The organism is Kribbella sp. NPDC104218 (assembly GCF_055584105.1).
Map to the genome: position 1 here is coordinate 1618166 of NZ_JBVJMQ010000001.1, position 109997 is coordinate 1728162.

Genomic DNA, 109997 nt, shown 5'->3' on the forward strand with positions numbered 1-109997 from the left:
TCGCCACGGTCGACGGCACGCCCGCGACCGCAGGACAGGTCGAAGCGCTGGCGCAGTACGTCGCGGCTCCGGAGGCGGTCGAGCTAGGCGCGGCGGAGCGGCTTACTCGAAGCCGGCCGGCGAGCGTGGACGACGCCCTTCGGCGGATTGCTTATCAGGCGGCCGTTCAGCTGACTGGCCCGGAGCGCGAGAGCTTGTACGCCTGCTCCGAGGCCGACTGTCGTGGCGTCTTCAGCGACCCGACCGGACGCCGACGCTGGTGCCCGAACCCCGCCTGCGCGACCCGGGGCCGAGTCCGCGCTCATCGAGCCCGTAAGTCTCAACCGGACTGAACGCAACAGCCCCTTCGTACATGGAGCTGTACGAAGGGGCTGATGGGTTGGGTCAGGCTGCTTGCTTGCGGGGGCCGCGCCGCCTGCCGCGGGAGCGGGCTCGGGCGGGCTGCTCCGATGTGGTCGAGCGGGGGCCGCTCGACTGGCCGCCTGCGCGCGGGGGCTGGGTGGTCGACGCCGCGACGGTGCGACCGCGGCCGCCCCGGCCGCGCCTCGGCGTCCGGGCCGGGGTCTCGGACTGGGCCGGCTTGGGAGTGGGCGCGACGTAGGTGCGCTCGCCGGGGGCGAGCTGAGTGAGGAGCGGGTCGCCGGCGGTCAGCTTGGTGGTCGTCGGCTTGATCCCGGCCTTGCGGGTGAGATCCCGGACGTCGCGGACCTGGTCGTCGGTCATCAGCGTGATGACCGTGCCCTCGGCACCGGCGCGGGCCGTGCGGCCGGAGCGGTGCAGGTAGGCCTTGTGCTCGACGGGCGGGTCGGCGTGGATGACGAGTGTGACGTCGTCGACGTGGATCCCGCGGGCGGCGATATCGGTCGCGACCAGCGTCTTCGCCGTGCCGGCCGCGAAGGCCTCCAGGTTCCGCGTGCGGGCGCCCTGGGACAGGTTGCCGTGCAGCTCGACGGCCGGCACGCCCTGCGCGATCAGCTTCTTGGTGAGCGCCTTCGCGCCGTACTTCGTCCGCGTGAAGACCAGCGAACGGCCGGGGGCCGCGGTCAGGTCGACCAGCACGGGCAACCGGCTGTCGGACTGCACGTGCAGCACGTGGTGCGTCATCTTCGCGACCGGCGACTGCGCCGAGTCGACGCTGTGCGTGACGGGCTTGGTCATGAAGCGCTGCACGAGGACGTCGACACCGGCGTCCAGCGTGGCGGAGAACAGCAGCCGCTGCGCGTCGGTCGGAGTCGCCTCCAGGATCCGGCGGACGGCGGGCAGGAAGCCCAGGTCGGCCATGTGGTCGGCCTCGTCGAGCACGGTGATCTCCACCGCGTCGAGCTTCAGGTTGCCGGCCTTGAGGTGGTCCTCCAGGCGGCCGGGGCAGGCGACGACGATGTCGACGCCCTTGCGCAGGCCGGCGGTCTGCGGGCCGTGACCGACGCCGCCGAAGATCGTCATCGTGCGCAGGTCGAGCGCGTCGGTGAGCGGCGTGATCGACGCCTGGATCTGGGTCGCCAGCTCACGCGTCGGCGCCAGGATCAGCGCGCGCGGCTGCTTCGGCCGGCGCGGGCGGCCGCTGGTCGCCAGCCGGGCCAGCACCGGCAGCACGAACGCGTAGGTCTTACCCGAGCCCGTCCGGCCGCGGCCGAGAACATCCTTACCGGCCAGGGAATCCGGCAGCGTGGCCGCCTGGATCGGGAAGGGCTTGGTGACGCCGGTCGCGGCGAGCGCGCCGGCCAGCGCGGCCGGGACGCCGAGGTCGGCGAAGGTCAGGTCGTCCGGAATGTCCAGCGGGACGACGGAATCGTACTCGGCCGTGACCGCACCGTTGCTCTGAGCAACATTACCGGCCGGCTTCTTCGCGGCGGGACGCCGGCGACGCGGACGAGAGGTGGACGTGGGCGTGGTGGAAGCTTGCGTAGAAGGGCGGCGGGCCGCCATAGGTACTCCAAAAATCGTGGGGGTCGTCCTGCCCGGCGCGGCGTCATCGGCCGCGGCGCGTGGTGGTCCGACTGCAAGCACCTCTGTCACAGAGTGCTCCCGGCCCGAGGCAGAACTGGGCGGGCCGTCACCATCAGTGTACGGCACCACCGGGACCACCTCGACTAGATTCCGCTCCATGACCCGAATCGACCCGCCCACCGCGGCGTCCGAACGCGAGCTGCTCCAGGGCTTTCTCGACTTCCACCGCCACACAATGCTGCTCAAACTGGCCGATCTGAGCGCGGAGCAGCTCACCCTGCGCAGCGTCGACCCGTCGACGATGTCCTTGCTCGGCCTGGTGCGCCATCTCACGGAAGTCGAGCGCTACTGGTTCCAGACCTGCCTCGCCGGCCACGCCGTCCAGCCGGTCTTCTGGACGGACGAACACCCCGACGGGGACTTCGATCTGGTGACGGCTGAGGCGGCAGACAAGGATCTGGACGACTACCGGGCGATCATCCGCGTCTCGGACGAGCTGGCGGCGCAGTACGAGCTGGATGCCACGTTCCGGCGTCCGCGCCGGGAGGGCGATTACAGCCTGCGGTACCTGTACATCCACCTGATCGAGGAGTACGCACGCCACAACGGTCATGCCGACCTGTTGCGGGAGCGGATCGACGGGCGGACGGGCGAGTAGGTCAGGGTTTGATCGCGCGGATCAGGCCGACGAGGTCGTTGACGACGCCGCGGACGCCGGGGATCCGGGTCAGCCGCAGGAGGCGATCGACCAAGGGGACGGATCGGTCGATCAGGGTCTTCGTACGCCGCAGGTCGTCGCTGTCATCGTGCACCCAGAACAGCACTACGCCCATCTGCAGCAGCCACAACAACTCCGGTAACTCCTTCGCCAGCTCCGGCGTGAGTTTGAGATCCGAGCCCGCGACCAGGCGGCGGAAGATCTCGACACTTGCCTCCCGGGCGGGCTGCGACTCGGTGCTGAACGGCGACAACGGACTCTTCGGATCCGCCGCCGTCTTGAAGAACGTCCCGGCGAACTCGTGGTACGGCGCCGCGACGTCCAGCCAGGTGTGCAGGACACCAGTCAGCCGGACGACGAACGACTTGTCGCCGGCCAGGATCGTTTCGACCGCATCCCGGTGCTGCTCCTGCAGGTGGTCGTAGTACGCCTGCATGAGGTGGTCTTTGGAGCTGTAGTAGTAGTACGCGTTGCCGACCGAGACCCCCGCCTCGGTCGCGATCGCCCGCATCGTCGTCTTCGCGTACCCCTGCTCGCGAAACAGCCGCAGCGCAGTCGACAGGATCAGCTCCCGGGTCTGCTCACCTTTGGTGGTCGCACTGTCCGTCACATCCGTCAGCGTAGTCACCCCCGGGCCGGTCGACAGTGAAGTGCCGTAGGCCGGCCGCCGCGAGCACCATCGCCCGCACCACCGGCTGCATCCCCGGCCGGGTCAGCCGAATTGCCGTCTGCCGGTGGTCACGCGTAGCCCACAGACAGATGATCCAGGCCCGGTCACCGATGTAGACCGAGCCGTCGTCCGCGACCACGGTGACGTCGCGCAGCGTCGCCTCGTGGTTGAGCTGGGGATAGAGCCTCCGCGCGTACGCCGACCCCGCCGCGACGAACCGCATTCGCACCACCCCGTCCGGCCCGCTGCGCCCCGGCGCCTGCACCGCCAGCCAACTCCGGAACCGGCGGCACAGACCACACTCCGCGTCGTACAACACCGTCAGCTCGCGCATCGGATCAGTAGCCGTAGTTGTTCGGCGGCTCGGTCTGCGGGCGCAGTACGGCGTTCGGCGCGACCGGCGGCGTCCCCAGCCGGTCCTCCCGGCTGCGGCGGCGGATCGAGTTGAAGACCCAGACGTTACTGAGGTGCACGACCCCCAGCACGAGCATCACGATCCCCAGCTTCACGCTCAGCGCCTCGAAGACGGCGTTCGTGCTCATCACCGGCTGCTCGATCCGCAGGAACAGCATGACGAAGCCGAGGTTGAGCAGGTAGAAGCCGACCACCAGCAGCCGGTTCACCGCGTCGGCGAAGTCCTCGTTCCCGTGGAAGACATCCACCAGGAAGATCCGCCCGTTCCGGCTGAGCGTCCGGGCGACCCAGATCGTCAGCGGGATCGCGATCGCCAGGTAACACAGGTACGTCGTCACCGTCAGAAAGACCATCATCCGTCCTCACCTAGTTGAACACGTTCAATTCAGTGTCGGACAGGATTTGAACGTGTTCAAGTAGATGTATGGGTGACGTGGGTCTCGTCGGCGGGGGCAGGATGCGGGTATGCGGGAGAAGGATCTGGATCGGTGGGTGACGAAGTACCGGACGGCGTGGGAGTCGAACGACCCGGCCGACATCGGGGCGCTGTGGACCGAGGACGCGGCCTGGTACCGGCGGCCGGACGAGGAGCCGGTGCTGGGCCGGGCGGCGATCGTGGAGGCGTGGCTGGAGGTCGCCGACGCGCCGGGGGAGACGACGTTCGAGTACGAGGTGCTCGGGTTCGGCGACGGGGTCGGATTCGTCCGCGGGTGGACGACGTACCGGACCGAGCCGCCGGGTGAGTTCAGCAATTTGTGGGTGATCCGGCTGGACAAGGACCGGGCGCACGAATTCGTCGAATGGTGGATGGAGAAGCCGTGAGTCGGCTATCGTCGCGGTAGGCGCTCAGGGCGCCACCGGTCCGCGGGAAGGGCTCAGCCCACCTGATGCAGTGAGTTGGTGCGACTGTCTTTCACACCTCCTTTCTCGCCTGACGACGCGGACAGCAGGCTCGTAGAGAGGAGGTCGGCGATGCCGACCCGCAATCTTCCGAACGACCCGCACCTGGACCATCTCCGCAAGCAGGCCAAGCGCCTGCTGGCCGAGGTCCGCGCCGGCGACCCGGCCGCGGTTGCCCTGGCCGACGAGTTCCATCCGGTCGGGAGCCTGGCCGATGCCCAGCTGGCGATCGCGCGGAGTTACGGCTTCGCGAGCTGGCCGCGGATCGTCCGCCATCTCGAGCTGGTCAGCCGCTATAGCCGGTCACCGCACCGGCAGCCGGTCGGCGGACCCCTGGACACACCCGACCAGCGCGCGGACGAGTTCCTCCGGTTGGCGACCTTGCACTACGGGCAGGACGATCCGGCCCGGCAGCAGAGCGCGCAGTTACTCCTCGACGAAGTTGCCTCTAGCAACATTTACACGATGGCGGTGGCCGGCGACATCGACGGCGTTCGCCGAAATCTCCACCATGCAAGCGAAGAAGGCGGCCCGTACCAGTGGGAGCCGTTGCTCTACCTCACCTATAACCGGCTCGACGCACCGAATCAGGTCGAGATCGCGCGTTTGCTGCTGGCGAACGGCGCGGACGCGAACGCCGGCTATCTGTGGCAAGGCATGCCGTCACCGTTCACCGCCCTGACAGGCGTCTTCGGCCGTGGCGAAGGCGATCAACCACCCCACCGGGACCGGGTCGAGCTGGCCCGAGTGCTCCTGGACGCCGGCGCGGACCCGAACGACAGTCAGACCATGTACAACTGCGGCCCGGGCTCGCCGCCGCCGTACGACGACGTCCATCTGGAGCTTCTGCTCGAGTACGGATTGGGACGTGGGGACGGCGGACCGTGGCACGAGCGGATGACCACGGCCCACCCGACCCCGCAGCAGCTGCTGGAGGACGAGCTGGTGTTCGCGTCGTCCGCCGGGCTGGTCCACCGGGTCGAGTTGGTGCTTGCACAAGGCATCGATCCGGAGGGGCGAGGGACTGAACATCCGGCCTTCTGCGGGCATCGCGCGTACGAATTCGCCGCCGTCCAAGGGCATACCGAGATCGCCGAGCTGCTGCGGTCTCGGGGCGCCGCGCCGCTGGACGACGTCCACGAGCTCTACGCGGCGGCGTTCCGCGGCGAGACGCCGGCGGTGAGCACGGAGCTGGCCGCGCGGGCCGTCGCGCGGAACCCGCACCTGATGCATCGCGCCGCGGAGATCGGCCGGACGGCGGCGCTGGCGCCCCTGCAGCGGTTGGGTTTCGACGTGAACCACCGCGCGAACGAGGCGCCGATCCACCGGGCCGCGCTGAACGGTCACCTCGACACCGTCCGGAAGCTGATCGAGCTGGGCGCCGATCCCGAGCAGAAGGACCGGACGTACGGCGGGAACGCGCTCAGCTGGGCCGAGCACAACCACCAGGACGCGGTGGCCGACTACCTCAGGGGCTTACCGCGAGGAACAGGAACGCGCTGAACACCATCAGGTGAACCGCGCCCTGCAGGAGCGTCGCCTTACCGGTCGCGACCGTCATCATGCTGGTCACGACGGTCAGCGCGAACAGCACCATCTCCTTGCCGTCCAGGCCGAGGACGAGCGGCCCGGTCAACCAGATCGAGGCCACCGCGATCGCCGGGATGGTCAGGCCGATGCTGGCCAGCGCGGACCCGAGCGCCAGGTTGACGCTGGTCTGGAGGCGGTTGCGCAGCGCCGCGCGCACTGCCGCAACCGTCTCCGGAAGCAGCACGAGCAGGGCGATGACGACACCGACGACGGCCAGCGGGGCACCGGCCGACTCGACGGCGGCCTCCAGCTTGGGCGAGACCACCTTGGCCAGGCCGACGACGGCCACCAGGCAGACGAACAGCAGACCGAGGCTGCTCAGCGCGACTCGGCTACTCGGAGCGGCCGCGTGCTGCTCCTCTTCCTCCTCGGGCGTCGCCGCCGGCTTCACCGGGAGGAAGTAGTCGCGGTGCCGCACGGTCTGGACGAACACGAACACGCCGTACATCACCAGCGACGCGACGCCCGCGAACGCGAGCTGGACCGGGCTGAACCGCGGGCCGGACTCGCTCGTGGTGAACGTCGGCAGCACCAGGCTGAGCGTCACCAGCGCGGTCATCACCGCGAGCGCGCCACTCGACGCCTGGACCCGGAACTCCTGGACGTGGTGCCGGATCGAGCCGACGACCAGCGCCAGGCCGAGGATGCCGTTACAGGTGATCATCACCGCGGCGAACACGGTGTCCCGGGCCAGGGACGCCGCCTTGTCACCGCCGGAGGCCATCAGCGTGACGATCAGCGCGACCTCGATGATCGTCACCGCGAGCGCGAGGATCAGCGTGCCGAACGGCTCACCGACGCGGTGCGCGACGACCTCGGCGTGATGGACGGCGGCGATCACCGCGGCGCCCAGCCCGGCGCACACCAGGACCAGCAGCACCGCACCGAGATCTCGGCCCCAGGACAGCACCAGGACGACGAAGGCGAGCGGGGGCACGGCCAGACTCCAGCGCGGCAACCCATGGACCACGGAGTTAGTCATCTCCATTGATTCTAAGGGATTCCGAGTAATCCGGTTGGCAACGACCACGGTGCGGGTGATGCTTCTCGCATCATGACTGTGCAGATCAGGGTCGCGACCGACGCCGACTGGCCGGCCATCTGGCCGTTCTTCCACGAGATCGTCACCGCGCGGCAGACCTACACCTACGATCCGGAGCTGACCGCCGAGCAGGCGGAGCGGCTGTGGATGACGCCGTCGCCAGCCGCCCGGACGACGGTGGCGGTCGATGCCGAGGGCATCGTCCTGGGCAGCGCGAACATGTACCCGAACCGGCCCGGGCCCGGGGCGCATGTCGCCAGCGCGAGTTTCATGGTGTCGGCGGCCGCGCGCGGACGCGGCGTCGGGCGGGCATTGGGCACGGACATGATCGAGTGGGCCGGCCGGGAGGGGTTCCGCGGGATCCAGTTCAACGCGGTCGTCGCGGCGAACGAACCCGCCGTCCATCTCTGGCAGGCGCTCGGCTTCGAGATCGTCGGGACGGTGCCCGGAGCTTTCGACCACGCCGAGCTCGGGTACGTCGGGTTACATGTGATGTACCGTCCGCTGGTGTGACCGACAACCGCGCACGCCGGATGTGGAAGACCCTCGAGCCGTTCCACGCGATCACCTACTTCGCGCCGGAGACCAGGCAGGCGACGGACGCGCTCGGCCTCAAAGGCGGCTGGATGAGCTACTTCGGCTGCCGGGCCGCCCCGCTGGGCGCCGCGCCGGCCGAGCTGGTGGCCGCGATCTTCTACAACTTCCACCCGGCGATGGTCGCGCGTTCGCTGCCGGATGCGTGGAGCTTCGCGACTCCGGCGGCGCTGCTCGACGCCCGGCTCGCGGCGGTGGACGCCGCCGTCCAACGGCTGTTCGGGACCGCCTCCTTCGGCCGGGCGGCCGAGATCGCCCGGCAGGCAGCTGAGGCGGCTCCGGTGGCCGGGCGGCCGCTGGCGGCGGCCAACGCGGCCCTGGAGTGGCCGAGCGAGCCGCATCTCGCGCTCTGGCAGGCGACCACGATCCTGCGCGAGTCGCGCGGCGACGGGCATGTCGCGGCGCTCGTCAACGCCGGGCTCAGCCCATGTCAGGCCCTGGTGACGATCTCGGCGGCCGGCGGGCCGTCGAAGCAGGTCTTTCAGGTCAGCCGCCGCTGGACGGACGACGAGTGGGCCGCAGCGTCCGACGACCTACGCTCACGTGGCCTGCTGGACGACTCGGGCGCGTTGACGGACGCCGGCCGCGCGCTCCGGCAGCAGGTCGAGGACACGACCGACGTCCTGGCTGATCAGGGCTGGAAAACGCTCGGCGACGAGCTGACGACCGAGCTGTACGACGTCGTCCGGCCGCTGAGCGCAGTCGTGATGTCCGGCGGGCTGATCCCGCCGGACAATCCGATGGCTTTACGCTGGGACTAGATTCGTAAGCTCGCGGCCGCGGCCCGGAGTACGGCGGCGGTCAACGCGGCGAGCACCTCGGACTCCAGCTTCCAGTGCTGCCAGTACAGCGGTACGTCGACGTACTTGCCTGCGGCAACTTCCACCAGGTGGCCGGCGGCGATCGCCGGGACCGCGAACTGCTCCTCGATCGTGCCCCACCCGAGGCCGATCATGATCGCCTGCTGAAACGCACCGGCTGCCGGGACGGCGTGCACGGGCGGATCGAGCCGACGGCGGGTCACCTTGCGGATCAGGCGGTGCTGGAGCAGGTCTTTCTCGTTGAACACGACCACCGGGGCCTCGGCCAGCGCGTCGGGCAGCGGCCGATCGGCGAACCAGCGCTCGGCGTACCGGGCGTTCGCGACGGGCAGGTAGCGCATCTTCCCGAGCGGCACGACGCGGCAGCCCTGCACCGGCTTGGGGTCGGCGGTCACCGCGGCGAGGACCGTCCCGTTCCGGAGGTACTCGGCGGAGTACTCCTGGTCCTCACTGTGCAGCACGAACCGGGCCGGGAACTGCTCGGTCAGCTCGACCAGCGCGGGCAGGAACCAGTTGTTCAGCGAGTCCGCGTTGACCGCCACCGGTAGCCGCAGCGCGTCGACCGTCCCCCGGACGGCCGCCATCGTCTCCCCCTCCAGCAGCGCGACCTGCCGCGCCAGCCGCAACACCGCCGCACCCGCCACCGTCGGCCGGGCCGGCTTCCCGCGCATCACCACCACCTGGCCGAGGCGGCTCTCCAACGCCTTGATCCGCTGACTGACCGCGGACGGCGTCACCCGCAACCGCTGCGCCGCCGCGTCGAAGCTACCTTCGTCGACCACGGCCGCGAACGTCTCCAACTGCGCGGAGTCGATCTGCATGATGAAGCAATCCTAATGCCCCATCAGAATCTTTAGCTGGCCTGATCCCGCGCCAGTTCCTACCGTCGTCCCATGACCGCCCTCACCGGCTTCGCCACGGCCCTCACCCTGATCGTCGCCATCGGCGCCCAGAACGCCTTCGTCCTCCGCCAGGGCCTCCGCCGTGAGCACGTCGTCCCCATCGTCCTCATCTGCGCCCTGTCCGACGCCCTCCTGATCGCCACCGGCATCGCCGGCCTCGGCGTCCTCATCACCCAGACCCCGATCGCCGTCACCATCACCAAGTACGCCGGCGCCGCCTTCCTCTACGCCTACGCCGCCCTGGCCGCCCGCCGAGCCCTCTCCCCCACCGCCCTCACCACCACCCCCGCCACCACCGCCGTCCCCCTCCGCACCGCCCTCCTCACCTGCCTCGCCTTCACCTTCCTCAACCCCCACGTCTACCTCGACACCGTCGTCCTCCTCGGCTCCCTCGCCAACCAGCACGGCCCCTCCGCCCGCTGGCTCTACGCCCTCGGCGCCATCACCGCCTCCTTCACCTGGTTCACCGCCCTCGGCTTCCTCTCCCGCCACCTCTCCCCCCTCTTCACCCGCCCCCGCGCCTGGCAACTCCTCGACACCGCCATAGCCCTCCTCATGACCACCCTCGCCACCTGGATGCTCATCGGGTGAGTTGGGCCATCAGGCCGAGGAGGTCGGGGGCTACCCATTCTTCGGCGACTTTGGTGTTGGTGAGGCGGTAGAGCTCGAGGCTGGTGAAGGTGACGGGGCGGTTGGTCGGGGGGATGTCGAGGAAGGGGGCTCGGTGGGTGCCGGTGAAGTGGAGGCGGACGACGACTCGGTCCTCGTGGGCGAAGATCTCGTCGATGGTGATGTGGAGGTCGGGGAAGGCGGAGAGCATGGCTTGGGCGCCTTGTTTCCAGGCGGCGCGGCCGATGGCGGGGGTGGGGCGGCCGGGCTGGTTGGCGATGAAGTCCTCGGTGAGGTGTTCGACGGCCTGGTCGAGGTCGCCGGCTTCGAGGAGCTGGTAGAGGGTGCGGAGGAGATCCACGTTGGCGGTGGTCGTTGTCATCGGCGGCTCCGTTCACTAGGATTTAGTGAATATGGTACACAATGAGCGTAGTACACCAGTGGAGCGGGAAGCGCTGGATCGGCTGTTCGAGGTGTCGATCCTGATGGCCGAGGACATGGCGCGAGGGCTGGCCGAGCGTGGGTTGACGCGGGCGCGGGCGACGGCGCTGTGGCAGGTCGCGCGGCATGGGCCGTTGACGCAGCGGGAGCTGGCGGATCGGCTAGTGGTGACGCCGCGGAACGTGACGACTTTGGTCGACGCGCTGGAGCGGACGGGGTTCGTCACGCGGACGGCACACGCCGAGGATCGGCGGGCGTTCCTGGTGCGGCCGACGCGGAAGGGCAGCGCGGCCGCGAATCGGATGGACGCCGAATCGGCGCGCCTGGCCGAGGAGCTGTTCGGTGATCTCCCGGCCAGGGACGTCGCGACCGTCGTCCGGGTGCTAGGTCAGTTGGCGGAGCGGATTCAGCGGTAGCCGGTGGTGTCGGCCGGCTTACCGGGTTGCTCGACCTCGACGATGTAGCGCCAGGCGTCGGGGCGGCTGCCGTCGAGGTCGGTGAAGTCGTAGAGCTTCGCGAGGTCGCCGCTGGAGGTGGATTTGCCGTTCCAGCGCCGGACGTCGGGGTCGGCGGCAAGCGCGGCCACCGCGCGTCCGACGTACGAGGGGCTCTCGGAAATCGCGAAGTGTGGAACCTTCTCGGTCGCGTCGCGCCAGGTCTCCTCGGTGACGCCGTAGTGCTCGAGCATCGCTTCGGAGCGGAGCCAGCCGGGCGTGAGGAGGACGGCGGTGGCGTCGTACTTGTCGAGCTCGTGCGCCAAGGCGAAGGCCATCCGGCTGACGGCGCCCTTGGCCACGTCGTAGAAGAATGAGACGCGGTAGTTGTCGGCGTTGTACTCGTCGGTGCCGTCAGTCATCTCGACAACCAGGCCGCCGGGTGTCTTGATCAGCAGCGGGAGCGCGAAGTGGCTGGTGATCGCGTGCGTGTCGACGCCGAGGCGCATCAGGTGCAGGCCGGCCGCCAGGTCGCTCTCCCAGACGGTCTTGTCCCACTCGGGTTCGCCGAACTGCCCCCAGATGTCGTTCACCAGGATGTGCAGCGCGCCCTGCTCACGCTCGATCCGCTCGATCAGCGCCTGCACCTGGGCCGGGTCGAGATGATCCACCTGGACGGCGATGCCGCGGCCGCCCGCCTGGTCGACCAGCTCGGCGGTCTCCTCGATCGTCTCCGGACGGTTCATCTCCGACCGGCTCGTGCGGGTGGTCCGACCGGTGACGTACACGGTCGCGCCCGCGGCGCCCAGCTCGACCGCGATCCCCCGGCCGGCCGCGCGGCTGCCGCCGGTCACCAGTGCCACTTTCCCCGCCAACGACTTCATCACTCGATCCTTTCCATACGTTGTATGGTTATGTACCATACGACGTATGGTTAATCCCGGCAAGCGCTCCGGCAGGCCCCGGGCGGGGGAGGAGCGGCTGAGCCGGGAGGCGATCCTCACCGCGGCGCTGCGGATCGTCGACGACGAGGGCATCGACGCGCTGACGATGCGCCGACTGGCGGCGACGCTCGGGGTGAACCCGATGTCGCTCTACCACCACCTGCCGAACAAGGCCGCCGTCCTCGCGGGGCTGGCCGAGCTGGTCTTCGCCGGGCTCGAGATCCCGGACCCGGGCGACGCCGTCCCGTGGCCCGACCAGCTGAAGGACGCCGCCCGCGCGTACCGGAACGCCCTGCGGGCCCACCCGAATCTCGCGCTACAGGTCCTCTCCGACACCTCGGCCGTCTCGGCCGTGGTCGTCGTGACGGTCGAGCCGTTCTACCGCGCGCTCGACCGCGGCGGGCTGTCGCCGCGACAGATCGTCGAGGCGGTCAACACCCTGGTCGACTTCATCCACGGCTTCCTGCTCGGCGAGGTCTCGGTCCGCGCCGACACCTTCGACCTCGCCCCCGACCTGCTGACCCGAACAGCCGAACTCCCACCAGGCAAAGCTCCCACCCTGGTCCGCGTCGTCAGCGAGCTAGGCCCCGAGGGTCTCGCCTACGACTTCGACTCCGGCTTCGAAGCCGCCCTCTCGATCTTCACCGCCGGCATCGCCGCGAATGCCGGACCTGCAGGCCATCACATTTGACGATCAGCACCGACCTGCCGCGTGCGGGCGCCGCTCGGCCGCGATTGTGATGGCGTGGCGGTTCGCACCCCCACGTCACCGCAGCTGCAGTAGCCCGGCGTCGGTCGGGCGGAAGCCGCAGGATTCCAGGTAGAACGGGGTCAGGTGCGGTTCGAAGTCGACGTGGAGCCATTCGCAGCCGGCGGCCTTCGCCTCGGCGGCTGCGGCTTGGACGAGCCGGTTACCGATTCCTTGCCGGCCGTGCTCCGGGTGGACGGCGGTGTCGAGGAGGAAGGCGTGTGCGCCGCCGTCCCAGCAGACCTGGACGAAGCCGATCAGTTGATCGTTGCTGAAGGCACCGATCCAGGTGAGGGCCCAGCGGGCCAAGCGGTCGGCCCAGGGCTGTAGGACCGTCGGGCTACCGAAAGCCAAGCCGTGCAAGGCCGAAAGCTCTTGGTCGTCGACGGGGAAACGCACTACCAGGTCGACACTCATAGCAACCCTCCCGCGGCCGCAAGCCGTCCGTTCCACCCAGATGCTTCGGGGGAGCCCTCAGGCCAGTCGGCCATGCTCAGAAATCCTTGCACCACGATCGACGGCAGCGCAGTGATCAGACCGTCGACTGGACCGTAGGCGTCCAGGGGTTCGGCCCAGCGCGCGGGCTCGACCGACGACAGCAGGAACCAGGCCAGATCGAGGACGCCGGGCGCCGCCGACACGTCTTCCCAGTCCAGTAAGGCGATTTCACCGGACGGCGACGTCCGGATGTTCTGCGCCGCGGCGTCCCCGTGGACGACGGTCAGCGGCCCGGCGTCGAACAGCTGCTGCTCGACGGCGACAACCTGACCGACCAACCGCTCACCCAGGTCACGGACGTCGGACGACAGGTCGGCGCGGGCAGCGAGCTGCGGCCAGGTGTCGTCGTACAGGCGGGCGACCAGGTCGTTCCCGGCGTCGAGGGAGCGCAACCACGGCCAACGCTCGGGCGCCGGCGCGGTCGTGTGGAGCGTGCGGAGCACCCGCGCGACGGCGGCCGGCTCACCGCCGAGCCGCCAGTCCGACAGATCCTCCAACTCCAGCAACGATCCCTCGGGACCGATCTCCGCGCGGTAGCAGGCCGGGACCCGGACGCCGAGCTCCGGCGCGATCTCCCGGTAGAAGCGCACCTCGGACTCGGCCATCCGCAGGACATCCGCGATCGATCCGGCCTCGGCCGGCGGACGGCGTTTGACGAACATGCGCCTCAGGCTAGGCCGCAATCACGCCTGGCGAACCTGATTTACGACGCCGCCGCGGTACTGATCAACACGACCGTGCTGCCCGAATCGAGCGGCAGCCGCTCGCGCGCCGCGCGCAACCCCGCCAGCGTGGCGGCGCCGCTCGGCCCCGAGGTGACGCCGCCCGCGGCCAGATCGGCCGAGGCCTGCAGCGCCGCGTCGTCCGCGACCGTCACGGCATGATCGAGGCCCGCCTGCAACACCGGCCAGGCGAGCGCGGACGGCGTCCCGCAGTTCAGCCCGCCCATCACCGTCTTCGAGGTCGGGATACTCATCAGCTCACCGGCCAGCAGGCTCGTCGTCACGCAGGACGCCACCTCCGGCTCGACGCCGAGCAGCATCGGGGCCGCCTCCGTACTGCGGTAGTGCGTGACGGCCGCCTGCGCGATCGACCCGACGCCCATCGGGACGACGACCAGGTCGGCCGGCTCCTCGATCTCGCGGAACAGCGTCGAGTACCCGTCGACGATCCACTGCGGCACGACCTCGTACCCCGGCCAGGCCGAATCCTGGATCAGCAGCCGGTCGTCCCCGGCGTACGCCGCCGCCTCGGCGACCGCGGCGTCGTACGAATCCGGGACGACGGTCACCGTCGCCCCCTCGGACCGGATCGCCGCGATCGCGCTCTCCGGGACGACGTCCGGGACGAAGATCTGCGCCGGCAGCGACAGCATCGACGCGCGCCGGGCGACCGCCCGGCCGTGGTTGCCGTCGGTCGCCGTCACCAGCTCGGCCGGGCCCGGCCGCTCGCGCAGCTTGCGGTGGATCGCCCACCACGCGCCGAGCGCCTTGAACGCGGGCAGCCCGAGCCGCGAGGACTCGTCCTTCACCAGCACCCGGCCCACGCCCAGCTCGGCCGCCAGCGCCGGCACCGGTGTCAGCGGAGTCGGCCGGTACGCCGGCAGGCTCTGATGGAACGCGAGCACATCCGCGGGAGCAGGCGTCGTCCGCCACGCCCGCGCGGACGGGTTCGAGTACCAGTTCACCAACTAAGCGACCAATGCGAAGGCGGAGTACGCCGTTGGGGTGCCGACCTGGCGCGGAGCCGACTGCTCGACCCGGATGGACGTCGTCTGCAGCCGGATCGGGAGCGTCGAGCGGACGGCGGTGGCGAGGTCGAACTGGACCTCGGTCAGCAGGTCGGTCAGCTCCAGCTCAAGGCCGCGGCAGATCGCGGCGAGGATCTCCGACGAGGGCTCCTTGCGGCCGCGCTCGATCTCGGACAAGTAGGGCACGGACACCTGGGCCCGCTCGGCCAGCTCGCGCAGGGTGATCCCGCGCTCACGCCGCAGCCGCCGGAAGACGTTCCCGATCACCTCGCGTAACAGCACGTGTGGCCCTCCTCGGCTCCGATGTCCTGTACCGAGTGTGCCATCCGCGGGGGCTCTGCGGTGGGCAGATCTGCCACGGGCAGATTCCCGGGCCCGATCGGTCCGGCCGCCCGCAGGCTGGAGAGCATGAGCGAACTACCGAACAAGAACGTCTACGAGCGACTGATGTGGCAGCGCATCCTCGTACTGGGCGACGAACTCAAGGACGAGAACGCGAACGCCCTCTGCGCCCAGCTGTTACTGCTGAACGCCGAGGACCCGCGGGCCGACATCTCGCTCTACATCAACTCACCCGGCGGCTCCGTCTCCGCCGGGCTGGCGATCTACGACACGATGAACTTCATCAGCAACGACGTCGCGACGTACGGGATGGGCCTGGTCGCCTCGATGGGTCAGGTGCTGCTGACCTGCGGTACGCCGGGGAAGCGGTTCGCCCTGCCGCACGCGCGGATCATGATGCATCAGCCCACCGGCGGGATGGGTGGGACGGCGAGTGACATCAAGGTCCAGGCCGAGCAGGCGATCAAGGCCCGGGCGGACCTGGCGCAGCTGATCGCCGAGCGGACCGGCCAGCCGCTCGAACGGATCACCACGGACTTCGATCGCGACCGCTGGTTCACGCCGGAGGCCGCCCAGGAGTACGGGATCGTCGACCGGGTCCTTACCCGACCGGTCGCAGTGCCTGGCTGAACGCCTGCAGCAGATCGGCCGTGAGGTCCTCCGGGTCCTCGAGGCCGAGGGAGAGCCGGAGCAGCGCGTCGGAGGGTTTGGCGTCGGCAGCGACCAGGCGGTGCGTGAGGGCCGCCGGGTGCTGGATCAGGGTGTCGACGCCACCGAGGGACACCGCGTGGGTGATGAGCCGGAGCGAGCCGGCCACCTGAGCGGCGGCCTCGTAACCGCCCGCGACCGTGAACGCGACGACCGCCCCCGGCCCGGACTGCTGGCGCCCGATCAGCTCCTGCGGGTCGGACAGCCCCGGGTAGTAGACCTGCTCGACGGCCGGCTGCGCGCACAGCCAGTCGGCCACCTTCGCAGCGGTGGCCTGCTGCGCCCGCACGCGCACCGGCAGCGTCTGCAGTCCCCTGTGCAGTTCGTACGCCGCCAGCGGGTGCAGCAGGCCACCTGTCACCGCGCGGATCTGCCGAAGCCGGCCGACCCATTCCCTGGAGCCCGCGACGACGCCGCCCATGACGTCGCCGTGGCCGCCCAGGTACTTCGTTGCCGAGTGCAACACGAGGCTCGCCCCGTGCCGGGCCGGCTGCTGCAACACCGGAGTCGCGAAAGTGCTGTCCACCAGCACCGGTACGTCGCCCGCCTGCCGGACCACGGCGGCGATGTCGACCAGCTCGAGCGTCGGGTTGGCCGGGGTCTCGACGATCACCAGACCGGTGTCGGGCCGCACCGCCGCGGCGATCTCGTCGACGGCGACCCAGCTGACAGTTGTCCCCAGGAGGCCTGTGGATAACAGGTGGTCGCTGCCGCCGTACAGCGGCCGGACGGCGACCACGTGCGGCTTACCGACAGCGACCGTACCGAGCAGGCAGGCGGCCAGCGCTGCCATGCCGGAGCCGAACGCGACCGCGCCGTCGGTGTGCTCGAGCTCGGCGAGCGCCTCCTCGAAGCGAGCCACGGTCGGGTTCCACAGCCGCTGGTAGACGAGGCTGCCGCCGTCCGGGCCGTTGCCCTGCGCCAGCGCGTCGTACGACGCCCCGCCGGTGTGGACGTCGGGGAGCGGATAAGTCGTCGACAGGTCGATCGGCGGGACGTGGACGCCGAGCGCGGTCAGGTCATCGCGACCGGCGTGCACCGAGCGGGTGTCGAGCTGGGTCATGGCGAGCCTCCCGGGCGAGTTATCCACAGGTTTTGGTGACACAGAGTTTGGAATCTTCTGCAGATTGTGGGCAAGAGTTCCGAAGAAAATTCGTCCACAGGCCTGTCCACACGCTGTGGATTCTGTGGTCGCGCTCTACAGTGGTCTCATGCCGAAGGATCGTCGGAGCCCCGGACCGGCCCCTCGGGCCGTGCCGGCGAGCGGTCTCGACGAGGTGGATCGGGAGCTGGTCCGGCTGCTCGCCGTCGACGGGCGGATGCCGAACAACGCGCTCGCCGAGGCGACCGGGATCGCGCCGTCGACGTGTCTGACCCGCGTCCGGTCGCTGCGTGAGCGCGGCGTCATCCGCGGCTTCCACGCCGATGTGGATCTGGGCGCGCTCGGGCAGCCGCTGCAGGCGCTGATCGCGATCCGGATCGGGGCGCACTCGCGGGACGAGATCGACCGCTTCCGCGCGAAAGTCCCGGCGCTACCGGGGGTGTTGTCGCTCTTCCATGTCAGCGGCGCGAACGACTACCTGCTGCACGTCGCCGCCGCGACGCCCGACGCCCTCCGCGAGTTCGTCCTCGACCACCTGACCGCCGACCCGGCCGTGGCTCACGCCGAGACCAGCCTCATCTTCGAACACGTCCGCGGCGGGCGGACCGACCTCAGCGGGGTGTGAGACCCCAGGCCTTCGCGAGGGCCTGGACAGACTCGCGGCGCTCGGCCGGGTTGTGGATGTGCGTGGTCACGATGACCTCGTCGGCGCCGGCGCGGTTGGCGCGGCGGCGGAGGTCGGCGGCCACCTGGTCGGCGGTGCCGACGGAGACCAGGCCGGCCCACTCTTCGACGGCGGCCCGCTCGCCTTCGCTCCACGAGTGGGCGGCGGCTTCTTCGGGGGAGGGGAGCGGACCGGGACGGCCGGAGCGCAGGCGGAGCATCGACAGCGCGTTCGCCTCGGCGAGCTGCTGGGCGCGTTCCTCGGTCTCGCCGACGATCGCGGCCAGCGCCAGGATCGCGCGTGGCTCGGTCTCGTGCTCGAAGTGCTTGTAGTTCGTCTTGTACGCCGAGATCACGCCGGCCGGGTCGAGTGTGCCGAAGTGACCGGCGTACGCGAACCCCGTCCCGAGCGCGGCCGCGGCCTGCCCGCCGTACGTGCTCGAACCGAGGATCCAGACCGGCGGGAGCGGTACGTCGGACGGCTGCGCGGAAATCGGCTCGAACGGGTGCCCGGCCGGGAAACCCTCGGCGTACGCGCGCAGCTCGGCGTACTGCTCGGTGAAGTCATCGGCGCCGAGCGCCTCCCGGCTCCGCCGCAGCGCGAGCGCCGTCCGCTGGTCGGTCCCCGGCGCGCGCCCCAGCCCGAGGTCGATCCGATCCGGGAACAGCCCCGCCAGCACCCGGAACGTCTCCGCCACCTTCAACGGCGAATGGTTCGGCAACATGATCCCGCCGGCGCCCACCCGAATCGTCGACGTCACCCCCGCCACCGCCGCGATCATCACCTCAGGCGTCGAACTCGCCACACTCGGCAGATTGTGATGCTCAGCCAGCCAGAACCGCGCATACCCCGCAGCCTCCGCCACCCGCGCCAACTCCAACGTCTCGTGCAACGCCGCCGAAGGCGCCGTCCCACTAGGCACCGGCGACAAATCAAGCACGGACAAAGGCAAAGCTTCGCTGCTCACACCACCCCCAACCACCCCACCCCCACACCTATTCCACGCCGACGGCGTGTTGCACACGACGGGAGTGCGGACTGCCGCCGACGGGGAACAGACGCCAAGCGGCGGACCGCAGACGCGGCTGGCGTCGCCCCGGAACGGCTGGCGGCGGACGACGGACAGCTGGTGACCTCGGGCCGGGTCGGCTTGCGGGAACTCCTCTGCGGCCGCTGGATTGGCGAGCCGGACGAACGGCCCGGCCGCGACGGCGAACGCGAGCGGGCGGCCGGGGAGGGCAAGGCGGAGGGCACGTAGGGCAGCGGGAGGGGCGTGGGCATGCGTGGGAGGCGGGGGCGGGGTGGGTGGGGCCCGCAGCCGGCGTACTAGGACGGGTAGGGGGAATGGGATCGGGCTTCGCGGAGGGGGCGGGCCCACCAGGCGAGTTGGGTGAGGAGGGCGGTGGCGGCGGGGTGGGTGGTGGGGTTGGTGGGGTGGCCGGTGGGGGTGAAGTCGGTTTCTTGGAAGGTGAGGGTGTCGCGGGTGGTGACGGCGTGGAGTTCGGCGAAGACGAGGCGGAGTTGTTCGGCGGCGCGGAGGCCGCCGGAGCGGCCGCCGTAGACGACGAAGGCGACGGGTTTGGCGTACCAGGGGCGGCGGACGGCGTCGATCGCGGTCTTCAGGTCACCGGGGTAGGCGTGGTTGTACTCGGCGGTGACGATGACGACGGCGTCCGCCTCGTCGATCCGATCGGCGAGCTCGGGGTGCGGGACGGCGCTGAGGTCGATCAGGTCGGGTTTGAACTCGTCGGCCTGTTCGGCGGTGTGCTCGAACCAGCGGGTGACCACGGTCCCGAACCGCCCGGGTTCGAGGTTGCGGGTCAGCACGGCCAGCCGAAGCGGATGCACAGTCACGACCAGCGACGCTAATACCTCAACAACCCTTGAGGTCAACCCGCCGGGTACGGCGGCTCCGGGAGCCGGTAGCGCGGCGCGGCGGGCTTCGCCAGCCCGAGCACGGCGAGCACGACGCCGGCCGTGACCGCCACCCCGACCGCGACGATCAGCACGCTCGACAGCAGCTCCGACAACAACAGCAGCTCCAGCGCGCAGCCGCCGGCGACGAGCAGCGCGAACCACAGCCCGAGCCGGTTCCGCGCGATCAACAGCCCGGCAGCGACCAGCGCGAACGCCGCGCCGAAAACGGACGGGAAGCCGACGAAGATCAGCACGTAGCCATGCGGATCGCAATACGGCCCGCAGCGGTCGTCCGGCGAGGCCGCGTCGACCAGCTGCAGCACGATCGCGGCCGTGACCAGCAGCGTGACCGCCGCGTTCGCGATCCAGAGCCAGGGCTTCACAGCCACGAAGCTTAGACCGGGCCTACGAAAAAAGAGAGCGAGCAGATAAACTCATGGATTTGTGGCTGCCACCGAAATGCATTCGGGAGCCAATACAGCCGCATTTTATCACAAGGGGTTGGAATTGCCGAATCCGGTCGATGCCGAACAAGCGCATCTCAGCACGTTCTACGCCGCGCTCGACGACGAGCGCGCGAAGACCGAGCGGCGCACGGCGGACGAACTCCTGATCAGCACCCGGAACGCGCAGGCCCTGAACCAGCGCGACCACCGGATCCGCAACCTCGACAGCCGGCTGTCGAGGCTGAACCGCGCCGAGGAGGGCCTGTACTTCGGCCGCCTGGACGCCGCCGACGGCGAGGTGCTGCACATCGGCCGGCTCGGGCTGCACGACGCCGACTACGAACCGCTCCTGATCGACTGGCGCGCGCCCGCCGCGCGCCCGTTCTACATCGCGACCGCCGTGGCGAACCAGGGCGTCGTCCGGCGCCGGCACATCCAGACCCGGTTGCGCCGCGTGATCGACGTCCAGGACGAGCAGCTCGACCTCGGCCGGGAGGCCGCCGACCCCTCGAAACCGGGGACGGGCGTGATCGGCGAGGCCGTCCTGCTGAAGGCGCTGGACGCCCGCCGGACCGGCCGGATGGAGTCGATCGTCCAGACCATCCAGGCCGACCAGGACCGGATCATCCGCTCCGAGCTGCCCGGAATTCTCGTCGTCCAGGGCGGTCCGGGTACCGGGAAAACCGCGATCGCGCTCCATCGCGCGGCTTATCTGCTCTACACCCATCGCGAACAACTGGAAAAGCGCGGAATTCTGGTCGTCGGGCCGAATGCGGCATTCCTGCGATTCATCGGCCAGGTGCTCCCGTCACTCGGAGAGGACGGCGTCCGCCTGGTCACGATCGCCGAGCTGTACCCCGGCCTGACCGCGACCCGGCCCGAAGCGCCGGAGAGCGCGGCGGTCAAGGGCCGCGCGGTGATGGCCGACGTGATCGCGAAGGCGGTCGCCGATCGGCAGTGGGTCCCGGCCGAGCCCGTCGAGCTGCGCGTCGACCGGACGACGCTGACCGTCGACCCGGCGTACGTCGAAGCCGCGCGAGACCGGGCCCGCAGTCGTAACCTCACCCACAACCAGGCGCGGCCGTTCTTCATCACCGAGCTGATCGACTGGCTCACCAACCAGTACTCCGACCTGATCGGCACCGACCCGTTGGACGGGGAGAATCTGCTCGACGAGTACGACCTGGCCGAGCTGCGCAAGGAGATCCTCGCCGAGCCGACCGTGCACGCGCTGCTCGACCAGCTTTGGCCGCAGCTCAGCCCGCAACAACTCCTCGAAGACCTGTACGGCGATGAGCAGCGGCTCGCCGAAGCCGCGCCGCAGCTCAGCGAGCTCGACCGCGAGCACCTCCTCCGGTATGGCGCCGACTGGAGCCCGGCCGACGTCCCGCTGCTCGACGAAGCAGCCGAGCTGCTCGGCGACGACGGCACCGAAGCCGCGCGGGAGCGAGCCGCCCGGGCGCGCGCGGTCGCTTACGCCCAAGGCGCTCTGGACGTGCTGTCCGGCTCCGGCTCGACCGACTTCGACGAGGACGACGACTCCGAGATGCTGACCGCGAAGGACATCCTCGACGCGCAGATGCTCGCGGAGCGCTACGAGGCGGACGACGACCGCACACTGGCCGAGCGCGCCGGCGCCGACCGGCGCTGGACGTACGGCCACGTGATCGTCGACGAGGCGCAGGAGTTGTCGCCGATGGCGTGGCGAGCGATCGCGCGCCGCTGCCCGTTGCGCTCGATGACGGTCGTCGGCGATGTCGCGCAGACCAGCGCGATCGGCGGCGGCACGAGCTGGTCGGGTGCGCTCGGTGAGACCTTCGGCGACCGCTGGCGCCTGGCCGAGCTGACGCTGAACTACCGCACACCGGCCGAGGTGATGGAGCTGGCGAACGACGTACTCCACGAGGTCGACCCGGCCGCGACGACAGCGCGCTCGGTCCGCTCGACCGGTGTCCGGCCGTGGCATGCGGAGATCCCGGCCGCCGATCAGGCCTTGTACGTCTACAAGCTGGCCTCCGAGGAGACGCAGCACGGCGCGGTTGGCATCATCACCTCACGCAGCCGGCTGGAGCTGATCCAGGAGGCGGTCGACGGGCTGAGCGGTGTGACCGTGCTGACCGCCCGCGACGCGAAGGGGCTCGAGTTCGACTCCGTCCTAGTCGTCGATCCGGACGGGATCGTCATCGAGTCCCCCCGCGGCCTCCGCGATCTGTACGTCGCACTGACCCGCTGCACCCAGCGTCTGGGCGTGGTCGGCGAGCTGCCCGACGTCCTGCAGGATTCCCAAGCCTGGGCTCAGTGATCGGCGCAGCACTTCTGTTGGTGCTGCAGCTCGAACGGGATGAGCACGTTGCCGGCGGCCGGCTGGAGCTGCAGAACCAGCTGGCCCTCCCGGCGGACCGGGCGCAGGAAGTCGAGCGTGTCGACCAGGCTGTCGTCGGTGATCGGTAGGCCGCCGACGGCTTCCAAGTAGTCGATCCCGCACCGAGTGCGCAGCTCGGCCGCCGGCAGGACGCCGCGGCCCAGCTCATGACCCGGCCACCGGACGACGCGGCCCGCCGTCCCGAGTGCGGCTTCGACCGCGGCGACGTACGCACCGCGGACAAGCGGGCTCGGCCCGGCCAGCTCCGGCTGGGACGCGCCCGGCCGGGTGATGGCCAGACCGGCCTCCCGATCCGCGACCACCGCGCGAATCGGGTCGGCCAGGTCGGCCGCGCTGGTCAGCGAGACCGCGACGTGTGGGCGGTCGCCGCCCGCAACCATATGGGTGCAGGCGACGACCGGCTGGTCCACGGCCGCGAGCAGCTCGTACAGCAAGTGGTCGGCCGCGGCCGTGTCCTTGCTGTTCGCGTCGACGGCGACGATCACTTCGGCAGCACCCAGATCGGGTTCGTGTAGAACCACAGGTCGATCCACGGGTCCGCGTCGCCGACCACGTCGAGCGCCGGGCCGGCCGGGTCGATCGCCGCGCCGTGGTAACCCGGCTGGCTGCGGTTCCCGTCCGTACCCCGGACCCGGACGTACGACGCCTCCTCGACCCGGCCGAGCGGGTAGATCAGCTCGAACGTGCCGCGCTTGCCGGAGGTGTCCCACTGCCGGACGACCTTCGTCCGCGGCGCGGCGAAGGTGTCGCGATCCTTGACCGGACCGGTCACCTTGCCCTGGATGACGTCGACGCGGTTCAGCGCCGGGACGAAGTTCGCCCAGTTCGGCATCGTCTGCGTGGTGATCCGGACGACGAGCTCGACCGGACGGCCCTTCCGGACGACGAGCGCGCCGCCGAGCGGTTCGCCGTACCGCTTGCCGACCTCGCGGACCTCGACCTCGACGCCCTTGACGAGCATGCCGTGGTCGACCCAGACGCGGCCGTTGCGCAGGCCCTCCATCAGCGACAGGTAGTCGCGCCGGTCGGAGCCGACGTGGGTGCGGCTGTAGAAGCCGGGCCAGAAGTCGCCGGCGGTGGAGTTCAGCTGGTTGCCGTAGACCGGGTCCATGTACCGGCCGTCACGGTCGAACTGCTCCTGCGAGGAGCCGTCCGGACGCCGGGAAGTCTCGTTCCAGTTCACGTGCGAGTCGGAGTTCGCGCTGATCCACCACGGCTTGCCCTCGGCGAGCAGGCTGTCCCAGAGGCCGCCGACGGTGGCGGTCATCCAGTCGAAGCCGCCCCAGGTGCGGTAGCTCTCGGCCGGGTACGCCGGGAACGAGTTCGCGTTCGGGGAGTTGCCGTAGAAGCCGCGGGCGGAGGCGCCGCCGATCCCCTTCGGCAGGCCGGCCGCCTGGTGACCGGGCGCGCCCTCGAAACCGACCGCGATCCGCGGGTCGGCGTCCCGCCAGTTCCGGATCTCGTGCGGGCTGTCGATACCGTTGCGGGCCGGGTGGTTGGCCAGGAACAGCGCGTCGGCGACGCGGCGCTTGTCGACCTGCTGGCCGAGCCACTGGATGCCGGAGACCGCGAGCTGCTCGTTGACCGGGGTGTTGGCGCCGGCGTTCTTCACGTTGCCGTCGTAGCTGTTCTCGAACTGCTTCAGGACCTCGACCTCACGGTTGCCGGGCGCAACGAAGATCGTGCCGTGCTCGGCGGCCGGGATGTTCCACTCCAGGCCCTGGAAGATCAGCGTGTCGCGGAGCTCGGCGCGGGCAGCCTTGATCTGCGGGTTGACCAGGTCGACGCCGATCCGGGCGTGGGTCGCGCCGCCGTGGTCGGTGATGACCAGCCAGTCGAGGCCGAACGCGGCCGCGTGCCGGGCCTGGTCGATCACCCGGTACAGGCCGTCGGAGCTGAGCTGGGTGTGGATGTGGTGGTCGCCGGCCAGCCAGACATTGGGGCGGTTGCCGTGGCCGAAGACCCAGCCGTCCTTGGGTGTGTGCGCGGCCGCGACCTGGGCGCCGGTCACCGCGAGCGCCGCCGTACCGCCGAGGACGCCGGCCGAGCGGAGCAGCGCGCGGCGGGACACCTCGGTCGGCGACAGGTCACTGTCCGGGACCGACTCGTCCAGCGCGGCCAGCGTCGACGCGTCCAGCTCGGTGTTCGGGTGGTGGTGGTCGTGATCGTGCGAGTGCCCATGTCCGTGACCGTGGCCGTGCCCATGACCGTGGTCGTGCGAGTGCCCCATCTTTTCCTCCTGACAAAGGGAAATCTCGCGGATCATCACCTCCCCGGGTGTCTTCGAGGTGATGGTTCGGTGAACCGTTCGACGCACCTGCGACCCCGTCGCGACAACGAAAAACGCCCGCACCGGGCTGAGGAGTCCGGTGCGGACGTGGAGGTGTTTCGGGAATTCTTCTCAGGCGCATTACAGGGGAGAAAGCGGCGGGGAAGTGAGGAGCAGAACGCCAACGCTCACTTACCCGCCGAACCAGTGTCTTTCGTGGTCGAGGTGAGGTGCTCGGCCGGCCGTCGTCCGGGTGGGTTGTCTGGTGAGAAACGGAGACGGAAAGACACCGGGAGTTTTTCTCAGCGGGGTGCTACGTCCCACATGCGCTCGCCGGGCAGGGGGTCGGGGAGCCGGTCGACGTTGGGCATCGGCTCGTTGGTGACCCGGAGCCCGGCGAACCGACGGCTCATGGCGTGGGCGTACCGCTCGGCCAACGCCGGCTCGGCGTTGTAGTCGGCGATCACGTGCTCACCGAACCAGACCCGCACGCGACGGCGCTCGATGGTCTGGGTGGCGGTGGCGGTTGTCACTGGTCCTCCTGGCATGTTTCTCAAGGGATGGTCGGCGGAGGAAAGAATCGCGGGCGAGCGCGGTGACGATGCGCCGTTTGTGTTCACCGTCACGTCAGATCCAACGGAGCACCTGACCTTCGGGTCACGCCTCGATCTCGATTTGTCCGCCGCCGGGCAAACTTTTTCGGAACCGCCGGGACTCGATTCTTCGAGCACATTTTCGACTGTTCCGTCCGGCCCGGATTCACAGCGATTCCTCAGGAACGACACGCCGAGCTGTCGGCGGGACTCCGTACGCTGGACATCGTGACCATCGAAGAGACGGATACGAAGGCGCTGGCGGTCCCGGAGCGGGTGGCCGACGGGGTCGTGGGATCGGACCCTCCGGCGGCCATGGGGCTCGCGGCGGTGCAGACCGAGCACCTGATCGGGGATGTCGGCGACGCGTTGCGCCTGCTCGACGCGGTGGAGCGGGTCCGTGGTCACGCGCATCCGCTGGTCCTCGGCCTGCAGGACGCGGTCGGCCTGAAGATGCCGGCCGCGCTCGTCCTGAGCGCCGTCTCGAACGGGCGGACGACGGCCGCCGGCGTCGCCGAGCAGATCGGGACGACGAGCGCCGAGGCCGAGCTGGCGATCGCCGATCTGGTCGGGCTCGGGATGGTCCGCGGCGGCGCCGAGCTGGCCGTCACCTCGCTGGGCCAGGCGCGGCTCTCACAGCTGGACGCCCTGACCGTCCGCGTGCTCGACGTCGTCACGGGCATCCTCGGCCCGGACGACGCCGCCCACCTGATCCGCTTGTTGCACACCGTCGCCGACGGCCTGGAGTCCGCCTCCGTGAGCTCAGCCGCCAGCCCGGCGCTACCGCATGTCCTCCTGCAGAACTAGCTGACGCCCGGGATCGGGTCGTCGTACTTACCGAGCGGCCCGCGGTAGAGCTGGCCGTCGCGGTACGGCGACGGGTTCGCGACACAGCCGTGCAGACCGAGGGTCTGCTGCTGCATGACCGGCGCGGGCTGCCCGGCGGCCGGGCACAGCTGGTGCGCGTAGCCGAGGCGATGCCCGGTCTCGTGGTTGATCATGTACTTCCGGTACGTCGCCAGCGGCGCGCCGTAGTTCGGGGCGCCGTGCACCCAGCGGGCGATGTTGAGCACGACCCGGTCGCCGATCCGGCAGCTCGTGTACCGGTCCGGCGCGTACCCGCAGTAGGTGTCCCGGGTTTCCGGCGTGACGAACATCAGCCGGAAGTCGCTCGCGTCGCCCGGCCCGACCTGCTGGAAACGGAACTTCCCGCCCGCCGTCCAGCCGTTGACCGCGCCGTACGTGTCCCGGACGAACTTCGCCAGCTCGGTGTTGTCGATCCCCTTGATACCGCCCTCGATCGCGATCTGGAACCGGAAGAGCTTGCCCGAAGCACCTAGTACCCGACCGTCGGGGTCGGCGGGCAGCACGGTGAACTTCACGGTGCCGCGGGTCGGGTAGCTGATCGCGACCGGCGGCCGCGCCGGCCGCTTCGAGGCCTGCTCGCCACCAGCGCTGGGCTTCGGCGTCGGAGTGACGACGGGCGGCCGGTCGCCCTCCTGAGCCTGGTCGACGACCGGCCGCTCGGACTTCGCCGTCCGGTCGAACGGGCTGGCCGGCAGCTGATAGACCACCCCGACTCCGACCACCGCGACGGCGGCGAGTCCGACGATCCTGACAACACTCCAGCGACGCATCCGTTGCTCTCCTCACGACGTCCAGTCGCCTCTTCTTGCCCGTAGCACCGAACACCCTTCTCGGCACAGATGTGCTAAATTAAGTTCTAAGAAATACGTTCGTATCAAAAAGAGGAGAGGCTCGATGCTGCGCTGGACGACAGCTCTCGCGACCGCGACCCTGCTCGCCGCGAGCCCCGCCCTGGTTGCTCCGGCGCTGGCCGACGACGCGGTCCGCGGGACGCCGCTGAGCGCGAAACTCACGGCTGACGTCGATCGCGACGGCCGGCTGACCGCGGCCGACGACGCCGGTCGCGACACCTGGAGCGCGGCCCGCGGGGCGATCTTCCTGCCCAACCTGGACGACGACGGACGCCGTTGCCGCGTCGACCCGGCCGAGCTGGAGGCGGCCGGCCGCGCGGTCGACGACAAACTCGCGGCCTGCCACGACGCGGCCGACGAGCGGATCAACGGCCCGCGGGACGCGGCCGATCTGGCGCCCCTGAAGATCGAGGCGCTGCGCAACCTTTCCGCGGCCGGCGTCGGCACGGTGACCGTCAGCCCGGCCGACAAGGCTCGCGTCTTCGCCGACGGCCGTCCGGTCGGCCGGCTCACCGCGAGCCAGCTGCGCGCCGGCGTCCGGCTCGGGCTGGAGGGTCGCGACATCGTCCGCGACCCGAAGGCGTGGGACGGGCAGGTGACGGTCACGCTGACGGTGACCGATTCCGGCCGCCGAAGCAGCGATTCGGTGCGATTTCGCGTCTCTCCTTTGATGCTGCAGAACGATCTCCAACGCGCCCAGACCGTGCTGGCCGGCCGCCCGACCAAGGGACCCGGCTGGCCCAACGACGAGCCGCCGTACCCGGACGGCGTGCCGGGCGAATGGAAGCCGTTCGCGAAGACCTTGGGCACGGCGTCCAAGGCGGCCGGTGCGCGGCTGCAGTTCGTCACCGGGACGGCGAACGGCTGGAAGGACATGTGGCTGCAGGACACCTTCGAGCCGGCGACCGCGAGCATGCCGGCTGTCGGCGGCGCCCACACGATGCGCATCCTCATCCGCTCCGGCAACGTCTGGGACTACGACGGAGTCGCCACTCCGCGCCCGGCGGGCCGGCTGCTCTACCGCGACTTCCGGGGCCCGGACGTCGGCGTCGTCCAGGAGCTGGCGGACGCCGCGTCCCCGAGCCTCGACGATCTGCTGAACATGGGCGGCAACATCGAGACGCTCCCGCCGTACGCCGGGTACCCGCACGGCCGGATCGTCTACGGATCGGGCGAGCGCCGTCCGGACCGCGGCTTCATCACGATGGTGACGGGCCAGGGCTACCAGCCGCCGATCGTGGTCGACACCTCCTGGTTGATGATCGGCCACGCGGACGAGACGACGCACGTCGTCCGCGCCGACAACGCCCGCGGCTGGACCCTCGCCGTCGCCGACCCGCGACTCGCGATGCGTCTGCTGCACGACGTCCAGCGCCGCGGCGGCGGCAAGCAGAAGCTCTTCGCGGACACCAACTCACCGTCGAAGCCGACCGTTGACGAGATCGTCGCCAACGGCACCGCGGACAACGAAACCGCCGCCCAGCACATCGACGATCAGCTGAAGATCCTGCTGAAGGCATCCGGCCTTCGCCCTGACGAGCTGGTCCGGCTCCCGGTCCTTTTCGACCGAGTCCCCGGCACCGAGCTGTACAAGGCGCTGACGCCGGGCCTGGTCAACGGCATCTCCCTGACCGACCGCCACTTCGCCGCCCCCGACCCCCACGGCCCCAAGCTCAACGGCCGCGATCTCTTCCGCCAGACCGCCGAACGCGCGCTCGCTCGCACCGGCGTCCGCGTCCACTGGGTCGAGAACTTCTTCTGGTCCCACCTCGGCGGTGGCGAAGTTCACTGCGCCACCAACGCGCTTCGAGACACAAACAGGACAACGCCCTGGTGGAAAGGAGCCTGATATGCCCGCCGCATCCTGGTGACTCAGAAAGTCAACCGCAACCCCGGGTAGCGCGACCTGACGAACCCGAGCTGTTCGTACAGCGCGAGACCGTCGGGGGAGGCGTTCAACTCCACGACTCCCACGCCGGTCTCGTCCCGGAACCACTCCACCACCGCGACGACACACAGCCGCGCCAACCCCTGCCGCCGGAAGGCCGGCTCGGTGCTGACGTTGTAGAGGTGCCCACGCTGAGTCGTCGGGTCCTTCGGGCCCGGCGGGTGCTGGTTGACGTGGCCGACCGCGTTCGCGACCACCCCGGCCTGCGGGTCGTCGACGACGAACGCGGCGAAACCGCTCGGCTGGGCGAGCTGCTCGGCATACCAGGCTCGGGCGTTCTTGCGCCAGCGGGCGTCGGGTCCGCCGGGGTCGGAACCCATCCCCTCGATCATCAGGCCGCGGAGGTGAACCAGCGCATCCGCGTCGTCCGGGGTGGCTCGGCGGGCTTGGGGAGCGGTCATGGGGAGATCGTGCCAACTTTTTCCGGGGTGCGGGAATCAAAGGGGCGTGGCCTCGAGAAGCAGAGCTGGGTCCCGGGCGCGGCGAGCGAGACCTCGTGGGCGGTCGGGGGGCCGCGCGTTGGCGGTGGCGATCGCGGGGGCGTTGCTGCCGGGGGTGGGGTATCTGGCGGCGGGGAGGCGGCGGCTGGGGACCGTCGTGCTGCTGCTGACCTTGCTGGTGTACGGCGGGGCGGCGTTCGTCGTCCTGACGCGACGGGATCAAGTGGTCGCCTGGGCGTTGCAGCCTGATGTGCTGCTCGCGATGGTGGTCGGCCTCGGGGTGATCGCGTTGCTCTGGGTGACGGTGCTGGTCACGTCGTACAAGATGTTGCGACCGCTGCACGCGGGGCCGGGGGCCCGGCTGGCCGGGTCGGCGGTGATCGGGCTGGTCTGTTTCGGGCTGGCGACGAGTACGGCGATGGGCGCGCAGACCCTGATGGCACAGCGCGACCTGGTCCAGAAGGTGTTCTCCGGTGACGGCTCGAAGAGCCAGACCCGGCCGAAGATCAAGAACACCAAGGACCCGTGGGCCGAGGTCCCGCGGCTGAACGTGTTGCTCCTCGGCGCGGACGACGGCGAGGGCCGCCAAGGCACCCGGACCGACTCGATCATGGTCGCGAGTATCGACACCCGGACCGGACGGACGGCGCTCATCTCGCTGACCCGGAACTGGATGCGGATGCCGTTCCCGGAGGGGACCGCGCTGCACCGGCGGTTCCCGACCGGCTACTGGGATCCGGATGGCCCGAAGGAACAGCCGAACTACTACCTGGACGCGATGTACCGGATCATCCCCGCGGAGTACGGCAACCTGATCGGCCCGTCGGACAACCCCGGCGCCGACGTCCTGAAGATGTCGGTCGGCGAGGCGCTCGGGCTGAAGCTGCACTACTACGTGCAGGTCAACCTGGCCGGGTTCGCGCAGCTCGTCCAGGCGCTCGGCGGGATCACCGTGAACATCAACTACCGGGTCCCGGTCGGCGGTAACGACGACAAGAAGATCCCGCCGAACCGGTGGCTCGAGCCCGGGCCGGACCGGCACCTGAACGGCGCCGACGCCCTCTGGTTCGCCCGCGGCCGCTACGCCGTCAAGGGCGCCGACCTCGCCCGGCAGGCCCGGCAGCGCTGCACCGTGAAGGCGATCGTCGAGCGCGCGACCCCGCAGAACGTGCTCGCCAACTACCTCGATATCGCGAAGGCCGGCGAGCAGCTGATCCGGACCGACATCCCGCAGTCGATCCTGGGCGCGTTCGTCACCCTCGGCCAGCGGGTCAAGAACGGCGCCATCACCAACGTCGACCTGGACAAGCAGAAGAACTTCCCGAACGGCCGCGACCCGGACTACGCCGCGATGCGCAAGCTGATCCAGAAACACCTCGGCCCGGCCAAGCCCACCGCGAAGCCGACGACCCCGAAGACCCCGAAGCCGTCGACGACCCGCAAACCGACCACCGCGAAACCCGCACCCGACCTGGCCGAGGCCTGCGCCTACAACCCCGGCAACTACGGCTGACCCTCAGGCGTAGCGGACGCCGAGGCCGCCGTCGACGGCCCAGTTGGCGCCGGTGACGAAGGCGGCCGCGGTCGAGGCGAGGAAGCAGACAACCTCGGCGACGTCGGCCGGGGTGCCGATCCGGCCGAGCGGGTGGACGCCGATGGCGCGGTCGCGTTCGCCGGGGAAGGTGTCGAAGAACTCGTCGAGCAGATCGGTCCCGATGTAGCCGGGGCTGACCGCGTTGACGCGGACGTTGTGCGGGCCGACGTCGAGGGCCAGTGAGCGCGTCATCCCGACCAGGCCGGATTTGGCGGCGGCGTACGGGAACATGCCGGCGGTGGTCAGGTTCGAGTGGATCGACGCGATGTTGACGATCGCGCCGTGCCGGTTCGTGATCATCGACGGCAGGACCTGGCGCGCGAGCAACCAGGCGCCTTTGAGGTCGACGTCGAAGACGGAGTCCCACTCGGCGACGGTCATCCGGGTGGCATCGGCGTACGCATTCTTGCCGGCGTTGTTGACCAGGACGGTGGCCGGGCCGAGCTCGGCGGCCAGCTGCGCGACCGCTTCGGCGACCGACTCCTCAGCCGTGACGTCGCCGACGACCGAAGCTACCCGGACGCCGTTCGCGCGCAGCTCGGCCGTGGTCTCGGCCAGCTGTTCGGCCAGGATGTCGATCAACCCGACGGCAGCGCCTTCGGCTCCGGCCTTCTCGGCGACGGCGCGCCCGATCCCGCGCGCGGCTCCGGTCACCAGCACGACCTCGTCGGTCAAGCGTCCAGTCACGGCGGTCCCTCCCGTTAGGCGTCAGCTCGACCCTAGTCGGGCCGCAGCTCGCGCGTAGCGATCGGATTCGGCGCGGGTCATCGGCTGCCGCAGCAGCAGGAGCTGGTGGTAGATCGGCGCGGTCGCCGCCACACACACCTCGTACGCGTCGGTCCCGGCCAGCACCTCACCGCGGTCGATCGCGCGCTGCACCACGACACCCGAACGCCGGTAGCGATCGGCCCAGAACTCTCGCAACGCGTCAGCCGCCTCCGGCGTCCGGAAGGAGGCGGCGATCACGGCCCGAGTGATGGACGGCTCGACCGTGAGCGACTCGTACACCTCGCGATTGAGCGCGATCAGATCACCTTCGAGCGTGCCGGTGTCGGCCGGCGCCCACTCGTCGGTGGCGCCCGAGTCGAGCAGGTCGACGAGCAACCCACCGACGCTTTTCCAGCGCCGGTACACGGTCGTGCGGTGGACACCCGAGCGCGCCGCGACGCCGTCCATCGTGAGCCCGTCGTACCCGTACTCGGCCAGCTCCGCCACCACGGCGGCCAGCACCTCGGCACGCACCCGCGCCGTCCGGCCACCCGGCCTGCTTGCGCGATCACCCTCGCTCATGTCACGATCTTAACACTACATACGTCGCATTAAGGAGATGACTCTCTTGCTCCGCGTGGAGATTGCAGGCGCCGCCGACGGTCCGTACGGCGTCGCGTGCGCCGACGGCGCAGTGTGGGCGACTTTGGTCCATGCGGCTGCGGTCGCGCGCGTCGACGGCCGGCGGTTCGAGCTCGATCCCGGCGCGCGGCCGATGGTGATCGTGCCCGGTCCGGACGGCGGCGTCTGGTTCACCCGGAACGGCGACGACCACGTCGGCCACATCGATGCCGACGGCAACCTTTCGGCGATCGCGGCGCCGGGCGCGCCGTACGGGATCTGCGTCGGGCCCGACAACGCCTTGTGGTGCACGCTGATGAGCACCGACGAGGTGGCCCGAATCAGCAGCGACGGGACGCTGACGACGTACCCGATCGGGGTGCCCGGCGCGTTCCCGGCGATGATCACCGCGACGGACGAGCTGTGGTTCACCCTGAATCAGGGCAATGCGATCGGCCGGATGACGACGTCCGGCGTGGTCACGACCTACCCGCTGCCGACCGAGGCCGCCGGCCCGGTCGGGATCAGCGCGGGGCCGAGCCACATCTGGTTCGTCGAGATCCTCGCCGATCAGGCCGGCCGGATCACCGGCGACGGGAAGATCGAGGAGTTCGCGCTCCCGGCCGGCTCGAAGCCGCACGCGGTCGTCGCCCTGCCCGATGGCGGCTGCTGGATCACCTTGTGGGGCGCGGGTTCGCTGGTCCGGCTCGACGCGGACGGCGTCGTCCGGCGGGAGGTCGCGCTGGGCGAAGGGTCCGAGCCGCACGGGCTCGCGGTCGCTCCGGACGGATCGGTCTGGGTCGCCCTCGAGAACGGTTCCCTTGCTCACATTCCCGCTGGAGAGTGAGGGGACTCACGCCTGCGAAGGAGGCGCTTGCGCCGGCCGGAGGAGCACAGTGGAGTCGTGGCCATCATGGCTGGACTTCCGACAGCTCGCCGGGTTCGTGATGTCATCGCGGTCGGGCGGCCGGCGTTCTGGGTCGTCTCGATCGTGCCCTACTACGTCGGCATCTTGCTCGCGACGCGGCAGCTGATCCCGCCGCTCGAGGAGTGGCCGCGGCTCATCGTCGGCGCGGTCGTGATGGGCCCGCTGGTCTGGCTCGCCGTCCTCGCGGTGAACGACGCCTACGACCTGCCGAGCGATCGGCTGAACCCGCGAAAGGCGAAGTCGCCGCTCCTGGACGGGCGGATCACGCTGCGGGCCGCCAAACGCTTGGCCTTCGCAGCCGCGGTAGCCGCGGTCGGGATCAGCCTGCACGTCGGCATCGTGTTCGCGCTCGGCGTGCTGCTCGCCGTCCTGCTCGGGTACGCCTACAGCGTCCCGCCGGTCCGGTTGAAGACGCGCGCCGGGTTCGACGTCGCGGTGAACGCGCTGGCGCTCGGCGCCTTCGGCCCGCTGGCCGGCTGGGCCGCCATCAACCCGGATCTGAGCAACTTCCCCTGGCTGATGGGTCTGCAGGGAACGCTCGCCGCCGTCGGCCTCTACCTGCCGACCACACTGGCCGACCTCGACGCGGACCGCGCCGCCGGGTATCACACGATCGCCGTCCGATACGGCGCGCGGACGACGTACCGGCTCGGGTACGGCGCCTGGATCGCAGCGGCAGCCTTGTCGGTGATTCTGGCTGCGACCGACACGATCATCCCGCGCAGCATGCTGCTGCTCGAGGTCGTGATGGTGCCGGTGCTGGTGATCGCCTACGGGAAGCTGATCGGGCCGCGGCAGTCGTTCCGCGGGATCATCGTGCTCGCGGCGCTGTTCCTGCTCCCCTGTGGCACGTTCGCGCTGACGTACACCGGAGTAATTTGATCAGTGATCTTTACATCGATGGATCCGTTGTGGACCCTAAGGTCCCATGACTGCGACCCGCTCCGAGCTCGACGCCGACTACACCCTCAGCCGGTCCGATCTGGCGCATTTCACCGAGCACGGTTTCGTGAAACTGAAGAACGTGCTCAGCCCGGCCACGATCGCGGCGTACGAGCCCGAGATCACCGGGAAGGTGATCGAGCTGAACACCCAGCACGTCCCGCTGGCCGAGCGGGACACCTACGGCAAGGCGTTCCTGCAGGTGATGAACCTGTGGCAGGACAGCGAGCAGGTGCTCGAGTTCGTCTCGTCGCCACGGCTCGCCCGGCTGGCCGCGCAGCTGCTCGGCGTCCAGTCCGTCCGGCTGTACCACGACCAGGCGCTGTACAAGGAGTCCGGCGGCGGCGTGACGCCGTGGCATGCGGACCAGTACTACTGGCCGTTCACCACCGACCGCTGCGTCACCGTCTGGATCCCCCTCCAGGACACCCCGATGGAGATGGGCCCGCTGTCCTTCGCCGCCGGTAGCCACGTCTTCGAGCACGGCCGCGACCTGCCGATCAGCGACGAGTCCGAGCGCGTCCTGCAGCAGGCGCTGAGCGAACAGGCGTTCCCCGAGGTGTCCGAGCCGTACGAGCTCGGCGAGGTCAGCTACCACCTCGGCTGGACCTTCCACCATGCACCGGCCAACACGACGCCGGTACCGCGCCGGGTGATGACGATCATCTACGTCGACGCGACGATGGAGATCGCACCGCCGCTGAACAGCTTCCAGGAGAACGACCTCGCCAGCTGGCTGCCCGGTCAGCGGCCGGGCGAGCTGATCTCCTCGCCGCTGAACCCGATCCTGTACTGATCGACGTCTGTACCTATTGGTATGTACGATGCTGCCATGGAGCAGATCGTGCGTGAAGTCGTGTTGGATCAGGTGCTGCCGAAGGACCTGCCGGTCCGCCGGATGGAGGTGCGCCGGATCTCGATCGTCCCGGACGCCGCGGTCGGCTGGCACACCCACAACGGGCCGGTGTTCGGGAGTATCGAGACCGGGTCGGCGTTCTACCAGCTGCGCGACGAGGCGGAGGTCGTCCTGGGTCCGGGCGACCTCTTCTACGAGCCGGCCGACGAGCGGATCCGGTTCGACGCCGGGCCGGAAGGCGTCACGTTCCTGGCCTACTTCCCGCTGACCGACGGCCAGGAAGCAGCGCTGGACCTCGTCGACTAGAGCGTTCGTTTCTGCGGATAGATGGTCTCGCCGCAGCTGAGTTGCTCGACGTACAGGGCGATTCGTTTGGCGCGGGTCTCGGCGCGTTTGGCGTCGTTGACGCGATGGATGACGGCGAACCGGTTGGCGCTGGTGAGGATGTCGAACATCGCCTGGGCGCGCGGTACGGCGGCCAGCGCGGCGGCGAGCTCCGCCGGGACCTCGATGGTCGCGGGACCGGCGTACGCCTTGTCCCAGCGTCCGTCGGCCTTGGCCCGCTCGACCTCGGCGCGACCGGCCGGGAGCATCCGGCCTTCGCTCTCCAGGCGGGCGATCAGCCCGACGTTGCGCTGCGACCACAGGCTGCGGGCGCGGCGCGGGGTGTAGCGCTGGAGGAAGGTGTGCTCGTCGCGGGCCTTGCGCTGACCGTCGATCCAGCCGTGACAGAGCGCCTCGTCGAGGGCGTCGGTGATCGCGAGGCTGGTCGGCGTCGTCACGTTCTTCTTCGCAATCACCAGCCAGACGCCGTCGCTGCTCAGGTGGTTCGCGCCGAGCCAGGCATGCCAGGCCGCATGGTCCGCGAGGATCAGTTCGGCGGTCATGAAATCCCTTCCTGGTAACGGTTCGCGAGTTGCTCAGCCGCCTCGATCAGCTCGGGCGGGCCGATCAGCTGGAGGTCGCACTCGTACATGCCGAACGTCGCGGCCAGCCCGATCCACGACCAGGCCGACATGATCACCCGGCAACTGGTCGGCGTGACTTCTTCGACCACGGTGTCCCGCCCGGCCCACGGCGCGACATCGGACGCCGGCGTCTGCAGGATCGCCTCCCCGCGGAACGGGTACTGCTCGGTCGACTTGAACTGTTTCGCGACGTACGCCGCGACGTCCGGCGCGGGCAGCTCGCGCGGCGTGAACCGCGGCCCGGTCGGCGTCTTCGGCGTCATCCGGTCGACCCGGAACGTCCGCCAGTCCACGCGGTCGAGGTCCCAGGCGATCAGGTACCACCGGCCGCCCCAGGTCACCAGGTGATGCGGTTCCACCTTCCGCGGCGGCAACCACTCCCCCTCCGGCGCGCCCGGAGCCGCGTAGTCGAACCGCAGGACCTCGTTCGCCCGGACCGCCATCCCGATGGCGATCAGCTGGTCCGAGTTCACCGTCGTACGCCGAGTCGCGTACCGATCGATCGTCGTCACCTGCAGCGCGTCGACCCGCTGCCGCAACCGCGCCGGCATCACCTGCCGGACCGTCGCGAGCGCGCGCAACGCGCCCTCCTCGATCCCGGCGACCGTCGTCGTCGCGGTCTGCAACGCCACCGCGACCGCGATCGCCTGGTCGTCGTCGAACAACAGCGGCGGCAGCTCGGCGCCGGCGTCCAGCCGATAACCGCCGTCCGGCCCCTTGATCGCCCGCACCGGATACCCCAGGTCGCGCAGCCGATCGACGTCCCGCCGCACCGTCCGCGAACTCACCTCGAGCCGCTCGGCCAGCAACGACCCAGGCCAATCCCGACGCGCCTGCAACAGCGACAACAACGAAAGCAACCGAGCCGAAGTTTCGGACATACCCCAAGTCTCACACCAATACCGGCCAGCACCTGTCCGCTACCCCGGCGAGCTCCGCTGACTTCACCTACCGTATTGGTCCAGATCACTTACCGCCCGTGAGGAGATCCAGATGAGGCGCCGCCTTGCCTTACTGACCGCATTCACCGTGCTCGCCGCAGCCGCGCTCGCTGCCACCAGCGCGACCGCCGCCCCCGAATTCCCGGCCGCGCCTCAGCTGGCGCTCCCCGACACCGACGGCGACTCATTGCCGGACAGCTGGGAGATCAACGGGTACGACGCGAACGGCGACGGCGTCCTCGAGGTCGACCTGCCCGCGCTGGGCGCGAATCCCTTGAAGAAGGACCTGTTCGTCGAGATGGATTACATGGAGGGTCGGCTGGCCAGTGTCACCGCGCTGGATCGGATCGTCGAGATCTTCGCGCAGGCGCCGGTCAGCAACCCGGACGGCAGCACCGGGGTCGCCCTGCATCTCGACGCCGGGCCGGCCCGCGGTCCGGCGTACGACCTGGGCGGCGGTAACCAGGTCCCCTACGACGACGATCTGAACCCGGCGGCCAATGAGACCGGCCGGATCAAGTTCACGCATTTCTTCGTGGGCCGGAGGGCCGTCTTCCACTACATGCTCTGGGCCGACAGCTACAACGGCGGCTGCAGCGGCGGCATCTCGTTCTCGGTCCCGTTCGACCACTTCATCGTGACGGTCGGCCAGCGGTGCAACTGGAACGCCACCGACGACCGCAACGTCGGCACGTTCGTCCACGAGCTCGGCCACAATCTGGGCCTGCACCACGGCGGCTCGGACGCCGTCAACTACAAGCCGAACTACCTGAGCGTGATGAACTACGCCTGGCACTGGGGCGTCCGGAAGGCTGACGGCACGCGCTACTTCGGCTACTCCGACGTCGACGTCCCGGACCTGGACGAGAGTCAGCTGAACGAGGCCGACGGGCTCGGCAGCGCGGCCGCGCCGTTCAAGACCAGCTGGGTCTGCCCGAACCACCAGACCTGGTACACGCCCGGCCCGGCCAGCGACCCGATCGACTGGAACTGCGACGGGGACACCGAGGACGTCGCCGCGGTCGACATCAACTACGACCTCGTCAGCAGCACCCTGAGCAGCCAGAACGACTGGTCCAACCTCGTGTTCGGCGGCGGCCGGGTCGGCCAGGGGCCTGAGGTGCCGGCCACTCCCATGACCACCGACCTGCCTGAGCTGACTCCGGCTGAGCGGCGGCGCTGAGGTTCAAACGAGTGACCCAATTGGGCCATGGCGCTGCTCGGTCTCGCTTAGGTGACCGCGATCACTTACGGTACCGGGCAGATCACCCACCGCCCCCCTAGGAGATCTGATGAGGCGTCGCTCTGCCCTGCTGACCATGGCTGGCTCACTGGCCGCCATTGGTCTGGCCGCGACCAGTGCGATGGCCGCCGTACCGTCTGCCGACACAGCCACCGCCCCGGTTGTGTCGCAGGCGGTACTTGCCACCGACACCGATGGCGACTCGCTCCCGGACAGCTGGGAGACCAACGGGTACGACGCGAACGGCGACGGCGTCATCGACGTGGACCTGCCGGCGATGGGCGCGGATCCGCGGAAGAAGGACCTGTTCGTCGAGATGGACTACATGTCCGGTCTGCTGGCGACGACGGCTGCGCTGGATCGGATCGTCCAGATCTTCACGCAGGCGCCGGTCGACAACCCGAACGGGACCACCGGGATCAAGATCCACCTGGACGCCGGGTCCGCCCGCGGCGCGGCGTACAACCTGGGCGGCGGGAACGAGGTCGCCTACGACGCGGACCTGAACCCGTCGGCCGCACAGACCAACGCGATCAAGAACGCCAACTTCGCCCCGGCGCGGAAGGCGGTCTTCCACTACATGCTCTGGGCCGACAGCTACGACGGCGGCTGCAGCAGCGGCCAGGCCTTCAACATCCCGAACGACACGTTCATCGTCACGGTCGGCCCGAAGTGCTGGACGGCGAACGACAACATCAACGTCGGCACGTTCGTCCACGAGATCGGCCACAACCTCGGCCTCAGCCATGGCGGTTCGGATCACGTGAACTACAAGCCGAACTACCTGAGCGTGATGAACTACTTCTTCCAGCTCGGCGGCCTGCCGAAGGCCGATGGCACGCTATCGTTCAGCTACTCGAACGTCGAGCCGCCGGCCCTGAACGAGACCCGCCTGGTCGAGGCGGACGGTCTCGGCGCCTCGGCGTCCGCGTTCAAGACCAGCTGGAAGTGCCCGAACGGCACCTCCCGGACGACGTCCGGCGCGGCCAGCGGCCCGATCGACTGGAACTGCGACGGCGACGCGACGGACGTGACCGCGGCCGACATCAACGACGACAATGCCAACAACACGCTCACCGCCCAGAACAACTGGGCCAACATCGTGTTCGGCGGCGGTGCGGTCGGTCAGGGCGCCAACGTCCAGCCGAAGACGGCGAAGGCCGAGCTGCACGAGATGACCGCCGACGAATGGGCCGACCTGCAGCGCTGACTGCGCTGGTAGGAGCTCAAGCGGCCCAGATGCCGGTCTGCGCGGTGGCGCGGGCCCAGTCGGTGAAGTCGCGCGGCGCCCGGCCGAGGATGCGCTGGACGCCGTCCGACACGTACTCCGAGCGGTGGTTGCGGATGACCGCGAACAGGTCGCGCACCGCCTCGGCGTCCTCCTGGGTCTGGCCCTGCTCGACGAGCTCGGCGACGTGCTGTTCGGGGTCGAGGTCGACGTAGCTGATCGGACGGCCGATCGCGGTGCTCAACTCGGCGGCGACCTCGGCGAGGGTCAGCGTGCGCGGGCCGGACAGGGCGTAGCTCGCGCCGGTGTAGGCCTCACTCAGCAAGGTGGCGGTCAGCACGTCGCCGATGTCGTCGGTGTCGATCCAGGCCTCGGCGCCGGCGCCGGCCGACAACCGGAGCTGACCGGCGAGGACGTCGTACCGGAGGAAGTCCTCGCTGAAGTTCTGGGCGAACCAGGCCGGCTGGATGATCGTCCAGGCCGCGCCGCTTTCCTGGACGGCGTGCTCGAGGTCGAGTTGGCCTTGGTAGACGGCGAATTCGCGGCCGGGGCTGCCGACGCCGCGACCGGACAGCAGGACGACGCGGCGCAGTCCTTCGGCGGCGGCCTGCTTGATGAAGCGACCGGCCTGCGCGAGCCCGGTCGGCCCGACGGGCGGCGCGAGGTACGCCGTTTCGGCGTCCGCGATGGTCGGCGACCACGTCCTCTCGTCGTACCAGTCGAAGCGCTGCGCGCTGGAGCGCGAGGCCAGCCGGAAGGGGACGCCGCGGGCCTCGAGCTGGGTCGCGACGCGGCGGCCGGTCTTGCCCTTGCCGCCCAGGATCAGAATCGGTGAGTTCGTCATGGCTCAAGTTCATCGCGATCAGGTGAGTCAAACCATGGCTGTTCGGCGCAATTGGATGTTCGAAACGCTCAGGACGGCGTACGCTGCCGGGATGGACGTACTCGACGACCTGCTCGCCGGGACGCGCGCGGTGGACGGCGTGTTCAACCTCGGCATCCTGAACACGCCCTGGGCGCTGGAGATCCGCGACGAGGCGCCGCTGGCGATCGCGACCATGGTCCGCGGCGGCGGGTGGATCAGCCGGGCCGGGATCGAGCCGCTCCGGATGGCCGAGGGGGACGTCGCGATCTTCACCGGCCCGGCGCCGTACGTCGTCAGTGACGAGCTGAGCACCGCGCCGCAGCTGCGGATCAACCCCGGCAACGTCTGCGAACCGTTGCCTGGGGCACCTATTGACTACAGTGAACGCCTGGGACCGCGGACGTTCGGCCTGCGCGTGAGCGGTGACGTGATGATTGCCAGCGGCACCTATACGGTCGCGGGTGATGTCAGCCGGCGGCTCGTCACCGCGTTGCCGCCGGTGCTGGTGGTACCGGCCGCGGACGTCGCCGGGCCGGTGATGGAGATGATCTTCGACGAGATCCGGCGCGAGTCGCCCGGGCAGCAGAGCGTGCTGGATCGCTGGCTCGACCTCGCGCTGATCGTCACGCTGCGGGCGTGGTTCGCGCGGCCCGAGTCGCACGCGCCCGGGTGGTACCAGGCCCAGACCGACCCGGTCGCGGGTGCGGCGCTGCGGCTGCTGCACGCGGAGCCGGCGTACCCCTGGAGCGTGCCGGAGCTGGCGGATCGGGTCGGGGTGTCGCGTGCCGGGCTGGCGCGGCGTTTCACCGCCGTCGTCGGCGAGGCGCCGATGAGCTACCTGACGAGCTGGCGGATCACACTCGCGGCCGATCAGCTCCGCAGTACGCAGGACACCGTCGAGACGATCGCGCGCCGGGTCGGCTACGCGAACGCCTTCGCGCTGAGCGTCGCCTTCAAACGCGTGCGCGGGACGACACCGAGCGCGCACCGCCGCCAGGTCGCCTAGCTTTTGATGAAGGCGAGCGTCTGCGGCCAGGCCAGCTTGAAGGCGTTGGCGTTGACCTCGCTGCCGTGCCGCATGCGGTCGGAGAAGCCGTGCTCGGCGCCGGGGAAGTACTGCGTGAAGGTGGCGCCGGCCGACCGGGACTGCAGGACAGTTTGGAGGGCCTCGAAGTCCGCGTTGGTGACGAGCGTGTCGGCGCTGGGATAGCTGACCAGGACCGGTGCGGTGATCGCGGCCGCGTCGCCGATGGCGTCGTACGTGTGATGCGGCGGCAGGTCGGAGGGGACGGTCGGGTGGTAGGCGATCACGTTGGCGAGCCGGTGGTCGCGGGCGCCGAGCAGCAGGGCGAAGCGGCCGCCGAGGCACCAGCCGATCACGCCGACCTTGGTGCAGCCCAGCTCGTCGAAGAGGTAGTCGACGAGGGCCTGCTGATCGGCGAGCGCCTGGTCGTCGTCCAACTGACTCGCGAGCGGGAACATCTCCTCGCGCGGGGTGTTGTCGGTGCTCTTCCCCTGAAAGGGATCCCAGACCAGGGCCGTGATCCCCGCGGCGGCGAGCTCGTCCGCCCAGTCGCGGATCTGCTCGCCGATGCCGGTGATCATCGGGAGCAACAGCATCCCCGTCCGGCCGACCCGCGCGAGATAGGCGTCCTGCTCTCCGACCGTCACCGTCACACCCATGCGCGCATGCTAGTTAAAGCATCCGGGGTACCGCGACATTGACCAGGATCAGGATCAGCGCGGAGAAGACGACCAGCGCGGTCGCGGCTGGGAGGAGCGCGATCCCCAGTCCGATGGCGAGGACCGGGACGGCGAGCCCGGCGTACGCGATCAGGAAGAGCGCGGCCAGCACCTCGCCGCGAGCGGCCGGGTCGGCGAGCGAGGCGGCGGTGGCGACCGCGCCGCGGAAGACCAGGCCGACGCCGGCGCCGGCGATCACGCCTCCGGCGATGAACAGCGCGAGACTCGGCAGCAGACCGCCGACCGCGATCCCGATCAGACCGGCCGACATCAGGACCAGGCCGAGCCGAAGCTGATTGCGCCGGGCCATCCGGACGAAGACGACCTGGCTGACCGCACCGGCGATGAAGACGACGAAGGCGACGACGCCGGCCAGCGCTCGCGACGGGTGGTGCAGGACGCCGGCCAGGAAGGTGGGCGCGAGTGAGGTGAACAGACCGAAGATCGCGAACGCCGCGAAGGCGCCGATCGCGGTCGCGAAGAACAGCGGCTTCGCGGCAGCCGGCAACGCGACCCGCTGCGGCCGGTACGCCGGACGCTCCTCCAACCGCTCGACGGTCTCCGGAACCAGCGCGATCCCGAGCGCGCTGAGCAGCAGCAGAATCAGGAAGATCTCGTACGGGCGCACGAGCGGACCGGACACATACTGGGCGAGCAGCCCGCCGACCAGCGGACCGAAGGCCAGCCCACCGAGGTTGACCATGCTGGAGATCAGGGCCGAGCGGCTCGGGTCCTCGGCCGGGCGCGCGATCTGCCGTAGCTCGGACAGGTGCGCCGTCGCGGTCGCAGTCAGGACGCCGACGCCCACGCCGGAAATGAAGCGCGCGAGCAGCAGGCCGGGGACGGCCGGCCAGATCAGGAAGATCGCCGCCGCGACTGCTTCGGCGAGGACGGCGAGCAGCGCGACGCGGCGCCGGCCGAGCCAATCGCTGACGTGACCGGCCAGGTAGAGGCTGACCATCACGCCGACGGCGTACGCCGCGAAGATGATCGTGATGACGTACGTCGGGAACCCGTCCCGGCGCTGGTAGATCGCGTAGAGCGGGGTCGGCACGGTCGAGAAGGCCATCGTGGTCAGGAAGGCCGCGGCGATCACCCAGAAACCCGGTGCGTGCGCGAACCGCACCCGGGCCATGGTCGGGCGGGACTGCGTCAAGGTGGACATATCAACCATGGTCGTCCAGTTGATCTATCGAGTCCAACGAAAGTTCTTGCACTCTCTTATCGTCATTGTCGATAATTACTCGATGGACAGCCGGCAACTCGAGTACTTCGTCGCGGTCGCCGAGGAGCTCAGCTTCACCCGGGCCGCGCAGCGCCTGTTCACCGTCCAGTCGACGGTCTCGGCGGCGATCCGGGCACTGGAGACCGATCTGAAAACCACACTTTTCGATCGGTCCACCCGGCGAGTGCTGCTCTCGGACGCCGGTGTCGCGCTGCTGCCCGAGGCGAAGGCGGCGCTCGAAGCGCTCGACCGCGCGCGAGCCGTCGTCGAGGAGGCGTCGACCGGGCTGCGCGGCAACATCCGGATCGGCACGATGACCCGGCTCGGGCTGGTCGACCTCGCACCGCTGCTCGGCGCCTTCTACCGGCGCTACCCGCTCGTCGACGTCCAGGTCACGACCTCGCCGACCGGGTCGAGCGGCCTGGCCGACGACGTCCGGCACGGGCGGCTGGATCTCGCGCTGCTCGGTCTGCCCCCGGCCGAGCTGACCGGGCTCGACGTCCGCGAGTTGATGTCCGTCCCGTTCGCCGTCCTGGTGCCGCCGACGCACCGGCTCGCCGCGGGCGCCGGCGTCCGGCTGCAGGAGCTGAAGGGTGAGCGGTTCGTCGACATGCTGCCCGGGTTCGGCAACCGGCGGATGGTCGACCGCGAGTTCGAGCGGGCCGGAATCCCACGCCAGGTCCACGTCGAAGTCCCCGACCTGAGCGAAGTCCCCGAGTACGTAGCCGCCGGCCTCGGCATCGCCGTCGTCCCCGACATCCCAACCACCCTGGACGACGTCGTCCGCCTCCCCCTGGTCGACCCCACCCTGTCCTGGACGTTGTCCGTAGCAACAGCCGCCGGCCGCACCCCCACCCGCGCCGTCACCGCACTCCTCGAACTACTCACCGCCCTCCCCCAGCCATAACCACTGGGTTATCGCTCATGACCAACTTCGCCGTTGTTCCCACCAGCCGCGACCAGGAGCCTGGAAACAACAGACCCATCCCCTGGAAAGGCAGTTGAATGAGCGTTTTTGAGAGCGTGACGTTGGAGGTGGCGGATGCTGAGGGTGCTGCGGCGTTCTATGAGGCGTTTGGGCTGAGTTCTTATGTGCGGGTGCGGAGTGGGCGGGCGGCGACGAGTGGGTTTCGGGGGTTTGCGTTGTCGCTGGTGGCGTCGCAGCCGGGGGATGTCGACGCTTTGACGGCGACTGCGGTCGGGGCTGGGGCGACGGCGACGCAGGCGGCGACGAAGAGCTTCTGGGGGTACGGCGGGGTGGTGCGGACGCCCGACGGGACGCTGTGCAAGATCGCGACCTCGAAGAAGAAGGACGTCGCTCCGGTCACCGGGCGGATCGACCAGGTGGCGCTGTTGCTGGGCGTGGCCGACGTCAAGGCGAGTAAGCAGTTCTACGTCGGCAAGGGGCTCGCGGTGGGCAAGAGCTACGGCGGTAAGTACGTCGAGTTCGACACTCCGTCGGCCGCGGTGACGCTGGCGCTCTACCCGCGCCGGGCGCTCGCCAAGGACGTCGGGACGACCGAGGACGGCGGCGGCTCGCACGGGATCGTGTTCGGCGGCCGGGCCGGGACGTTCACCGATCCCGACGGCTTCGAGTGGGAGAACTGACCAGCTCGACGAAGGCACGTGCACGAGGCGACAAGGCGCCGTCCCGCCAGACGAGCACCCATTCGGTGGGCGGCGCATCGTGCACGGGCACAAACACGACACCTGGGTGCGTGTAGTAACGGAGTACGTGCTCGTTCAGCGGAGCGACCGCTTCGGCGGCGGCGCGATCCGGGTCAGGACCTCGTGGAACGTGGTGACCAACGGGCCGCGCGCGACCGGCCGGCCGCTCGGGGTGCGGGCCGGGACCATCGCCTCGATCCAGTACTCCGGGAGCGGACCGGCATCGACGACGAGCTGACCGGCGAAGTCCTCCATCGACACCGAGGGCCGACCGGCCAGCTCGTGCTCGGTCCACACCGCGAGCACCCGGCCCTCGGCGAACACTGTCGGCCCCTCGACGAGATCGGGCTCGCGGACCGGGCGCCAGACGAGCGCCAGCTCCAGGTCGCCGGATCGCAGCGCGCCGAACGGATCGCTGAAATGGATCTCGTGCAGGGCGACGTCACAGCCGGGATGCCGCTCGCGGAACTCGGCCAGCAGATCGCGGATCTCGTGGCCGACCGCGCCCATCACCCCCAGCCGGACCGTCCCGCTCACGCCCTGCGCCGCCTCGGTCGCCTTGACCACGCCGGTGCGGATGGCGTCGTACCCGGCCCGGAGGTCGTCGCGGAGTTGCTGACCGAGCGGAGTCAGCGTCACGGCTCGGCTGGTCCGCTCGAAGAGCGGCGCGCCGATCCGGCGCTCCTGCGCCTTGATCGACTGGCTGACCCGCGCCTGGGAGACGTGCAGCCGCTCCGCGGCGCGGCCGAAGTGCAGCTCCTCGGCGAGCGTCAGAAAGATCTCGATGTCGCGGAGCTCCACGCCGCCCACGATAGTCGCCGCCTTACTTCACCGGGGAATACATCTCGGCCGGGACCGGTTGTCGAGAAGTAGCCGAGGAAGGAAGCGCGACATGGCAACTGTCTCGTTCAAGGGAGCAACCCGGATCTACCCGGGGACCGACACCGCCGCCGTCGACAGCCTCGATCTCGAGATCGAGGACGGCGAGTTCATGGTCCTCGTCGGGCCCTCCGGTTCCGGTAAGTCGACCGCGTTGCGGATGCTCGCCGGGCTGGAGGAGGTCAACGACGGATCGATCTCCATCGGTGAGCGCGACGTCACCAACGCCCCGCCGAAAGACCGCGATATCGCGATGGTGTTCCAGAACTACGCGCTCTACCCGCATATGACCGTGGCCGACAACATGGGCTTCGCGCTGAAAATGCAGGGCATCCACAAGGAGGAGCGCGCCAAGCGCGTGCTCGAGGCCGCGAAGCTGCTCGGCCTCGAGGAGTACCTGGACCGCAAGCCGAAGGCCTTGTCCGGTGGTCAGCGCCAGCGCGTCGCGATGGGGCGCGCGATCGTCCGCAGTCCGCAGGTCTTCCTGATGGACGAGCCGCTGTCGAACCTGGACGCCAAGCTGCGCGTCCAGACCCGCACCCAGATCGCCGAGCTGCAACACCGCTTGGGCGTCACGACCGTCTACGTCACGCACGACCAGGTCGAGGCGATGACGATGGGCGATCGCGTCGCCGTGCTGAAGGACGGCGTCCTGCAGCAGGTCGACACCCCGCTGAACCTGTACGACCGGCCGCGGAACAAGTTCGTCGCCGGCTTCATCGGATCACCCGCGATGAACCTGCTCGACGCGCAGATCGTGGACGGCGGCGCGAAGGTCGGCGACTACGTCGTCCCGATCGCGCGGGAGCTGCTCGCGAAGGCGGGCTCCGACAAGACCGTGACGCTCGGCGTCCGGCCCGAGGCATTGCACATCGCGGACGACGGACTGCCGGTGAAGGTGGCCGTGATCGAGGAGCTCGGCTCCGACGCCTTCCTCTACGGGACGGCCGAGCACACCGACCTGAACCAGCAGATCATCGCCCGGATCGGCACCCGGCTGCACAACGACAAGGGCGAGATCATCCATCTCGCTCCGGATCCGGACAAGCTGCACCTGTTCTCGGCGTCCACCGAGGAGCGTCTGGTTAGCTAGGCGAGGTGTGGAACAACGACACCCCTGGAGTTCTGACGCTGCCGTCTGGCCGTCGTATTCGCGGACGTGGTCTGCGGAACGGCCCGGCGGCAGAGCCGTTGCCGACGTACGGCGTTTATCTGCTGGGCTCTGAGCCACCAGCGGTCGAGTGGGAGTCGCGCTGGCTGCGCTGGCCGGACTTCCGGCTGCCGTCCGATCGCACACTGGCCCGGTCGGTGTTCGCTGATGCGCTGGAGCGGGCTGGGTCGGAGCGCGTGGAGTTCGCGTGCGCCGGTGGGCGGGGGCGGACCGGTACGGCGTTGGCTTGCCTGGCCGTACTGGACGGCGTACCGGCTGAGTCTGCGGTCGCGTACGTGCGGGAGAACTACGACCGACACGCGGTGGAAACTCCGTGGCAGAAGCGGTACGTGCTCAGGTTTCATTAGCCGAGTGACGATCACGCGCTCGAACCCTGACGGACTGCACCCGACCCCCGGCTACCACCATGTGACCCGTGTCCAGGCGGACACCACCATCTATCTCGCCGGGCAGTGCCCGCTCACGCCCGGGGGCGAGCTCGCCCCCGGCGGCCTCGTCGGCCAGACCGACCAGGTCATCACCAACATCCTGACCGCGCTGGCCGGAGCCGGCGCGAGCGCGGACGACGTCGTCCGCACGGTCATCTACGTCAACAGCACCGACCGCGACGAGCTTGCCGCGGTCTGGACCCGGCTGAACGAGTCCCCGCTCGCGCCCGCCTTCAAGTCGGCGTCGACGCTGCTCGGCGTCGCCCAGCTCGGCTTCACCGGGCAGCTGGTCGAGATCGACGTCACCGCAGCGCTCTGAACGTCAGGCGCTGATCAGGCCGACGCCCAGGGTCAGCGTGCCGAGCGCGAGGGCCGCCGCGCCGATCCAGAGCATCCAGATCGCCTGGTTCGGCTGCGTGCGGCCCTTACCCGCGGAGGCGGCGAAGAAGCCGCCGGACATCAGGACCGCCGCGATCGGCGTGGCCACGCGGGCGATCCACAGCCAGACTCCGGTCAGGTCCGTCTGATCGACGTACAGCAGGCCGACCAGACCGAGGATGACCAGGACGCCGGCATGTGCGTGGCCTGCCCGGGCGAAGGATTTCTGGAAGTCGGTCATCGGGACCTGGCCGCGGACGATCTTGGTCATGAAGTAGCCGCCGAACTCGATGGTCACGATCGTGAGCAGGATCAGCCCGGCCACAACGCGTGATGTGTCACTCATTGTTCCGCCTTTGGATAGTGAAGGTATCCGCTTATGGATACTGATACTATCCATCGGTAGGCGACGAAAGGCAAGCGATGCGGATCGGCGAGCTGAGCAAGGCGACCGGGATCCCGGTGCCGACGATCAAGTACTACCTGCGGGAGGGGTTGCTGCCGGCCGGCGAGTTGAGCAGTCCGAACCAGGCGGCGTACGGCGAGGCGCACGTCCGCCGGTTGCGGCTGGTGCGGGCGCTGGTCGATCTGGCCCAGGTACCGGTCGCGCAGGTGAAGGAGATCGTCGCCTCGCTCGACGCGGACGACGTCCCGCTGCACGACCAGATCGGCCGGGCGCACCGGGCGTTGATCCCAGCACGGAAGCAGACGGCGTCCGCGGAGGCGCGCGAGGTCGCGACTGCCGAAGTCCGCGAGCTGCTGGAGCGGCGCGGCTGGCAGGTCGAGGCGGACGGGCCGGCGCTCGCTACCTTGGTCGAGACGGTCGCGACGTTCCACACCCTCGGGCAGCAGAATCTCGTCGGATTCCTCGACGCCTACGCCGCCGCCGTCGAGCAGTTCACCGAGCTCGAAGTCGAAGCCGTCACCGCGCACCCGACCCGCGACCAGGTCGCGGAGTCCGTCGTCATCGGCACGATCCTCGGCGAAACCGTCATCTCGTCACTGCGTCTCCTCGCACAGGAGTCGATCTCAGCCCGCCGCTGGAGCTGACGGACCGCGGTACGACTGGGTCTGCGAGTAGACGAGGTTCGTCGTCGTACTCCCGAAGTCGGTCAGCTCGTTGACGAGCTCCTCCAGATGCGGCATCGACGCCGCCGCGACCTTGAGCGTGTAGCAGTCGTCACCCGTCGTCCGCAGACATTCGAGGATCTCGCCCCGCTCGGCCAGCAGCCGGCGCAGCGGCTCGTGCTTGTTCCCCGGGTACTTGAGCCGGACGACGGCCAGCACCGGGAAGCCGACCTTCGTCAGGTCGATCTGGGCGCGGTAGCCGGTGATGACCCCTTCGGACTCCAACCGGCGGACCCGCTCGGTCGTCGCCGACGAGCTGAGGCTGACCCGCCGTCCGAGCTCGGTCAGCGAGATCCGCGCGTCCGCCTGGAGTTCGGCGAGGATTGCCCAGTCGGTCGAATCGATGGCCATCGCGCCAATCTACCGGGGATTCCCCGGCGATCGGGGGCTGATGCCGGTCGGATTCTCTTCTGGAGCGACCTGTTGCCTCGATAACCTGACGGGGTGGAAATCGGCGTGAACGTCCCGAATTTCGGGCCTGGTACGAGTCCGGCGCGGCTGCGCGACTGGGCGCAGGTGGTGGAGGGGCTCGGGTACGACCTGTTGATGGTGTCGGACCACGTGGTGATCACGCCGGATGTGGCCGAGCAGTATCCGGCGCCGTTCTACGAGCCGTTCACGACGCTGAGTTGGCTGGCCGGGCTGACGTCGCGGGTCAAGCTCGGGACGACGGTGCTGATCGCGCCGTACCGGCATCCGTTGCTGGTGGCGCGGATGGCCGCGAACCTGGCTGAGCTCAGCGACGACCGGTTGATCCTCGGCGTCGGCGCCGGCTGGGCACAGCAGGAGTTCGCCGCGCTCGGCACCTCGCACGAGACGCGCGGCCGCCAGACCACCGAGCTGCTCACCACCCTGCGGAGCGCCTGGGCCGACACCGCGGACTACGGCAAGACCACAATCCCCTTGTGGGTAGGCGGAAACAGTGACGCCGCCATCCGCCGCGCCGTCCGGTACGGCGACGCCTGGCACCCACTCCGGCAATCGCTCGATTGGTTGCGCGCGGCAACAACTCGGGTCAGCTCGTTGGCTGCCGCGCTCGATCGTCCCGTCCCGCTGTTCACGCCACGCATCCTGCTCCGGCTCACCCCCGAGCCGCTGCCCGACTCGCGACTCGCCGGGGAGGGCTCGATCGAGCAGGTGCTGGCCGATCTCGACGTACTGCGTTCACTCGGCGCGAGCACCGTCGTCCTGGACCCCTTCGTCGGCGACCCCGCCGAAACCCTCCGCCCCGAAGCCGCCTGGCAATCCCTGGCCACCCTCGCCGCTCACCACTCCCCGGAGCCCTCATGACGCCCGAGTCCGAACACTTCCTCCGCCGCGCGATCGAACTCGCGGCCGAATCCCGCGCCGCCGGCAACCCGCCGTTCGGCTCGCTCCTGGTCGCCCCGGACGGCACGATCGTCGCCGAAGCCCACAACACCACCATCACCGACAACGACATCAGCCTGCACCCCGAGCTGAAACTCGCCGTCTGGGCCGCCGCCAACCTCCCCCGCGAGACCGCGGCCAACACCACCATGTACACCAGCTGCCAGCCCTGCCAGATGTGCGCCGGCGCCCTCGCCCGCTCCGGCCTCGGCAACGTCATCTACGCCCTCACCCCCGACCTCCTCGGCTCCACCCCCTTCCCCGCTGTCCCCCAAGACGGCCCGCACCTCACCGCAGAAGCCCAAGCCCCCGTCGCCGGCTACTACAGCTAAAGCAGCGCGCCCAGCTTCTTCCGCGGCGAGGCGTTTTGGTTCAGAGGCCGGCGTGGAAGGCGATCCGCTCGCGGGTCGGCTTGGGCAGACGGCTGCGCGAGAGCAGCTCGTGGATCGCCTCGCGGTCGCCTGGGCCCAGGCGCTCGTACATTGTTGCCGCGCGCAACTCCAACCAGTTCTGCAGGTCTTTCCGCGCTGCGGCCGCGAGCGAGCGATCGACGTCCAGGCTCGCCTCCAGGGCGCCACGTACGCGACTCCAGCCGCCGAGCTCCCGACGTACGAGCCAGGCCGCTCGCCGCTGATCCGGCTCGGCGGACGCCGCCGCTGCTGCGACCTCGTCGTACCCGACCCCCGGCAACGAGACGAGCAACCGGGCCGCGCGCTTCACGACCGCCCGGCTGGGGTCGGCGAGCGCGTCGAGCAGAACCTGCCGCGGCGGCGATTCGCCCGGCCACAGGTCGAGGGCAGCCAGCCGCGCCCGCGGCTCCGCACTCACCAACGCAGCCCGCGCCTCCGCCTCGCTGAGCCGCTGACCGACCTCCCGCAACCCGATCAACGCCAGGCCAGTCCGCGGCAGCGACCGATAGAACCCGACCGGATCCCGGCCGGCCCGCCGGTACCGCCACCGCGCAGCCTGCCGCACGCGACTCGACCGATCGAGCATCCGCTCCTCGAGCTCCGTCGGCTCGAACGCCTCATCAGCCGCTCCATACAAAGCAGCCAAGCGGCCTTCGACATAGCTCGACCCCAAAAACCGCCCTTTCGCGGCCACCGGGTCGATCGCCATCCACCGCTCGGCCAGCCGACGCCGCAGCAACTGGTCCGGCTCGCCGAACACGCGGGCTGCCACCTCCTCAGCGGTCAGCGCGTCGAGCACCCGGTCGTACGCAAACCGCCGTACGAGCAGCTCCTCCGCCTCCAGCAGCTCTCGCGCCTCCACCTGCCCCGCGTACGACGCCAACGCCGCCGGCCCCATCGGACGCCGCTGCACCCGCAGCAACACCTCCAACACGACCACCGCCGGCCGCCCAGTCAGCGCCCCGATCGCAACCTGACGCACCTGCTCGACATGATCCACCGCCCGCAACGCCAAGAACCGAGCCGCCAAGTCGCCGTCCCACTCAGCCAGCGCCCGCGCCGCCCGCTCCCGCACATACCCATCGGCGTGCATCGACGCCAAACAATCCGCCAGCCGATCCCCCCGCCCGACCCGCGCAGCCCACTCGCCCCGCCGATCCAACGGACTCCCCGCCCAAAAATACGGCCGATACCGCTCCACCAGCCGCACCAACTCCCCCGCCGGCAACCCCTCCAACCAAGCCAGCAGCTCCCCATCCCCCAAGCGCAAGGCCTCCCCCAAAGCCCCCACCCCGGCCGCGACCATTACCCGTCGTGCGCCATATCCACAAACCGCGAGTAATGCCCCTGAAAAGCAACCACCACATCAGCAGTAGGCCCATTACGATGCTTCGCAATAATAAAGTCCGCCTCCCCCGGCCGCGTCGACTCCCGCTCATACGCATCCTCCCGATGCAACAGAATGACAACGTCAGCATCCTGTTCCAGGCTGCCGGATTCGCGGAGGTCGGAGGCCATGGGGCGTTTGTCGGAGCGTTGTTCGGAGCCTCGGTTGAGCTGACAGATGGCTACGACGGGGAGTTCTAGTTCTTTGGCGAGGAGTTTGATGGAGCGGGAGAACTCGGAGACTTCGAGTTGGCGGGACTCGACTTTCTTTCCTGAGGTCATCAGCTGGAGGTAGTCGATGATGATCAGGCGGAGGTCGTGGCGCTGTTTGAGGCGGCGGGCCTTGGCGCGGATCTCCATCATGGTGAGGTTCGGGGAGTCGTCGATGAAGAGCGGGGCCTCGGAGACCTCGCCCATTTTGCGAGCCAGGCGGGCCCAGTCCTCGTCGGTCATCTTGCCGTTGCGCATGTGATGCAGGGGGACCTTGGCCTCGGCGGAGAGGAGTCGCATGGTGATCTCGTTGCGGCTCATCTCGAGCGAGAAGATGCACGAGGTGAGGCCGTGCCGGATCGAGGCGGAACGGGCGAAGTCCAGGCCGAGGGTGGAGTTGTGGGTGGGGATCATCGTCTTACCGGCCAGGTAGAGGTGGTCGGGGTTGTCGACCTCCACGCAGCGGACGGGGACGGAGTCGACCGGGTCGATCCACTCGATCCGGCGGTCGCCTTCGCCGGCCAGGGCGGCGGGGAAGCCGTGGCCGGTGATCTGGCGCGGGGCGGAGCCGGGGATCGGCGGGGTGAGGCCGGGGCTCGCGGACATCGCGGTGTGCAGGTCGGCGGTGGTGCAGATCAGCGGGCGGCCGCCGTCCTCGACGAGCCACTGGTGCTCGGCGTCCGCGACGATCGCGCTGCCGTCGGAGAACGAGAGCCGGAAGCACGGGCGGTCGATCAGGACGTCGGTCACCGCGACGACCGTGGTCGGGACGCCGGTCGCGTCGAGCAGCTGATCGCCGACGGCAACCTCGGCCATCGTCGTCCAGCCGGTCGGGGTAGGCAGCGGGGTGTCGAGGGCGAGCGCCTTACCCATGGCGGGCCGGGCGGCGACGATGATCATCTGGCCCGGGTGCAGCCCGTTGGTCAGCTCGTCGAGATCGGTGAAGCCGGTCGGGACGCCGACCATCGCGTCACCGCGGGAGTCGATCGCCTCGATCTCGTCGAGGGCGCCCTCCATGATGTCCTTCAGCGGGGCGTAGTCCTCGGTGGTGCGCTTCTCGGTGACCTGGTAGATCTCGGCCTGGGCCTCGTCGACGACGTCGTCGACCTCGCCCTCACCGGCGTACGCGAGCTGGACGATCTTCGTCCCGGCCTCGACCAGGCGGCGCAGGATCGCCTTCTCCCGGACGATGTGCGCGTAGTAGCCCGCGTTAGCCGCGAGCGGCACCGAGGCGACCAGCGTGTGCACGTACGGCGCGCCGCCGATCCGGGTCATGTCACCGCGTTTGGTCAGCTCGGCGGCGACCGTGATCGCGTCGGCCGGCTCGCCGCGGGCGTAGAGGTCGGTGATCGCGTCGAAGACCGACTCGTGCGCCGGGCGGTAGAAGTCCGTCCCGCGGAGGGTCTCGATGACGTCTGCGATCGCATCCTTCGAGAGCATCATCGCGCCGAGGACGCACTGCTCGGCCGCCAGATCCTGCGGCGGGGTGCGGTCGAAACCCATCTCCGGGTTGCGCTCCTCGCGACCGCCGCCGTCTCCGCCGCCCCGGAACTCCGCAACGCTCACAAGCCCGCCTCCATCATCCGTCGCTGCCCCGGTCACCGACGGCAGGGCTCGAACACCTGATCGAACCGTAGCCGCGCCGACCGACAAAATCGCTGCCGCCGACTCGCGCGACCGTACGCCGCTGTCGTCCGCAGGTGTTAGCTCGTCATCCACAGGCAGTGGGGAAACCCTGTGGAGAAACCGGCGAAACCGTGTGCACAGGCTGAGCACAACCCTGTGGATATCTGCGGATACTTACCCACAACATCGCTCTGACCTGCGGTTTTGTCGGTGCACAACTGTGGAGAAGAAAAAGTCGGCCACCTTGTGCACAGCCGCCTCCCCAGCCGTGGGTAACCTCGCTGCGGTGAGCCGCAAACGGGTGGGGGAACAGGATCGCGAGATCCTCCGGCTCGCCGTCCCCGCGTTCGTCGCCCTGGTGTCCGAGCCGCTGATGTTGCTTGCCGACTCAGCGATCGTCGGTCATCTCGGCACCCCGCAACTGGCCGCGCTCGGGATCGCGGGCACCATCCTGCAGACCCTCGTCGGCATCTGCGTCTTCCTCGCCTACGGCACCACCTCGGCCGTCGCGCGCCGCATCGGCGCAGGCGACCACAAGGGCGCCCTGGCGCAGGGTATCGACGGCCTCTGGCTCGCCCTCCTGCTCGGCGTCGTCCTGGCCGCCGCGGGCGCTCTGCTGGCGCCACAGGCGATCGGCGCGTTCAACCCCTCCCCGGACGTCGCTGACCACGCAGTCACCTACTTGCGGATCTCCTGTATCGGCATCCCCTCGATGCTGCTCCTGCTTGCGGCCACCGGCGTACTGCGCGGTCTGCAGGACACGAAGACCCCGATGGTGGTCGCCATCAGCGCCAACCTGGCGAACGTCGTCCTCAACGTCGTCTTCGTCTACGGCCTGCACCTCGACATCGCGGGCTCCGCGCTCGGTACGGCGCTCGCCCAGACCGGAGCGGGTGTCGCACTGGTCGCCGTCGTCGTCCGCGGCGCCCGCCGGGACGGCGCCAAGCTCCGGCCGGACCGACCGGGCATCATCGCCTCCGCCCAGATGGGCGTCCCGCTCGTCGTCCGCACGCTGACGTTGCGCGCGGCAATCATTCTGCTCACGTTCGTCGCCACCGCCCTCGGTACGACGTCCGTCGCCGCCCACCAGGTCGCCTTCACCCTGTGGAACTTCCTCGCGCTCGCCCTGGACGCGATCGCGATCGCCGCCCAAGCCCTGACCGGACGCGCGCTCGGCGCCGGTGACGTCGCCGGCACCCGTTCGATCACCCGCCGGATGATGTGGTGGGGCCTGTACTCCGGTCTGGTCTGCGGGCTCGCCCTGTGGGGTCTGCACCCGATCTACGTGCACTGGTTCAGCGCCGACCCCGAAGTCCAGCGGACGCTCGCTGCGATCATCCTGGTCGCCGCTGTCTGGCAGCCGCTGAACGGCGTTGTCTTCGTGCTGGACGGCGTCCTGATCGGCGCGGGCGACGGGCGCTACCTGGCCGTGGCCGGGGTGATCGCGTTCGTCCTGTACGTCCCGCTGGCGCTCAGCGTGCTCTGGTTCGACGGCGGTGTCGTGGCGTTGTGGTGGGCGTTCGGCGGGTTCATGCTGCTGCGGCTGCTGACGTTGCTGACGCGGGAGCGTCGCGACACGTGGCTCGTGACCGGAGCTACCCGCTGACCCTGGGGTGCGGCATCGTTGAGCGCGAGGAAAGGAGCGGTATGGCCGACAAGGACGACGAGTTGGATCGCCTCGAGGAAGAGGACGCGGAACGACTCGACGACGAGGAGCTCGAACGGGCGGCGCACGACCAGCGCGAGCTCGACGAAGCCCGCGACCGTCGCCAACTGCTCGACGCCACGGCCGAGACGAGCGAGGCGATCCGGCTCGCCGAGGCCGACGCCGGCGTCGATCGCCACCGCGCGCTGGCCGACGCCCAGCGCCGCCAGGCGCGCAGCGACCGCGCCCACGGCAACCACCTGCTCGATGAAGCAGCCGCCGGCCCGGACGAGCCCGGCGCCGCTGCGACCGCAGCCGCCGGACGCCGCTACCAGCGCGCGGCAGAACGCGAGGACCGCGGAGCGGCGTACGACGACCGCGTAGCGGACCGGTACGCCGGTGGCGACGTACCAGTCCGGCGGGAGCAGGCGCCGGCGAGTGACGCCGCCCGTCGTCCGGCCGAACCGCCGGAGGCCCGCAAGTTCATCCGCAAGACCAAGAAACGCGAAAAGCAGACCGGCCTCCGCGACATCGGCCTAGGCGACTAGCCCGCCCTCCGGGCGGGGCGGGCGGGGCGGGGGCACGGCCAGGACCGGGCAGCACGGCACAGGCGGGGCGGGCGGGGAAACGGACGGAGCGGGCCGACGCGGGCGGGCGGCATGGCCGGGGCCGGGCCGGCTCGAGCGAGCCGACCCGAGCGGCTAGATGCCGCGGACGTTGGGTTGGCGTTGGTCGAAGAAGAGGCCGGCGGGGGGCTCTTCGACGGGGAGTGGCGGGATCGGGTAGTCGGTGTGTTGGCCTCGGCAGGCGGCGAAAGGGCCGTCCGGGTCGAGGAGGGCCATCATGTGCGGGTCGGCGTGGTCGCGCCACCAGACGGACATGCCGGTGGCCGGATCCAGGCGGAGGTGCTCCCAGGCGCGCCAGATCGAGTCCAGGCGGCTGAGCGCCTCGGCGTGCCGGAACCACTCCGGACACCAGACGTACTGCTGGCCGATCCGCCGCGTGTAGAGGTAGACCAACCGGTCCTCGACGAAGGCCGCGACATGCGGATAGAAGAGCTCCTGTTCACCATCCACGACGCTGCTCCTCGGTCTGCTCCCACACCGGCGTCCCGGTCGGGATCGGCGGCGGCCCGGACTGCTGGCCGCCGGTCAGCCACGGGTTGCCCCCGGTCGCGCCCGGCGGCAGGCTCGCCCCGGGATCGTACTTGCGCAGCGACGCCTTGACGGCGCCGGCGTCCGCGCGGGTGAACCACGGCACGGTCTTGATCATCGTCGCCGGGATCCCGGACGGGAACACCACGGCCCGGCCCGGCGGCATCGCGGCCAGGTCGGAGATCTCCAGGATGTTCTGCCGCTGGGTCTGCCGGCTGGTCCCGCGCTCACCCTTGTTGTACGAGACCGAGCTGGAAATGATGTCGTAGTCGCCGATCAGCTTGCTCAGCCGCTCGAGGAAGTTCGCGTCCGACGCGCCACCGCCGTACACGCGGATGTTGGCGGCCGACCAGAGCTTCTCCATCCCATGCTCACCCCAGCACTCCTGGCCCTGGGCCCAGGACTGCAGGATCGTCATCAGCACGATGCCGCGGGAGCCGAAGTGGCTGTAGAGATCCGGCAGGTTCTTCCAGCGGCAGACGTTCGCCGCCTCGTCGAGGACGCCGACGAGCGGGTTCGGCATCCGGCCCATCGGGCAGCCGCGCGCGTACTGCTCGGCCGCCTCGACGACGGCCACCGTCAACGCGGTGACCAGCGGACCCGCCGTCCCCGCGCCCTCCTTGGACAGGCTGTAGAGCGTGCCGCCCTGGCGGATGAACTCGTGCGGGTTGAACTGCGGACGGGTGTCGTTCGGCCCCTGCGGGATGACCCAGCGGGTCACCTTGCGGTTCACCAGGAACTGCGCGCTCTGCTGCGCCGTACCGTAGATGCCGGCCCGCTGCTTGTCCGGAGCGTTGATGACGCCGGACAGCGCGTCGGCCGACAACTGCAGGCCCGGAGTGTTGCGCAGGATTCGCTCGGGCTCGTCGTTGCGCTGGTCGGCGAGCCAGGTGTAGACCTGCGTGATCGGCCGCTTGGCGACCGCAGCGGCGAGCAGCAGCCCGGCCAGCAGGTCGAGACCGGCGGCGTCGAAGAACGCGTCGGTCTGGGCATTGAGGTCACGCTGGGAGGCGACGAAGTGCTCGGCCATCTCGCGGGCCTTGGTCTCGTCGGTTATGTAGGTCAGCGGGTTCCACCACCAGTTCGGCGGCTCTTCGCAGACCTCCTGCGGGTCGAAGACCCAGACCGGCCCCTTGTCCAGCCGCGGGCCGCGGGTGGCGTCGACGATGTCGCGCTTGTTCGACGTGGCGACGACGGAGCCCGGCGCGTCCAGGATCGCGGGGACGGCGCGGGACGTCGTTTTACCGGTCCGCGGACCCCAGATGTCGACGTGCATGTCCTCCCAGGACCCGAAGACCTCGAGGTTGTCCCGGACGGTCCGCCCGATCAGGATGCCCGGGCCGGCGTGCCCGGCGCCGAGCCGGTCGGCGATGCCCTGGGCGCCTTCGCGGGTGAGCTTGTAGATCTCGGAGCGCTTCGACATCAGGAAGGCCTGCTTGTCGACGCGGCCGACCGTCTCCTGCCGGCGGCGCAGGAACAGCCACACCCCGCCCGCGATCAGGATCAGCAGCACGAACTCCAGGATCAGGACGCCGGTCGCCGCGCCGGACCAGCGCAACCGGCCCTGGATCAGCTGGGACAGCGCACCGACCGGGTTCCCCGGGACGGCGCGGGTGCCGTCGATCGCCGCGGCGGCCTTGAGCGCACCCCAGATCCCGCCGACGACGATCGCGAACAGACCGCAACCGATGAAGATCAGGACGGTCTCGACGGACAGCCCGCCGGGACCGGTCGACCGCTTGCCGTCAGCCATTGGTCGCCTCCCGCTGGACCCGGGTCATCGGGTCCGGCGGCGGGAGCATCGCGGGGTCGTCGAAGCTGTACTGCTCGACGACCTCCTCGGTGCCGTCCGCGGCGACCTCGACCTTGAGCGGCCGGCCGTCGTCGCCCGTCCGCCAGAGTTTGTTGGTGTCGTTGATCTCGCGCTCGACCGAGGTCAGCCCGACGTGCACCGGGATGCCGGGCCGGCCGCCGACCTTGACCAGGAAGTTACCGCGCCCGGGCGGCGCCGCCTCCTCGCCGGTGGCCGGATCCCACGCGGGCGGGTCCTGCCAGCCGATCAGCATGTTCTGCTCTTCCTCGGACATCGGCACGACCTCGGTCAGGTTGTCCATCTCGGCCCGTGGCAGACCGCCGCAGATCACCATCCCGGACCGCTCGACGAACCCCTTGGCCTTCATCCGGTCCTCGGGGTGCTCGAGCGCGAGTAGGTCGGACATCGTGTGCGAGATCATCGCCATCCCGACACCGCGCTGCCGGTTCAACCGGGTCAGCGCGTCGACCCGGTCGACCAGGCCGCGCCCGGCCCGCAGTACCCGCCAGAGCTCGTCGAGGATGACGAAGTAGTGCCGCCGCGGCTCCAGCCCGGCGTCCGCGAGGGCCTGCGAGACCGCGACCGCGCCGAACCCGTACGACCAGCAGGCGAGCAGGACGGCGGCCTGCAGGTTGGTCTCGGAGTCGTCGATGTTGGAGACGTCGAAGACGACCGGCCGGTCCATCTTCATCGGGTTGTCGGTCTGCTCGGAGAAGATCTCACCGAGCCGCCCGCCACCGACCAGACCGATCAGCGAGGCCTCCAGGCCTTCGGTGATCTGCCGGTACCGGTCCAGGCTGCCGCGGTCCAGGGCCACGTTGCGGACCCGGTCCGGTGCGTCCTGGACGACCTTGAGCAGATCGCGCAGCACCGGCGTACCGGTGTGCCGCTCGTCCAGGACCTTCAGCGCCTCGTCGATGATCGTCTCTTCCCGATCGGTCGGCGGCGCCGACCGCATGATCGAGATCAGCGCCGACACCATCGTCTGCCGGCGCCCGTGCGCATCGGCCTGGATCGCCTCCCGCGCCTTCCCGGTCAGCCGCAGCGCGGCCTCCCGCGACTCCCCCGGATCCAGGATGTTCAGATGCCCGCGCCCGCGCCCGAGCTGAATGACCTGCCCGCCCAGCGCCTCGATCAGATCCTTGTAATCAGGCTTGAGATCCCCCAGCACCAACGGCTGAATCCCATACCCGGCCAGCCCCAATGCCATCCGCCGGGTGATCGTGGATTTGCCCAGGCCGGGTTTGCCGAGGACGAACATGGAGGGGTTGGAGATGAGTTTGGCGCGCATGAACCAGCTGATCGGGTCGCAGCACATGGTGGCGCCGGAGAGGATGTTGCGGCCGATGGGTACGCCGACCATGGGGCTGCCGGTGCCGGCGGCGAACGGCCAGAGGCCACAGACCTGGACTGTGGTGCCGCGCCACTCGGCCGGGGCCTGGAGGTAGGTCGAGTAGCCGCCGCCGGCGCCTGGCCAGCCGCGGGGCATGGGACGGCGGCCGCGCTGGACCGGTGGCTTCTTCGCCTTCTTCTCGCTCACTGCGACTCCCCAGCTGTCATAGCGCTTCCCGCAGGCCGGCCGGGACGGACAGGTGGCTCTGCAGGACGACGCCGAGCGGCAGCCCGGCGACGAACGCCGAGTCCTGCGAGCCGTACGCCGGACGCAGCAGCACCCGGGCCGTCGCACCGAGGTTGTCGATGGCGGCGATCATGTCCGGGATCTGCTCGGCGGTCATGACGGTGCCGGTGACGATCATGCCGAAGTTCACCAGGCCGGCGCCGCGGGCTTCCTCCTGCGCGGTGCGGTCGGCCGCGCGGGCCTCGGCCATGGTGCGCGCCGAGGGCCGGTTGGTCGTCGTCGCGCGGAAGGACGCGTTGCGCTTGTCGGCCTCGACCATCCGGGCGGCGGTGGCCGCGTCGAGCGGGCGGTAGAGCAGCGTGACGCGCTTGCGGTCGATATCCATGTGCGGCGCGACCAGCTGCGACAGGACCGACGAGAACACCTCGCCGCGCGGCGCCTGCGACATCTGCCAGGTCACGGACCAGGCGGAGTCGTGGCGGTACTTGTCCCAGAACGCCTGCGCGCCGGCCGGGCCGACGTCTGTCCACTGCAGCTCGGGCGCCATGCCCTGGCCGCGGGCCTCGTCGATCAGGACGGCGGCCGCCGGGTCGTAGGCGATCCGGACGGCCTCGCACAGCTCCTGCGCGGCGACCGGACGGGCCGCACCCGCGCCGGTCGCGTTCAGGCTCTGGGTGAGCGCGGGCAGCCGGGACGCGAGCTCACGGCCCATGTCCTCTTCCTTGCGCCGCTTGCCGTTGCGGTCGGTGCCCTTGAAGGTCAGGGCGACCCGGGCCGACACGAGCGCCGAGCCCTCCGGGTAGCTCTGGACGACCTCGGCGAGCATCGCCTGCGCGATCGCGGGCGAGCCGGCCTGGATGTTGTGGTTGACCTCGCGCCGCAGCCGGATGCCGGTGTCGGGCGCGCTCTCCACGGTCACCGAGGCGGCGACGATCCCCGGCTCGTGGCCGAGCGAGGCGAGCCACTGACCCCAGTGCGCGACCCAGACGTCGATCTGCTCCTCGTCGACCAGCGACGCGCCGTCCGGCTCGGCGTTGATCACGACGGTGAAGTGCCGCGTGCTCGGGTAGAAGAGCAGCGCGAACGGACGCCCGTACGAGTCCTGGAACTCGCTCAGCTGGGAGGCGGCGGCCAGGCCCGGGAGCTGGAACTTGCCCCAGGCCGTCCGGCCGAGCGGACCTGAACGGTAGATGTTGTGTTTGGCCATCTTTGCTCGTTGCCATCCAATGATCGTCGAGAGCCGTTGCAGCGCGGACTGGCCGTGCTTGTCCTTGGTCATCAGCATCAGCAGCACGAAGCCGACGGCCAGCAGGGTGATGACGGCGCCGAGGACGCCGCCCGCCATCATCGAGAAGATCGTCATCAGCAGGCCGCCCATCATGATGGCCGTGCCGAGAGAACCCAGGCCCGCGATACCCGCCGAGGCGGGCTGTCGCCAGTTGCCGTAGGTGCGCGGAGCGCTTCGTACGTTGTCAGCTGCTGCCACGGGGCCCATCCGGTTCTCGTCGATCGTTCCGCTGGTCGTCGCGATAACGCTGGTCGTCGCGGTACCGCTGCTCACGCTGGCGTTCGCGGTTGGCGTCGCGGGTCTCACCGCTGCTGCCCGACGGGCCGCCCTGGTCACCGCCGCCGCCACCGCCACCGCCGCCACCGGACTGGTCCTCGCTCAGGGCCTCGTTGGCGACGGCCTTGGAGGCCGCGTGGGCTGCCTTTCCGGCTGCGATCGCGATCGCGACCGGGGCGACCGCCGCTGCCGCCGGGCCGGCCGCAGCTGCAGCGCCACCACCGGCTGCCGCGCCGCCACCAGCGGCTGCACCGCCGCCGGCCGCGCCACCTGCAGCGCCACCCGCAGCACCGCCACCGGCCGCACCACCGCTGGCACCACCCGATGCGCCGCCGCTGGCACCAGTAGCGCCGCCACCGCCACCTCCGCCGCCGCCCCCGCCGCCTTGGCCTCCGCCACCGCCGCGTGAGCTCTGGGCCTGGTTCCGCGCTCGGCCGACGTTCCGGGCGCCGGACGGGCCGCCACCCTCGCCGTCGCCGCCCTCGCCCTCAGCAGCGCCCTGAACCTTCTCGGCGAGCTTGTCGGTCCCGGTCAGCTTGGCCGCGAGCATGCCCGCGCCGGCGCCACCTGCGGTCGCCGCAACCATCGGAACGATGAAGCGCATCAGCGCCGGCAGCGCGAACAGCGCGAGCACCAGCAGCGCCAGACCGGTGATCATGTTCAGGACGGCGGTCGCCGTGTCCTGCGGGTTGTTGCCGAAGTTCAACGGGTTCGGAGCGCCTTGGCCGTTGTTCCCCGTCAAGCGGATCGCGGTGGCGTAGACGATCGCGGCCACCGGTTTGTACAAGATGAAGGCGAAGATCCAGCCGAGGATCTTCTTGAACCAGTTCCGGCCCATCTCGGTGTTGGTCGCCGCCGCCGCGATCGGCAGGACGCCGACCAGCAGCACCAGCATCGCGCTCCGGACGACCATCAGCACGATCTGGATGACGCCCGCGATGATGGCCAGGATGCCGATCGTGATCGCCAGGCCGAGCCCGAGCCCGCCGGACGCCGCGGCCAGGCCGAACATCGCGGTCATCGTCGTCCCGAACGCCTTGCCGTTGCCCTGGCCGGGATCACAGGCCCAGTAGCCCTGGGCCGGGTTGTCGATCAGCGAGGTGGTGACGATACAGCGGGCGAACCGGTCGCCGAAGTCGATCAGCGCCTGCGCGACGCCGATGGTCAGCGCGGTCGCGGCGCCGAGCGTGATCAGCGAGCGGAGGATGTCCCGCGCGGACTCGCCGCGGTGGCTCCAGGCGAGCTGGATACAGGCGATGAAGATCCCGATCAGCGCGACGCCGAACGCGATGAAGTGCGTGTTGGTCTGCATCCACTCGACGGTCCCGCTGGCGGGTTTGCCGTTCGGGGTGTTCGGCAACCCGGCGCCCTGCCCGACCGCGATCGTCGGCACGTAGACCCAGAAGGTGCCGATGGTCCCCATCACGACCGTGACCGCCGAGGCGACGGCGTCCAGAATCGGCTCAAAAATCACGGTGATCAACCAATCGACAACAGTGCCGACGACGTTCTTGACCGCTTCCCAGACACATGCGAGCCAGTCGCCGCAGAGCGGGATCAGGAAGGGAGGCATATCAGGACGCCTTCGGTGAGACGAAACGCAGGATCGCCGGCAGCGCGACGACGGCAAGCAGCATCATCGTCACCCCCAGCACGATGTTGTACGCCTGCGGTGCTCCCTTGTCGGGTGTGACCCCTTCAGGCACCGCCGGGACGCGAATCATCATGATGGCGGCCGCGTAGATGAGCGCGGCCACCGGTTTGTAGATGATGAACGCGCCCAGCCAGGCCAGCGCGCGTTTGAACCACATCATCCCCATCTCGGTGTTGGTCGCCGCCGCGGTGATCGGGAAGACCGCCGTCAGCAGCACGAGCATCCCGTATCTGACGATCATCAACGCCAGTTGGATGATCCCGGTGATCACCATCAGGATGCCGACGAAGATCACCAGCCCGACGGTCAGCAAGGTCATGTCGTCCGTCAGCGGTTTGGTCATCCGGTTGGCCAGTTCGGTACCGAAATCGGTCTTGCCGCCGAGGGCCTTGGCGATGATCCATTCCGAGAAGTCGTCGGCGGCGCCGATCAGGTTCGACGCGACGAACAGCAGACCGGCGTTCACCAGCACCATCGTGATCAGCGAGCGCAGGATGTCGCGCAGCGGCTCACCGCGATGCGAGATCGCCATCTGGATCGCGCCGACCATCACCGCCACGACGGCGACCGCGACCATGATGTACTGCGTCCGCTCGTGCATCCACCAGACGGCGCCGTTCTTGGAGATGTCCGGGGTGTCGATCTTGACCCACAGGAACCCGACGCCGGTCATGATCGCGGTGACGGTCTGGATGACCACCTTGGCGATCGCGTCCAGCAGCATCTCGAAGACATCCGCGAGCGCGCCGCCGACGACCTTGGTGAGGAACTCGCGGACGCAGTCGTCCCAGTTCCACGGCGCGAGGTTGCACCCGAGGATCAGCATCAGGCCCCCTTGAACCGGACGTAGCCGGCCATCGAGCCGAGCAGGTCCGGCTCGGTGGTCCCGTTGAAGCTGCCGTCGGCCTGCAGCAGGCCCTTCCAGTCGCCACTGGTCCAGACCATGGTGACCGGGAGTGCGGCGACCCGGCGCTCGTCGAAGGCGACCGCGATCGAGACGATCGCGCGGTTCGGCTGGTAGTCGAGCACCTTGAAACCGACGAACTGCGCGGTCTTGACCTCGCTGAACGGCGTCGGGGTGGCCTTGTTCTGCGCGATCGCGACCGTGCGGCCCTTGCCCGGCGCGATCCGGTTGGCCAGGACGTCGGGGGTCAGGGCCGGGTTCTTGATCTGGGCCAGCAGGGTGAACGTCGCGAACACCGCTCCGGTCGGCGAGTGCGCGAAACACGACCGGACGCCGCGCGCGCTCATCTGCGCCGGGCCTGCCTCCTGCTGCATCGGGAACAGCATGTCGTCCTCGAACTGCCAGGTGACGCCGGCCGGCGCGATCCGCGGGATGCCGGGCGCCGGGCTGACGGTCTTACAACCGCCCTTACCGGAGACGGGCGGTGCGGTGGGCGTCGTCGTACCGACCGGATCGGTCGGCGTGGCGACCGGCTCGGTGGGCTCGTCGGAGGGCTGTTCGGTCGGAGTCTCGGTCACGACCGGCGTCGGCCGCGGGCCGCTGGTCGACGTCCCGGGATCGCGGACGAAGAACCACAGCGCCACGCAGATCACGATCGCGCCGACGACGATCGCGGCGGCCAGGAACCCGCGCTCCTGCCAGAGCCCGGTCGGTCCACCGCCGTCCGCGTCGTCGTCGGTACTCCTGCTGAACAGCCCCACCGTCGATCAGCCCCCGGCCGGCTGTCAGTTGCCCTGGAGGGCGCCGACCAGCAGCGTCGCGGACCCGATCACGATGCACGCCGCGAGAACCCAGCCGAGCCGGGCCGCGTGCTCGCCGCCTTCACCGCGACGCTGGCCGACGGCCATCATCGCGCCGGCGATCAGGATGCCGAGGACGCAGATGGCGAAGGCGATCCAGCGCACCCAGTCGATGACGAGATCGAGTTTCTCCGCTCCCGGGGGCCGCTGGCCACCGCCGCCGAGCGGAACCATGGACGGAATCTCCGAGATGAGCTGTGCCAACATCATGCGCGGAACTGCCTTTCAGTACGGGGCGGGATAATCCGCTGGGTTTGACGCGCGAAGAGCGTAGATGGATTCAAGAACTTCGAAAACCTCGTCGGGGGTGTTGTCGGGCGACGGAGCCTCCCCTCTGCGCCACTCCTCGATCCAGGGAATGTCCCAGACTCTGGGGACGCCGCCACCGACGATGTCGGCGAAGTCGTCGAGCACCCGGGGCAACCGTCCGGGGGCGTCCGCGATCAGCACCAGGCCGAGCACAGCCACTCCCTGGACGACGCCCGAGGCCCACTCGATCGCCGCGCGCTGCGCGGACCGCAGGCCGGAGCCGTGCGTCCGCGCGACCAGGATCACCGGGGTCGGTACCGGGGGCGGCGGAATCGGCCAGCGATGGTTGGCCGCCCGCGTACCGGGCAGCAACTGCGCCATCGTCGACTCGCCGGCTCCGCCGTGGACGCCGACCCACCACAAGGTGTCGGCGACCGGGATCGCGAACTTCGGCAGCCGCTGGTCCTCCGCGGGCGCCGGAACACCGTGTTGCGGGGCCACCGGGCCCCGGGGCGCCTGCTCCGCCTGCGATGAAGGCCCCGGCGGCGGACCCGGGGGCGGCGGTTGTTGCTTCGTCCACGGGTTCTGCGTCATGAGACCTCCTCTCGCGATGCGTCACTGGCTGTCGCCCACAGTATTCTCTCGCTTTCCGGGTGTACGTTCGTGACCCATCCACAGGCGAGGATGTTTCTACCCCCTTGTCGGGGTCAGTGGAGCCGCCGGGCTCACGGGGTTTCTGCCTGCCGGAACTGTCCTGGCATGCCTTCGGGTGCGGTGGACATGCTAGAACGAGTGCGTCGGCTCCGGATGAACGAGGGAGATTCGTGGCGGGAATGAGAGGTCATCGTGGCTGAGAAGATCCCGTCCTGGCCCAAAGTCAGCATCCACCTGTACGACGACCACAACGCCGAGGTCAAGATCGCCGGGCGCAGCCACCCGGTCAACCACCACGACCCGCGGCAGGCCGCGCTCCAGCTGGTCAGCGAGCAGGCCGCGCAGCTCGGCCGCCCGGTGAAGGCGACCGCGGTCGAGGCCGACGGGACGTCGTGGCCGCTCGTCATCCACCCGGACGGCGAGGTCGAGGCGATCGAGGTCGCCCGCAAGAAGAAGCCGATCTGGCCGATCGTGGTGGCGTTCTCGCTGGCCGGCGTCCTGATCGCGGGTACGACGATCTGGCTGACCGTACTGCGGCCCAAGGGCCCGCCGCCGCCACCGAAGGCGTCGCCGACGCTGCCCGCGCTGCCGCCGCCGAGTATCGCGCCCGACCAGTTCTCCGCGCGGCCGGTCCCACCGGGCTGGTCGCCGAAGGCGAGCTGGACGGTCGACATCGCCGCGAACTCCCAGCCGGCCGTGTCGCCGGACGGGTCCGAGGTCGCCGTCCTGACGCAGGACAAGAAGATCGCCGTGTTCGATACCGACGGCAAGGTCAAGTGGCAGGACAAGGTGCCCACCGGCGTCGACGCACCGGTCTACACGACGATCGACGGCAAGTCGGTACTCGCCGTCGCGAACGACGACACCTTGTACTACTGGGCCGGCAACGGCGCCGAGGCCGTCGAGGTCGCCCTGCCGAACTCGTCGACCGTCCAGTTCTTCGGGACGTCGCCGCTCGTCCTCCTCGCGAGCAACGCGGGCGCGAGCGTGGTCAGCGGGAGCGAGCTGAAGCCCGTGCCGAACCAGCCGCGGTTGTCGACGATGCTGCTCGCCGAAGGCCAGCGGACGTTGATGGCGCGCTACGAAGGGCCGGCGTACTGGAGCGAGCCGGGGCAGCCGCTGCAGACCTTCACCCCGAAGCCGCCCAAGGGCGTCAAGACGATCGAGCGGATCGTTGCCGCCAGCCCGGACCGCGTCCTGGTCTTCTGGAAGGCCGCTGGTCAGGACATGGTCGTCCCGACCGTCCACTCCAGCGCCGACGGCTCGGTCAAAGCGACCTGCGCGGCGTCCAACGTCAACGACACGCAGAACTGGCAGTGGCTGCCGGACGCCACCCGCAAGGTCGCCGCCTGGGGCGAGTGCCTGATCAACTTCACCACCGGCAAGACCTCCCTCTACCCCAACTTCCGCCCCCTCTCCATCACCGGCACCACCATCTACGGCTCCGTCAACAGCGCCCTCGTCACCGTCACCCCCGGCGGCAAAGCCCGCACCATCCCCGCCGACACCGCCCGCCCCTGGGGCATCGCCGGCCCCCACGCCATAGTCGTCCACGACGACGTCGTCTACGCCCTAGACAAACCATGACCCCCACCCCCCACACCCCCTCCCCGAGCCGCCGGCTCACCTCCGACGGACACACGCCGCACCCGAGCCGACCACTCACTTCCGGCGGACGCACGCCCTCCCGGCCAACCTTCTCCTCCCGCCGCTCCCTCGTCGCAGGCGCCGTCGTACTCGCCCTCACCCTCCTCCCCACCACAGCCGCAGCCACCGAAGACGACCCACGCCCCACCCGCTGGCCGCGCATCCAACCCCCCAACTCCGGCGGCAACGCCGCCGACCCCGCCCCCACCCGCTGGCCCCGCATCCAACCCCCCGGCGCCGCCGGCGACGAAGACCCCCCACCCCCCAAATGGCCCAAACCCCGCCAAGGCTGACCCCAGCCCCCGACCCAAGACGCGCACGCAAACGCACGACGCCGCGCCCGGGCACAGGACCAGATATGCAAGCCGCAAACCGTGAGCACCCGAACCGCGGCCCGCAAGCCGCAGGCGGCACCGGGTTCTGAAGCACCGGCTTCGGGCGGGTTGCCCGGGACGGAGACGCCGAGCGCGAGAGCACGAGATTCGTACGTCGTGGCGCGCGGGATGTGACGGCGCAGGGTGCAGACGGCACCGTGCACGGGACGCCGGGCTCACACGCGAGGCGTGGAACGCGAGAGACGAGGCGGGAGCGCCGAGCTCGGCACCGGAAACGCTAGACGCGTAAGGCACAGAGCGCGGGACCGGACGTCGCAGAGCGCTGCGAGTTTTGGTGTGCAAGCCGGGCGAGTGCCGCACGCAGGGCGCGGTGCGTGCAGCGCAAGATGTCGTGGAGCAAGGCGCGGGCGGCGCCGCGTGCAGGGCGCCGAGCTAAGGCGCGAGGCGTCGAGCGTCACGTACTAAGCCCGCTGAACGCGAGAACTCGTACGTCGCGGGGTGCGGGATCTGGTGGCGTGAGGTGCGGCGGCGCCGCATGCGGGGACGTCGGACTCAGGCTCGAGGCGTCGGGCGTCGGGCGTCGGGCGTCGGGCGTCGGGCGTCGGGCGCGAGACTCGTGCGTCGTGGGGTGCGGGATCTGGCGGCGTGAGGCGCGGCGGCGCATGCGGACGCCGGACTCAGGCGCGGGAGCGTGAAGGGCGAGGTGCGTCCGGCGAAGGACGCGGTTTGTGATGCGCAAGATACGTACGGCGCAGGGCGCGGGATGCGACGCCGTAGACGCGGGCGGCGCCGGATACGAGGACGCCGGATTCGGACGCGAGGCGTGAAGCGCGAGGTACGAGGCGTGGGGTACGGGAGCGCGAGGTGCGTACGGCGTGGGCGCGAGGTGCGCGGGGGTCGGCACGAAGAGCGCGAGGCGCGAGAGTGCGCGCGGGAACGCGAACCGTGGGAAGGCGGGGCGGGAACACGAGGTGCGTACGGCCTGGGCGCGAGGTGCGCGGGGTTGGCGCGGAGAGCGCGAGGCGCGGGATCGGAGAGCGCGGGCGGAGCCGGGTGCGGGGACGCCGGATTCGGGCGCGAGGCGCGCACGGCGCGGGGCACCGGGGGCGAAGGGTGAGGCGCGACGCTGGGCGCGGGAGTGCGGCAGTGCGGACACAGAACGCGGGGTAAGGCGGGGAGCGCGAGGTGCTTGCGGGTGCGGGACGCCGGGTGCGGACGCGAGATGCGAGATGCGAAGCGTGTGGGGCGCGAAGGTGGGAGGCGTGCGGAGCGTGAGTTGGGCGAGTGCATCGCGGAGTGCGGGGGTGGGGTGGGTGCACGAAGGCCCACGGTCCCCGGGGGGAGCGTGGGCCTTGTGAAGGGCGGCTGCGGTTAGCCGGCGGCTACCTCTAGGCGGACCGTGGCGGCCACGTCGGGGTGCAGCTGGACCGAGACCTGGTGCTTGCCGGTGGTCTTGATGGGCGACGCGATGGCGATCGCGCGCTTCTCGACCAGCGGGCCGCCGGCGGCCTTGATGGCGCCGGCGATGTCGGCCGGGGTCACCGAACCGAACAGGCGGCCGGTCTCGCCGGCCTTGACGCCCAGCGTGACAGAGAGCTGCTCGAGCTGGTTCTTGACCTCGCTCGCGTGCTCCTTGCCCTGGATCGCCCGGGCGTCACGCGCCCGCTTGATCGACTGGATCTGCTTCTCGGCGCCCCGCGTCCAGCCGATGGCCAGACCGCGCGGAACCAGGTAGTTACGGCCGTAGCCGTCCTTGACCTCGACGATGTCGCCGGGGTTGCCGAGGCCCTCGACCTCTTGCGCCAGGATGAGCTTCATGTGTCAGGACCTCCCTCAGCGAGCGGTGCTCGTGTAGGGCAGCAGTGCCACCTCACGAGCGTTCTTGATAGCGGTGGCCACGTCGCGCTGGTGCTGCACGCAGTTCCCGGTCACCCGGCGGGCGCGGATCTTGCCGCGGTCCGAGATGAACTTGCGCAGCAGCGCGGTGTCCTTGTAGTCGACGTACGTCGCCTTGTCCTTGCAGAAGCCGCAGACCTTCTTCTTCGGCTTCCGAATGATCTTGGCCATTGTGGTGCTCTCTTCCTACTTCCAGAGCCCGGCACGGATGCCGGAATGGTCTGTCCTACTGGTCTCGACCCGGGGACCGGATCAGAACGGAGGCTCCTCCATCGAGCCGCCGCCCTGGTTGGCCCAAGGGTCGTTCTGCGGGGCAGCCTGACCGCCGCCGCCACCGCCTTGCTGGGGGGTCGCCCAGGGGTCGTTCTGCTGGCCGCCGCCACCTTGGTTGCCGCCGCCGAAGCCGCCGCCGCCCTGGTTACCGCCGCCGTAGCCACCACCCTGGTTGCCACCGCCACCACCGAACCCGCCGCCGCCACCGCCGCCTTCGCGGGACGTCTTGGAGATCTTCAGCGTCGCGTACCGCATGCTGGCGCCGATCTCCTCGACATCGCACTCGAACACGGTGCGCTTGTTACCGTCGCGGTCGTCGTAGCTGCGGGCCTTCAGACGACCGTGTACGACGACACGGGATCCTCGGGTCAGCGACTCCGCGACGTTCTCGGCGACCTGGCGCCAGACAGCGCACGAGATGAAGAGCGTCTCGCCGTCTTTCCACTCGTTGCTCTGCCGGTCCAGGTTCCGCGGGGTACAGGCGATCGTGAAGTTCGCCACCGCGGCGCCGGACGGCGTGAAACGCAGCTCCGGGTCACCTGTCAGGTTTCCGATCAGAGTGATGGGTGGTTCACCGGCCATGACAACTCCTCCTGTTTTCGGGTGTGACTGTGTCCACAGCTATTGGTAGCGGCAGGCGCCGACAGTACCGACAGCTGCTGACGACCCCAGGCTCAGTGCTGGTCCGGCCGAATGACCTTGGTGCGGAGGATCGACTCGTTCAGCGTGAGCTGACGGTCGAGCTCCTTCACCACCGCGGGCGTCGCGGTCAGGTCGATGACGGCGTAGATGCCTTCGGCCTTCTTCTTGACGTCGTACGCAAGCTTGCGGCGGCCCCAGATGTCGAGCTTCTCGACGGTGCCACCTTCCTTGCGGACGATGTTCAGGTACGTGTCGATGGACGGCTCGACCGTGCGCTCATCGAGCTCCGGGTCGAGGATCACCATGACTTCATAACGACGCATGCGCGAACTCCACCTCCTTCGGACTTTGGCGGCCACGGTCTTTCCGTGGCAGGAGGGCGATGCGATTGCACTTCGCACCGGCACTTGCCGCCGGTGCCAAGCAACGAGCCCGGTCGATGGACCGGGCCACACCAAGAGAATACCAGCGTTCGGACGCCGTCCTGACCATATCCACAGGCCTTCGCGAGCGCCGAAATTACCGGCTGTTCACTCGTCGTCACTCTCCGGACCGACCACCAGCAGGTCGATGTGGATCCCGAGCAGGCGCCCGTCGGCGTCCAGCGTCCGCACCACCGGATACGCTCCGTCACCCCAGCCCGAGTGCGCGAGGACGAGATTCTCACCCTCCGTGGCCAACGGGAGCACGATATTCGCGCACCCCTCGATCAGGTGCTCGGGCGAGTCCATCAGCGCGAACCAGCTGTCGTCGCGGCCGTTCTCGAACAGGTCCTCGTACCAGTCACCCTCCGGCATCAGCGTCCGGACGGCCTCGGCGTCCGCGAAGCCGACCGTGCCGGCGTCCACGGCGACCATCCAGAACTCGTCCTCGCCGAGCTCCTCGTCCGCGTTCGTCGCCGCCTCGACGGTCGCGACCTCGCCCTCGGCGAACCGCAGCGACAGGTACGCCTCCCGCAGGTGGCTGCCGTCCTGCGCGTCGGACACGTCCGCGACCGTCACGTACGCCGGATAGTCGCCGGCCGGGACGTCGACGACCGGGCCCTCGCCCAGCGTCACGAACGGGTCGCACGCCTCGAGCCGGCCGTTCGGCACCCGGAGGACGCCGAGCTCGTGCACGGTCAGGTTCCACGTCCGCCGGTCGACCTCGACGGGACCCGGACGGAGCGCGCGGAACAGGTTCGGGGTGATCACCCGACCAGCGTAGGCCCGGCCGGTCGAGAACTGTCGGAGGACAGTTCTAGGGTGGGGTCATGAGCTTGAAGCTGGGTGCACACGTCGACCAGGAAGACCCGCTGGCCGAGGCGGCCGATCGGGGCGCCGACCTGGTGCAGTTCTTCCTGGGCAATCCGCAGGACTACAAGGCCCCCAAGCTCGCGTACGCCGACGGCGAGGAGGCGCTCCGGGAGCGGTCGGCCGCGGCCGGCGTCGATCTGTACGTGCACGCGCCGTACCGGCTGAACGTCGCGAACACCAACAACCGGATCCGCATCCCGAGCCGCAAGCTGCTGCAGCAGACGCTCGACAAGTCCGCCGAGATCGGCGTCAAGGGCGTCATCGTGCACGGCGGGCACGTCGGCGACGAGGACGATCCCGAGGCCGGCTTCGACAACTGGCGCAAGTGCATCGAGCGGGCCGAGCTGCCCGTCCCGCTGCTGATCGAGAACACCGCCGGCGGCGAGAACGCGATGGCCCGGCAGCTGGAGCGGATCGAGCGGCTGTGGGAGGCGGTCCAGGCCTCCGGTAACGACCGCCTGGAGAACGTCGGCTTCTGCCTCGACACCTGCCACTTCCACGCGGCCGGCGAGGAGCTGGCGACCGTCGTCGAGAAGGTGCTGGCCATCACCGGCCGGATCGACCTGATTCACGCCAACGGCTCCCGCGACGAGTTCGGCTCCGGCGCCGACCGGCATGCCAACTTCGCCGACGGTCACATCGACCCGGCCGACATCGTCGCCGTGGTCAAGGCCGCCGGCGCTCCGGTCGTCGTCGAGACGCCGAATACCGACCACGGTCAGAAGACCGATATCGACTACCTGCGCTCACACCTCGGCTGAGCTGTCGCCATCCGGCTGCGGCGCGACCAGGTGGTACAGCCAGTAGCCGATGCCCCACGGCAGCAGCAGGCTGAGCGCTGTCGTGGAGCGCGGCGGGATCAGTACGGCGACCAGGATCGTCACGACCAGCAACAGCGTCGACACCTGGAACAGGTCGAACCGCCGCAGCACCCGGTCCTTCAACGTCACGCGCTCCAACGCACACAGCACGTACAACCCGGCCAGGCCGAGCAGCAGAACCGTCACCACCGCCAGCCCGAGCCAGCCGAGCACACCGGCCGCCCTTGGGTCCGCGAGCACCCGTGAGTACTGGAAAACCCCGACCAGCAGGCTCACGGCGGCGCATACCCAGTACAGGCTGTTCGTCGTCTGCTGCGCCCGCTCCGGGTCCGGCTTCGGCTCCACCACCTCGGAGTCGTCCGACTCCTCCGGTACTTCGGACTCTGACTGGGCCATGCCCGCGACGGTAGCGCACCAAAGGACAATGGGCTGATGCCGACCGATGCCGACTCCTCCTGGGCCGAGCAGTTCCCCGCCCTGTTCGCCCCCGCCGACTGGTCCTGGGCCGAGGTCGACGTCCGGTACTCCGTCGCGCGGCCGGACGACAGCCTCCTCAGCAACGTGCACGTGATCGCCCGCTCCCCCGGCGGAATCGTTGTCTGCGGCAACGACTTGGGCTGGCACTTCCTCCCCGGCGGCACCCGGGAGGCCGGGGAGACGATCGAGCAGCTCGTCCGCCGGGAGCTCGTCGAGGAGGCCGGCGCCCGGCTGACCGGGCCACTCACCTGGCTCGGCGCGCACCGGGCCGAGCACCGCCGGCCGGCGCCGTACAAGCCGCATCTGCCGTACCCGCTGTCCTACTGGGCCACAGTGATCGCGGACGTCGTCGTCGAGGGACCGCCGTCCAACCCGGACGACGGCGAGCAGGTGGTCGAGGTGCTGGCGCTACCGGTCGCCGAGGCCGCGGCCTACCTCGAGGCCAAGGACGACGGCGGTCACCACATGGGTAGCCAGGTCAGGCTGGCTCAGGCGATGGGCCTGCTCTAGCCGAGCGCGTGGACCGAGACGGCGTAGTCGCCGCCGGTGAACTCGGCGCGGTCCCAGGTGGCGAATCGCTCGACGAGGGTCAGACCGGCGGCGGCGCAGTGGGCGTCGTACAGGTCGACGGAGTAGCGGCGGTCGAGCGTGAAGCCGGCGATGAGGAGCTTTCCGACGTGGCGGGCGACCCCGGCCACCAATCGGTCCTGAGTACCGGGCGCGGTGAAGAGCGGGACGTTGCCGGCCATGACGACGACGTCGAAGCGGCGGCCGAGGTCGAGGTCGGCGAGGTCGGACCGGACCCAGGTGAGGTCGGGCGCCCGCTCGGCAGCCGCCGCGAGCATGGACTCGTCGAGATCGGCGCCGACGACGTCGATGCCGTGGCGCGCCAGCTCGATGCCGACGCGGCCGGTGCCGCAACCGGCGTCCAGGACCGAGGTCGGGGCGAAGGCACGGACGAACGTCGCCTCGCCGTGCACATCCATGCCGGACTCGGCTAGCGAGTCGAATCTGCGTTGGTAGTCAGCGCCGTTCCACACTCCTGAACCCTACTTGGCTCCGCCGAACGCCAAGGGAGGATGGCGGCGCTGAGGACACAGAAGATGCCGGCCGCCCACAGAGCCCCGCGGACGCCGAAAGCTACCGACAGCACGCCGCCGAGCGCGATGAAGGCCGGCTGGACACAGCGGGAGGTGATGGACCAAGCGGTGACGACGCGGGCCATGTGAGTGTCAGCAGTGGCCTGCATCCGGTAGGTGGCGAAGGACGGGTTGAAAGCGCCCGCCGCGACCAGAAGGCCGGTCTCGGCCAGGGTGAGCCAGATGAGACCAGCCAGGCCGGACGGCGCCAGCGGGAACAACAGCAGCCACGGCGCCCGCAGTACGCCGAAAATCAGCAGCATGCGGTGCAGACCCCAGACTCGGGTCAGCCAGGGAGCCAGACCAGCACCGAGGATGCCGCCCAGACACGAAACGCCGAGGAACAGCCCCCAGCTCCACGGAGCGAGCTTCAGATCGCGCAGCATCAAGACCGTCAACAGCGGCACAGTCATCATCACGGGACCGCCGAAGAGTGCGCTGTTCCAGAAGAGCGCGCGCAGCTGACGATGACCGAGGATGTAGCGCCAGCCGGCGGTCAGGTCGCGTTTGCCGAGCTGGACGGCGGGCTCCGGCTCCGGCTGCTTGATCCGCCGGATGCCCAGCGCAGACAGCAGGAACGACGCGGCGTCCACCGCCAGCGTCACGGTCGCCCCGACCAGGCTCACCAGCAAGCCACCGGCCGCCGGACCGATCGTCAGCATCAACCAGTTGGTCTGCTCGAAGCGGCTGTTCGCCGCGGCCCGCCCCTCCGGCGGGACCAGCGCCTTCAGATGTGCCCCACTCGCCCCCGCGAACGCGATCGTCGCGGCCGCCTGCAGTACGCCGACCACGCACAGCTGTGGATAACTCAGGACGCCGAACGCCGCCGCCACCGGCACGCTGCCCAGCGCGACGAACCGCACCAGGTCGGCGACGATCATCGCCGGCCGCTTGAGCCGGCGCTCGATCACGTCACCCAGCGGCAGCGCGAACAGCGCGCCGGCCAGCCCGGACGCCGCCGCGAGCATCGAGACCTGCAAGGTGCTGACGTCGAGCGCGAGCACTGCTACAAGTGGCAAGGCGCCCTGACCGACTGCCGACCCGAACGCGCTGACCGTGAACGCGACCCACAACCGACGGAAGTCCCGACCCAAAGACACCCGGCGATCGTAGGAGCGCCCACCGACAGAAATCCGGCGTTCACGTCCACTCGATTGACTGCCCGGATCACCCCCCATCGCCCCATGGAGGATTCGCTGTGGACCGTCGTACCTTTCTCCGCGCCGCCGTCGTCGGGACGTCGACCTCGGTCGCCTTCGGCTTCAGCGTCGTACCGGAGGCGCTGGCCTTCCCCGCGCAGACTGGCCCCAGCCCGTACGGCGCACTGCGGCCGGCCGACGCGAACGGCCTGCTGCTCCCGGCCAACTTCACCAGCCGCATCCTGGCCCGCTCGGGTCAGTCGGTGTCGGGCTACACCTGGCACGGTGCACCGGACGGCGGCGCCTGCTTCGCCGACGGCACCGGTTGGATCTACGTCTCCAACTCCGAGCTGAGCAGTGGAACCGGTGGTGCGAGCGCGCTGCGCTTCAACAGCAGCGGAACGATCACCAGCGCCTACCGGATCCTGTCCGGCACCACCCGCAACTGCTCCGGCGGCGCAACGCCGTGGGGCACCTGGCTGTCCGGTGAGGAGACCGACCTCGGCTACATCTGGGAGACCGACCCACGCGGCACGCAGGCCGCCGTACGCCGTCCCGCGCTCGGCCGCTTCTCGCACGAGGCCGCCGCGGTCGACCCGGACCGCCGGGTCATCTACCTGACCGAGGACGAAACGAGCGGCGGCTTCTACCGCTTCGTTCCGACCACCTGGGGCGACCTGTCCGCCGGCAGCCTGCAGGTGCTTCGTGAGTCCGGCGGCACGCTGTCGTGGGCGAACGTCCCGGACCCGGACGGCAGCCCGACGCGCACCCGCCGCCAGGTCTCCGGCATGAAGGTCTTCAACGGCGGCGAAGGTTGCTACTACCGCAACGGCACCTGCTTCTTCACCACCAAGGGCGACAACCGGGTCTGGGCGTACAACGCGGTCAACAACACGATCGCCATCGCGTACGACGACAACCTGACCTCGAACCCGCCCCTCACCGGCGTCGACAACATCACCGCCACCAGCGTCGGCGACCTGTACGTCGCCGAGGACGGCGGCAACATGGAGATCTGCATCATCACGCCGAACGACATCGTCGCCCCGTTCCTCCGGGTCAGCGGCCAGTCCGGCTCCGAGCTCTGCGGCGTCGCCTTCAACCCAGCCGGCAACCGCCTCTACTTCTCGTCGCAGCGCGGTACCAGCGGCTCGTCGAGCGGCGGCATCACCTACGAGGTGACCGGCCCGTTCCGCACCAGCCTCTAACGCAGGTTCAGTCCGCCGTCCAGTACGACGACCTCCCCGGTGACGTAGCCGTTGTGGACAAGCGCCGACACCAGGTCGGCCACGTCCACCGGCTGCGCTCCGCGGCGCATCGGGCTGGCGGTTTTCCACAGGTCCTGAGCGTCGGTCCACTCCGCCGTCATCGGCGTATCCACAAGCCCCGGCGCCACTGCGTTCACTCTGACCTCCGGCCCGAGCGCAGCGGCGAGCAGCTTGGTCACATGATTCAGTGCGGCCTTGCTGGCGGCGTACGCGACGGAGCTGCCTTTGGGGCGCACACCGGCGTGGCTGGTCACATTGACGATGCAGCCGGACGCCTCGCGCAGCGCCGGGAGCGCCGCCGTACACAGCAGCCACGGTGCGATCAGGTTGACGTCCAGCACCCGCCGCCAGTCGTCGGCGGACAGACCGGCCAAGTCAGCATGCGGCACCGGCCAGCTGATACCCGCGTTGTTCACCAGTACGTCAAGCCGCCCGTACTCAGCCAGCACGGCAGGCACCAGCCCACGCGCCGCATCGTCGTCCGCCAGGTCGGCCTGGTGATAGGACCCGCCCAGCTCGTCGGCCAGCGCCAGCCCCGCCTCCCGGCTCACTCGCGAGTGCACCGCCACCGTGAACCCGTCCTCCGCCAGCCGCCGAGCCACCCCAGCTCCAATGCCCGACACGGACCCCGTCACCAACGCGACTCGGCTCATGCGCGGTAGCGGAGGCCGTCCAGCAGGAGATCGATCAGGCGGTCTGCCTGGTCGCGGCGGTCGCCGGAGGCCAGGGCGACGCCACTGAGGCTGATCAGGACGTCGTTCGCCGAGATGTCCGAGCGCAGTTCGCCGGCCGCGACCCCTGCGTTCAGCAGCTTCTCGATCGCGCCGTCGAGGAGCTCGACACTGTGGTCGTACGGGTTCGCCCCCGCGGCGATGATGGCGCGCAGCGCGTCGGCCATGCCCATCTTGCGGTGCATGTAGTCGGCGAAGCGGTCCATCCAGGCGCGCAGGGCCTCGACGGGCGGGAGCTGGTCGAGGAGCTCAGGCGCGGCTTCGCAGACGGTGGCCAGCTCCTTGCGGTACGCCGCCTCGATCAGCGCCTCGCGGGTCGGGAAGTGCCGGTAGAGCGTGCCGATCCCGACACCGGCGTCCTTCGCGATGCCCTCGAGCGTCGCCTCCAGCCCGCTCTTGGTGAACGCCCGCGCGGCCGCGGCCAGGACCAGGTCGCGGTTGCGTTGCGCGTCCGCCCGCAGCGGGCGCGTCTTCGGCTCGGTCATCTCCCCCTCCTCACCACCGCAACCTAGCGGACTTGATATCCGGAGGCTCCTCCGCTTTACTGGATTTACCGGAGGCTCCTCCGGTTAAAGCATAGCTCGGAGAACAGGACACGACCTGATGAGCAGAATCACCACCCCCTTCGGCTACGACTCCACCGCCGCCGAGGTGATCGCCGGAGTCGACCTGACCGGTCGCCGCGCGGTCGTCACCGGCGGCGCCTCCGGGATCGGCGTCGAGACCGCCCGCGCGCTGGCCGGAGCCGGCGCCGAGGTCACCCTCGCCGTCCGCGACCAGGTCGCCGGTGAGCGCGTCGCAGCAGGAGTCATCGACTCGACCGGCAACAACAAGGTGTACGTCGCCCCGCTCGAGCTGGCCGACCAGGCGTCCGTCCGCGCGTTCGGCGCCAACTGGACCGGCCCGCTGCACATCCTGGTCAACAACGCGGGCGTGATGGCGTCACCGCTGAGCCGCACCCCGGAGGGCTGGGAGAACCAGTTCGCCACCAACCACCTCGGCCACTTCGGCCTCACCGTCGCGCTGCACGACGCGCTCGCGGCCGCGGGCGACGCGCGAGTCGTCTCGGTCAGCTCCAGCGCCCACCTGAACTCGGACGTGGTCTTCGACGACATCCACTTCGAACGTCGTCCGTACGACCCGTGGCTGTCCTACGGCCAGTCCAAGACCGCGAACATCCTCTTCGCGGTCGAGGCCGCCAAGCGGTGGGCCGCGGACGGGATCGTCGTCAACGCGCTGATGCCGGGCGGGATCCGGACCGCGCTGCAGCGGCACATCGCGGCCGAGACCATCCGGCAGTGGGAGGACGAGTTCCAGTGGAAGACGCCCGAGCAGGGCGCTGCGACCTCTGTCCTGCTGGCCGCCTCACCTCTCGTCCAGGGCGTCACGGGCAAGTACTTCGAGGACAACAACGAGGCGTTGCCCGCGGTCGACGGCGTGACCATGTCCGGCGTCGCGGCGTACGCGCTCGATCCGGAGTCGGCCACTCGGTTGTGGGATCTGTCCGAGCAGCTGGTTTGATCACGGGACCGGCTCAGCTGGGGTTACTCAGGCTGGGCCGGTACTCTGACCCCCCGTGAGTGACTTGAGTATCCGGACCATCTCCGCCGACGAGCACGCCGCCTTCATCGCGGCGCGACCGTCGGCGAGTTTCTTGCAGACGCCGGGCTGGGCCGCGGTCAAGAGCGAGTGGAAGGCGGAGTCACTCGGCTGGTTCGACCCGGCCAACCCGGCGGAGCTGCTGGGCGTCGGTCTGGTGCTCTACCGGCAGATGCCGAAGGTGAAGCGCTACCTGGCCTATCTGCCCGAGGGCCCGGTGATCGACTGGGACGCGATCGACCTCGGCAGCTACCTGCGCCCGCTGGCGGCGCACGCCGCGGAGCGTGGCGCGTTCGGCATCCGGATGGGTCCGCCGGTGCCGACCCGGCGCTGGACTGCGAAGACCATCAAGGACGCGATCGCCGGCGGGCAGCAGCCGCGGCTCGGCGACGTCCGCCCGGATGTGATCGAGCCATCGGGCGCCACCGTGGCGAACCAGCTGCGCAACCTGGGCTGGAAGGCGCCGCGCACCGGCGAGGGTTTCGCCGCCGGGCAGCCGCAGTACGTCTTCCAGGTCCCGCTGGCCGGCTTCGGCCCGGACGACCTGCAGAAGAACATGAACCAGCTGTGGCGGCGCAACATCAAGAAGTCCGCCAAGATGGGCGTCGAGGTCAGCCAGGGCGGCCCGGAGGACCTGAAGGCCTTCCACCAGCTGTACGTCGAGACCGCCGAGCGGGACCACTTCACGCCGCGGCCGCTGCCGTACTTCGAGAAGATGTACGCCGCGATGGCCAGCCAGCCGGCCGGCTGCTGTGACTTCCGGGTCTACAACGCCTACCACGAAGGCGATCTGGTCGCTTCGACGATCTGGATCCGGGTCGGCGGTCACTCCTGGTACTCCTACGGAGCCAGCTCGACCGCCAAGCGGGACGTGCGCGGATCGAACGCGATCCAGTGGCGCATGATGTCGGACGCACTCGCCGAGGGTGCGACCGTGTACGACCTACGGGGCATCACCGACACCTTGGACCCGAACGACCCGCATGTCGGGCTGATCCAGTTCAAGGTCGGCACCGGCGGCGAGGCCGTCGAGTACGTCGGTGAGTGGGATCTGCCGTTGAACAAGGCGCTCTACACCGCATTCGACCTCTACATGAGACGGCGTTGACACCATGCCCCTGACCCTGCACGTCGATTCCGATCGATGGCGCGACCACCTCCGTTCCACGTGGAACCCCGATATCGTCCCGGTCGCCAAAGGCAACGGCTACGGGTTCGGCAACCATCGGCTGATCGCCGAGTCGCGCGCGCTCGGCGCCCGCACGGTGGCCGTCGGCACGTACTTCGAGGTCCCGCCGGACCCGCGTGAGGACGTCGTCGTCCTGACGCCGTGGCGGCCGTTCCTGGAGATGTCGCAGAGCAAGAACGTGATCCACACCGTCAGCCGGCTGGCCGACCTGGTCTCGATCCCGGCCGGCAGCCGGGTGCTGATCGAGGTCCAGACGTCGATGCGCCGGCACGGGATCGGCGCCCGCGAGCTGCGCCACACCATGCTGCTGAACGCCCTGGACCGGATCCGCTTCGAGGGCTGGTCACTGCACTTCCCGATGGGCGCCGGCGGTACGTCGGCCAACGTCCGCGAGGCGGCCCAGCTCGCCAAGCAGGCGATCGACGTCCGCCGCGGTCCGCTCTGGGTCTCACATGTCCCGGCCCAGAAGCTCGGTGACATCGGTGAGAACGTGAAGCTCCGGATGGGTACGGCGCTCTGGCTCGGCGACCGCGGCGCGCTGACGGTCCGCGCGACCGTCCTCGACGTCCACTCGGTCCGGCGCGGCGAGCGCGTCGGCTACCGCCAGCGGCGGGTCAGCGGCGACGGCCACATCCTGGTCGTGTCCGGCGGGACGGCGCACGGCGTCGGTCTGGAGGCCCCCACGGCCGCGGCCACCGTTCGCCAGCGCGCGATCGCGATGGCGAAGGGCAGCCTGGACGCCGCGGGGATGGCGCTGTCGCCGTTCACGATCGACGCCAAGCAGCGTTGGTTCGCCGAGCCGCCGCACATGCAGGCCAGCATGCTCTTCCTGCCCTCCTCGGTGGCGCCGCCGGCCGTCGGCGACACGATCGGCGTCGACGTCCGCTTCACCACGACGTCGTTCGACCGCGTCTCGATGGACTGATTGCTTGACCTCAGGTGCACCTGAGGTTGCACGGTGGGCTCATGGAACTCGAGGTCACCGATCCGGAGAAGTCCACCGACCTGCCCGAAGCCGACGGGTCGGTGGACAGCTACTCCGCGCACCGGCTGTTTCATCAGCTCGAGGACCCGGCCCCGACGGTTGCGGAGGCCTATCGGGTCCTCCGCCCCGGCGGCCGCTTCACTGCCCGCGGCCCGGACTTCGGCTTCCTGCTGATGGACAGCTCCGACCAGGACCTGACGGACGTCGTCCTGCTCGGCCTGGAGTCGCGATCGGTGGCGCCCCGCGCGATGCGAACGCTGCGGGAGCTCCTCCTGGACGCCGGGTTCCGGGACGTCGAGGTCATCGTCGACAGTGAGGTCGTCACCGACCACGACGTCCTCGCGGAACGGCTGGCGACCGCAGCGGACGCCGCCGTCCAGAAGGCGCTGATCACGCGGGCGGACGCCGATGACTGGCTGGCCGAGCAGGCCGACCGCGGCCGGCGGGATCGGTTCCTCGCGATCCTGCCGACGCTGGTGGTGAACGCGGTCAGATGAGCAGACTGACCACGATCGACGGCAGGCCCATCCCGAGGTAGGCGATCACGAAGAACGTCGCCAGGACGCCGGCCCGGGACGCCGGGTCCGCCGCCGACACCGCCTCGGCGACCGCGCTCTTGAAGAGCAGACCGGCCCCGGCGCCCGCGAGCGTCGCCGCGATCAGCAGCAACCACAGCGCCGGAAACGCGAGCGAGACCCCAGTCAGGACCAGGCCGATCGGGAACAGCGTCGAGCCAATACGCAGGATCCGGTCCCGCGGCACCCGGGCCAGCGCCAGCTGCGCGACCGCGGACGCCGCGAACACGACGAACGGAGCGAGCGCGGCGACGAAGTACGACGTCACGCCGAGCTCCCGGCGGACCACGATCACACCGAGCGACGAGAACAGGCCCATCACCGCGAAGGCGGTCGCGCCGGTCAGAGCGGCCGCGGCAAAGGCCCGCTGCTGCCCGTCCCGCAGGGCGAAGCGAATCGGCGGCTCCTGCTCGGCAAGCTCGGTGTCCACGGTCTCCGGGCTCGACAGCACGAGCGCGAGCAGCCCGATCATGAGGACGCCGAGAACGACGTACGGCGTCCGCAGCGGGTACGGCGCCCATTCGCCCAGCGCGCCCGCGATCAGCGGACCGAGGGCGAGGCCGCCGAGGTTGCATGCGGTCGCGACCAGCGCGGGGAAGGCCGTGGTGGACTCCGGCCGGGCCTCGCGGTAGAGGTCGGTCAGGTAGGTGGTCGCGGTACAGGCCATCAGGCCGATCGCCACCCCGGTCAGCACCCGGCCGAGCAGCAGGGCCGGCAGCTGCGGCCAGATCGCGAGGATCGCGTCCGCCAGGATTCCGATCAGCAGCGCTGGGACGATGATGCGGCGGCGGCCGAGGCGGTCGGACAGGTGCCCGAAGATCCGCAGGCTGATGCCGGCGCCGAGCACCATCACCGCGAAGGCGACCGTGACGGTGGTCGGCCCGAAGTGGTCGCGGGCCTGGTAGAGCGGCCACAGCGGCGTCGGCGCGGTGCCGAACGCCATCAGGGCGATGAAGGCCGCGGCGACGAACCAGAAGCCGGTCAGATGCCGGGTGCTGGTCGGCCGCGAGGCAGTGATGGTCATCGGCAACCTCTCGTAGTTGAGTTCTCATCCATCTGAACTCACGGTCGGCGCCGAGCGGTAGTAGCTTTGGTGGGACTGATACAGATATTTTCCATCTCCAGGAGAGATATGGAGCTCCGGCACCTTCGCCATTTCGTCGCGCTCGCCGAGGAGCGCAGCTTCACGGCGGCCGCCCAGCGCGAGCACATCGTGCAGTCAGGTCTGTCGACGTCGATCCGCGCCCTGGAGAAGGACGTCGGCGCGCTGCTGTTCGTCCGCGGCACCCGTCCGATCCGACTGACCGCGGAGGGGCAGGCCCTGGTCCCGTCGGCCCGGCGGACGCTGGAAGCGGCGGCTGCGGCCCGGCAGACGGTTCAGGAGGTGCACGGCGTCCTGGCCGGGCGGTTGCGGATCGGTGCCCTGCAGAGCACCGGGCACACGCTCCCGTTCGCCAGCTGGCTCGCCGAGTTCTCACTCGCGCACCCGCGGGTCGAGATCGCGATTCGGTTCACGGCCGCCTCAGAGATGGTCGACCAGGTGCTCGACGGCAGCCTGGACATCGCGTTGGCGGCGCTGATCAACGACGAACCGGCCGGGCTGGACGTCGTACCGCTGCTCGCCGAGCCGCTGATGCTCGCCTGCCCGGCCGGTCATCCGCTCGCCGGCGCCGCGGCGGTCCGGCTCGACGAGCTGATCGGGGAACGGTTCGTCGAGGCTCCGCCGGAATGGTCGATCCGTGCGGTCATCGACGACGCCTTCGCCGCGGCCGGGCTGCGGCGGCAGGTCGCGGTCGAGGTCAACGAGTGGAGTATGGCGCTCGATCTGATCGCGGCCGGCGCGGGTGTCGCACTCGTCCCGGAGGGGCTCGACTTCGGGCTGCACCCGCGCTCGACCGACACCGTCCGGCTGGTGCCGCTGACCGGCGTCCAGCTGGATCGGCGCGTCGATCTGGTGTTACCCAGCGGGCATGCGGCGACGCCCGCCGCCCGCCGGTTCGCCGAACTCGTCCGGGCTAGGGTTTGAGCTTCCAGCGCACGGTCGGCAACAGTGCGCCGTGGTCGACCCGATCCTTGTTCAAGGCAACAATGTCGAACATCGACTCGATCAGCGTGTCGGACAAGAGATGCGGCTGCAGGCCGAGGTCGACCAGGCCGGTGTGTTTGACGTTGTAGTAGTGCTCGGCCTGCTCGACGCGCGGGTTCTCCAGGTGCTCCACCTGGACCGGGCCGGGGAACGCCTCGGCGACCAGCTCGGCGAGCCGGCTCACCGAGTAGCTCTCGGTCATCTGGTTGAAGACCCGGAACTCGCCTTGTTCCGCAGGGTTTTCCACCGCCAACCGGATGCACTCGACAGTGTCCCGGATGTCGAGGAAGCCGCGCGTCTGGCCGCCGCTGCCGTACACGGTGAGCGGCTCGCCCAGCACCGCCTGGATGACGAAGCGGTTGAGCACCGTGCCGAAGACGGCGTCATAGTCGAACCGCGTCGCCAGCCGCGGATCCTGCACGGTCTGGTCGGTCTGCTGGCCGTACACCACACCCTGGTTGAGATCGGTGACGCGCAGCCCCCAGATCCGGCAGCCGAACTCGAGGTTGTGCGAGTCGTGCACCTTGCTCAGGTGGTAGAACGAGCCGGGTTTCTTCGGGTACAGCATCCGATCGGTCCGCCCGTTGTGGGTGACTTCGAGCCAGCCCTCCTCGATGTCGATGTTCGGCGTCCCGTACTCACCCATCGTGCCGAGTTTGACGATGTGGATGTCCGGGTTCGCCTCGGCGACGGCGTACATCAGGTTCAGCGTGCCGATCACGTTGTTCTGCTGGGTGTAGACGGCGTGCGCCCGGTCGATCATCGAGTACGGCGCAGCCCGCTGCTCGGCGAAGTGCACGATCGCGTCCGGCGCGAACTCGGCCAGCACGCGGTCGATCAGCTCGGCGTCCAGCAGATCGCCGACGTACGACGTGATCGTGCGCCCGGAAAGCTCTTGCCAGGCGGCCACCCGGGTCTCCAGGTCGGCGATCGGGACGAGGCTCTGGACGCCGAGCTCGCGGTCGTAACCGCGGCGGGCCAGGTTGTCGAGGACGGCGAGCTCGTGGCCGCGGTCCGACAGGTGTAGCGCGGTCGGCCACCCGAGGTAGCCGTCACCGCCCAGGACGAGTACGCGCACGACTCGGCCGCCTTCCGTAGGGATGCTGACACTGTCAGTCCTATCCCGGGTACCCACCGCGCTAACCGGGAACGAGCTGGTAATTGGCTGAGAATTCGCTCCGTCGCGGCCCAGGTGCACAATGGCTGATGTGTTACAAGACCGATGGTTGCTGTGGGCGAAGTACTCGGCATCCTCCGTGATCTCCACCGCGGTGAGTCAGGTCGCGTTCGCGATCTGTTACTGGTTCGGCCTGATGCCGTTGCTGGCCACCGTCATCGCGTGGGTGGCCGGCGGGATCCCGAACTACGTGCTCAGCCGGCGCTGGGCCTGGGGACGCCGGGGCCAGATGTTGCCGTACGCAATCATCGTGGTCGGGAACGCCGCGATCGCCGCGCTGGTCACGAGCCTGACCGACCACGCCGCGCAGGCCTGGATCGACTCCCGGTTCTGGCAGACGATCCTGGTCAGCGGCTCCTACTTCTTCACGTTCGCGGCGCTGTTCGTGGTCAAGTTCTGGCTGTTCGACCGGTGGGTGTTCGCCGCCCCCGAGCCCGAACGTACTCCCGTAGCCAGGTAGTCAGCATCACCCGCGCGTAGTTGGCGCCGTACACCACGCCTGGCCCCTTCTTGCTGGTCCCGTCACCGCGCCTGCGCATCGTCATCGGCAGCTCGACCACCCGCGCGCCCCGAGCCAGTACGCCGAGCAGCAGCTCCGACGACTGGTACTGCGGCTCACGCAGCGTCACCGCCGTCGCCAGCTCGGCCCGCATCGCCCGGAAGCCGAACGACGTATCCGTCAACCGCTGTCTGGTCAGCACGGAGGCCAGTACGGCGAACACCCGGACGCCGAGCCACCTCAGCCGACTGTCGGCGTCCTCGCTACCCAGCCGTCGTGAACCGGTCACGAAGTCCGCTTCGTCGTCCAGAATCGGCCGCAGCAGGGTTTCGAGCTCGTCGTTGTCGTACTGGCCGTCCGCATCGGTCGTCACGATGTAGTGCGCGCCGCCGGCCGCGGCCACCTGGTAGCCGAGCCGGAGCGCCGCGCCCTGCCCACGGTTGGTGGTCGCCTCGCAGACGTAGGCTCCGGCCGCGCGGGCCACGTCGGCCGTGCCGTCGGTGGCTCCGTCGACCACGACCAGTACGTCGACCGGCATCCCGGCGCAGGTCTTGGGCATGCTGCGCAGCACCGGACCGATGCCGTCGGCCTCGTTGTAGGCAGCGATCACGACTACTACCGGGGCGAAGCTCGCGCTGATGGCTGCTTTGGCATCCACCTCGTCGGGGTACGGCGCCAGCGGCGGCCGTGCCTGGTCCTTGCCGAGGAGCGCGCGCAGCGCGATCGCTCCGGCGAGTGGGAACAGCACGAGGCCGGGCAGCTGATACCGCCACGAGAACTCGAACGCCGCCGAACCGAGCAGCAGGATCACGCCTGCCGCCGCCGGAAACAGCGCCGCGGCCCGCAGCTCCCTCGCCCGGGCTGCCGCGACCAGAGCGAGCAAGGCGCACAGAGCGAGCCAGACGCCCGAGGTGTAGCCGCCGTGCAGTTGGTAGGCCCTCAGGACCGCAGCTGGCCCGTGGACGACGTGCGGCTCCTGGCCGCCCCACTGCACCGCGGCCTTGGCGGTGTTGGGGTCCTGCAGGTTCGGATAGGTCAGCTGGAACTGCCAGCGCTCCAGCGGGACGTCGTCGGGTGAGGTGGTCCGGGTGGGCGCGAAGCCCTTGGCGAAGTCCTTCAGCGCCGCCCAGGTGACGTCGAGCGGTTGGTGCCGGATGACGAGTCGGGCGAACTCGGTCGCCAGCTCCTGCTTCGTCGTACCGGGCGGCAGCGGGCCGGGCCAGTTCGGATCGCCGTAGCGGTTGTGGGCGTACTTGTCGACGCCGAGGCGTTGGCCTAGCGGCTCCTTGGGACAGAAGAGCTTGGTTCCGTCGTTCAGCGGCAGTTTGGCGCAGTCCGCGACCACTGCGGTCCGGCCGTAGAGCACCTGGTTCTCAGCGCCGGTGAAACCCCAGCGACCGGTCTCCGCGTGGAAGTACGCCGCGTAGGCGCCGAACACCACAGCAAAGCCAGCCAGCGCAGCCAGCACCTGTCGGCGGGCAACTAGGAGCAGGTAGAGCACTACGGCGAGGACGAGCGTCAGACCGATCGCTCGGACCGCAAAAGCCGCGCCGATCAGCAGACCGGCAGCGGCCGCCAGCTTCCAGCCCGGTGCGCCCCAGCCGAGGAGTAGCCAGAGGACTGCGACCAGCAGGACGTCGAACAGCGTCTCCGCCATCACGTTCTGCTCGATCTGGACCTGGTAGGCGTCCAACAACAGTGGTGCGGCCGCCAGCGCGGCCAGCCAGCGGTAGACGGTCAGCCGCCGGGCCAGCGCGTAGATGGCGATCCCGAGCAACAGCCCGACGAGGTGCTGGACGATAACGACGAGCGTCGTCCCGCCGAGGGCGACCAGCGGGCGCAGGACGATCGAGTACCCGATCGGGTTCAGCTGCTCCGGGCTGAGCCGCTCCATGTTGGTCAGGTACTGCACGGAGTCCGTGTAGATGATCCCCGGCTGGTACGCGATCGTCGCGAGCACGCGCAACGCCGTCCCCAGCAGGAGGAGGACGGCGAGCAGCCAGTGCCGCCTCAGGTGCGCTGAAAGTACTGCCATGTCCGCGCGAGCCCGTCCTCGAGCGACACCGTCGGCGCGTAGCCGAGGTCGTTCGTGATGTCCACGATCACGGCGGGCATCTCGCCGGCCGGCGCCTCGATGTGCTCGACCGGCACCGCCTTCCCGGTCGCCACTCGGACCGCCTCGACCATCTCGAGAACCGACACCGACCGGCCGGAGCCGATGATCGCGCGTCCGTCGTACTTGGTGTCCACAGCGCGCAGTACGCCGTCCACCACGTCGTCCAGGTAGACGAGGTCGCGGCGCTGGCTCCCGTCGCCGTACACCTGCACTCCGGTGTCGCTGAGCGCCGCCCGCATCATCCGCGGCACGAAGCTGTCCTTGTGCGACATGCCCGGCCCGTAGACGTTGGTCAGCCGCAGCGCCGCCGCAGCCAGCCCATAGCTCCCCGAGTACGCCGACAGCAGCATCTCCCCGGCCGCCTTGGTCGCCCCGTACGGCGTCAGCGGCCGCAGCGGCAGGTCGGTGCTGATCGTCGCCGACCCGATGTCACCCACAACCGCGTTCGTCGACGCCAGCACGAAGCTCTCCACCCCGCTCCCCCGCGACAACTCCAGCAGCACCTGCGTGATCGCCAGATTCTGCGCGAAGGTCTGCATAGGCGCGTCCACCGACCGCAGCACCGAGGTCAGCGCCGCCAGATGGACCACCGCGTCCGGCCGCGTCTCGAAGGCCCCGATGCACACCTCCTGGTTCGCCAGGTCGCCGGTTACAACGTGTACCCCGTCGTCCCACGACGCATCCGCCGGCTCCCGGTCCACCGCGGTCACGGCCACCCCGCGCTCCCGCAGCGCCCGCACCACCGCCCGCCCGATGAACCCCGCCGCCCCGGTCACCAGAACTCGCTCCGCCATGACGGCCAACCTACCGGGGCCGGCCCAACCGTGAAGTACCCGGGAACGGCCCGCGACAGGGTCTTGACCAAGAGTCGTCAGGATAGGCAGGATCGCCCGTGAACGCGGGCTGACAACCTTGTCATCGGGGCCGCGCCATATGTCGTGCAAGGAGCGTGGATGAATCTCCGCCGCCCATTGGGGCTCATCACGTCTGCAGCTTTGGTTGCCACAATGGTCACCAGCGTGACCGCGGCCCACGCCGTCACAACGACCGCAGAGGAGCAACCGGTGACCACCGGTGCCTCGTTCTACACCTCGTTCGAGTCCGGGCAGCCACAGCCCGGCTACACCGACACCGTCGAGACCGGCCGGGACGGCAAGCCCCGGACGGACGGCGTCCGCGGGCCGACCCCGACCGGGATCGGCGGCAGTGAGATGGACAAGGTCACCAAGGTGACCGCGAACGGCGAGAACGCCGGGTCCGGTGAGATCGCCAGCAACGCCGCGGACGGCGACAAGTTCACCAAGTGGCTGGTCTTCGAGAAGACCGGCTGGCTGGTCTACGAGACGTCGGCGCCGGTCGTGATCAAGAAGTACGCGCTGACGTCGGCCAACGACGCCGACGGGCGCGACCCGCAGAACTGGACGATCCAGGGCTCGGCGAACGGCACCGACTGGACCGTGCTCGACACGCAGACCGGTCAGAGTTTCGAGGGCCGGTTCCAGACCAAGGAATACAGCTTCGCGAACGAGACGGCGTACAAGTTCTTCAAGCTCGACGTCACGCTGAACCACGGCGAGAACATCGTCCAGCTGGCCGACTGGTACCTGTCGAACGGCGCGCCGCTGCCGCCTCCGGGCCCGGTCGTCGAGTCCCGCCTGGACTCCGGCCCGACCAGCGCCTACAACGCGCGCGCCCGGGTCGGCTTCACCGGCGTCAAGTCGTTCCGGTACGCCGGGCACCACAACGCCGAGGGCCGGGGCTTCACCTGGAACAAGATCTCCGACGTCGACCTCAAGGTCGGCCGGGACACCCGGTTGTCGTACAAGATCTTCCCCGAGCACACCGAGGGCGACCTCAGCTACCCGAGCACCTACGCCGCGATCGACCTGGCGTTCTCGGACGGGACGTACCTGAGCGACCTGCGCGCCAAGGACCACCACGGCTTCGGGCTGAGCCCGCGCGGTCAGGGTGACGCCAAGGGCCTGTCCACGAACCAGTGGAACAACGTCGAGGCCGACCTCGGCAAGGTCGCGGCCGGTAAGACGATCAAGCGGATCCTGATCGGCTACGACAAGCCGTCCGGCCCGGCCGACTTCCGCGGCTGGGTGGACGACATCCGGATCGCGGCCGCCGTCAACCCGGACCACGCGGCCCAGAAGACCGCCGCCAAGCACCCGTCCGACCTGGCGTTGACCACCCGCGGCACGAACGCGACCGGCGGCTTCTCCCGCGGGAACAACTTCCCGGCGACCGCCGTCCCGCACGGCTTCAACTTCTGGACGCCGGTGACGAACGCCGGCTCCCGCTCCTGGCTGTACGACTACGCGAAGGGCAACAACGCCGACAACAAGCCGACGATCCAGGCGCTGTCGATCAGCCACGAGCCGAGCCCGTGGATGGGTGACCGGCAGACCTTCCAGGTGATGCCGCAGACCTCCGCGACACCGACCGCGAGCCGGACGGCGCGCGCCTGGTCGTTCAGTCACGACAACGAGATCGCCCGGCCGTACTACTACGGCGTCGAGTTCGACAACGGCAACGCGGCCGAGATCGCGCCGACCGACCACGCGGCGATGCTGCGGTTCAGCTTCCCGAAGGGCGGCGCGTCGCTGGTCTTCGACAACGCGACCAACGAGGGCGGCCTGAGCCTCGACCCGGAGACCGGGATCGTCACCGGCTTCAGCGACGTCAAGAGCGGCCTGTCCACCGGTGCCGGCCGACTGTTCGTGTACGGCGTCGTCGACCAGAAGGTCGTTGCCTCCGGCAAGCTCTCGAACGGCGGCGGCGCGAATGTCGGCGGGTACTTCGGTTTCGACCCGAAGGTGACGCAGGTCCAGCTCCGGCTCGCGACCTCGCTGATCAGCACCGCGCAGGCGAAGAAGAACCTCGACCTGGAGCTCCCGGCCGGGTCGAAGTTCGGCCGGGTGAAGGACGCGGCGCAGGCGCTGTGGGACGCCAAGCTGCGCACGATCGAGGTCGAGGGCGCGACGGCGGACCAGCTGACCACGCTGTACTCGAACCTCTACCGGCTGTTCCTCTACCCGAACAACGGCTCGGAGAACACCGGCACCAAGTCGAAGCCGGTGATCACCTACGCGTCGCCGACGTCGCCGAAGGTGGGCGAGGACACCCCGACCGAGACCGGTTCGAAGATCGTCGCCGGTCAGACCTATGTGAACAACGGCTTCTGGGACACCTATCGCACGGTGTGGCCGGCGTACTCGCTGTTCGCCCAGGACACCGCGGCCGACCTGGTCAACGGCTTCGTCCAGCAGTACAAGGACGGCGGCTGGATCTCCCGCTGGTCGTCCCCGGGGTACGCGAACCTGATGGTCGGGACGTCGTCCGACGTCGCCTTCGCGGACGCGTACCTGAAGGGCATCAAGGGGATCGACGTCCAGGCCATGTACGACGCCGCGGTCAAGAACGCGTCCGTCGTCCCGCCCTCGCAGAACGTCGGCCGCAAGGGGATGGACCTGTCCACCTTCCACGGCTACACCGCGAACAGCACCGGTGAGGGCTTCAGCTGGTCGATGGACGGCTACATCAACGACTACGGCATCGCGAACCTGTCGAAGGCGCTGTACGTCAAGGCGAAGAAGAACGACCCGCGCAAACAGGAGTACCTGGACAACTACAAGTACTTCCTGAACCGGGCCCGGAACTACGTCACGCTCTACGACCCGACGGTCGGCTTCTTCCAGGGCAAGAACCCGGACGGCTCCTGGGGTACCTCGCCGAACCTGTTCGACCCGCGCGACTGGGGTCACGACTACACCGAGACCAACGCCTGGAACATGGCGTTCTCGACCCCGCAGGACGGCGCCGGCCTGGCCGCGATCTACGGCGGCCGCGACGGTCTGGCCAAGAAACTCGACGAGTTCTTCTCGACGCCGGAGGACGCCCTGCACCCGGGCGGCTACGGCGGCACGATCCACGAGATGCTCGAGGCCCGCGACGTCCGGATGGGCCAGTACGGGCACAGCAACCAGCCCTCGCACCACATCGCCTACATGTACGACTTCGCGGGTCAGCCGTGGAAGACGCAGGAAAAGGTGCGCGAGGTGCTGAACCGGCTCTACCTCGGCTCGGAGATCGGGCAGGGGTACCCGGGTGACGAGGACAACGGCGAGATGTCGGCCTGGTACCTGTTCAGCGTGCTCGGCTTCTACCCGCTGCAGGTGGGCTCGCCGTCGTACGCGATCGGCGCGCCGCTGTTCACCAAGGCGACCGTCCGGCTGCCGAACGGTAAGAAGCTGGTCGTCAACGCGCCGGGCAACAGCGCGAAGAACCTGTACGTCAAGGGCGTCCGGATCAACGGCAAGAAGTGGACCTCCACCAACCTGCCGCACGACCTGATCGCGAGCGGCGGCCGGATCGACTTCGAGATGACCGACCGCCCGTCGAGCTGGGGTACCGGCCGCAAGGACGCGCCGCCGTCCCTGACCACCCCCGGCGAGGACCCGAGCACCTGGCGGGACTCCACCTCGGACGACGGCGCCGTTGTCGCGTCGGGCACCGCGGACGTCTCCGCGCTGACCGACAACGACACCAAGACGCAGGTCACGCTGACCGGCGCCAAGCCCACCGTCACGGTCGCCCTCCAGCAGGGCCGCCCGGTCGGCATGTACACCCTGACCAACGGCACGACCGGGACGGCGCCGTCCAGCTGGGTGCTCGAAGGGTCGAACGACGGCGCAACCTGGTCGACCGTCGACAAGCGGACCGGGGTGACCTGGCCGTGGACGTCGTACACCCGGTCGTTCGCCATCGCATCGCCGAAGGCGTACACGCAGTATCGCCTGGTCCTGACCGGCGGCGCCGAGGGCGTCACGCTGGCCGAGCTCGAACTGCTCGGCACGCTGAAGGGCGTCGAAACCGGCACGCACCCGAGTGACAAGCGAGCCGCCGCTGCCCGGCCGACCCCGACCCCGTCGCAGTCGATCGACCGCAACTACGGCTGAGTGAACTCGCCGGTTCCTGCCCTACCCCCGGTGGCGGCAGGAACCGGCGAACTTCAGCAGGGTCTCCTCGTCCCATCCCAGCGTGGTCGCGTTGTTGGTCACGACGATGACGCGCGCACCGGTTGTGCTCTGCCGGACGAACACCTCGCGTAGCCCGTCGCTCTTCGGGCCGGGGGTGATCACGGCGTCCTTACTGCCGGCCTTGACGTGCGGCAACTCGGTCCACGGGACGCCGAACTTGTCCGGCACCAAGCCGTTCCCCTCGTCCCGCATCATCGCCCAGCGCAGCGTGATGTGGTCGTCGTTGTACTGCTGGTGCGACTTGGGCAGCTTGGAATCGTACAGCTGGACCTGCTCGTACTCGCCGCCGACAAGCAGCTTGGCGGTCCAGCCGAAGGGGACCACATTGCAGGTGAGCCCGCCCGGGAAGTTCGTCGTCTGTGCCGCCAACGGCACGTAGGACTTCGCAGCGGTCGGCCGGTTCGTCGGTTCGGTCGTCGGTTGGCTCGTCGGTTGGCTCGTCGTGCCGACGACCTCCGGGAGGGTGTTCGCGGTCGGGCCACCGGGGAACACCGCCCAGGCGATGCCGATCACGGCGGCGGTGGCCACGGCGCCGGCGCCGATCCCGGCGAACCGGCGGCGGCGGACGGCACGGCGGCCGCGATCGAGGTCGGCGGTCAGATCGGCGTCGGTGACGGCCGGCTCCGCACCCGCTGCCTCGTCGAGGAGAAACTTGAGGTCGGTCATCGCAGGCTCTCCAGGGTCTCGAGGGAGTCGTGCAGGAGATCGCGCATCGTCGCGAGCGCTCGGGATGTCTGGGACTTGACCGTGCCTTCGGTGCAGCCCATCAGCTCGGCAGTCGTCCGGACGTCGAAGTCCCGGAAGTACCGCAGCACCACGACCGCGTGCTGCCGCCGGGGCAGTTTGCCGAGCGCGTCGAGGACGGTGAGCCGCTCGGCCGGATCGCCACCGGTCGGCGGCGCGGCGTCGTACAGGCGCTCGGTCGACGACTCCCGCCGCCGCCACATCCGCCGCCGCTCGTCCAGGAACGCGTTGATCAGGATGCGGTCGGCGTACCGCTCCGCACCCTCCTCCCGGCGGATCTTCGCCCAGTGGACGTAGAGCCGGGTCAGCGCGACCTGCACCAGGTCCTCGGCCCAGTGCGCGTCCCCCGACGCCAGTAGCCGCGCCGTCCGCAGCATCCGGCCCCGGTGCGCGGTCACGTACTCGAGGAACTCCGCTTCGCGATCGCTCACGGTCCGCCCTCCCTTGTCGGTGATCTCACCCTGCATCTACTGGGTGCGGCCACCTGGAGGTTGCAAACGAAAATCGGGCGGCGTCCGGATCGCCCGGACGCCGCCCGCTGGTCCAACCGGCGGAGCCTGCCCCTGAGAGGTTCCGCCGGAACTTGAGGAGGGGTGGCGGTCCCCGCCCGGACTACCACCCCTTCACCCCTAACGACGGACCAACTCCGCGCCAGGTTGCCTTCCGGGTCAAAGAGTCCACATCGCGGACAATTGACCGCTCAGCCGGCCCAGCGGCCGGTCAGGAACGCGGCGGCCCAGAGGGCGGCCAACGGGATCGCGAGGGTCAGGTAGAACCGCCCGGCCCAGCGGTTGCGGTGGACGAGGACGGCCAGGCCGATCCAGAGCGGCCACCACAGGAGCGTGGCCCGGGTCAGCGAGTAGATCCAGAACGAGGTGCAGAAGGCGCCGATGGTGGCGGCGACCCAGGTCGCCTCACCCCAGGACCGGCGCCAGAGCAGCCAGACGAGCAGGGCGAGGCCGACGAAGAGCGCGACCAGCTCGGCCCGGAACATCCACGTCCAGTCGCTGCGGTCACCGGCGAAATGGCCCCGCGACGCCGCCTCGAATGTGTGCACGAGCGACGTCCAGGGCCAGGTGAACTCGCGCGCCCAGCCCTTCTCCTGCGCCTCCTGCCAGGCGAACCACGAGCCGTGGATCTCCTTCAGGTAGGCCATGAACCCGAGCACCGGGACGGCCGGGACCAGCAGCCAGGGCGCCGACGGCCAGTCGCGCTTCTTCGACGTCACGAACTCGACGAGGAGCGCGAAGATCAGGAAGAGCCCGGAGACCCGGACCGTCGCGGCCAGCGCGACGAAGATCGCGGCCCGGGCCCAGCGGCCCTGCCGCGCGGCCAGCCAGGCCGGGAACGCGAACGCGCAGAACAGCGCCTCGGTGTACCCGGCGGCGAGGAACACCCCGACCGGAGCGGCGTACCAGACCAGGGCGGCGTTCGGCCCGAGGTTCTTGAGCTCGGGGAACTCGTACTGCGCCAGACGGGCCAGGTAGACACCGGCGACCAGGCTGGCGACCGCGGAGACGGCGATGCCGGCGCCGACGTACCCGATTCCGGTCCAGTTGACGACGTGGACGAGCAGCGGGAAGCCGGGGAAGAACGCCGCCAGCGGCGCCTGGGACGGCTCGCCGTTGTTGTACCCGAACTGGGCGACCGCGTTCAGATGCCAGACGTCCCACTGCAGCCAGGCTTTGCGGACGTCGGGGTAGTCGGCGCCGCGGTTGAACAGCAGCGGCGCCGAAACCGACACCAGCACGAGCGCGACCCGGGTGAGCAACCACCACCCGAGCACCTCGCGAGTCATCGCGGCCGGTAACCACCGCCGCAGCCCTGCCCCCTCCACCCGCGCCCGCCGCGCGCGCCCACCCCTGGGCGCGTCGGCAGCGGGCTGCTGCGGCGTGGCTGGACTACTGACCACCACCGCCGCCACCCTCACCCGGCGGCGGGTCCTCCGGGTCGGGGTCGCCGGTCGGGAAGGTGATCGTCGGCCGGCCCGGCGTCTTGGTCGGCGGTGTCTCCGGCGGCTTCGGCGTGTTCGTGTTCGGCGGCGGCGAGTTGGTGGTCGGCGGCGGCGTATTGGTCGGCGGCGGCGTGACCGTCGTCGGCGGCGGCGACTTCGGCGTGTTCGTCGGCGGCGGCGGCTTCGGGCTGTCCTCGAGCTCATCCTCCGGCGGCTCGGTGAACTCCTGGTCGGAGACGCCGTCCAGCGCGGGCTGCATGAAGGCCATCCAGGTCTTCAGCGGCCAGTTGCCGCCGAAGAACGCCGGGTCGCTCGAGTACGGGTCGAGGTCGGATTCGCCGATCTTGCCGGCTCGGTAGATCACCGCGGTCGACAACGACGGGGTGTAGCCCGTCCACCAAGAGGTCAGGGTGTCGGTGCCGGCCTTGCAGCCGCCACAGGCGGAGTCCGCCTTGCGGTGCTCGAAGCCGACGCCACCGGCGGTCCCGGTCTTACCGGCCGACGTCTGGTCGAGTTTCTTGGCGCCGTTACCGGTGCCGTCCTGGACGACCTTCGACAAGATGAAGTTGACCCACTGCGCGGTCCGGGCCTCGAAGGCCTGCTTGATCGGGAGCTTCTTGTCCTCCCACACCACCTTGCCCGTGCGGTCGGTGACGCTCTTGATCGTGTGCAGCTCGACCTGCTTACCCTCGGCGGCGAAGGTCGCGTAGGCGTTGGCCATGTCGACCGGCGAGGCGTACGGGTCCGGACCGAGGACGGTCGCCGGGTTCTCGCGGCCCTTCTCCAGGACCTTGGTCTTCGGGATACCGGCCTTCTCGGCGGCGTCCACCAGCTTGGACGGGCCGTCCTCCATCTGCTTGTCGACCAGGTCGTAGAACGCGGTGTTCACCGAGTCCTTGGTCGCGTCGACCAGATCGACGACGCCGTAGTCGTGGCTGAACTCGTTGTTGAACTCCTGGCCCTGGACCTCGATCGGACTGTCACCCTGCAGATTGCGCTCCCACGGGTTCCAGCCCTCGTCGATCGCCGCGGCCACCGCGAACGGCTTGAACGTCGACCCCGGCCGGGCCTTCGACGTCGCCCAGTTGAGCTGGTTCTTGAGGAAGTCCGGACCGCCGTACATCGCGACCAGCTGGCCGGTCCCGGGTTTCACCGCGGCCATCCCGACGTGCAGCCCGTCGGTCTTCTTCGGCAGCCGCTCGGTGGCTGCAGTGACCATCTGCTCCTGCAGATCCTGGTCGAAGGTGGTGACGAACTTGTAGCCGCCGCCGGTGATCTGGTCCTCGGTGTAGCCGCGGCGGATCAGCTCTTTCTTGGCCATGTCGAGCAGGAAGCCCTTGGGCCCGGCGTACTTGTTGCTCTTCTTCGGCTTGTTGATCGTGGGCAGCGCCTTCGCGTACTGCTTCTGCTCGGCCTCGGTGATCGTGCCGCTGAGCCGCATGCCGTCGAGGACGTAGCGGTAGCGCTGCAGGATCCGCGGATGGTTCGCCTTCACGTCCACGTCGAACAAGGTCGGGTTGTTCAGCACCGTGGCCAGCAACGCGGCCTGCGGGACCGTCAGCTTGCTCGGGTCGGAGACCCGGAAGTAGGCGTTACCGGCGGCAGCGATGCCGTACGCGCCCTCACCGAAGTAGATCGTGTTCAGGTAGCCCTCGAGCGTGTCGCTCTTGTCCTGCTGGCGGCTCAGCTTGGTCGCGATGAACAGTTCCTTGAACTTCCGGGACGCCGTGCGCTCCTGGGTCAGGTACATGATCTTCACGTACTGCTGGGTGATCGTCGAACCGCCCTGCAGCTGCTCGCCGCGGGCGATGTTGAACGCGGCCCGGGCCATCCCCTGCGGCGAGATGCCGGGGTTGGTCCAGAACGTCCGGTCCTCGGCGGCGAGGACGGCGTCCTGGACCCGCTTCGGGATCTTGTTCAGCGGCACCGACTTCCGGTTCTGCTCGTAGAAGGTGCCCATCGTCTGGCCGTTGGACCAGGTCACGGTCGAGGTGTTCGCCTCGAACGCCGTGTTCCGGTCCGGGAGCCGGGTCTTCTGGTAGATGATGAAGAAGGCCGCGGTGCCGAGGATGATGCCGAGGCAGCCCAGCGCGGTCAGCCAGCCGAGCGCGCGGACCGCCCAGCGCCGCTTGTGGCGGCGCGGCGGAGCGGCCTTTCTACGAGCTTCACTCACAGTGCGGTCCTCGACGATCTCGCGGAAGTCATTGCCCCACAGACTACGGCGGGTGTGGTAACGGGCCCGAATCCGCTCCGGATGCTAACAAGTCACCGGTTCCCGGGCGAACTCGTGTGATCAGCCGGTCACATGCGGTGCCAGCAGCGTCACCGCGATCAGCGCCGCCGGGAAACAGGCGAGGAACATGGTGAAGGTGTAGCCCATGATGTCGCGCGCCTTGAGCCCGAGGATCGCGAGCGTCGGCAACATCCAGAACGGCTGGAGCAGGTTCGCGCTCGCCTCGCCGAGGTCGTAGACGACGACCATCCAGCCGGCGTCCACCTTCAGCTCGTTGGCCGCCTCGAGCACGTACGGCGCCTCGATCACCCATTTACTGCCGCCGCTGGGGACGAAGATGCCCAGGACGCACGAGTAGATCGCGATCAGCGGCGGGAACAGGAACTGGTTGCTCGCCTGCACCAGCCAACCGGCCAGCCGGGCCGAGATCCCGGTGTAGGCGATCATCCCGAAGATGCCGCCGTACAACGGGAACTGGAGCAGGACGCCGGCCGCCGCGGGGACGCCGTCCCGCACCGCGCGGACCATCCGCCACGGCCGCCAGTGCAGGAACAGGGCGAGCAGGAAGAGGATCAGGTTGACCGTGTTCAGGTCGAGCGCGCTGAAGAAGCTCTTGCCGTCGAAGTAGCGGACCAGATAGACGACGCCGAGCGCCACGATCAGCAGCGTGAACAGCGGTGAGTGCTCCAGCCAGTCGCCCGGCCGCCGCTGCTCGTTCTCCTCGCGCTGCCCGTTGTACGCCGAACCGCGCCCGATCAGCGGTTTCAGCTCGATCCCGAGGTCGTCCGCCGTCCGCGAGCTGGCCGCGCCCGGCGCGATGAACCAGGCCATCGCGACGCCGACGACGTACACCAGGAGCGTCGCGACGAGCGCCTGCCAGGTGAAGATCGTGTCGCTGAGCGGGATCAGGCCGGTGGCGCGGCCGCCGGCCTTGATCACCTCCTGCACCGGGGCCGGGCTGCTGCTCGCGCTGGCGACCTGGAGCGCCGCCGAGCCGGACAAGCCCTGGGCCCAGACCGTGCCGAGGCCGAGGAACGCCATCGCGCCGAGCGCGCGGTAGTCCGCCTTGGGCACGTTGCGAGCCACCTCGCGGGCGAGGATCGCGGCGAAGATCAGGCTGAAGGCCCAGTTCAGGTACGAGGCGAACATCGCGACCGCGGCCACGAACGCGACCGCGGAGCGGGGGTTCTTCGGGATCCGCGCCAGCCGGGCGATCAGCCGCGCGACCGGGCCGCTGGTGGCCACGGCGTACCCGCCGATGATGATCATCGCCATCTGCAGGGTGAACGTGATCAGGCTCCAGAAGCCGATCCCCCAGGCGTCCACCAGGCCGAAGCCCTTGGTCGCGGCCGGGTCGTCGGGGCGTTTCAGCAGCGGCTCGCCCGTGAACAGCCCGAACAGCAGCACCACGAAGGTGCCGACCAGGACGAAGCCGAACGCGTCCGGCAGCCATTTCTCGGTGAATGCCGTGAATCGCAGGGCGACGCGAGCCAGCGGCCCCTCACCCTCGACCTCGTGTCTCGCGTGTTTGCCGTGGTCGGTCATGACCCTCCGCTCCGGGACCGACGCAGTGCGTCACCCGATTAACGCATCTGGGCGGCTGACGTAACAGCTTCTCCCGGCGCGTCATTGATTCGGGGTGACAAAGGCCGACTTTGTCATGAGTTGTCCACAGCTCGGAGCTCTGCTTACAGTGGCGAAGCGATGTATCGAACCGATACATCAGGTTCTGACAAACTGGACCGAGGAGGTGGTGGGTGATGGGAAATCGCAGTGGCGTCCTGGAGCTCGCCGTACTCGGTCTGCTGCACGAAGCGCCGATGCACGGCTACGAGCTCCGCAAGCGCGTCAACGCCCAGTTCGGGTGGGGTCGCGTGCTGTCGTTCGGGTCGCTCTACCCGTGTCTGAAGGCGATGCTCCGCAACGGCCTGATCACGGCCGACTCCGGTACGCCGGAGTCCGGGCGCAGGCCGAAGATCGTCTACACGATCACGGCCGACGGCAAGGACCACTTCGCGCAGGCGATGCACGACGCGGGTCCGTCGGCCTGGGAGGACGACACGTTCGGCGTCCGATTCTCGTTCTTCGGCCGGACCGATCCGGCCACCCGGCTGCGCATCCTCGAGGGCCGGCGCGCCCGGATGGAGGAGCGGCTGGCCGGCTTCCGGTCGGCGATGAGCCGGACCGCGGAGCGGATGGACGCCTACACCCTCGAGCTGCAACGGCACGGCCTGGAGTCGGCCGAGCGCGAGGTCCGCTGGCTGAACGAGCTGATCGACGGCGAGCGCAGCCGGCACGCCTCCCCCCAACCCCCACCGCCTGACCAAGGAGATACCAGATGAGCTCGATCCGGGTAGCGATCGTCGGCGTCGGCAACTGCGCCAGCTCGCTCGTCCAGGGCGTGCACTACTACCGTGACGCGAAGCCCGAGGAGCGCGTCCCCGGTCTGATGCACGTCCAGTTCGGTGACTACCACGTCCGCGACGTGGAGTTCGTGGCCGCGTTCGACGTCGACGGCAAGAAGGTCGGCCTGGACCTGGCGGACGCCATCGGCGCCAGCGAGAACAACACGATCAAGATCTGCGACGTGCCGCCGACCGGCGTCACGGTTCAGCGCGGGCACACCCTGGACGGCCTCGGCAAGTACTACCGCGAGACCATCACCGAGTCCGACGCGGCCCCGGTCGACATCGTGGCGGCGCTGCGCGAGGCGCAGGTCGACGTCCTGGTCTGCTACCTCCCGGTCGGCTCCGAGCAGGCGGCGAAGTTCTACGCGCAGGCCGCGATCGACGCCAAGGTCGCGTTCGTCAACGCGCTCCCGGTCTTCATCGCGGGCACCAAGGAGTGGGCGGACAAGTTCACCGCCGCGGGCGTCCCGATCGTCGGCGACGACATCAAGTCGCAGATCGGCGCCACCATCACGCACCGCGTGCTGGCCAAGCTGTTCGAGGACCGCGGCGTCACCGTGGACCGCACGTACCAGCTGAACGTCGGCGGCAACATGGACTTCAAGAACATGCTCGAGCGGGACCGCCTGGAGTCCAAGAAGATCAGCAAGACCCAGTCCGTCACGTCGCAGCTGGTCGACGACATCGAGCCGCGCAACGTGCACATCGGCCCGTCCGACTACGTGGCCTGGCTGGACGACCGCAAGTGGGCGTTCATCCGGCTCGAGGGCCGCAACTTCGGCGACGTCCCGCTGTCGCTGGAGTACAAGCTCGAGGTCTGGGACTCGCCGAACTCGGCCGGCATCATCATCGACGCGATCCGCGCGGTGAAGATCGCCAAGGACCGCGGCGTCGGCGGCCCGATCCTGTCCGCGTCGTCGTACTTCATGAAGTCGCCGCCGGAGCAGTACGCGGACGACGTCTGCCGTGAGCTGGTGGAGAAGTTCATCCGCGGCGAGGTCGAGCGCTAAGTTCTGGGGTATGCGGCTCCACGTGGGATGTGCTCAGTGGACACATCCCGCGTGGCCGCAACCGCCGCGCGCGAAACTCGCGTCGTACGCGTCGTGGGTGAACGCGGTGGAGAGCAACACGACCTTCTACGGGATTCCGGCCCGCTCCTCGGTGGAGAGCTGGGCCGCGCAGACCCCGCCGGATTTCCGCTTCGTGGTGAAACTGCCGCAGATCATCACGCACGAACGGCGGCTGAACGACATCGCCGTCCCGTTCCACGCGTTCGCGGCGGCGGTCGAGCCGCTCGGGCTGCGCAACCACGCGATGTGGGTCCAGCTGCCCGCGTCGTTCGCGCCTGGTGACCTGGGCATTCTCGACGCGTTTCTGCGTGGGGCGCCGCGCGAGCATCGGTACGCCGTCGAAGTCCGGCACCGGGCCTTCTTCGACGACCCGCGCGCCGCGGCCGCGCTGGAGCAGATCCTGGTGCGCGCCGGCGCCGAATGGGTTCCGTTCGACACCGTCACGCTCTTCGGGCAACCCGCGAGCAGCCTGGCCGAGCGCGACGCCTGGATGAAGAAGCCGCGCGTCTCCCGGCGGACGGTCGCGCTGACCGGCTCGCCGATCGTCCGGTACATCGGGCGCGACTCGGTACCCGAGACCGTCGACGGGTGGGCGTATCTGGTCGAGCTCGTCGTCGGCTGGCTTGGCGAGGGGCGCTCGCCGACGATCTTCCTGCACACGCCGGACAACGTCGAGGCGCTCAACCTGGCCCGGCGCTTCCACGCGACCGTTGGGGAGCTCGTTCCGGGTCTGGGCGCGCTCCCCGAGCCGGTCCCGGTGGAGCCTCCGACGCTGTTCTGAGTGGGTTATCCACAGGTTCGAAATCGGTGGTCGGGGATGGGGTGAATCTCCATATGTTCCCTGGCATGGAATCCCTGGAAGAGCGCAAGGCTCGCACCGAATGGCTTCTCACCGAGCTGCGCCGGCTCGCGACCGCCGCCGACGACCCCACCCAACAGACCAACCTGCACCGCTCGGCAGACTCCCTGATCCGCCTGATGACGGCCTACCGCCGATGAGCCCTCGATCGCTGGAGGAGCTGTTGCTCTGCAGCGGCGCGGCCGCGCTGGAGCTCTCCGGCGCCGGCCAATCCGCCTGGAACGGTCAGGTCGTCGACGCCACGGACGGCGTCCTCGGCCTCGCCCATTGGGACGGCACGCTCCATCTCGACCGCGAGTACATCCTCGACCCGCTCCAGGAGATGTACGCGCTGGCCGGCAAACACCACCCACCCGTCGTCCTGGCCCACTACCGCGAGGCGCTCGCCACCATCCTCCACGAACACTCGCATTTCCTCGGCCCGTCCGGCGCCACCCAGGAGGGCGCCCGCGCCGGCTTCACCCGCCCCGGCAGCCGCCAGCTCGAAGAAGGCATCGCCGAAGCCTGGTCCCAGGACCACCTGACCCCCTACCTGACCGCCCTCGGTATCCACAAAGTTGCCCCCGGCATCGAAAACCTCCGCACCCAGGGCTACTACCCCGCCTACGTAGCCGCTGCCCGCCTCCTCACCACCGACCTCGACACCCGCAACAACCTCACCCCCGGCACCACCCTCCGCACCCTCAACAACCAAACCGCCGAACACCAACTCCACACCCTCGCCACCCTCTACTACCTCTCCACCCCTCTCCCCACCCTCGAACCCACCGGCGCCCCCACCCGCGACCACCTCGAATCCCTCCTCCGCACCACCCTCCCCACCCTCGACGCCCAAACCCTCCTCCCCCACCCCCAAGCCACCGCCCAAGCCCGCCAAACCACCCAAACCCTCCTAACCCGCCTCCAATCCGACCTAACCCGAGCCACCACCTTCCAAAAAGCCTTCGCCGGCCTCCCCACCCCCACCCACACCCCCAAACCAACCAACGCAACCACCCAAGCCCGCACCCTCACTCCACCAACACCACAACTCCAACGAAGCACATAAGCCGAATCCCCACCCGACCCCGCTCACCGCACCCCCGCCAACCGATCCGTGAGCGGCCTTCACGCGCCGAACACCCCTCGCCCGCAGACCGTCAGCCCCGGCCACCCGCCCATCGATGTCCCCCTCGACAGCAGCCCCCGGCCCCACGCGTTGCGAGAACCAGTTGGTTCCCCCAGCGACGCTCAATCCCCACCGAACAAGCGACCACCCCGCCCACATAGCGGCCACCTGGCCCCGGCTCTACCCGAGAAAGGCCAGCCACAGACAAGCCCACCCACGACAGACGCCGCCCTCACGCCCATCACACTCGCCCCACCCTGCACCCCGCGCGCCTGCGCGGTCAGCTGTTCCTTTGCAGAACAGGACCGCTACGCAAGCTGACTCCACACGCCGACCGTCGAGCTCAGCCCTCACACATCAGCCTGCCGAACTTGCGGCCCTCGGCCCGCCGGCGCGCTGTTCTACGTCCATCGCCCGGCCAAGTGCGCTGCGCGGAACATTTGCGTCGCATAGCGGCGCTTTGCTTCCGCCCAACGAAGCGCCGGCCCCACTCACATCGCGGCCGCCTGACCCCGGCTCTACCCGAGGAAGGCCAGCCACAGACGAGCCCACCCACGACGGACGCCGTCCCCACGCCCAGCACACTCGACCACCCCGGCGACCCGCGCACCTGCGCACCTGCGCACCTGCGCACCTGCGCGCGGTTAGCGCCTGTGCGGGACCGGAACCGCTTCGTGAGTGGTCCGTCGCACGCCGACCGTCCGAGCTCGGACCTCGTACATCAGCCGGCCGAGCTTGCGGCCCAGCCGTCCTGGCTGACCGGGCGGTGCGTGCGGCCTCGGCCAGCCTGCGCGCTGCCTGCCGTCAGTTGCCTGGCCACGTGCGTTGGACGGAACATTTACGTCGCCTAGAGGCACTTTGTTTCCGCCTAACGACGCGACGTCCCGCTCGCATCGCGGCCGCCCTGGCTCTGGTGGGGTTCATCCACGGACGAGTCCACCAACGGACGCCGTCCTCACGGCCGTCACCCGGCTCAGACCGTCGGGCCTCGCACCTGCGCACGGTTAGCTGCTCCTTTGCAGGACCGGAGCCACTTCGTGAGCTGGCGCGCCGGCCGTCGAACGTTGCCCGCATACATCAGCAAAACGAACGTGCGACGCGCTCGGCTCACCAGCGCGCTGCTTGACGTCTGTGCCCGGCCACCTGCGCTGTGCGGAACATTCGCGTCACCTAGAGGCACTTTGTTTCCGCCTAACGAAGCGACGCCCTGCTCGCATCGCGGCCGCACTGGCTCTGGCGGGGTTCACCCACGGACGAGCCCACCAACGGACGCCGTCCTCACGACCGTCACCGCCGCCGCCGGTAACCCCGGTCCCAGTCACTCATCGCCCGGACGTCGGACAGGTACTCGGCTCAGTCCGCCGGACCTCGCACCTGCGCGTGGTTGGCTGCTTTGCAGGTCGGAACCACTTCGTGAGCTGGCTTCGCGCACCGGCGGTCTGGCTCGGGCCTCGTACATCAGCCCGCCGTGCTTGTGACCCTCGGCCAGCTGCCTGACGGCTATCGCCCGGCCACGTGCGTTGCGCGGAACATTTGCGTCGCATAGCGGCACTTTGTTTCCGCCTAGCGGAGGGCCGTTCCGCTAGCATCGCGGCCGCACTGGCTCTGGCGGGGGTCACCCGCGGACGAGTCCGCCAACGGACGCCGTCCTCACGACCGTCACTCGGTTCAGGCCGTCGGACCTCGCACCTGCACGTGGTTAGCTGCTTTGCAGGTCGGAACCGTTTCGTGAGCGCGTCGCGCGCGGACTGTCGGACTCGGCCGCGCGCGTGTCGCCGTCGTCCTCGAGGGCAGTGCTCGGGGCGCGTGTTGTGTGGAACGTTTGTGTCGCTTGGCGGCTCTTTGTTTCCGTCTCACGAGGGGGCCGCACCGTTCGCGCCGTGGGTGGGTGTGTGGCGGGTCTGTTGGGGGCTGCGGGTGAGGGGCAGGTCTGGGCGGGGTTGTCGACGGCCGTGGGTTCGTGGGGCTGGGCTTGGTTTGTGGGCGGGCGGGGGGTGGGTGGGCTGGGGGCGTGAGAGGTTGGGGGGACGCGAGAGTGGAGGGTGTTGTGGAGTTGGTGCGGGAGAGTTTGGGGTTGGCGGCGGGGTTGGTGGGGTTGCGGCGGGAGTTGCATCGGGATCCTGAGGTGGGGTTGGTGTTGCCGCGGACTCAGGGGCGGGTGTTGGAGGCGATTGCGGCGTTGCCGTTGGAGGTGACGCGGGGGCGGGAGGTTTCGTCGGTGGTGGGGGTGTTGCGGGGTGGTCGGCCGGGGCCGACGGTGTTGTTGCGGGGGGATATGGACGCGTTGCCGGTGGTGGAGGAGACCGGGCTGGAGTATGCGTCGGAGAACGGGAACATGCATGCGTGTGGGCATGATCTGCATACGGCGGGGCTGGTGGGGGCTGCGCAGTTGTTGAGTGCGCATCGGGAGGAGCTCGCCGGGAATGTGGTGTTCATGTTCCAGCCGGGTGAGGAGGGGCTGGGCGGCGCGGGGTACATGTTGCGGGAGGGGTTGCTGCAGGCGAGTGGTGAGACGCCGATCGCGGCGTACGCCGTCCATGTGTGGGGTTTGGCACCGAAGGGGCTGTTCCAGACTCGGCCGGGGACGATGATGGCCGGCTCGAATCAGTTGCATGTGACCGTGCACGGGCGCGGTGGGCACGGGTCGACGCCGCATACGACGGCGGATCCGGTGCCGGTGGTGGCTGAGTTGGTGGGTGCGTTGCAGACGTACGTGACGCGGCGGGTGGATGTGTTCGACCCGGTCGTGATCACCGTGACGCAGCTCAAGGCCGGGATCGCGATCAACGTCATCCCGAACGAGGCCACGCTGGGCGCGACCGTGCGGACGCTGTCGAACGAGACGTTCGAGCAGTTGTCCCGGGAGCTGCCGGCGTTGGCCGCGTCGATCGCCGCGGCGCACGGCTGTACGGTCGACGCCCGCCTGGACCTGCAGTATCCGGTCACGATCAACGACCGCGAGCGGACGCCGGAGACGCTCGCGAAGCTCACTGAGCTGTTCGGCCCCGAGCAGGTCGAGGTATTGGCGAACCCGCTGATGGGCGCCGAGGACTTCTCGATGGTGTTGCAGGAGGTGCCGGGTTCGTTCGTGATGCTGGGCGCGCGTCCGGACGACGTACCGGCGGCCGATGCGCCGTCCAACCATTCGAGCGTGGTCCGGTTCGACGACGACGTGCTGCCGTTGCAGGCGGCCGCGCTGGCACACCTGGCGATGAGTCACTTGTAGGAGGACGGCCTGCGGCCGGCCGACGCCAGATGTCGGCCGGCCGCAGGAGTCCTCAGGAGGTGGCGAGGTTGAGCGTGTAGATGCCGCGGCTGCCGTAGGTGGAGTAGCCGGTGTTGAGCGGGCTGCCGTAGCCGACGTTGTCTACGCGCAGGTAGTAGGTGCCCGCGGTGAGGTTGGCGGTGACGGCGGCGTTCAGGCCGGTCGGGGTACCGGCATCGGTCTGGCCGGCGGCCGGGTCGTTGGACGCGACGACGGTACCGGCGCTGTTCAGCAGATCGAGTTTGATGTCGAGGTTTCCGCCCGAGGCGCTGCCGTTCGCGGTCGCCGTGTAGTTGCCTGCGGCACCGACTGTGACCTTGTAGACGTCGGTGTCGGTCTCGGTCGCGATGTAGCCGGTCACCGGCGTGCCGACGGTCAGCGCGGCGGCGGCAGCGGTCGTGTCACCGGCTTCGTCGGTGCGCAGGCCGAGGCCGTGGCTGCTGATCACCGCGTAGTCGTCCTCGGTGTTGTTGGCCTCGGCGTACTCGCCCTTGCTCCACTGGCTGATCCCGCGGTAGTAGCCCACGCCCATGATCGGCGCCCAGGCGTTGTGGCCCTGGTAGTAGCCGACGGACGGCGTCCCGTCGTGGTTGAGGCCGACGTTGTGACCGGCCTCGTGCGAGGCGGCCTCGGCCAGGTTCTTCGCGCCGGTGCCGACACCGCGGGTGAAGACCAGAGCGGGCTGGTAGTAGGCGTGCTGGTTGGTGTTGTCGTAGACGCCGATGTACGCGACACCGCCGCATCCACAGCCGGACTGGTACCAGGTGTCCGGGTCGATCAGCACGCGCGTGCCGTACTGCTGGTCCGCCGAGCCCGACCGGTCGATCGCGGACTGCGGGGGCGCCTGCGTGGTCACGTCGACATCGAAGGCGGCGTAGTCCTCCGCAACCCGCGCCCACACATCGCGTACGACGTCCTGCTCGGCAGTGCTGTAGTTCGCGGGGTCGCCGTCGGTGTCGTACGGCGAGACGTTCACCGGGTCGATGCTCTTGGCCGAGTTCCAGGCCGTTCCGGTGATGGTGTGCCCGTCGAAGTCCAGGTAGATCACCTTGTTCGAGCCGGGCTTGCTGTGCAGCTCGAACGCCGGACCGGTCGCACCGGCGACCGCCTCGGTCGCCCAGCGCGGTGAGGGCTCTTCGGCCTGCTGCGCCTTGGTCAGCTGCGGCTCGCGGAAGAAGAGGCGGCTGCCGGCGTCGAGCCAGGCGGTCTTGTCGGTGGCAAGTACGCGTTGCAACTGGTCCGCGGGCATTCCGTTGCGCTGAGCGACCTCAGCGAGGCGGCTCTGCACTTTGCCGAGTGCGGCGACGCCGGGGGTCGGCTGACCGAGCAGCTGGTCGAGCGGGCTTTGCTGTGCGTCGGCGCGGGCTCCGGCCGTGATGGCCAGTCCACCGAACACAACTGCACCGGTGCAAACGAGCGCACCAGTACGACGGATAGATGTACGCATCCGATTCCTTCCAGGGGTTTGGGCGGTCAGTCCCCCCAGGACGAAAATCCCCCAAAACAAAAGAAGAAAAGCAGCGCCTTCGGCGCGGGAAAGGGATGGACCCGGGGCCGTCGATCTCGGTGGGAACGGCGGCCCCGGGTTGCTCAGATGTGTCAGCTGACGCGGACCGTGTAGGCGCCGCGGCTGCCGTACGTCGAGTAGCCCGTGTTGAGCGGGCTGGCGTACCCGACGTTGTCGACGCGCAGGTAGTAGCGACCGGCGGTGACCTGGCGGCTGATGCTGGCGCTCAGACCGGTCGGCGTGGCCGAGTTGCTCTGGCCGGCGGCCGGGTCGGCGGTGGCGACGACCGCGCCGCTGCTGTTCAGCAGGTCGAGCTTGATGTCGAGGTCCGCACCGGACGCGGCCGCGTTGGCCGCGAAGGTGAAGGTCCCGGCCGGCAGGTCGATCGCGAACACGTCGACGTCCGAATCACTCGCGTAGACACCGCTGACCGTGCTGCCGCGCGTGATCGCGGTAGCGGCGGCCGTGGTGTTGCCGTGGTCGTCGGCGCGCAGGGCGAGGCCGTTCTGGCCGATGACGGCGAAGTCGTCTTCCTTGTTGTTCGCGTTCGAGTACTCGCCCTTGCTCCACTGGCTGATCGCCTTGGAGTAGCCGACGCCCATGATCGGCGCCCAGGCGCCGTGGCCCTGGTAGTACCCGACGGACGACGTACCGTCGTGGCCGAGGCCGAGGTTGTGACCGGCCTCGTGGGAGGCGGCCTCGGCGATGTTCTTCGCACCCGTACCGACACCGCGAGTGAAGACCAGAGCTGGCTGGTAGTACGCGTGCTGGCTGGTGTTGTCGTAGACGCCGACGTAGGCCACGCCGCCGCATCCACACCCGGACTGGTACCAGGTCGTCGGGTCGATCAGCACGCGCGTGCCGTACTGCTGGTCGGACGAGCCGGAGCGGGTGATCGCCGCCGCGGACGGCGCCTGCGTGGTGACGTCCACGTCGAACGGCGCGTAGTCCTCGGCGATACGGGCCCAGACATCGCGGACGACGTCCTGCTCCGCGGTGCTCCAGTTGTTCGTGTTGCCGTCGGTGTCGTACGCCGTGACGTTCACCGTGGCCGGCTTGCCGCCGGTGTTCCAGGCGGTGCCGGTGATGGTGTGGCCATCGAAGTCCAGGTAGATGACCTTGCTCGCGCCGGGCTTGCTGTGCAGCTCGAACGCCGGACCGGTGGCCGCGGCAACCGCCTTGGTCGCCCAGCGCGGGGACGCCGTACTGGCCGCACGCTCAGCGCCGGTGGCGACCGGCTCGCGGTAGAACAGCTTGCCGGTGCGGTCGAGCCAGCTGGTCTTGTCGGTGGCCAGGATGCGCTGCAGCTGGTCGGCGGGGATGCCGTTGGTCGCAGCGAGCTCGGTGAGTCGGGACTGGACTCGGCCGAGCGCGGCCTTACCTTGAAGCTCCTGGCCGAGCAGCTGGTCGATCGGGGTAGGGACGGGCGCGGTCTGCTGGGCGCCGGCAGAGTTGCCGGCGACAACGGCCAGGGCGCCGAAGGCTACTGCTCCGGCGCCGACGAGCGCAGCGAAGCGATGGGGGCGGGTGTGCATAAGGGGTCCTCCTCAGGGACTCCGCGTGTCTCACTTGACTTGCCTCACGAGCGGTATGCGAGATCACACTGTGCGTAGCCTGCCCGATGGGTTGCCCCGCTGTATACATTTTTCGCCGGATTTAACGTTCAGTGGAGGGTCGATGCGGTACGTGATGATGTTCCGATCCAGCGCGAAATCAGAGGCCTGGGCGGAGCCGAGTGAGCAGAGCCTGACCGAAATGGGTCTGGTGATGGCT

The 109997-nt window shown here is 69.5% G+C and carries 113 protein-coding genes (2 of these 113 running past the window's edge); 50 read left to right on the forward strand and 63 right to left on the reverse strand.

The window, feature by feature from the left end; all coding sequences use genetic code 11:
* Positions 1–332 carry the 3' portion of a CGNR zinc finger domain-containing protein gene (locus ACZ6ZD_RS07700; RefSeq protein ID WP_465669442.1) on the forward strand. Its footprint begins 223 nt before the window's first position, so only the last 332 of its 555 coding nucleotides appear in the window; the start codon falls outside the window, past its left edge; the stop codon is at positions 330–332.
* 52 nt (positions 333–384) lie between these two features.
* On the opposite strand, the gene ACZ6ZD_RS07705 is transcribed toward ACZ6ZD_RS07700, so the two are convergent.
* Positions 385–1926 (reverse strand): DEAD/DEAH box helicase, encoded by a 1542-nt coding sequence (locus ACZ6ZD_RS07705; protein WP_465669444.1) that lies wholly within the window; start codon positions 1924–1926, stop codon positions 385–387.
* Between the two features lie 178 nt (positions 1927–2104).
* Between ACZ6ZD_RS07705 and ACZ6ZD_RS07710 the strand changes: the two genes are divergently transcribed.
* Complete coding sequence (locus tag ACZ6ZD_RS07710; protein WP_465669446.1) at positions 2105–2605, forward strand: DinB family protein; 501 nt, start codon at positions 2105–2107, stop codon at positions 2603–2605.
* A 1-nt stretch (position 2606) separates the two neighbouring features.
* Here the strand turns inward: ACZ6ZD_RS07710 and ACZ6ZD_RS07715 are convergent, their stop codons facing one another.
* From ACZ6ZD_RS07715 to ACZ6ZD_RS07725, 3 genes are read right to left on the reverse strand one after another with little or no spacing between them, the layout of a single operon-like run.
* Positions 2607–3275: a TetR family transcriptional regulator gene (locus ACZ6ZD_RS07715; RefSeq protein WP_465669448.1), complete on the reverse strand. Its 669-nt coding sequence runs from the start codon at positions 3273–3275 to the stop codon at positions 2607–2609.
* Positions 3247–3669: a DCC1-like thiol-disulfide oxidoreductase family protein gene (locus ACZ6ZD_RS07720; protein WP_465669450.1), complete on the reverse strand. Its 423-nt coding sequence runs from the start codon at positions 3667–3669 to the stop codon at positions 3247–3249. Before ACZ6ZD_RS07720 ends, ACZ6ZD_RS07715 begins: the two co-directional genes overlap by 29 nt.
* Before the next feature lie 4 nt (positions 3670–3673).
* Positions 3674–4105, reverse strand: coding sequence for a hypothetical protein (locus ACZ6ZD_RS07725; protein ID WP_465669452.1), 432 nt, complete (start codon positions 4103–4105; stop codon positions 3674–3676).
* Positions 4106–4214: 109 nt separating this feature from the next.
* Between ACZ6ZD_RS07725 and ACZ6ZD_RS07730 the strand changes: the two genes are divergently transcribed.
* Both ACZ6ZD_RS07730 and ACZ6ZD_RS07735 read left to right on the forward strand, forming a co-directional pair.
* Complete coding sequence (locus ACZ6ZD_RS07730) at positions 4215–4571, forward strand: YybH family protein (RefSeq protein WP_465669454.1); 357 nt, start codon at positions 4215–4217, stop codon at positions 4569–4571.
* A gap of 150 nt (positions 4572–4721) precedes the next feature.
* Positions 4722–6152, forward strand: a complete 1431-nt coding sequence (locus ACZ6ZD_RS07735) for an ankyrin repeat domain-containing protein (protein ID WP_465669456.1) — start codon at positions 4722–4724, stop codon at positions 6150–6152.
* On the opposite strand, the gene ACZ6ZD_RS07740 is transcribed toward ACZ6ZD_RS07735, so the two are convergent.
* Complete coding sequence (locus tag ACZ6ZD_RS07740) at positions 6118–7221, reverse strand: calcium:cation antiporter (protein ID WP_465669458.1); 1104 nt, start codon at positions 7219–7221, stop codon at positions 6118–6120. The two genes, ACZ6ZD_RS07735 and ACZ6ZD_RS07740, sit on opposite strands and share 35 nt — an antisense overlap.
* A gap of 72 nt (positions 7222–7293) precedes the next feature.
* On the opposite strand from ACZ6ZD_RS07740, the gene ACZ6ZD_RS07745 reads away from it, so the two are divergent.
* Positions 7294–7794 carry a GNAT family N-acetyltransferase gene (locus ACZ6ZD_RS07745; protein ID WP_465669460.1) on the forward strand — a complete coding sequence of 167 codons (501 nt, stop codon included), beginning with the start codon at positions 7294–7296 and terminating at the stop codon, positions 7792–7794.
* Positions 7791–8636 carry an SCO6745 family protein gene (locus ACZ6ZD_RS07750; RefSeq protein WP_465669462.1) on the forward strand — a complete coding sequence of 282 codons (846 nt, stop codon included), beginning with the start codon at positions 7791–7793 and terminating at the stop codon, positions 8634–8636. Before ACZ6ZD_RS07745 ends, ACZ6ZD_RS07750 begins: the two co-directional genes overlap by 4 nt.
* On the opposite strand, the gene ACZ6ZD_RS07755 is transcribed toward ACZ6ZD_RS07750, so the two are convergent.
* On the reverse strand, positions 8633–9517 hold the full coding sequence (locus ACZ6ZD_RS07755) for a LysR family transcriptional regulator ArgP (RefSeq protein WP_465669464.1): 885 nt from the start codon (positions 9515–9517) through the stop codon (positions 8633–8635). The two genes, ACZ6ZD_RS07750 and ACZ6ZD_RS07755, sit on opposite strands and share 4 nt — an antisense overlap.
* Positions 9518–9589: 72 nt before the next feature.
* On the opposite strand from ACZ6ZD_RS07755, the gene ACZ6ZD_RS07760 reads away from it, so the two are divergent.
* Positions 9590–10189, forward strand: coding sequence for a LysE/ArgO family amino acid transporter (locus tag ACZ6ZD_RS07760; protein ID WP_465669466.1), 600 nt, complete (start codon positions 9590–9592; stop codon positions 10187–10189).
* Here the strand turns inward: ACZ6ZD_RS07760 and ACZ6ZD_RS07765 are convergent.
* On the reverse strand, positions 10179–10589 hold the full coding sequence (locus tag ACZ6ZD_RS07765; protein WP_465669468.1) for an ester cyclase: 411 nt from the start codon (positions 10587–10589) through the stop codon (positions 10179–10181). The genes ACZ6ZD_RS07760 and ACZ6ZD_RS07765 overlap by 11 nt on opposite strands.
* A gap of 58 nt (positions 10590–10647) precedes the next feature.
* Here ACZ6ZD_RS07765 and ACZ6ZD_RS07770 point away from each other — a divergent pair, with 58 nt between their 5' ends.
* Positions 10648–11064 (forward strand): MarR family winged helix-turn-helix transcriptional regulator, encoded by a 417-nt coding sequence (locus ACZ6ZD_RS07770; RefSeq protein ID WP_465669470.1) that lies wholly within the window; start codon positions 10648–10650, stop codon positions 11062–11064.
* Here the strand turns inward: ACZ6ZD_RS07770 and ACZ6ZD_RS07775 are convergent.
* Positions 11055–11966, reverse strand: a complete 912-nt coding sequence (locus tag ACZ6ZD_RS07775) for an SDR family oxidoreductase (protein ID WP_465669472.1) — start codon at positions 11964–11966, stop codon at positions 11055–11057. The genes ACZ6ZD_RS07770 and ACZ6ZD_RS07775 overlap by 10 nt on opposite strands.
* A gap of 46 nt (positions 11967–12012) precedes the next feature.
* Here ACZ6ZD_RS07775 and ACZ6ZD_RS07780 point away from each other — a divergent pair, with 46 nt between their 5' ends.
* Entirely contained in the window at positions 12013–12717 is a 705-nt protein-coding gene (locus tag ACZ6ZD_RS07780; protein WP_465669474.1) for a TetR/AcrR family transcriptional regulator, read from the forward strand.
* A gap of 75 nt (positions 12718–12792) precedes the next feature.
* On the opposite strand, the gene ACZ6ZD_RS07785 is transcribed toward ACZ6ZD_RS07780, so the two are convergent.
* From ACZ6ZD_RS07785 to ACZ6ZD_RS07800, 4 genes are read right to left on the reverse strand one after another with little or no spacing between them, the layout of a single operon-like run.
* Entirely contained in the window at positions 12793–13191 is a 399-nt protein-coding gene (locus ACZ6ZD_RS07785; RefSeq protein ID WP_465669476.1) for a GNAT family N-acetyltransferase, read from the reverse strand.
* Complete coding sequence (locus ACZ6ZD_RS07790) at positions 13188–13934, reverse strand: phosphotransferase family protein (RefSeq protein ID WP_465669478.1); 747 nt, start codon at positions 13932–13934, stop codon at positions 13188–13190. Before ACZ6ZD_RS07790 ends, ACZ6ZD_RS07785 begins: the two co-directional genes overlap by 4 nt.
* A 41-nt stretch (positions 13935–13975) precedes the next feature.
* Positions 13976–14959 carry a pyridoxal-phosphate dependent enzyme gene (locus ACZ6ZD_RS07795; RefSeq protein WP_465669480.1) on the reverse strand — a complete coding sequence of 328 codons (984 nt, stop codon included), beginning with the start codon at positions 14957–14959 and terminating at the stop codon, positions 13976–13978.
* 3 nt (positions 14960–14962) lie between these two features.
* On the reverse strand, positions 14963–15304 hold the full coding sequence (locus ACZ6ZD_RS07800; RefSeq protein WP_465669482.1) for a helix-turn-helix domain-containing protein: 342 nt from the start codon (positions 15302–15304) through the stop codon (positions 14963–14965).
* A gap of 126 nt (positions 15305–15430) precedes the next feature.
* On the opposite strand from ACZ6ZD_RS07800, the gene ACZ6ZD_RS07805 reads away from it, so the two are divergent.
* Positions 15431–15994, forward strand: a complete 564-nt coding sequence (locus ACZ6ZD_RS07805) for a ClpP family protease (protein WP_465669484.1) — start codon at positions 15431–15433, stop codon at positions 15992–15994.
* Here ACZ6ZD_RS07805 and ACZ6ZD_RS07810 read toward each other — a convergent pair.
* Positions 15966–17135: a trans-sulfuration enzyme family protein gene (locus tag ACZ6ZD_RS07810; protein WP_465669486.1), complete on the reverse strand. Its 1170-nt coding sequence runs from the start codon at positions 17133–17135 to the stop codon at positions 15966–15968. The two genes, ACZ6ZD_RS07805 and ACZ6ZD_RS07810, sit on opposite strands and share 29 nt — an antisense overlap.
* 148 nt (positions 17136–17283) lie before the next feature.
* On the opposite strand from ACZ6ZD_RS07810, the gene ACZ6ZD_RS07815 reads away from it, so the two are divergent.
* Positions 17284–17799 carry an Lrp/AsnC family transcriptional regulator gene (locus tag ACZ6ZD_RS07815; protein WP_465669488.1) on the forward strand — a complete coding sequence of 172 codons (516 nt, stop codon included), beginning with the start codon at positions 17284–17286 and terminating at the stop codon, positions 17797–17799.
* Here the strand turns inward: ACZ6ZD_RS07815 and ACZ6ZD_RS07820 are convergent.
* The 3 genes from ACZ6ZD_RS07820 to ACZ6ZD_RS07830 form a co-directional block, all read right to left on the reverse strand.
* Positions 17786–18778, reverse strand: a complete 993-nt coding sequence (locus ACZ6ZD_RS07820; RefSeq protein WP_465669490.1) for an LLM class flavin-dependent oxidoreductase — start codon at positions 18776–18778, stop codon at positions 17786–17788. The genes ACZ6ZD_RS07815 and ACZ6ZD_RS07820 overlap by 14 nt on opposite strands.
* A 386-nt stretch (positions 18779–19164) precedes the next feature.
* A complete protein-coding gene (locus ACZ6ZD_RS07825; RefSeq protein ID WP_465669492.1) occupies positions 19165–19692 on the reverse strand; it encodes an NADPH-dependent FMN reductase in 528 nt (175 codons plus the stop codon).
* A gap of 35 nt (positions 19693–19727) precedes the next feature.
* Complete coding sequence (locus ACZ6ZD_RS07830; RefSeq protein WP_465669494.1) at positions 19728–20138, reverse strand: hypothetical protein; 411 nt, start codon at positions 20136–20138, stop codon at positions 19728–19730.
* Between the two features lie 124 nt (positions 20139–20262).
* On the opposite strand from ACZ6ZD_RS07830, the gene ACZ6ZD_RS07835 reads away from it, so the two are divergent.
* The gene (locus tag ACZ6ZD_RS07835) at positions 20263–22503 is read left to right on the forward strand and encodes a HelD family protein (protein ID WP_465669496.1); all 2241 of its coding nucleotides are present in this window, start codon (positions 20263–20265) and stop codon (positions 22501–22503) included.
* Here the strand turns inward: ACZ6ZD_RS07835 and ACZ6ZD_RS07840 are convergent.
* From ACZ6ZD_RS07840 to ACZ6ZD_RS07850, 3 genes are all read right to left on the reverse strand, one after another.
* Positions 22497–23105: a hypothetical protein gene (locus ACZ6ZD_RS07840; protein ID WP_465669498.1), complete on the reverse strand. Its 609-nt coding sequence runs from the start codon at positions 23103–23105 to the stop codon at positions 22497–22499. The two genes, ACZ6ZD_RS07835 and ACZ6ZD_RS07840, sit on opposite strands and share 7 nt — an antisense overlap.
* Entirely contained in the window at positions 23066–24814 is a 1749-nt protein-coding gene (locus ACZ6ZD_RS07845) for a histidinol-phosphatase (protein WP_465669503.1), read from the reverse strand. Before ACZ6ZD_RS07845 ends, ACZ6ZD_RS07840 begins: the two co-directional genes overlap by 40 nt.
* 341 nt (positions 24815–25155) lie before the next feature.
* Positions 25156–25386: a hypothetical protein gene (locus ACZ6ZD_RS07850; protein WP_465669506.1), complete on the reverse strand. Its 231-nt coding sequence runs from the start codon at positions 25384–25386 to the stop codon at positions 25156–25158.
* 288 nt (positions 25387–25674) lie between these two features.
* On the opposite strand from ACZ6ZD_RS07850, the gene ACZ6ZD_RS07855 reads away from it, so the two are divergent.
* Positions 25675–26253, forward strand: coding sequence for a MarR family transcriptional regulator (locus ACZ6ZD_RS07855; protein ID WP_465669508.1), 579 nt, complete (start codon positions 25675–25677; stop codon positions 26251–26253).
* Here the strand turns inward: ACZ6ZD_RS07855 and ACZ6ZD_RS07860 are convergent.
* A complete protein-coding gene (locus ACZ6ZD_RS07860; protein ID WP_465669510.1) occupies positions 26250–27083 on the reverse strand; it encodes a DUF3152 domain-containing protein in 834 nt (277 codons plus the stop codon). The two genes, ACZ6ZD_RS07855 and ACZ6ZD_RS07860, sit on opposite strands and share 4 nt — an antisense overlap.
* 124 nt (positions 27084–27207) lie before the next feature.
* Between ACZ6ZD_RS07860 and ACZ6ZD_RS07865 the strand changes: the two genes are divergently transcribed.
* Positions 27208–29013, forward strand: coding sequence for a protein-arginine deiminase family protein (locus ACZ6ZD_RS07865; protein WP_465669512.1), 1806 nt, complete (start codon positions 27208–27210; stop codon positions 29011–29013).
* 23 nt (positions 29014–29036) lie between these two features.
* Here ACZ6ZD_RS07865 and ACZ6ZD_RS07870 read toward each other — a convergent pair whose 3' ends face one another.
* Positions 29037–29513 (reverse strand): GNAT family N-acetyltransferase, encoded by a 477-nt coding sequence (locus ACZ6ZD_RS07870; RefSeq protein WP_465669514.1) that lies wholly within the window; start codon positions 29511–29513, stop codon positions 29037–29039.
* A gap of 124 nt (positions 29514–29637) precedes the next feature.
* On the opposite strand from ACZ6ZD_RS07870, the gene ACZ6ZD_RS07875 reads away from it, so the two are divergent.
* Positions 29638–31065 carry an LCP family protein gene (locus tag ACZ6ZD_RS07875; protein WP_465669516.1) on the forward strand — a complete coding sequence of 476 codons (1428 nt, stop codon included), beginning with the start codon at positions 29638–29640 and terminating at the stop codon, positions 31063–31065.
* Positions 31066–31068: 3 nt separating this feature from the next.
* On the opposite strand, the gene ACZ6ZD_RS07880 is transcribed toward ACZ6ZD_RS07875, so the two are convergent.
* A complete protein-coding gene (locus ACZ6ZD_RS07880) occupies positions 31069–31833 on the reverse strand; it encodes an SDR family NAD(P)-dependent oxidoreductase (RefSeq protein ID WP_465669518.1) in 765 nt (254 codons plus the stop codon).
* A gap of 21 nt (positions 31834–31854) precedes the next feature.
* On the reverse strand, positions 31855–32436 hold the full coding sequence (locus tag ACZ6ZD_RS07885) for a TetR/AcrR family transcriptional regulator (protein WP_465669520.1): 582 nt from the start codon (positions 32434–32436) through the stop codon (positions 31855–31857).
* Between the two features lie 37 nt (positions 32437–32473).
* Here ACZ6ZD_RS07885 and ACZ6ZD_RS07890 point away from each other — a divergent pair, with 37 nt between their 5' ends.
* The 4 genes from ACZ6ZD_RS07890 to ACZ6ZD_RS07905 all read left to right on the forward strand — a co-directional run bounded on the left by ACZ6ZD_RS07890 (position 32474) and on the right by ACZ6ZD_RS07905 (position 35507).
* Positions 32474–33322, forward strand: a complete 849-nt coding sequence (locus ACZ6ZD_RS07890; RefSeq protein ID WP_465669522.1) for a Vgb family protein — start codon at positions 32474–32476, stop codon at positions 33320–33322.
* Positions 33323–33388: 66 nt separating this feature from the next.
* On the forward strand, positions 33389–34285 hold the full coding sequence (locus tag ACZ6ZD_RS07895; RefSeq protein ID WP_465669524.1) for a UbiA prenyltransferase family protein: 897 nt from the start codon (positions 33389–33391) through the stop codon (positions 34283–34285).
* A gap of 46 nt (positions 34286–34331) precedes the next feature.
* Positions 34332–35141 (forward strand): phytanoyl-CoA dioxygenase family protein, encoded by an 810-nt coding sequence (locus tag ACZ6ZD_RS07900; protein ID WP_465669526.1) that lies wholly within the window; start codon positions 34332–34334, stop codon positions 35139–35141.
* A 36-nt stretch (positions 35142–35177) separates the two neighbouring features.
* Positions 35178–35507 (forward strand): cupin domain-containing protein, encoded by a 330-nt coding sequence (locus ACZ6ZD_RS07905; RefSeq protein WP_465669528.1) that lies wholly within the window; start codon positions 35178–35180, stop codon positions 35505–35507.
* Here ACZ6ZD_RS07905 and ACZ6ZD_RS07910 read toward each other — a convergent pair.
* Both ACZ6ZD_RS07910 and ACZ6ZD_RS07915 read right to left on the reverse strand, forming a co-directional pair.
* Complete coding sequence (locus tag ACZ6ZD_RS07910; protein WP_465669530.1) at positions 35504–36088, reverse strand: YdeI/OmpD-associated family protein; 585 nt, start codon at positions 36086–36088, stop codon at positions 35504–35506. The two genes, ACZ6ZD_RS07905 and ACZ6ZD_RS07910, sit on opposite strands and share 4 nt — an antisense overlap.
* Positions 36085–37050: a helix-turn-helix transcriptional regulator gene (locus tag ACZ6ZD_RS07915; protein WP_465669531.1), complete on the reverse strand. Its 966-nt coding sequence runs from the start codon at positions 37048–37050 to the stop codon at positions 36085–36087. The genes ACZ6ZD_RS07910 and ACZ6ZD_RS07915 overlap by 4 nt, the downstream gene beginning before the upstream one ends.
* A gap of 112 nt (positions 37051–37162) precedes the next feature.
* Here ACZ6ZD_RS07915 and ACZ6ZD_RS07920 point away from each other — a divergent pair, with 112 nt between their 5' ends.
* Entirely contained in the window at positions 37163–38293 is a 1131-nt protein-coding gene (locus ACZ6ZD_RS07920; RefSeq protein ID WP_465669533.1) for a zinc metalloprotease, read from the forward strand.
* A gap of 109 nt (positions 38294–38402) precedes the next feature.
* Positions 38403–39563 (forward strand): zinc-dependent metalloprotease family protein, encoded by a 1161-nt coding sequence (locus tag ACZ6ZD_RS07925; RefSeq protein ID WP_465669535.1) that lies wholly within the window; start codon positions 38403–38405, stop codon positions 39561–39563.
* Between the two features lie 16 nt (positions 39564–39579).
* Here the strand turns inward: ACZ6ZD_RS07925 and ACZ6ZD_RS07930 are convergent, their stop codons facing one another.
* A complete protein-coding gene (locus ACZ6ZD_RS07930; RefSeq protein ID WP_465669537.1) occupies positions 39580–40425 on the reverse strand; it encodes an NAD(P)H-binding protein in 846 nt (281 codons plus the stop codon).
* A 91-nt stretch (positions 40426–40516) separates the two neighbouring features.
* Here ACZ6ZD_RS07930 and ACZ6ZD_RS07935 point away from each other — a divergent pair, with 91 nt between their 5' ends.
* The gene (locus ACZ6ZD_RS07935; RefSeq protein ID WP_465669539.1) at positions 40517–41452 is read left to right on the forward strand and encodes an AraC family transcriptional regulator; all 936 of its coding nucleotides are present in this window, start codon (positions 40517–40519) and stop codon (positions 41450–41452) included.
* Here the strand turns inward: ACZ6ZD_RS07935 and ACZ6ZD_RS07940 are convergent.
* Complete coding sequence (locus ACZ6ZD_RS07940) at positions 41449–42129, reverse strand: dienelactone hydrolase family protein (protein ID WP_465669541.1); 681 nt, start codon at positions 42127–42129, stop codon at positions 41449–41451. The genes ACZ6ZD_RS07935 and ACZ6ZD_RS07940 overlap by 4 nt on opposite strands.
* Before the next feature lie 13 nt (positions 42130–42142).
* Positions 42143–43354 (reverse strand): MFS transporter, encoded by a 1212-nt coding sequence (locus ACZ6ZD_RS07945; protein WP_465669543.1) that lies wholly within the window; start codon positions 43352–43354, stop codon positions 42143–42145.
* A gap of 82 nt (positions 43355–43436) precedes the next feature.
* Here ACZ6ZD_RS07945 and ACZ6ZD_RS07950 point away from each other — a divergent pair, with 82 nt between their 5' ends.
* Together ACZ6ZD_RS07950 and ACZ6ZD_RS07955 are read left to right on the forward strand one after the other, a co-directional pair.
* Positions 43437–44321, forward strand: coding sequence for a LysR family transcriptional regulator (locus ACZ6ZD_RS07950; RefSeq protein ID WP_465669545.1), 885 nt, complete (start codon positions 43437–43439; stop codon positions 44319–44321).
* Positions 44322–44419: 98 nt separating this feature from the next.
* Positions 44420–45022, forward strand: coding sequence for a glyoxalase (locus ACZ6ZD_RS07955; protein WP_465669547.1), 603 nt, complete (start codon positions 44420–44422; stop codon positions 45020–45022).
* A 135-nt stretch (positions 45023–45157) separates the two neighbouring features.
* On the opposite strand, the gene ACZ6ZD_RS07960 is transcribed toward ACZ6ZD_RS07955, so the two are convergent.
* The gene (locus tag ACZ6ZD_RS07960; RefSeq protein WP_465669549.1) at positions 45158–45883 is read right to left on the reverse strand and encodes a LysR family transcriptional regulator; all 726 of its coding nucleotides are present in this window, start codon (positions 45881–45883) and stop codon (positions 45158–45160) included.
* Between the two features lie 91 nt (positions 45884–45974).
* Between ACZ6ZD_RS07960 and ACZ6ZD_RS07965 the strand changes: the two genes are divergently transcribed.
* The 3 genes from ACZ6ZD_RS07965 to ACZ6ZD_RS07975 are packed head-to-tail and all read left to right on the forward strand — an operon-like array spanning position 45975 to position 47879.
* Positions 45975–47054 (forward strand): ABC transporter ATP-binding protein, encoded by a 1080-nt coding sequence (locus ACZ6ZD_RS07965; protein WP_465669551.1) that lies wholly within the window; start codon positions 45975–45977, stop codon positions 47052–47054.
* A 5-nt stretch (positions 47055–47059) separates the two neighbouring features.
* Positions 47060–47479 (forward strand): protein-tyrosine phosphatase family protein, encoded by a 420-nt coding sequence (locus tag ACZ6ZD_RS07970; protein ID WP_465669553.1) that lies wholly within the window; start codon positions 47060–47062, stop codon positions 47477–47479.
* Positions 47480–47483: 4 nt separating this feature from the next.
* Entirely contained in the window at positions 47484–47879 is a 396-nt protein-coding gene (locus ACZ6ZD_RS07975; RefSeq protein ID WP_465669555.1) for a RidA family protein, read from the forward strand.
* 3 nt (positions 47880–47882) lie between these two features.
* Here ACZ6ZD_RS07975 and ACZ6ZD_RS07980 read toward each other — a convergent pair whose 3' ends face one another.
* Positions 47883–48284 carry a hypothetical protein gene (locus ACZ6ZD_RS07980; protein WP_465669557.1) on the reverse strand — a complete coding sequence of 134 codons (402 nt, stop codon included), beginning with the start codon at positions 48282–48284 and terminating at the stop codon, positions 47883–47885.
* Between the two features lie 77 nt (positions 48285–48361).
* Here ACZ6ZD_RS07980 and ACZ6ZD_RS07985 point away from each other — a divergent pair, with 77 nt between their 5' ends.
* Positions 48362–48988 (forward strand): MerR family transcriptional regulator, encoded by a 627-nt coding sequence (locus ACZ6ZD_RS07985; RefSeq protein WP_465669559.1) that lies wholly within the window; start codon positions 48362–48364, stop codon positions 48986–48988.
* Here ACZ6ZD_RS07985 and ACZ6ZD_RS07990 read toward each other — a convergent pair.
* A complete protein-coding gene (locus tag ACZ6ZD_RS07990) occupies positions 48968–49417 on the reverse strand; it encodes an Lrp/AsnC family transcriptional regulator (protein WP_465669560.1) in 450 nt (149 codons plus the stop codon). The genes ACZ6ZD_RS07985 and ACZ6ZD_RS07990 overlap by 21 nt on opposite strands.
* Before the next feature lie 93 nt (positions 49418–49510).
* Between ACZ6ZD_RS07990 and ACZ6ZD_RS07995 the strand changes: the two genes are divergently transcribed.
* Both ACZ6ZD_RS07995 and ACZ6ZD_RS08000 read left to right on the forward strand, forming a co-directional pair.
* Positions 49511–50356 (forward strand): LLM class flavin-dependent oxidoreductase, encoded by an 846-nt coding sequence (locus tag ACZ6ZD_RS07995; RefSeq protein WP_465669562.1) that lies wholly within the window; start codon positions 49511–49513, stop codon positions 50354–50356.
* Positions 50353–50766 (forward strand): nucleoside deaminase, encoded by a 414-nt coding sequence (locus ACZ6ZD_RS08000; RefSeq protein WP_465669564.1) that lies wholly within the window; start codon positions 50353–50355, stop codon positions 50764–50766. Before ACZ6ZD_RS07995 ends, ACZ6ZD_RS08000 begins: the two co-directional genes overlap by 4 nt.
* A gap of 40 nt (positions 50767–50806) precedes the next feature.
* On the opposite strand, the gene ACZ6ZD_RS08005 is transcribed toward ACZ6ZD_RS08000, so the two are convergent.
* Together ACZ6ZD_RS08005 and dnaB are read right to left on the reverse strand one after the other, a co-directional pair.
* Positions 50807–51937, reverse strand: coding sequence for a hypothetical protein (locus tag ACZ6ZD_RS08005; RefSeq protein WP_465669566.1), 1131 nt, complete (start codon positions 51935–51937; stop codon positions 50807–50809).
* 212 nt (positions 51938–52149) lie between these two features.
* On the reverse strand, positions 52150–54006 hold the full coding sequence (dnaB, locus tag ACZ6ZD_RS08010; RefSeq protein WP_465669568.1) for a replicative DNA helicase: 1857 nt from the start codon (positions 54004–54006) through the stop codon (positions 52150–52152).
* Positions 54007–54352: 346 nt separating this feature from the next.
* Here dnaB and ACZ6ZD_RS08015 point away from each other — a divergent pair, with 346 nt between their 5' ends.
* Together ACZ6ZD_RS08015 and ACZ6ZD_RS08020 are read left to right on the forward strand one after the other, a co-directional pair.
* Positions 54353–55672, forward strand: coding sequence for an MATE family efflux transporter (locus ACZ6ZD_RS08015; RefSeq protein WP_465669570.1), 1320 nt, complete (start codon positions 54353–54355; stop codon positions 55670–55672).
* Between the two features lie 41 nt (positions 55673–55713).
* Positions 55714–56259 carry a hypothetical protein gene (locus ACZ6ZD_RS08020; RefSeq protein ID WP_465669572.1) on the forward strand — a complete coding sequence of 182 codons (546 nt, stop codon included), beginning with the start codon at positions 55714–55716 and terminating at the stop codon, positions 56257–56259.
* Between the two features lie 153 nt (positions 56260–56412).
* Here ACZ6ZD_RS08020 and ACZ6ZD_RS08025 read toward each other — a convergent pair whose 3' ends face one another.
* From ACZ6ZD_RS08025 to ACZ6ZD_RS08065, 9 genes are read right to left on the reverse strand one after another with little or no spacing between them, the layout of a single operon-like run.
* Positions 56413–56787: a DUF4913 domain-containing protein gene (locus ACZ6ZD_RS08025; RefSeq protein WP_465669574.1), complete on the reverse strand. Its 375-nt coding sequence runs from the start codon at positions 56785–56787 to the stop codon at positions 56413–56415.
* Positions 56777–58618: a type IV secretory system conjugative DNA transfer family protein gene (locus tag ACZ6ZD_RS08030; protein ID WP_465669576.1), complete on the reverse strand. Its 1842-nt coding sequence runs from the start codon at positions 58616–58618 to the stop codon at positions 56777–56779. Before ACZ6ZD_RS08030 ends, ACZ6ZD_RS08025 begins: the two co-directional genes overlap by 11 nt.
* The gene (locus ACZ6ZD_RS08035; protein ID WP_465669578.1) at positions 58611–60218 is read right to left on the reverse strand and encodes an ATP/GTP-binding protein; all 1608 of its coding nucleotides are present in this window, start codon (positions 60216–60218) and stop codon (positions 58611–58613) included. The genes ACZ6ZD_RS08030 and ACZ6ZD_RS08035 overlap by 8 nt, the downstream gene beginning before the upstream one ends.
* 16 nt (positions 60219–60234) lie before the next feature.
* The gene (locus tag ACZ6ZD_RS08040) at positions 60235–61743 is read right to left on the reverse strand and encodes an SCO6880 family protein (protein WP_465669580.1); all 1509 of its coding nucleotides are present in this window, start codon (positions 61741–61743) and stop codon (positions 60235–60237) included.
* Positions 61730–63394: a hypothetical protein gene (locus ACZ6ZD_RS08045; RefSeq protein ID WP_465669582.1), complete on the reverse strand. Its 1665-nt coding sequence runs from the start codon at positions 63392–63394 to the stop codon at positions 61730–61732. The genes ACZ6ZD_RS08040 and ACZ6ZD_RS08045 overlap by 14 nt, the downstream gene beginning before the upstream one ends.
* 1 nt (position 63395) lies before the next feature.
* Positions 63396–64301, reverse strand: a complete 906-nt coding sequence (locus ACZ6ZD_RS08050) for a hypothetical protein (protein WP_465669584.1) — start codon at positions 64299–64301, stop codon at positions 63396–63398.
* Positions 64301–65140 carry a DUF8175 domain-containg protein gene (locus ACZ6ZD_RS08055; RefSeq protein ID WP_465669586.1) on the reverse strand — a complete coding sequence of 280 codons (840 nt, stop codon included), beginning with the start codon at positions 65138–65140 and terminating at the stop codon, positions 64301–64303. Before ACZ6ZD_RS08055 ends, ACZ6ZD_RS08050 begins: the two co-directional genes overlap by 1 nt.
* Before the next feature lie 24 nt (positions 65141–65164).
* Entirely contained in the window at positions 65165–65449 is a 285-nt protein-coding gene (locus tag ACZ6ZD_RS08060; protein WP_465669588.1) for a conjugal transfer protein TrbC, read from the reverse strand.
* A 15-nt stretch (positions 65450–65464) separates the two neighbouring features.
* Positions 65465–66082, reverse strand: a complete 618-nt coding sequence (locus ACZ6ZD_RS08065; protein WP_465669590.1) for a DUF6668 family protein — start codon at positions 66080–66082, stop codon at positions 65465–65467.
* 252 nt (positions 66083–66334) lie between these two features.
* Here ACZ6ZD_RS08065 and ACZ6ZD_RS08070 point away from each other — a divergent pair, with 252 nt between their 5' ends.
* Positions 66335–67729, forward strand: a complete 1395-nt coding sequence (locus ACZ6ZD_RS08070) for a hypothetical protein (protein WP_465669592.1) — start codon at positions 66335–66337, stop codon at positions 67727–67729.
* Between the two features lie 1766 nt (positions 67730–69495).
* On the opposite strand, the gene rplI is transcribed toward ACZ6ZD_RS08070, so the two are convergent.
* The 5 genes from rplI to ACZ6ZD_RS08095 all read right to left on the reverse strand — a co-directional run bounded on the left by rplI (position 69496) and on the right by ACZ6ZD_RS08095 (position 72128).
* Positions 69496–69942 carry a 50S ribosomal protein L9 gene (gene rplI, locus ACZ6ZD_RS08075; RefSeq protein WP_465669594.1) on the reverse strand — a complete coding sequence of 149 codons (447 nt, stop codon included), beginning with the start codon at positions 69940–69942 and terminating at the stop codon, positions 69496–69498.
* A 15-nt stretch (positions 69943–69957) separates the two neighbouring features.
* Positions 69958–70191 carry a 30S ribosomal protein S18 gene (gene rpsR / locus ACZ6ZD_RS08080; RefSeq protein WP_012924539.1) on the reverse strand — a complete coding sequence of 78 codons (234 nt, stop codon included), beginning with the start codon at positions 70189–70191 and terminating at the stop codon, positions 69958–69960.
* Positions 70192–70272: 81 nt separating this feature from the next.
* On the reverse strand, positions 70273–70875 hold the full coding sequence (locus ACZ6ZD_RS08085) for a single-stranded DNA-binding protein (protein ID WP_465669596.1): 603 nt from the start codon (positions 70873–70875) through the stop codon (positions 70273–70275).
* A 92-nt stretch (positions 70876–70967) separates the two neighbouring features.
* Positions 70968–71258, reverse strand: coding sequence for a 30S ribosomal protein S6 (rpsF, locus tag ACZ6ZD_RS08090; protein ID WP_171674219.1), 291 nt, complete (start codon positions 71256–71258; stop codon positions 70968–70970).
* Positions 71259–71465: 207 nt separating this feature from the next.
* On the reverse strand, positions 71466–72128 hold the full coding sequence (locus ACZ6ZD_RS08095; RefSeq protein WP_465669598.1) for a DUF4241 domain-containing protein: 663 nt from the start codon (positions 72126–72128) through the stop codon (positions 71466–71468).
* 59 nt (positions 72129–72187) lie between these two features.
* Here ACZ6ZD_RS08095 and ACZ6ZD_RS08100 point away from each other — a divergent pair, with 59 nt between their 5' ends.
* Entirely contained in the window at positions 72188–72991 is an 804-nt protein-coding gene (locus ACZ6ZD_RS08100) for a deoxyribonuclease IV (RefSeq protein WP_465669600.1), read from the forward strand.
* Here ACZ6ZD_RS08100 and ACZ6ZD_RS08105 read toward each other — a convergent pair.
* Positions 72977–73447, reverse strand: coding sequence for a hypothetical protein (locus ACZ6ZD_RS08105; protein WP_465669602.1), 471 nt, complete (start codon positions 73445–73447; stop codon positions 72977–72979). The two genes, ACZ6ZD_RS08100 and ACZ6ZD_RS08105, sit on opposite strands and share 15 nt — an antisense overlap.
* A gap of 36 nt (positions 73448–73483) precedes the next feature.
* On the opposite strand from ACZ6ZD_RS08105, the gene ACZ6ZD_RS08110 reads away from it, so the two are divergent.
* Entirely contained in the window at positions 73484–74038 is a 555-nt protein-coding gene (locus tag ACZ6ZD_RS08110; protein WP_465669604.1) for an NUDIX hydrolase, read from the forward strand.
* Here the strand turns inward: ACZ6ZD_RS08110 and ACZ6ZD_RS08115 are convergent.
* Both ACZ6ZD_RS08115 and ACZ6ZD_RS08120 read right to left on the reverse strand, forming a co-directional pair.
* Positions 74035–74568, reverse strand: a complete 534-nt coding sequence (locus ACZ6ZD_RS08115; protein WP_465669606.1) for a class I SAM-dependent DNA methyltransferase — start codon at positions 74566–74568, stop codon at positions 74035–74037. The genes ACZ6ZD_RS08110 and ACZ6ZD_RS08115 overlap by 4 nt on opposite strands.
* Positions 74526–75767 (reverse strand): MFS transporter, encoded by a 1242-nt coding sequence (locus tag ACZ6ZD_RS08120; protein ID WP_465669608.1) that lies wholly within the window; start codon positions 75765–75767, stop codon positions 74526–74528. The genes ACZ6ZD_RS08115 and ACZ6ZD_RS08120 overlap by 43 nt, the downstream gene beginning before the upstream one ends.
* Positions 75768–75865: 98 nt before the next feature.
* Between ACZ6ZD_RS08120 and ACZ6ZD_RS08125 the strand changes: the two genes are divergently transcribed.
* Complete coding sequence (locus ACZ6ZD_RS08125) at positions 75866–77014, forward strand: alkaline phosphatase PhoX (protein ID WP_465669610.1); 1149 nt, start codon at positions 75866–75868, stop codon at positions 77012–77014.
* On the opposite strand, the gene ACZ6ZD_RS08130 is transcribed toward ACZ6ZD_RS08125, so the two are convergent.
* Complete coding sequence (locus ACZ6ZD_RS08130; RefSeq protein ID WP_465669612.1) at positions 77011–77727, reverse strand: SDR family NAD(P)-dependent oxidoreductase; 717 nt, start codon at positions 77725–77727, stop codon at positions 77011–77013. The two genes, ACZ6ZD_RS08125 and ACZ6ZD_RS08130, sit on opposite strands and share 4 nt — an antisense overlap.
* Complete coding sequence (locus ACZ6ZD_RS08135) at positions 77724–78290, reverse strand: TetR/AcrR family transcriptional regulator (RefSeq protein WP_465669614.1); 567 nt, start codon at positions 78288–78290, stop codon at positions 77724–77726. Before ACZ6ZD_RS08135 ends, ACZ6ZD_RS08130 begins: the two co-directional genes overlap by 4 nt.
* Before the next feature lie 118 nt (positions 78291–78408).
* Here ACZ6ZD_RS08135 and ACZ6ZD_RS08140 point away from each other — a divergent pair, with 118 nt between their 5' ends.
* Genes ACZ6ZD_RS08140 through ACZ6ZD_RS08155 form a run of 4 tightly spaced genes read left to right on the forward strand, consistent with a single transcriptional unit; the run spans position 78409 to position 82075 of the window.
* The gene (locus tag ACZ6ZD_RS08140) at positions 78409–79326 is read left to right on the forward strand and encodes an SDR family NAD(P)-dependent oxidoreductase (RefSeq protein ID WP_465669616.1); all 918 of its coding nucleotides are present in this window, start codon (positions 78409–78411) and stop codon (positions 79324–79326) included.
* Between the two features lie 55 nt (positions 79327–79381).
* Positions 79382–80512: a lipid II:glycine glycyltransferase FemX gene (locus ACZ6ZD_RS08145; protein WP_465669618.1), complete on the forward strand. Its 1131-nt coding sequence runs from the start codon at positions 79382–79384 to the stop codon at positions 80510–80512.
* Positions 80513–80516: 4 nt separating this feature from the next.
* Positions 80517–81518 carry an alanine racemase gene (locus tag ACZ6ZD_RS08150; protein WP_465669620.1) on the forward strand — a complete coding sequence of 334 codons (1002 nt, stop codon included), beginning with the start codon at positions 80517–80519 and terminating at the stop codon, positions 81516–81518.
* A gap of 41 nt (positions 81519–81559) precedes the next feature.
* Positions 81560–82075, forward strand: coding sequence for a methyltransferase domain-containing protein (locus tag ACZ6ZD_RS08155; protein ID WP_465669622.1), 516 nt, complete (start codon positions 81560–81562; stop codon positions 82073–82075).
* On the opposite strand, the gene ACZ6ZD_RS08160 is transcribed toward ACZ6ZD_RS08155, so the two are convergent.
* The gene (locus ACZ6ZD_RS08160; RefSeq protein ID WP_465669624.1) at positions 82068–83177 is read right to left on the reverse strand and encodes an MFS transporter; all 1110 of its coding nucleotides are present in this window, start codon (positions 83175–83177) and stop codon (positions 82068–82070) included. The two genes, ACZ6ZD_RS08155 and ACZ6ZD_RS08160, sit on opposite strands and share 8 nt — an antisense overlap.
* A 108-nt stretch (positions 83178–83285) precedes the next feature.
* On the opposite strand from ACZ6ZD_RS08160, the gene ACZ6ZD_RS08165 reads away from it, so the two are divergent.
* Complete coding sequence (locus ACZ6ZD_RS08165; protein ID WP_465669626.1) at positions 83286–84179, forward strand: LysR family transcriptional regulator; 894 nt, start codon at positions 83286–83288, stop codon at positions 84177–84179.
* Here the strand turns inward: ACZ6ZD_RS08165 and ACZ6ZD_RS08170 are convergent.
* Positions 84169–85317, reverse strand: coding sequence for an NAD-dependent epimerase/dehydratase family protein (locus ACZ6ZD_RS08170; RefSeq protein ID WP_465669628.1), 1149 nt, complete (start codon positions 85315–85317; stop codon positions 84169–84171). The two genes, ACZ6ZD_RS08165 and ACZ6ZD_RS08170, sit on opposite strands and share 11 nt — an antisense overlap.
* A gap of 130 nt (positions 85318–85447) precedes the next feature.
* Between ACZ6ZD_RS08170 and ACZ6ZD_RS08175 the strand changes: the two genes are divergently transcribed.
* On the forward strand, positions 85448–85876 hold the full coding sequence (locus ACZ6ZD_RS08175) for a GtrA family protein (protein WP_465669630.1): 429 nt from the start codon (positions 85448–85450) through the stop codon (positions 85874–85876).
* Here the strand turns inward: ACZ6ZD_RS08175 and ACZ6ZD_RS08180 are convergent.
* Together ACZ6ZD_RS08180 and ACZ6ZD_RS08185 are read right to left on the reverse strand one after the other, a co-directional pair.
* Positions 85806–87950, reverse strand: a complete 2145-nt coding sequence (locus ACZ6ZD_RS08180) for a glycosyltransferase family 2 protein (RefSeq protein ID WP_465669632.1) — start codon at positions 87948–87950, stop codon at positions 85806–85808. The genes ACZ6ZD_RS08175 and ACZ6ZD_RS08180 overlap by 71 nt on opposite strands.
* Complete coding sequence (locus tag ACZ6ZD_RS08185) at positions 87926–88825, reverse strand: NAD-dependent epimerase/dehydratase family protein (RefSeq protein ID WP_465669634.1); 900 nt, start codon at positions 88823–88825, stop codon at positions 87926–87928. Before ACZ6ZD_RS08185 ends, ACZ6ZD_RS08180 begins: the two co-directional genes overlap by 25 nt.
* A 270-nt stretch (positions 88826–89095) precedes the next feature.
* Between ACZ6ZD_RS08185 and ACZ6ZD_RS08190 the strand changes: the two genes are divergently transcribed.
* On the forward strand, positions 89096–92995 hold the full coding sequence (locus ACZ6ZD_RS08190) for a GH92 family glycosyl hydrolase (protein ID WP_465669636.1): 3900 nt from the start codon (positions 89096–89098) through the stop codon (positions 92993–92995).
* A gap of 21 nt (positions 92996–93016) precedes the next feature.
* Here ACZ6ZD_RS08190 and ACZ6ZD_RS08195 read toward each other — a convergent pair whose 3' ends face one another.
* From ACZ6ZD_RS08195 to ACZ6ZD_RS08215, 5 genes are all read right to left on the reverse strand, one after another.
* Complete coding sequence (locus ACZ6ZD_RS08195; protein WP_465669638.1) at positions 93017–93742, reverse strand: hypothetical protein; 726 nt, start codon at positions 93740–93742, stop codon at positions 93017–93019.
* A complete protein-coding gene (locus ACZ6ZD_RS08200; protein ID WP_465669640.1) occupies positions 93739–94251 on the reverse strand; it encodes a SigE family RNA polymerase sigma factor in 513 nt (170 codons plus the stop codon). Before ACZ6ZD_RS08200 ends, ACZ6ZD_RS08195 begins: the two co-directional genes overlap by 4 nt.
* Positions 94252–94520: 269 nt before the next feature.
* Positions 94521–95618: a mannosyltransferase family protein gene (locus ACZ6ZD_RS08205; protein ID WP_465669642.1), complete on the reverse strand. Its 1098-nt coding sequence runs from the start codon at positions 95616–95618 to the stop codon at positions 94521–94523.
* A gap of 103 nt (positions 95619–95721) precedes the next feature.
* Positions 95722–97947 (reverse strand): transglycosylase domain-containing protein, encoded by a 2226-nt coding sequence (locus tag ACZ6ZD_RS08210; protein WP_465669644.1) that lies wholly within the window; start codon positions 97945–97947, stop codon positions 95722–95724.
* A gap of 120 nt (positions 97948–98067) precedes the next feature.
* Complete coding sequence (locus ACZ6ZD_RS08215) at positions 98068–99552, reverse strand: short-chain fatty acid transporter (RefSeq protein ID WP_465669646.1); 1485 nt, start codon at positions 99550–99552, stop codon at positions 98068–98070.
* A 215-nt stretch (positions 99553–99767) separates the two neighbouring features.
* Here ACZ6ZD_RS08215 and ACZ6ZD_RS08220 point away from each other — a divergent pair, with 215 nt between their 5' ends.
* The 6 genes from ACZ6ZD_RS08220 (at position 99768) to ACZ6ZD_RS08245 (ending at position 106678) form a co-directional block, all read left to right on the forward strand.
* The gene (locus tag ACZ6ZD_RS08220) at positions 99768–100349 is read left to right on the forward strand and encodes a helix-turn-helix transcriptional regulator (RefSeq protein ID WP_465669648.1); all 582 of its coding nucleotides are present in this window, start codon (positions 99768–99770) and stop codon (positions 100347–100349) included.
* Positions 100346–101425: an inositol-3-phosphate synthase gene (locus ACZ6ZD_RS08225; protein WP_465669650.1), complete on the forward strand. Its 1080-nt coding sequence runs from the start codon at positions 100346–100348 to the stop codon at positions 101423–101425. The genes ACZ6ZD_RS08220 and ACZ6ZD_RS08225 overlap by 4 nt, the downstream gene beginning before the upstream one ends.
* Positions 101426–101435: 10 nt before the next feature.
* Entirely contained in the window at positions 101436–102266 is an 831-nt protein-coding gene (locus ACZ6ZD_RS08230) for a DUF72 domain-containing protein (RefSeq protein WP_465669652.1), read from the forward strand.
* Positions 102267–102331: 65 nt separating this feature from the next.
* On the forward strand, positions 102332–102484 hold the full coding sequence (locus ACZ6ZD_RS08235; RefSeq protein WP_465669654.1) for a hypothetical protein: 153 nt from the start codon (positions 102332–102334) through the stop codon (positions 102482–102484).
* Positions 102481–103392 carry a hypothetical protein gene (locus ACZ6ZD_RS08240; protein WP_465669656.1) on the forward strand — a complete coding sequence of 304 codons (912 nt, stop codon included), beginning with the start codon at positions 102481–102483 and terminating at the stop codon, positions 103390–103392. Before ACZ6ZD_RS08235 ends, ACZ6ZD_RS08240 begins: the two co-directional genes overlap by 4 nt.
* A 2107-nt stretch (positions 103393–105499) precedes the next feature.
* Positions 105500–106678 carry a M20 metallopeptidase family protein gene (locus tag ACZ6ZD_RS08245; protein WP_465669658.1) on the forward strand — a complete coding sequence of 393 codons (1179 nt, stop codon included), beginning with the start codon at positions 105500–105502 and terminating at the stop codon, positions 106676–106678.
* A gap of 52 nt (positions 106679–106730) precedes the next feature.
* Here ACZ6ZD_RS08245 and ACZ6ZD_RS08250 read toward each other — a convergent pair whose 3' ends face one another.
* Positions 106731–108164 carry a pre-peptidase C-terminal domain-containing protein gene (locus ACZ6ZD_RS08250; RefSeq protein WP_465669660.1) on the reverse strand — a complete coding sequence of 478 codons (1434 nt, stop codon included), beginning with the start codon at positions 108162–108164 and terminating at the stop codon, positions 106731–106733.
* Between the two features lie 152 nt (positions 108165–108316).
* Entirely contained in the window at positions 108317–109759 is a 1443-nt protein-coding gene (locus tag ACZ6ZD_RS08255) for a zinc-dependent metalloprotease family protein (protein WP_465669662.1), read from the reverse strand.
* Between the two features lie 142 nt (positions 109760–109901).
* On the opposite strand from ACZ6ZD_RS08255, the gene ACZ6ZD_RS08260 reads away from it, so the two are divergent.
* Positions 109902–109997 carry the 5' end (the start) of a YciI family protein gene (locus ACZ6ZD_RS08260; RefSeq protein WP_465669664.1) on the forward strand. The gene runs 342 nt beyond the window's last position, so the window shows 96 of its 438 coding nt (coding positions 1–96); it begins with the start codon at positions 109902–109904; its stop codon lies beyond the right edge, outside the window.

Bases quoted from the DNA above. Each gene is read 5' to 3' on its own strand.
- ACZ6ZD_RS07705 (WP_465669444.1), bottom strand. From the start codon at position 1,926: ATGGCGGCCCGCCGCCCTTCTACGCAAGCTTCCACCACGCCCACGTCC.
- ACZ6ZD_RS07710 (WP_465669446.1), top strand. From the start codon at position 2,105: ATGACCCGAATCGACCCGCCCACCGCGGCGTCCGAACGCGAGCTGCTC.
- ACZ6ZD_RS07720 (WP_465669450.1), bottom strand. From the start codon at position 3,669: ATGCGCGAGCTGACGGTGTTGTACGACGCGGAGTGTGGTCTGTGCCGC.
- ACZ6ZD_RS07725 (WP_465669452.1), bottom strand. From the start codon at position 4,105: ATGATGGTCTTTCTGACGGTGACGACGTACCTGTGTTACCTGGCGATC.
- ACZ6ZD_RS07730 (WP_465669454.1), top strand. From the start codon at position 4,215: ATGCGGGAGAAGGATCTGGATCGGTGGGTGACGAAGTACCGGACGGCG.
- ACZ6ZD_RS07735 (WP_465669456.1), top strand. From the start codon at position 4,722: ATGCCGACCCGCAATCTTCCGAACGACCCGCACCTGGACCATCTCCGC.
- ACZ6ZD_RS07740 (WP_465669458.1), bottom strand. From the start codon at position 7,221: ATGACTAACTCCGTGGTCCATGGGTTGCCGCGCTGGAGTCTGGCCGTG.
- ACZ6ZD_RS07745 (WP_465669460.1), top strand. From the start codon at position 7,294: ATGACTGTGCAGATCAGGGTCGCGACCGACGCCGACTGGCCGGCCATC.
- ACZ6ZD_RS07755 (WP_465669464.1), bottom strand. From the start codon at position 9,517: ATGCAGATCGACTCCGCGCAGTTGGAGACGTTCGCGGCCGTGGTCGAC.
- ACZ6ZD_RS07760 (WP_465669466.1), top strand. From the start codon at position 9,590: ATGACCGCCCTCACCGGCTTCGCCACGGCCCTCACCCTGATCGTCGCC.
- ACZ6ZD_RS07765 (WP_465669468.1), bottom strand. From the start codon at position 10,589: ATGACAACGACCACCGCCAACGTGGATCTCCTCCGCACCCTCTACCAG.
- ACZ6ZD_RS07775 (WP_465669472.1), bottom strand. From the start codon at position 11,966: ATGAAGTCGTTGGCGGGGAAAGTGGCACTGGTGACCGGCGGCAGCCGC.
- ACZ6ZD_RS07780 (WP_465669474.1), top strand. From the start codon at position 12,013: ATGGTTAATCCCGGCAAGCGCTCCGGCAGGCCCCGGGCGGGGGAGGAG.
- ACZ6ZD_RS07785 (WP_465669476.1), bottom strand. From the start codon at position 13,191: ATGAGTGTCGACCTGGTAGTGCGTTTCCCCGTCGACGACCAAGAGCTT.
- ACZ6ZD_RS07790 (WP_465669478.1), bottom strand. From the start codon at position 13,934: ATGTTCGTCAAACGCCGTCCGCCGGCCGAGGCCGGATCGATCGCGGAT.
- ACZ6ZD_RS07805 (WP_465669484.1), top strand. From the start codon at position 15,431: ATGAGCGAACTACCGAACAAGAACGTCTACGAGCGACTGATGTGGCAG.
- ACZ6ZD_RS07810 (WP_465669486.1), bottom strand. From the start codon at position 17,135: ATGACCCAGCTCGACACCCGCTCGGTGCACGCCGGTCGCGATGACCTG.
- ACZ6ZD_RS07815 (WP_465669488.1), top strand. From the start codon at position 17,284: ATGCCGAAGGATCGTCGGAGCCCCGGACCGGCCCCTCGGGCCGTGCCG.
- ACZ6ZD_RS07845 (WP_465669503.1), bottom strand. From the start codon at position 24,814: ATGGGGCACTCGCACGACCACGGTCATGGGCACGGCCACGGTCACGGA.
- ACZ6ZD_RS07860 (WP_465669510.1), bottom strand. From the start codon at position 27,083: ATGCGTCGCTGGAGTGTTGTCAGGATCGTCGGACTCGCCGCCGTCGCG.
- ACZ6ZD_RS07865 (WP_465669512.1), top strand. From the start codon at position 27,208: ATGCTGCGCTGGACGACAGCTCTCGCGACCGCGACCCTGCTCGCCGCG.
- ACZ6ZD_RS07870 (WP_465669514.1), bottom strand. From the start codon at position 29,513: ATGACCGCTCCCCAAGCCCGCCGAGCCACCCCGGACGACGCGGATGCG.
- ACZ6ZD_RS07885 (WP_465669520.1), bottom strand. From the start codon at position 32,436: ATGAGCGAGGGTGATCGCGCAAGCAGGCCGGGTGGCCGGACGGCGCGG.
- ACZ6ZD_RS07890 (WP_465669522.1), top strand. From the start codon at position 32,474: ATGACTCTCTTGCTCCGCGTGGAGATTGCAGGCGCCGCCGACGGTCCG.
- ACZ6ZD_RS07895 (WP_465669524.1), top strand. From the start codon at position 33,389: ATGGCTGGACTTCCGACAGCTCGCCGGGTTCGTGATGTCATCGCGGTC.
- ACZ6ZD_RS07900 (WP_465669526.1), top strand. From the start codon at position 34,332: ATGACTGCGACCCGCTCCGAGCTCGACGCCGACTACACCCTCAGCCGG.
- ACZ6ZD_RS07905 (WP_465669528.1), top strand. From the start codon at position 35,178: ATGGAGCAGATCGTGCGTGAAGTCGTGTTGGATCAGGTGCTGCCGAAG.
- ACZ6ZD_RS07910 (WP_465669530.1), bottom strand. From the start codon at position 36,088: ATGACCGCCGAACTGATCCTCGCGGACCATGCGGCCTGGCATGCCTGG.
- ACZ6ZD_RS07915 (WP_465669531.1), bottom strand. From the start codon at position 37,050: ATGTCCGAAACTTCGGCTCGGTTGCTTTCGTTGTTGTCGCTGTTGCAG.
- ACZ6ZD_RS07920 (WP_465669533.1), top strand. From the start codon at position 37,163: ATGAGGCGCCGCCTTGCCTTACTGACCGCATTCACCGTGCTCGCCGCA.
- ACZ6ZD_RS07925 (WP_465669535.1), top strand. From the start codon at position 38,403: ATGAGGCGTCGCTCTGCCCTGCTGACCATGGCTGGCTCACTGGCCGCC.
- ACZ6ZD_RS07930 (WP_465669537.1), bottom strand. From the start codon at position 40,425: ATGACGAACTCACCGATTCTGATCCTGGGCGGCAAGGGCAAGACCGGC.
- ACZ6ZD_RS07935 (WP_465669539.1), top strand. From the start codon at position 40,517: ATGGACGTACTCGACGACCTGCTCGCCGGGACGCGCGCGGTGGACGGC.
- ACZ6ZD_RS07940 (WP_465669541.1), bottom strand. From the start codon at position 42,129: ATGGGTGTGACGGTGACGGTCGGAGAGCAGGACGCCTATCTCGCGCGG.
- ACZ6ZD_RS07945 (WP_465669543.1), bottom strand. From the start codon at position 43,354: ATGTCCACCTTGACGCAGTCCCGCCCGACCATGGCCCGGGTGCGGTTC.
- ACZ6ZD_RS07950 (WP_465669545.1), top strand. From the start codon at position 43,437: ATGGACAGCCGGCAACTCGAGTACTTCGTCGCGGTCGCCGAGGAGCTC.
- ACZ6ZD_RS07955 (WP_465669547.1), top strand. From the start codon at position 44,420: ATGAGCGTTTTTGAGAGCGTGACGTTGGAGGTGGCGGATGCTGAGGGT.
- ACZ6ZD_RS07965 (WP_465669551.1), top strand. From the start codon at position 45,975: ATGGCAACTGTCTCGTTCAAGGGAGCAACCCGGATCTACCCGGGGACC.
- ACZ6ZD_RS07980 (WP_465669557.1), bottom strand. From the start codon at position 48,284: ATGAGTGACACATCACGCGTTGTGGCCGGGCTGATCCTGCTCACGATC.
- ACZ6ZD_RS07985 (WP_465669559.1), top strand. From the start codon at position 48,362: ATGCGGATCGGCGAGCTGAGCAAGGCGACCGGGATCCCGGTGCCGACG.
- ACZ6ZD_RS07990 (WP_465669560.1), bottom strand. From the start codon at position 49,417: ATGGCCATCGATTCGACCGACTGGGCAATCCTCGCCGAACTCCAGGCG.
- ACZ6ZD_RS08000 (WP_465669564.1), top strand. From the start codon at position 50,353: ATGACGCCCGAGTCCGAACACTTCCTCCGCCGCGCGATCGAACTCGCG.
- ACZ6ZD_RS08005 (WP_465669566.1), bottom strand. From the start codon at position 51,937: ATGCACGCCGATGGGTATGTGCGGGAGCGGGCGGCGCGGGCGCTGGCT.
- ACZ6ZD_RS08020 (WP_465669572.1), top strand. From the start codon at position 55,714: ATGGCCGACAAGGACGACGAGTTGGATCGCCTCGAGGAAGAGGACGCG.
- ACZ6ZD_RS08030 (WP_465669576.1), bottom strand. From the start codon at position 58,618: ATGGCTGACGGCAAGCGGTCGACCGGTCCCGGCGGGCTGTCCGTCGAG.
- ACZ6ZD_RS08045 (WP_465669582.1), bottom strand. From the start codon at position 63,394: ATGCCTCCCTTCCTGATCCCGCTCTGCGGCGACTGGCTCGCATGTGTC.
- ACZ6ZD_RS08050 (WP_465669584.1), bottom strand. From the start codon at position 64,301: ATGCTGATCCTCGGGTGCAACCTCGCGCCGTGGAACTGGGACGACTGC.
- ACZ6ZD_RS08060 (WP_465669588.1), bottom strand. From the start codon at position 65,449: ATGATGTTGGCACAGCTCATCTCGGAGATTCCGTCCATGGTTCCGCTC.
- ACZ6ZD_RS08065 (WP_465669590.1), bottom strand. From the start codon at position 66,082: ATGACGCAGAACCCGTGGACGAAGCAACAACCGCCGCCCCCGGGTCCG.
- rplI (WP_465669594.1), bottom strand. From the start codon at position 69,942: ATGAAGCTCATCCTGGCGCAAGAGGTCGAGGGCCTCGGCAACCCCGGC.
- rpsR (WP_012924539.1), bottom strand. From the start codon at position 70,191: ATGGCCAAGATCATTCGGAAGCCGAAGAAGAAGGTCTGCGGCTTCTGC.
- ACZ6ZD_RS08085 (WP_465669596.1), bottom strand. From the start codon at position 70,875: ATGGCCGGTGAACCACCCATCACTCTGATCGGAAACCTGACAGGTGAC.
- rpsF (WP_171674219.1), bottom strand. From the start codon at position 71,258: ATGCGTCGTTATGAAGTCATGGTGATCCTCGACCCGGAGCTCGATGAG.
- ACZ6ZD_RS08100 (WP_465669600.1), top strand. From the start codon at position 72,188: ATGAGCTTGAAGCTGGGTGCACACGTCGACCAGGAAGACCCGCTGGCC.
- ACZ6ZD_RS08105 (WP_465669602.1), bottom strand. From the start codon at position 73,447: ATGGCCCAGTCAGAGTCCGAAGTACCGGAGGAGTCGGACGACTCCGAG.
- ACZ6ZD_RS08110 (WP_465669604.1), top strand. From the start codon at position 73,484: ATGCCGACCGATGCCGACTCCTCCTGGGCCGAGCAGTTCCCCGCCCTG.
- ACZ6ZD_RS08130 (WP_465669612.1), bottom strand. From the start codon at position 77,727: ATGAGCCGAGTCGCGTTGGTGACGGGGTCCGTGTCGGGCATTGGAGCT.
- ACZ6ZD_RS08135 (WP_465669614.1), bottom strand. From the start codon at position 78,290: ATGACCGAGCCGAAGACGCGCCCGCTGCGGGCGGACGCGCAACGCAAC.
- ACZ6ZD_RS08140 (WP_465669616.1), top strand. From the start codon at position 78,409: ATGAGCAGAATCACCACCCCCTTCGGCTACGACTCCACCGCCGCCGAG.
- ACZ6ZD_RS08150 (WP_465669620.1), top strand. From the start codon at position 80,517: ATGCCCCTGACCCTGCACGTCGATTCCGATCGATGGCGCGACCACCTC.
- ACZ6ZD_RS08155 (WP_465669622.1), top strand. From the start codon at position 81,560: ATGGAACTCGAGGTCACCGATCCGGAGAAGTCCACCGACCTGCCCGAA.
- ACZ6ZD_RS08160 (WP_465669624.1), bottom strand. From the start codon at position 83,177: ATGACCATCACTGCCTCGCGGCCGACCAGCACCCGGCATCTGACCGGC.
- ACZ6ZD_RS08165 (WP_465669626.1), top strand. From the start codon at position 83,286: ATGGAGCTCCGGCACCTTCGCCATTTCGTCGCGCTCGCCGAGGAGCGC.
- ACZ6ZD_RS08180 (WP_465669632.1), bottom strand. From the start codon at position 87,950: ATGGCAGTACTTTCAGCGCACCTGAGGCGGCACTGGCTGCTCGCCGTC.
- ACZ6ZD_RS08185 (WP_465669634.1), bottom strand. From the start codon at position 88,825: ATGGCGGAGCGAGTTCTGGTGACCGGGGCGGCGGGGTTCATCGGGCGG.
- ACZ6ZD_RS08195 (WP_465669638.1), bottom strand. From the start codon at position 93,742: ATGACCGACCTCAAGTTTCTCCTCGACGAGGCAGCGGGTGCGGAGCCG.
- ACZ6ZD_RS08205 (WP_465669642.1), bottom strand. From the start codon at position 95,618: ATGACTCGCGAGGTGCTCGGGTGGTGGTTGCTCACCCGGGTCGCGCTC.
- ACZ6ZD_RS08215 (WP_465669646.1), bottom strand. From the start codon at position 99,552: ATGACCGACCACGGCAAACACGCGAGACACGAGGTCGAGGGTGAGGGG.
- ACZ6ZD_RS08220 (WP_465669648.1), top strand. From the start codon at position 99,768: ATGGGAAATCGCAGTGGCGTCCTGGAGCTCGCCGTACTCGGTCTGCTG.
- ACZ6ZD_RS08225 (WP_465669650.1), top strand. From the start codon at position 100,346: ATGAGCTCGATCCGGGTAGCGATCGTCGGCGTCGGCAACTGCGCCAGC.
- ACZ6ZD_RS08230 (WP_465669652.1), top strand. From the start codon at position 101,436: ATGCGGCTCCACGTGGGATGTGCTCAGTGGACACATCCCGCGTGGCCG.
- ACZ6ZD_RS08235 (WP_465669654.1), top strand. From the start codon at position 102,332: ATGGAATCCCTGGAAGAGCGCAAGGCTCGCACCGAATGGCTTCTCACC.
- ACZ6ZD_RS08240 (WP_465669656.1), top strand. From the start codon at position 102,481: ATGAGCCCTCGATCGCTGGAGGAGCTGTTGCTCTGCAGCGGCGCGGCC.
- ACZ6ZD_RS08250 (WP_465669660.1), bottom strand. From the start codon at position 108,164: ATGCGTACATCTATCCGTCGTACTGGTGCGCTCGTTTGCACCGGTGCA.
- ACZ6ZD_RS08255 (WP_465669662.1), bottom strand. From the start codon at position 109,759: ATGCACACCCGCCCCCATCGCTTCGCTGCGCTCGTCGGCGCCGGAGCA.